The following is a 111,244-nucleotide window of genomic DNA, read 5'->3' as shown; positions in this document are numbered from 1 at the left end:
TCGGTCACGGCGGGATCGATTTCGGCGACCGTGATCTCTCCGGCCTCGCCCGCGGCGAAGGCGCGGGGGACGGAATAGGTGCCACCGCCGATATGGTAGCTGGTGAAATTCGGTCGCGGCGCGCGCCGCTCGGAAAGCTCTGCCAGCATGGCGGCGTGTTCGGTGAATTGCACCTCTGGCAGGTCGCGCGCGCTGATGCCGTGGGCGAGATGGTCGATCACCATCAGGTGGACAGGGCGCTCGGGGTTGGCCGAGAGGTCATCGACCCGGATGCAGAAATAGCGGCTTTCCACGTCACAGGGATCGGGTGCGGCCAGCGCGAGGCCGCCAAGCCCGGCGGCGGCGGCCCCGGCGATCAACGCGATGGGCAGGCCGCGAGAGCGCGCGAGCCAGAAGAACAACAGGCCGGACAGGACGTAGACAATCGTGACCACGAGCAGCGTCGCCGCGGATCCAAGCCACGAGATGAAGAAGAAGCCGGCCAGCAGAGTGCCCGCGATCGCCCCCACCGCGCCTGAGGCGAACATCGCGCCAAGTGCCGGGCCCGAGCGGCTGGCCGTCGTTACCGCGATCTGGGCCAGAACCGGGGCAGGGACCCCGGCGAAGAACGACGGCAGGAAGAACGCGGCCATGGTCAGCGCCGTGATCCCGCTGACCGGGTCTTGCAGCGCCGCCAGGACCGGCCCCGCCACCGCCGGCAGGATCAGGACGGCGCCCGCCGTCGTCACCGCCCCGGCCAACAGCGCCCCGCCGGTCCAGGCCAGCGCCGAGGCCGCGGGCCTTTCGGCCAGGCGCCCGCCCCACCAATGGCCCGCCGAGAAGCCCGCCAGCACCACCGCGATGACCGACGTCCAGGTGTAAAGAGACATGCCCACATGCGGCGCCAGCATCCGCCCGGCCACGATCTCGACCACGAGGGAAGCCGCCGAGATGCCGCCCTGAAGCAGTACCAGCAACCAAAGCGGTGTCGCACGTGTCATGGTGTTTGATCCTCCCCGTTCGCGGCGGCATCCAAGACCACCACGCGGGCCAGCGCAAGAGGGCTTGAAGCCGCCGGTTTTCGCCTCAAGGCCCATTGCAGCGATTTCTCCAATCGCCTATACGGCCTTGGCGTGGCACCCGTAGCTCAGCTGGATAGAGCGCTGCCCTCCGAAGGCAGAGGCCATAGGTTCGAATCCTATCGGGTGCGCCACTTCACTTCTGTCGGTTTCGCGCTGTCGCCGCTCGGTTTTTCCGAAGCGCTCCGCAGTTCGTTTGTCGATGCATCCCCTCTGAATTGCTGGTCCAGGCTCGGCTGATCGGTCAAACAACGGACACACCGACGTCGTGCATTGTCTTTGGTACGCTGATCGCTGAGTTTGCGGGAAACAAGCAAAGGCCGCCACGTTTGACCCAGACTGTACACCTCCCGCCGATCCCGGATGCCGACTGGCCCGACCGCATCGCGTCACTGCGGCCCGGTTTTGCCGGCTCGTTGAATGTCTACCGCGTGATGGCGCATCACCCCGCGCTTCTGGAGGCATGGGCCGGGTTGCGTCAGCACGTGGTCCTCGACACCGCGCTGGGGCCACAGCGGAGCGAGATCGTCATCCTTCGGGCGGGCTATCGGCTGGGCAGTCGCTATGAATGGGCGCAGCATGTCGTGCGCGGGCGCAACTGCGGCCTGACCGATGCGCGCATTCGCGCGATGCAGGGGCCAACCGAAGGGATGGCGCCGGAGGATGCCATCCTGGCGCGGGCCGTTGATCAACTCTTCGATGCCAAGGCCCTTGACGCGGAGATGCAGCGCGACCTTGTCGATCTTGTCGGCACGGACGGCATGATGGACCTGATCGCCACAGTCGGTTTCTACACGACCCTCGGGTTCATCCTGAACAGCTTCGAGACGCCCCTGGACGAGGCGATTGCAGATGAGCTTGCGCGAAACCCGCTTGCCCCGGATTGAAGATTCCCGGGCAAGCGGACCTGTAAGCCGAAGGTCAGTCCTCGAACTCGTCGGACCCCGGCGGCTTCGGGCGGCGGGTGGGCGGGTCGGTCTGCTCGTTGCCGGACCATGGAACAGGGTATTCCAGCCAGCGCTGAACGAAATTCCACGACTGGTGATAGCCGTCATGGGGCAGGGTGCAGGCCGAACAATCCTTGCGCTTCACGCCGTTCTTGTCGGTGAACACCTCGTACGGGCCGGGGCATTCATAGGCGATCAGCGGGCAATAGCAGAACAGGCAGTTGAATTCGCGCTGCACACCCTTGTGGCAGGGCAGGAAGGGGCAGGACGTATTGGTAAAGCCCTTGAAGGCTTCGTTGTTGGTGGTGTCCTTCGGTTGCATGCTCGTGTCCCTCTGCTCTTCTGAGTGGCGTCCCTGAATGGCTACCGGAAAGATAAACTGCCGATCGCCCGCGTCGAGTGGATTGTCCCCCGAGACATGACTTCGGCGCGCATCGGACGGGTCCGGCGGCCAGATCAATCCGTGGTGGCAATCATGTGAAAGAAGCTTCCGGTGACCGTGCCGCGGACAGAGCCCGTCTCGGGCATCGGGTTGCCCTGGGCGTCATGGATCTTGGCCAGCGGCGCATCGCGCTGGTCGGACAGGGTGGCGTAGTGAAATTCGTGCCCGACCAGGGCGGTCCCGGGGGCTTGGCCCATCAAGGGGGCGTGCAACTCGGCCCGACGGTAGCCGAGGTGCAGGCGGGGCTGGCGGAAGCTCGTGGTGTGGCGCAGCAGGCCGACCATCGGGTGACCCACGCCATCCGCATCGATCAGCGTTTCGCCCAGAACCATGTAGCCGCCGCATTCTCCGTGAACCGGCCTGGTTTCGGCAAAGCGGATCAAGCCATCGCGGAAGGCCGCGCAGGTGGCAAGGTGGCCGGCATGCAGTTCGGGGTATCCTCCGGGGAGCCATGCGAGGTCAGCCGTGGCATCGGGCGGTTCGTCGGCCAGGGGCGAGAAGGGCAGGATCTCGGCGCCAGCATTCCGCCACGCCTCGAGGAGGTGCGGGTAGGCGAAGGAGAAGGCCGCATCGCGGGCGAAGGCGATCCGTTGCGCGGGCGGCTTGGGCCACGTGCCCTTGTCCTTTGACGCGCCAGGGCGCGCGGCGGCGGTCAGGCTCGCGATATCGACATGGTCGCGCAGGAAGGCCCCGAGCCGCCCGATGACGCGTTCGATATCGGGCTGTTCTTCGGCCTGCACGAGGCCCAGGTGCCGAGAGGGCAGCTCCAGGTCGCTGCGGCGGGGCAGGGCGCCGAAGACCGTGATGCCGAGCGTCGCCATCTCTTCGCGGATCATCATTTCGTGGCGGGCGCCCGCGACGTGGTTGAGGATCACGCCCGCCAGCGGCGGTGCGTTGGGATGCTTGGAAAGACCATAGGCAATCGCCGCCGCCGTCTGCGCCTGGGCCGCGACGTTGAGGACAAGGACGACGGGCCAGCCGAACCGCTGCGACACCTCGGCGCTGGAGCCGCGGCCACTGACGCCCGGCGCGGCGCTGCCGTCATAAAGGCCCATGGCGCCCTCGGAAATGACCAGGTCGGCCCCCTGCGACATGCCCAGGATTGCGTCCAGCAGGGGCGTGTCCATCGCCCAGAGGTCGAGGTTGAACGAGGGTCGCCCCCCGGCCGCCGCGTGAAAGCCGGGGTCGATATAGTCGGGCCCGTTCTTGAAGGCCTGCACCGTCAGCCCGCTGTCGCGGAGCGCCCGCAGAAGGCCCAGGGTCACGGTGGTCTTGCCGATGCCCGAGGCCGGGGCCGCGATCACGAGGCCCGGCGGCGGGGTGGGCCGGGACGGGTCATGTCCCGACAGCGCCGCTGGTCCTTCGCCGGATCTGTGTGACTCGGTCATTGCGCCCCTCTTGCCTGGCATCCGGCCCACTTGGTTTGGCCGGGCCAAGGGTGTCAAGGGCATCGCCGGGGCCAGAGGGGTTCCTTCCCGGTTGGATGCGGTGCAGAAAGGCGCGGTCACGCAAGCAAGAAGGAGATCGGGCATGGCGGATCGGATCGCAATCACGGGGGCGGCTGGCGGGATCGGGCGCGTCACGGCGAAAACCTTGCGCTCTGCCGGGTATGACCTGCTGTTGATTGACCGCCCCGGATCGGCGCTTGAGGATATGGCCAGCCCGCTCGACTCGCCCATCTTTCCGCTCGAGGCGGACGGGGTGGAGGCCGCCCGCGCCGCCCTCGCCGCCGTCGAGGGGCCGATCTACGGGCTGGTGCACCTTGCGGGCACATTCACCCCGGACCGCGAACTTGCCGACACGCCCGGCGTGTGGGAGCGGACGATGGCCGACAATCTCGCGAATGCCTATGACTTCGCCACCGCGATGGAGGACCGCCTGCCGCCCGGTCGCATGGGGCGGATGGTCTTCGCCTCCTCTGTCGCGTACCGGCGCGGGGCGAAGGACTATGTGGCCTATTCGGCGGCCAAGGCCGGGCTTGTCGGGATGACGCGCGCGCTGGCCCGCCGTCTGCGCCGCCGCGCGACCGTCAACGCCATCGCGCCGGGCGTCATCATGACGGATATGTCGGTGCCGCTGGTAACGGAGTCCAAGGATCGCCTGCTCGCCGATATCCCCCTCGGTCGGTTCGGCGCCCCGGAAGAGGTCGCCCCCGCGATTCGGTTCCTGCTGGGATGGGAAGCCGGCTACATCACCGGCCAAACCCTCAATATCGATGGCGGAATGGCGATGAATTGAGGCGACAGCGCGTTCGCGCTTGATTCATGTCAATTCCTCCGACGCATCGATCTGTCAAGTTTGCCTGACAACTATCTGCGTGAACATTGACCGGCGCCTCTGGACCGCGCCGTGGAGGAACCGCCGATGCGCATTGTCTTGATTCATCCGAACTATCACTCCGGCGGGGCCGAGATCGCGGGCAAGTGGTCGCCCGCTTGGGTCGCCTATCTCGCCGGCTTCCTGAAGTCGGGTGGATATACCGATATCCGGTTCATCGACGCGATGACCGATGACCTGACCGAAGATCAGCTCCGCGCCGAACTGGCCAAGGAAGACCACATCGACGTCATCGGCTGCACCGCCATGACGCCCTCGATCTACAAGGCCGAACGCGCGCTTGAGATCGCCAAGGAAATGCACCCCGAGGCCGTCTGCGTCCTGGGCGGCATCCACGGCACCTTCATGTACAACCAGGTGCTGAAGGAAGCCCCCTGGATCGACGCCGTGGTGCGCGGCGAGGGCGAAGCGGTCATGCTGAACCTTGTCGAATCCGTGCATGCCGGCCGCTGGCCCAACGATCGCGGCCAGATCAACGGCATCGCCTATCGCGAAGGCGAGAAGGTGATCGCGACCAAGCCCGAGCCGCCGATCAAGAATGTCGACTCGATCGTGGCCGACTGGTCGGTGCTGGACTGGCCTAAATACATCTACATCCCGCTGAACGTGCGCGTGGCCACGCCGACCATGTCGCGCGGCTGCCCGTTCACCTGTTCCTTCTGCTCGCAGTGGAAATTCTGGCGCGACTACCGCGTGCGCGATCCCAAGCTGGTGGTCGACGAGATCGAGCACCTGATGAAAGAGCACGAGGTGGGCTTCTTCATCCTCGCCGACGAGGAGCCGACCATCAACAAGAAGGCCTTCGTCGCCTTCTGCCAGGAATTGATCGACCGCGACCTGGGCATCCACTGGGGCATCAACACCCGCGTGTCCGACATCCTGCGCGATGAAGAGGATCTGCCCTTCTATCGCAAGGCCGGCCTGATCCACATCTCTCTGGGGACCGAGGCGGCGGCACAGCTCAACCTAGACCTGTTCAACAAGGAAACCTCGGTCGCCGAGAACAAGAAGGCGATCCGGCTTCTGCGGGAAAACGGTATCGTCACCGAGGCCCAGTTCATCATGGGCATCGACAGCGAGACGCCGGAAACCATCAACGAGACCTACGAGATGGTGATGGATTGGGGCGCCGACATGGCCAACTGGTCGATGTTCACGCCCTGGCCCTATTCCGACCTCTACCGCGAGATGGAGGACCAGGTCGAGGTCTTCGACTTCGAGAAGTACAACTTCGTGACGCCGATCATGAAGCCCAAGAACATGGATCGGGGCGAGTTGCTGGACGCGGTGATGAACAACTATCGCCGGTTCTACATGCGCCGGTCGCTGTTCCACTACCCGTGGCAGAAGGACCCGCTGAAGCGCCGCTACCTGATGGGCTGTCTCAAGGCCTTCATCAAGAGTGCGCTGGAACGCAAGTTCTACGACCTCGGGAAGTTCGGCTATTGGGGACCGCAGACCATCAAGAAGCTCAAGTGGAACTTCGACAGCACCAAGAAGCTGGATGAAAAGGTCGATTTCGGCGACGTGAACGCCTGGAAGGCGCGCACCAAGCGGAAGGAAGAAGAAGCCGAGGCGCGCATGAAGGCCGCCGAGGAAGGTCTGGGCCTGAGCAATGGCGCGGCCAAGGCCACGGCAAATGGCGCGGTCAAGCGGCCCCTGTCCGAGGATGAGCGCGCCGAGGTGGTGGCCGATCTGCGGGCCCGCGAGAAAGCCTTGGCCGCGGCGGCCTGCGGCGGCGGCGGGGATCAGCAGATGTCCGAAGCGGAAATGGACGCGGCACTGTCGCGGGTCCATGCCGCCACGACGAACCCGAGCCAGGTGGCCGGCAACCCGCAAATGGACGAAGAAGAACAGGAAGCGGCGCTGCGCTGAGACGCGGCACGCCTGACCCGTTGAAAAAAAGGGGGGCGCCCGGCAAGTGTCGGGCGCCCTGCCTTTTCAGAAGTCTCTTACGACGCCCAGACGTCGTCCTTGGTGCCATGCTCGTTCAGCGCGCGACTGACCACGAACAGGAAATCCGCAAGGCGGTTGAGGTATGTCTGAACCTCCGGGTTCACCGCCTCCACCTGCGAGAGTGCGACGACACGGCGCTCGGCCCGGCGCACGACGGTCCGCGCGAGATGCGCGTAGGCCCCGGCGGCATTCACCCCGGTCGGCAGAACGAAACTCGTCAGCGGCGGCTGGCTCGCGTTCAGAGATTCAAGCAACCCCTCGATCCGCTCGGTGGGCGCGGATTTGAACCGCTGCGCGTCGTTGGCCTCTCCCGCCATGTGAAGGTCGGTTCCGATATTCAGCAGATCGGTCTGGATTTCGCGCAGCCACCCGTCGAGGTCGCTGTCATCGCGTGCGGCGGTGCGCAGAACGCCGATCACGGCATTGGCCTCGTCGACCGTGCCGTAGGCTTCGATCCGCGGCGCGGATTTCAGCACGCGGCCCGTGCCGATATCCGTTTCGCCGGAGTCGCCCGTGCGGGTGACCACGAGGGTTGGAGCGGTCGATGGGGTCTCGGTGGTCATCTCGGTTTTTCCTTTTCGAGGTCAAAGCGCGGCAATGTGTTGTGAAACAGATAGAACCACAGGCCGGCGTTGGAAACCCCGGCGCTCCGCATCGCCGCGCGGGCCGACCACCCGTGCCGCCGCTTGACAAGCTCTACGCCACAGGCACATCACCCTGTGCCCAACCGTTCCGCGAGGTGCCATGACTTACGACCTGCCGCCCGACGACGCACCGCCGCCGATGCCCGACATCAACGTGCCCATTCTCGACCCCGCGCCGCCGCGACGGGGTCGGGCGCTGATGATCCAGGGCACCAGTTCGGACGTGGGCAAGAGCATGCTGGTCGCGGGCCTCTGCCGGGCCTATGCGCGCCGGGGCCTGACGGTCGCCCCGTTCAAGGCACAGAACATGTCGAACAACGCCGCCGTCGCGGCCGACGGCGATCTGCCGCCCGGACCGGACGGCACCGTGCCGCGCGGCGAGATCGGGCGCGCGCAGGCGTTGCAGGCGCGCGCGGCGGGACGGCCCGCCTCCATCCACATGAACCCGATCCTGTTGAAGCCGCAGGCCATGGTGGGCTCGCAGGTGGTGCTGCGGGGCCGCGCCCTCGGCAACTGGCCCGCGCGGCATTACCATAATCTCAAGCCAATGCTGATGCCCGCCGTGGTCGACAGCTACAACCGCACCGCGGCCGAGGCTGATCTTGTCCTGGTCGAAGGCGCCGGGGCGGCCACGGAAACGCACCTGCGACGCTCCGACATCGCGAACATGCGCTTTGCCGAGGCCGTCGATCTGCCCGTCGTCCTGCTGACCGACAATGACCGGGGCGGGGCGCTCGCCGCGATGGTCGGGAGCTGGATGCTCCACACCGAGGAGGAGCGTGCGCGGATCGTGGGCTACCTCGTGAACAAGTTCCGGGGCTATTTCTCGCTTTACGAACCGGCCTGCCAAACCATCACCGAGATGACTGGCTGGCCCTTCCTTGGCGTGGCGCGCTGGTTCGAGGGGGCGGCGCTTTTGCCCGCCGAGGACGCGCTGGCGCTCGAACGGCCGTCACGTTCTGCCGGGGGTGCCCTGAAAATCGCGGTGCCGCAGATCGACCGGGTGGCGAATTTCGACGATCTCGACCCGCTTTCGTCCGAGCCAGGCGTGGACCTTGTCTGGGTGAAGCCCGGCCAGACGATCCCCGTGGATGCCGATGTCGTGCTTCTGCCGGGGTCCAAGACGACGCGCCCGGCGCTCGAGGCGTTGCGCAAACAGGGTTGGGATATCGACATCCTGTCCCACGTGCGGCGCGGCGGTCGGGTGGTCGGCATCTGCGCCGGGTTCCAGATGCTGGGCCGCGTGGTGCGCGATCCCGCCGGGATCGAAGGCGCGCCGGGTGAGACGCCGGGCCTCGGCCTGCTCGATGTCGAGACCACGATCACCGACGACAAGCGCCTGGTCGAAGTGGATGCCGTCGACACCGAAAGCGGGGCGCGCGTCACGGGCTACGAGATGCATATGGGCCGGACGGACGGGCCGGGCCTGTCGCGTCCGTGGCTGCGCCTTGATGGGCAGGACGAAGGTGCGGTGTCACCTGACGGCCGGGTCATGGGGGCCTACATCCACGGGATCTTCGGGACGGTCGAGTATCGCGGCCATTGGCTGGAGGCGATGGGTGGGCGAGCCTCGGGGCTCGATCACGAGGCGCAGATCGAAGCGACGCTTGATGCGCTGGCCGATCAACTCGAAGAAGACATGGATCTCGACGCGTTGCTGGCGCTCGCGCGATGACCGGTCGGCGGCTGATGGTGCTTGGCACCGGGTCGGACGTGGGCAAGAGCCTACTGGTCGCGGGCCTCTGTCGCGCCTATGCTCGCAAAGGGCTGAGCGTGGCCCCGTTCAAGGCGCAGAACATGTCGAACAATGCCGCCGTCACCTCGGACGGTGGAGAGATCGGGCGCGCCCAGGCCTTGCAGGCCCATGCCGCCGGGGTGCCGCTGACTGTGCATATGAACCCCGTCCTTCTGAAACCCGAGACGGATGTCGATGCGCAGGTGGTGGTGCAGGGCCGCGTCCTTGGCCGCTACTCCGCCAGCGCCTACCAGCGGTTGAAGCCCGAGTTGCGCGCGACCGTCCGCGACAGCCTCGACCGGCTGTCGGCGCAGCATGACCTCGTGCTGGTCGAGGGGGCGGGCTGCGCCGCCGAACGCTACCTGCGCCCGCAGGATATCTCGAACATGGGGCTGGCCGAAGCCGCCGATCTGCCCGCCGTTCTGCTGGGCGACGAGTCGCGCGGCGGGGTCACGGCAGCGGCCATCGGGCATCACCGCCTGTGGAGCGCCGAGGACCGCGCGCGCGTCTGTGGTGTGATCGTGAACAAGTTTCGCGGCGATCCGTCGATCTTTGCTCCGGCGGCGGCGGACATCCTGGCCGAGACCGGCTGGCCCGTCCTTGGCCTGCTGCGCTGGTCGCAAGCCGCCCGCGCGCTGCCCGAGGAGGACTCGCTTGGCTACGGGCGCAAGACGGGGGCAGGGGGCGGCCTTGTCATCGCCGTGCCCGAACTGTCGCGGATGGCGAATTTCGACGATCTGGACCCGCTGATCGCCGAGCCGGGTGTCGATCTGCGTTGGGTCAAGCCCGGGCAGGCGATCCCCGGCGATGCCGACGTGGTCCTGCTCTTGGGGTCCAAGACCACGCGCCCCGCGCTCGAGGCCTTCCGGGCCGAGGGGTGGGACATCGACCTGCGCGCGCATCTGCGGCGTGGTGGCCGGGTGGCGGGGCTTTGCGCCGGGTACCAGATGCTGGGCCAGGTGGTGCGCGACCCGGACGGGATCGAGGGCGCGCCGGGCGATACCACGGGCCTGGGCCTGCTGGAGATCGAGACCACGATCGCTGCCGAGAAACGGTTGGTTGAGGTCGAAGCGCAGGACAGCATCAGCGGCACGCGCGTCACCGGCTACGAGATGCATATGGGCCGGACCGAGGGGCCGGGCCTGACCAAGCCATGGCTCAGGCTGGAGGGCCGGGATGAAGGCGCTGTGTCGGGCGATGGCCTCGTGTCCGGGTGCTACCTGCACGGGTTGTTCGCGTCGGACCCCTTCCGACAGCATTGGCTGACGCGAATGGGCGGGCAGGCCTCGGGCGCGGGGCATCGCGCGCGGCTCGATCAGGCGCTGGACGATTTCGCGGACGAGATCGCCGCCGATCTGGACCTCGACGCCTTGCTGGCCCTTGCGCGCTAGCGCGGCAGGCCTTGGCAAGGCGACGTCACTCGGACGCGGGGCCTTTGATCTGCAAGGGCAACCCCGCGACGACGAACTGCACCTCATCCGCCACGACCGCCACGCGCTGGTTCAACCAGCCCTGCGCATCGCGGAACGCGCGGGCCAGCGCGTTTTCCGGCACGATGCCCATGCCCACCTCGTTGCTGACAAGGATCACCGGGCTGGTCTGGCGCGACAGGGTCTCGATCAGGGTCTTGGCTGCCGGTTCCCACTCCCGCCCGTCCAGCATCAGGTTCGACAGCCAGAGCGTCAGGCAATCGACAAGCCTCGGCCCGCGCCCGTCGGTCTGATCCAGCACCTCGGCAAGGTTCACCGGCTCCTCGATCGTGGTCCAGCCGTCGCCGCGATCGGCGATATGGCGATCGATCCGGTCGCGCATCTCGTCGTCATAGACGCGGGAAGTGGCGACATAGATGCGCTCGCCCGGAAACGACCGTGTGCGGGCCTCGGCATGGCTGCTTTTGCCCGAGCGCGCGCCGCCGGTGACAAGGATGATCTGGCTCAAATCGCTCTCTCCCCGCGGGGTGGACCCCTGCGTAATGTTCGTGTCGGGGATGCCATTCCTGCCGTCCGACGCCAAGCCATGTTTTTCTGAGATCCAAGGCTCTCCGGTCCGGCCTACTGTTCGGCCTCACACAACGCTCGGAGGGCGCTGCTTGTGACCTCACCAGAGGTACTGATCACGCGGTCGGGCAAGCCGACGACATGGCGAAGGGTCGGACGGGTCAGGACGGGTAGAACAGGGCAGACAGAACGTAGTCGTCGGGCAAGGACAGGTTTGGCGGCATGCTACGGCCCTGCGCGATCTGCGCAGGGAGAAGCCCCGTGTGCGGCCCTTCGGGCGGGGTGGTGCCGGGCGGCGACATGGGCGTGTCGACCTCGGCGCGCAGGCAAGGGGCCTCGACAACCCGCACAGGGCTGGCCGACAGCACCGCTGGCGCGATGCGCTCAAGGCAATCCGGCAAGGGCGTTCCGCACTGGGGCGCGATGGCGTCGGACAGCTCTGCCGAGCAGCGCAGGGTGAACCGGGCGACACGCCGCCCGAGGCCCAGATCGAAGCGCCGCCCGCCTGCGTCACGGGACAGAAGGCTCTCCGTGTCCGGCCCCAGGTCGGTCAGTTCCGCCGGGCCGCGCTGTCCGGCGCGCCCTTTCGGCACGGCCAGGGCAATCACCGGCGCGTCCTCGGGGCGCTGGATCTCGAACGCGGTCAGGTAAGTCGCGGCCTTCACGCGCAGGGCCGCGCGCGGCGTTTTCACCGTCAGGACAGAGGCGGCGCGATCCGTCTCGAACGGTTCGTCCGGGGCGCGCAGCACCTCGGCCACCGCGCCATGGACGCCGACCACGAAGCGGCCCTCGGCGGCAGCAAACCGGGCCTCCACCTCGTCCAGAAGGCGCTCGCCCTGCCAGTCGAGGCGTCGAACGGTCAGCCCCATTTCGGCCGCACGCCCGGGCAATTCGGCCCAAACGCTTTCGCGATAGGCGTCACTGGCGCGGCCCCATTCCGCGATTTCGTCCAGCGTGCGGGCGCAGCCGATGCAACGCCCGACCGCCGCGTCGAAGACACATACCCCGAGACAGGGGGTGGTTGGTGGGCGCCGGACCTCGGGCGTCATTGCGCAGCCCCGTCGCGGGCGCGGATCTGCGTCGTGGCGATGTGGCGGCTGCGGTCGGTCATTCCCGGCTCCTTCGGCATGGCTGGTCGTGTCGGGCGGAACATAGCGCGGCCCTTGCTTCGCGCAATCACCCTCAGAGGCGCGATCCGCTGAAGACGGGCCGCGGCAACGGGCTGGTCAGATGCGGGGCCATGGCCAGTGCAAAGCCCAGCCAGCCGAGGCACCAGAGCGCCGCGGACAGGTCAAGCAGACCAGCCATGCGGGCCGGAACGGCGCAAAGGATCAGCAGATAGGCCATGCCAACGCCTGCGCGCGCCTTCAGCCCCTCTGCGGTGCGGTGGGCGAAGACCCGCGCGCCCAGCCCCATGAAATGCCCCCCCATCGCCCCGAGGACGAGGGCATGCTGCGCCTCGGCGGGCGCAAGGCCGATGCCAAGCAGCGAGAGGCCCCAGAGGACAAGGCCCACCGGCACCCAGACGCAGGCAATCGTCAGGATCGCGAGGAGCACGTCCCGGCCTGCCGGGGCCAAGGGCCACGTGGCGATGTAGAGCAGCATCAAAAGCCCCGCGGCAATGAGGGCGAAGGAGGCAACGTCAATCGCGCCATAGGAAAGCGAGGCCGCTGCCGCCACGACCGCGACAAGGGTAAGGCGGCGCGGCAGGGCGGGAACGGCGCGCACCGTGCGTCCCTCCCATTTCGCGGCGTAGTCGAGAAAGGCCGGCACCATGCGCCCGCCGATATGGATCAGCATGGCGGCAAAGCCGAGGACGGCGATGGCGGGAAAGGCGGGATGAAACGCGCCGGTCGCCATGAACAGGGTCCAGGTGCCGGAAATCGCGCCGCCAATCATGGCAACAGTGATGAAGATGGGCTGCCAGCCCTTGCCGGCCCGCCTGGCCTCGATGACAAGAAGGGCCGCAACGCTCCAGAAGAACGCGACCGAACACAGCGCGGCGACCCATGCGGGCAGGGCCGGGACCAATAGCGCGACGCGCGCGCCGACCCAGAGCAGGGCGAGCAGGGCCACGGGCAGGCCCTGGATCGGGGCGCGGGCGGTCCAGCTGCTGATGGCGCTGCACAGGTAGCCCGCAAGCGCCGCGCCGCCGAACCCGAAAGTCATCTCGTGAATGTGCCACGAAAGTGGATCGGGCAGGCGGGCGATGACCGACGGCGCCCATTGCCAAAGCGCCACCGCGCCCGCCGCCCAGAGCGCGGCGAGCAGGAACATTGGCCGGGCCGCCGCCGCAAGAAACCCGCGCTGCGGCCAGGTTCTGTCGAATGCTCTCGGTTCGCTGCCCACCTTGGTTCCTCTGGAGTTCCGATATCTCACAAGCGCCCGATGCGGGGCGCCCTGGTCGCTGTCATGACGCAGGACATAGGAGAATGCGACAGGACTCCACAATGGGCGTTGCGTTTTCTGCGCTAGCGCCGCGCGTTCTGCGCATGGCTGTCCATTTTACCTGACAGAGTTGGGCCCGGATGGGCGCTTTGATCTTGTCACGACCGGCGTGCCATGGGATGACCCCATGCGCCGTGGCATCGCCCCGCGGCGCGTGACAGACCTCATCGGCGGCGGACCCATGCCCTACAGCTACGAAACAGACGGCGCGGCGATCTATGCCGAAAGCTTCGCGACCATCCGTGCCGAGGCCGATCTGGCGCGCTTCGACAGTGACGAAGAGCAGGTCGCCGTCCGGATGATCCACGCCGCCGGGATGGTGGGGCTGGAAAAGCACGCCCGGTTTTCGCCGGGCATGGTCGCAGCGGCCCGAGATGCGCTGGAGGCAGGCGCACCGATCCTGTGCGATGCGCGCATGGTCAGCGAGGGCGTCACGCGCAAACGCCTGCCAGCCGCGAACGAGGTGATCTGCACCCTGCACGACCCGCAGGTGCCAGATCTGGCCGCGCGCCTTGGCACCACCCGCTCTGCGGCGGCGCTGGAGCTGTGGCGGCCGCATCTGGCGGGCAGCGTCGTGGCCATCGGCAACGCCCCCACGGCGCTGTTCCACCTGCTCGAAATGCTGGAGGACCCCGAGTGCCCGCGCCCCGCCGCGATCATCGGCTGCCCGGTGGGGTTCGTCGGGGCGGCGGAGTCGAAGGATGCCCTTTGGGCCGCTCAGCCCGCGCCCTGTCTGATCATCGAGGGGCGTCTCGGGGGCAGCGCGATCACCGTCGCCGCCATCAACGCCATCGCGAGCCGCGCGGAATGAGCGTGGGACGGAAAATCGGAACGATCCATGGCGTCGGGCTTGGACCCGGCGATCCGGAGTTGATGAGCGTCCGCGCCGACCGCCTTGTGCGCGGGGCCGCCCATGTGGCGTTCTTCCGCAAGGCGGGACGGGCGGGGCGCGCCCGCGCCATCGTCGAGGGGATGCTGCGCGCCGATGCCTGCGAATTCGCGATGGAATACCCGGTCACGACGGAAATCCCCCTGGACGATCCGGCCTATGCCGCCTGCCTGTCCGAGTTCTACGAACAGGTCTCTGCCAAGCTGCGCGACATCGCACTGGCGGGCGAGGATGTGGTGGTTCTGTGCGAAGGCGATCCGTTTTTCTACGGCTCGTTCATGCACCTCTACACGCGGCTGAAGGATGACGTTCCGGTCACGGTCGTGCCCGCGATCACCGGCATGTCCGCGGCCTGGACGGCGACGGGCATTCCCGTGACCTGGGGCGACGACGTGCTGACGGTGCTGCTCGGCACCATGCCCGAGGCAGAGCTTGCGCGGCGCATGGCCGATTCCGACGCCATCGTGGTCATGAAGGTCGGGCGCAACCTGCCCAAGGTGCGCGCCGCGCTGGAAACCGCCGGGAAGCTAGACCGCGCCTGGCTGGTGGAATGCGCCAGCATGGATCACGAAACCGCGGTTCCGCTGATCGAGGCGGGCAACCGCGCGGCGCCCTATTTCTCCATCGTCATTGTCCATGGCCAGGGGCGGCGGCCATGAGCGGCTGGGTCGTCATCGCGGGTCTGGGGCCGGGCGACGAAGACCTGGTGACCCCGGAGGTGAGGCAAGCCCTGTCCGAGGCGACGGATGTCGTGGGCTACATTCCCTACGTGCGGCGTGTGCCGGCCCGCCCCGGCCTGACGCGTCACGAGACCGACAATCGCGAGGAGTTGGACCGGGCGCGCCACGCGCTGCAGATGGCCGAGGACGGCCGGCGCGTCGTCGTCGTCAGTTCGGGCGATCCGGGTGTTTTCGCAATGGCCTCCGCCGTGTTCGAGGCGGTCGAGACCGGGCCAGACCGCTGGCGCGCCCTCGACATCCGGGTCTTGCCCGGCATCACCGCGATGCTGGCCGCGTCGGCGCGGATCGGGGCGCCGATGGGCCATGATTTCTGCGCCATCAACCTCAGCGACAACCTCAAACCGCAGGCGCTGATCGAAAAGCGCCTTCGGCTCGCCGTCGAGGCGGATTTCGCCATCGCGCTTTACAATCCGCGCTCCAAGGCCCGGCCCGAGGGCATGGGCCGCGCGCTCGACCTGTTGCGAGAGGTTTGCGAGCCGTCGCGCGTTCTGGTTTTCGCCCGGGCCGTCTCCACCCCGGAGGAACATCTGCGCGTCGTCCGCCTGAAAGACGCCGCGCCGGAGATGGCGGACATGCGCACCGTGGTCCTGATCGGCTCCTCCGCGACGCGGATCATCGATCGCGACGGCACGCCCTTCGTCTATACCCCGAGGTCGGTGCCGGAATGAGCCAGCCAGCCCAAGACCTCGGCCACGTCATGGGCCTCGCGCCGCTCCGGCTGGGGCGGCCGGTCGATCATCAGGACGGGCAGGTCCAGCGCACGGGCTGCGGCGATCTTGGCATAGGCGCCCGTTCCCCCCGCGTTTTTCGACACGACAAGGTCAACGCCGTAGCGTTCCATCAGGGCGCGATCCGCTGCCTCGTCGAACGGGCCGCGATCGACGATAACCTCGGCCTCGGGAAAGGGCAGGGGGTGGCTGGGCGGATCGACCAGCCGCAGCAGGTAGCGATGCTGCGGGTTGGGCGCGAACTCGGCCAGGTGCATCCGTCCCACGGCCAGCATGACGGTCATCCGGGGCCGGTCGAGCGCCGCCACCGCGCCCGCGATATCAGGTACGCGCTGCCAGCGGTCGCCGGGCACGGGCTGCCATTCGGGCCGTGTCAGCGCCAGAAGCGGAACATCGGCCATCGCGCAGGCCTCTACGGCATTGCGGCTCATCTGCACCGCGAACGGGTGGGTCGCGTCGATGACATGGGTGATCCCCGCCTCGGCAAGGTAACGCGCCAGTCCCTCGGCCTCGCCGAACCCGCCGACGCGCTGCGGCAGGGGCTGGCGCAAGGGGCGCTCCACCCGGCCCGCGAAGGAGACCGTGCCGACCATGCCACGCTCCGCCACGGCGCGGGCGAGCGCGGTGGCCTCGCTCGTGCCGGCAAGGATCAGGAGGGTCTGCGTCATGGCTGAGGCTCCGTGGCTTACCATCGTGGGTCTGGGCGAAGATGGCCCGGACGGGTTGCCGCCCGCAAGCCGTCGCGCGCTGGATGCGGCAGAGGTGGTCATGGGCGCAAGGCGGCATCTTGCACTGCTGGGCGATCTGGCCGCCGAGACGATCGAGTGGCCGGTGCCCTTTGCCGATGGCCTGCCCATCCTGATGCGCTTGCGAGGGCGGCGCGTGGTCGTTTTGGCCTCGGGTGATCCGTTCTGGTTCGGCGCAGGCGCCGTCATCGCGCGCAAGCTGGATCGCGACGAGTGGCGCGCCGTGCCGGGGGCTTCGAGTTTTTCGCTGGCCGCCGCGCGCCTCGGCTGGCCGTTGGAGCGCACGTTTTGCCTTGGCCTGCATGCTGCGCCCCTGTCCCGGTTGAAGCCGCATCTCGCGCCGGGTGTGCGCGCGATTGTCCTGCTGCGGGATGGCGAGAGCGTAATGGACCTTGCCCGCTACCTGGCGGAAGAAGGGTTCGGGGCAAGCGGCCTGACGGTCATGGAGGCCTTGGGCGGCCCGCGCGAACGCCTGACCGAGGCCACGGCCGAGACCTTGACGGATGCCGGGTTCGTCCACCCGGTTGCCGTTGCGGTCGAGGTGGCCGGCGAGGGCGCACCGCTGCCCTGCGCCTCCGGACTCGCGGACGATGTCTTCGACAGCGATGGCCAGATCACCAAGCGCCCGGTCCGCGCGCTGGCCCTGTCCGCGCTGGCCCCGCGTCCGTTCGAAACGCTTTGGGATATCGGCGGCGGGTCGGGCTCCATCGCCATTGAATGGCTGCTGTCGCATCCGACGACCGAGGCCATCAGCATCGAGGCACGCTCCGACCGTGCCGCGCGCATCCGCAACAATGCCGACCGATTGGGCGTGGACCGTCTGCAGATCGTCGAAGGGGAGGCCCCGATGGCGCTGGACGGCCTTCCCTTGCCGCATGCGGTGTTCATCGGGGGCGGTTTGTCCAACGATCTCCTCACCGTCCTGACCACCCGGCTAGCGCCGGGCACGCGCCTTGTGGCCCATGCGGTCACGCTGGAGTCCGAGGCGCTGCTGACGGAGTGGTCAGGCCGTTTGGGCGGAACGCTCCTGCGCATCGCGCTGTCCGAGGCCGCGCCCCTTGGGTCGAAGCGCGGCTGGAAATCCGCCTATCCGGTGGTGCAATGGCAGGTCGTGCTGTGATTGTCGCGGGGTTCGGATTTCGGGCGTCTGCCACTCGCGACAGTCTCGCGGATGCGCTGAGCCGGGCGGGTGGCTCAACGCGTGTGTCTGTCCTCGCAACCGCCGAGGACAAGGCGCAAATGGCGGCCTTCACCAGTTTCGCGGCGGGGCTTGGCCTGCCGGTTCATGCGGTTGACGCGGCCACCCTCTCGCGGCAGGAGACGCGCACGCAATCCAAGCCGTCGCGCGCGGCGCGCGGAACCGGCAGCGTGGCCGAAGCGGCGGCGCTGGCTGCAGCTGGGCCGGGCGCGCGCCTGCTGGCCCCGCGCGTGGTGTCGCAGGATGGCCTTGCGACCTGCGCTCTGGCGAAAAGGGACGAGACATGACCGTGCATTTCATCGGCGCCGGGCCGGGCGCTGCCGATCTTCTGACACTCCGGGGTCGTGACCTGATCGCGCAATGCCCGGTCTGCCTCTATGCCGGGTCGCTGGTGCCCGAGGCCGTGCTGTCCCATTGCCCCGAGGGGGCGCGGATCGTGAACACGGCGGCGATGGACCTCGACGCGATCATGGCCGAGATCGCGGCCGCCCATGACGCGGGGCAGGATATCGCGCGGCTGCATTCCGGCGACCTGTCGGTCTGGTCCGCGATGGGGGAACAGTTGCGCCGCCTAGACGCGATGCAGATCCCCTATACCGTCACGCCCGGCGTGCCGTCCTTCTCGGCCGCCGCAGCCGCCCTTGGCGCGGAACTGACGCTGCCGGGGATCGCGCAATCGGTGGTTCTGACCCGCACGCAAGGCCGCGCCTCCTCGATGCCCGAGGGTGAAACGCTGGCCGCTTTCGGCGCCACGGGTGCGACGCTGGCCATCCATCTGTCGATCCAGAACCTGGGCCGCGTGGTGGCCGAGTTGACCCCGCATTACGGCGCGGAGTGTCCCATCGCCGTCATCTGGCGCGCAAGCTGGCCGGACGAGCGGATCGTGCGCGGGACGCTCTCGACCATCGAAGACGCGATGCCCGACGGGATCGAGCGCACCGCACTGATCCTCGTAGGGCGGGCGATCGGGGCAACGGGATTTGCCGAAAGCCGTCTCTACGCGCCGGATTACGACCGCCGCTACCGTCCGCAATCGGCCGACAGCCCATGGGCAGGATGGAGCGATGGCGATGACTGACAGTCGCTTTCGTCCAGGCCGGGTGGATTTGGCCCCCGGTATGTTGCGCTCCGGCACCATGGCCACGGCGCTCAGACGTCACCTGACCGCAGGAGGGACCGCATGACCGGGTTCGTCAGTTTCGTTGGATCCGGTCCGGGCGATCCGGAGCTTCTGACGCTGAAGGCACTGGACCGGCTGAAGCGCGCGGACGCGATCCTGTATGACGACCTGTCGGCCGGTCCGATCCTGTCGCATGCAAGGCCGGATGCGGAGCTTGTGCCTGTCGGCAAGCGGGCCGGGCGGCCATCGCCCAAGCAGGAGCATGTCAGCCAGTTGCTGGTGGATCATGCGCTTGCCGGGGGGCGGGTCGTGCGCCTGAAATCCGGTGACAGCGCCCTGTTCGGGCGGCTGGAAGAAGAGCTGATCGCGCTGCGCGCCGCGGACATCCCCTTCGAGATCGTGCCCGGCGTGGCCTCTCCCTTCGCGGCCGCCGCCGCCGCCGCGATCCCGTTGACCCGGCGGATGAGCGCGCGGCGGGTGCAGTTCATCACCGGGCACGATGTCTCCGGCGGCTTGCCCAAGGATCTGAACCTCGCGGCGCTGGCCGACCCCATGGCCTGCACCGTGGTCTTCATGGGTAAACGCACCTTTCCGTTGCTGGCCGACATGCTGATGGCGCATGGCATGTCCCCCGACACGCCCGCCATGCTGGCCGAGGCCGTGGGCACGCCCGACGCCGCCTATAGCCGCAGCACGCTGGCGGCCCTGGCAAAGCAACTTGCCTCCGGCCGCAGCGACAAGCCCGCGCTGATCTTCTACGGTGCGCTGGCCGAGAGCTATGACCGTGATTGACCTCTGGCTGATCGGGATCGGCACCGGCAACCCGGCGCACGTGACGCTGGAGGGGCGGGCCGCGTTGCGGGATGCGGGCTTGGTGCTGGTGCCGCGCAAGGGGCCGGGCAAGGCCGATCTCGCGGATCTCCGGCACCGGATCCTGTCCCAGAGCGGCAGTACCGCACCGGTGGCCGAGTTCGACATGCCGGTGCGCGACGAAAGCCTGCCCTATGCCGACCGCGTCGCGCGCTGGCACGAAGAGATCGCGCGCATCTGGGCCGACACCATCGCCGCCAACCGGCCGGAGGGCCCGGTCGCGCTGCTGGTATGGGGCGATCCGGGGCTGTACGACTCGACCCTGCGGATCGCGGACCGGCTGACGCCCCGTCCCACTCTCCGCGTCGTGCCGGGGATCACCGCCTTGCAAGCGCTGACAGCGGCGCATGCGATCCCGTTCAACACGGTCAACGGGGCGGTGACGGTCACCACCGGGCGGCGGCTGCGTGACCATGGCTGGCCCGCAGGGGCCGAGACGGTCGTGGTGATGCTGGACGGGGAATGCAGTTTCCAGCACCTGCCGCCCGAGGGGCTGCATATCTGGTGGGGCGGGTTCCTTGGCATGGCCGAACAGGTGCTCGACTCCGGGCCACTGGCCGAGGCCGCCCCGCGCATCATCGCCACACGGGCCGAGGCGCGCGCGCGGCATGGCTGGATCATGGATACCTATTTGCTGCGCAAGACTCTCGGCTGATCCGGCGACCCTGCTGTCGATCGTTGCAATCGCTTTGAAGCCAGAAAAGAAAGGCGGTTTTGCGCGGGCGGATTTCCCCCTAGAAGGGCTGCATGACTATCCTGACCGTCACGCTCAACCCCGCGCTGGATCTTGAAACCGAAACCCCGCGTCTCGTGCCGGGGCGCAAGTTGCGTTGCGCCGCGCCGCGTCGTGATCCGGGGGGCGGCGGGATCAACGTGGCGCGCGGGATCGCGATCCTTGGTGGGCAAGCGGATGCGGCAATCGCCGTGGCTGGCCCGATCGGCCAGGGGCTGGTCCTGCGATTGGAGACGCAGGGGATCCGGGTGCACCATCTGCCCGCCCCGGGCGAAACCCGGCAGAACCTGTCGGTGATCGAAACCGAAACAGGGCAGCAATTCCGCTTTATCTTCCCCGGTCCCGAGTGGTCGGCAAGCGACGTGGATCGGCTGATGGTCGCCCTGCCGGGCCTGGCCCTTGCGGGCGATTACGTGGTGCTGTCGGGATCGTTGCCGCCGGGGGTCGATGCGGGCGTGCTGGTCGAACTGGCGCGCGTCTTGACCGCGCGTGGCGTGCGCGTGATCGCGGACACGTCCGGTCCGGCGCTGACCGCCTTGGCCTCGGCACGGTTGAACCTCGCCATGCTGCGCATGGACAGCGCCGAGGCCGAGGAGTTGCTGTCGCGGGACCTGCCGGATCCTCTGGACAGCGCGAAGATGGCCGAAGGCCTCGTGCAGGACGGCGCGGCGGAGATCGTCATTCTCGCACGCGGGGCCGAAGGCTCGGTCCTGGTCTCGAAAGAAGGGCGCTGGTTCGCCCCGGCCGCCGATGTGCCCGTCGCCTCGTTGACCGGGGCAGGGGACAGTTTCGTGGCGGGGGCCGTGCTGGCGCTGTCGCGGGGGCGGCCCTTGCCGGAGGTGTTGCAATGCGGTGTCGCGGCAGCAAGTTCTGCCGTGACCACCGAGGCGACAGAGCTTTGCGACCGCGCGGTTTACGAACGGCTTCTGCCGCTCTGCGCCGCGCGGCCTGTGTGACGCGGCCTATTCCGCCGCGTCGCGCTTGGGCAGAACCCAGTCGGGCCGGGGGAAGTGGCAGGTATAGCCGTTCGGGACCCGCTCCAGGTAATCCTGGTGGTAATCCTCGGCCTCCCAGAAATCGCCTACCGGTTCGACCTCGGTCACGACCTTGCCGGGCCAGAGGCCGGACGCGTTGACATCGGCAATCGTGTCGAGGGCGCATTGGCGCTGATCCTCGTCGACGTAATAGATCGCCGAGCGATAGCTCATGCCCACATCGTTGCCTTGCCGGTTCCTGGTGGTCGGGTCATGGATCTGGAAGAAGAACTCCAGGAGACGGCGGTAGCTGGTCTTGGCGGGATCGAACCAGATCTCGATGGCTTCGGCGTGGGTGCCGTGGTTGCCGTAGGTGGCGTTGGGCACATCGCCGCCGGTATAGCCCACGCGGGTCTTTTCAACGCCGGGCATGCGCCGGATCAGATCCTGCATACCCCAGAAACAGCCGCCCGCCAGAACGGCGCGTTCAAGTTGGGTGCTCATGCGATGTCCTCCACCTGGTCGAGATAGTCGCCATATCCTTCCGCCTCCATGTCGTCGCGATGGACGAAGCGCAAGGAGGCCGAGTTGATGCAGTACCGCAGCCCGCCCCGATCCCGCGGCCCGTCGGGAAAGACATGGCCCAGGTGGCTGTCGCCATGGGTTGAACGGACCTCGGTGCGGATCATGCCGTGGCTGAGGTCGCGCAACTCGGTGACATGGGCCGGTTCGATGGGCTTGGTGAAGCTGGGCCAGCCGCAGCCGGACTCGTACTTGTCCGACGACGCGAAGAGCGGCTCGCCCGAGACAATGTCGACGTAGATGCCGGGTTCCTTGTTGTCGAGATACTTGCCCGTTCCAGGGCGTTCGGTGCCGTTTTGCTGGGTGACGCGGTATTCCTCCGGGTCCAGCGCGGCAATGGCGTCGGGGTCTTTCGTGTAGCGTGACATGCGCGTGTCGTCCTTTCCTCCGTTCCCCCGAAATATGGGGGACGGCGGGTGATTGTCCAAGCGCGCGGCGATCACGTCTCGGCGCACTGGTATGAAAAAAGCCCCGGCAGGGTGCCGAGGCTCGAAAGGAACGTCTTGGGTCTTGATGGGCGGGCCTGACGGGTGCCTCAGCCGACTAGTGCCCGTCCGCCAGGTTCAGGAGCCCCAGCTGCGCACCGGACCGCAATCCATGTGCACGAAGTTGGAGCCCGAATACCGCCCGACGCCACCGGCGTTGCAGGCACGACCGGCCTGGTAGATCTGCCCGACCGAGCGCGATTGCAGCTGGATGTCGGCGGCCTGGCCCTGGATGTGGAGCGAGTTGCGCGCGACACCAGAGGACCGGCGGCGCAGCATCGCGTTGGTTTCCGGGCTGCGATAGCCCGACAGGAGCGTGTAAGGCTCGGACGTGTCCATCAGGTTGTGCGCTGCTGCCAGGATGTCGATGGTGCGCGCGTCGATGGTGTGCACCTGATCGTTGCGCCAGTCGCGCATGAAGTAGTTGATCTCTTCCAGGGCCGGGGCGACGTATTCGCCCTCGATCCAGTAGATCATGTTCAGGCTTTCGCCCGCACGGCCGTTATACATGCGCAGTCGACGGATATCACCCGCCCCGCGCAAGAACCCCGTCGCGTTTGCCATCACAGGTGCCGCGGCAACAGTGCTCGCGGCGAAGGCGCGCAGAATCGCGCGTCGCGAAAAAGTCATGTCCGTCATGAGTTCGTTTGCCCCTTGTTTGCCCGTTCCATCAGCACTGGCCGCTGTTGTCGCGACCTTGTCACTTGTCAGTGCCTTCCCCGCAGGCTGTGTGGGATGAATGACACAATCGAAATCTTTCTTAAAGTACCGAACGGCGCCTCCTGTTGATCATTCCGAATTTAGGCGGGATTTCGCCCATTTGGCAGGGAATCGCCGGCTGTTTGACGCGGATCGCCCGCTCACGACCTGTCGATCTTGTCGCTGTCCGGCAGGGTCGCGCGTGCGGCGGTCTGGTCAAGGTCTGGCGGGAAACCCCCATTGTGTCCTTCGGTCTACAGGACAAAACTTGCTAAATTGTGAATCGACTCGCGAAGAAAATGATTCTGTAGTGTGTTGGGGAACCATGCAGAATTGACGGCGCGCATTCTTACAGGACTGAGGTTTGACACTATGGCAATGACATTCGCGACACGACCGCTCTTCGCCTTGGCGTTAGCGGCCCTGCCGTTGGCCGCGCCTGTTGCAGGCGGGCTGGCCGTCACGTTCGGGGCCACACCTGCCCAGGCGCAGGCCTTTTCGGCGCAGCGTCAGGCCATCGCCGAGGCGTCCTCGGAGATCGAGGGGCTGGCAGCCTTTTACCGGGAACGCGATTTTCAGCCGGTCTGGACCAGCTCCGAGGCCATAGATCGCCGCAACGCCCTGATCGCGGCCTTGCAAGAGGCCGGCAATCACGGCCTGCCCACGGATCGCTATGACATCGACGCCCTGATCGAGACCTTCCGCGCGGCCGACAATCCTTATGCGCGCGGGCAGGCCGACGTGATGGCGTCGCGCATGTTCCTGCAATACGCCAGCGACGTGCATTCCGGGTTCCTCGAACCCGGCGACATCATCTCGGACATCTTTCAGGAACTGCCGCGTCCCGACCCGAACGAGCTGATGACCGAACTGGTCGAGTCGAACCCCTATTCGTTCATCGCCCACCTGGCGCCGCAGGATCCGGGCTATACCCGCCTGATGCGCGTGAAGCTGCGCCTTGAGCAACTGGCGCGGGAAGGTGGCTATGGGCCGACCGTGCAGGCCGGTTCACTGCGTCCGGGCGATACGGGCGCAGCCGTGATCGCGCTGCGCGACCGCCTGATGGCCATGGGCTATCTCGACCGCTCGGTCACAGCGACCTACGACGCGCTGTTGCAAAGCGCGGTGGTCGAATTCCAGATGGATAACGGCATCACCCCCGATGGTGTGGCCGGGGGCGACACGATCCGCGCGGTCAACCGCTCGGTCGAGGATCACTGGAACGAGGTTGTTCTGGGGATGGAACGCCATCGCTGGCTGAACACCGGCGGCGACGTGCCCGAGCGCATGATCTTCGTGAACCTGACCGATTTCCACGTCCGCGTGATCGACGATGGCGAGACGACCTTCATCACGCGCTCGGTCGTGGGGGCCCGTGACCGCCAGACGCCCGAGTTCTCGGACGAGATGGAGCATATGGTCATCAACCCCAGCTGGTACGTGCCGCGCTCGATCGCGATGCGCAGCTACATCCCGAACATCCTGGCGGGCGGGTCGACCTACATGCAGGTTCTGTCGAATGGTCGGGTCATCAACCCCGCCGCCGTGGACATGAGCCGCTACTCGGTGTCGAGCTTCCCGTTCGACCTGCGCCAGCCGCCGGGGCCGCGCAACGCGCTTGGCCGGGTGAAGTTCATGTTCCCGAACCGTCACGCGATCTACCTGCATGACACGCCCGAGCAATACCTGATGGAGCGCGAAGTGCGCACCTTCTCGTCGGGCTGTATCCGCCTCGATGATCCGTTCGAGTTCGCCTATCACCTTTTGGCGCGCCAGACGGACGATCCCGAGGGCCTGTTCAACCGCATCCTGAACACGGGCCAGGAAACGCAGGTCGATCTGGAGGAGCATATCCCCGTCCACCTGGTCTACTGGACGTCCTGGGTGGATGATGACGGCACGCTCAACTTCCGTGACGACGTCTATGGGCGCAACGCGCGGCTGAGCCAGGCGATCCGGAGCCTGGGGGTGGTCATGCCCGACGCGGCAAGCTAAGGCTGTCCCCGCAATTCGAGGCGCGGGGAGCGGCCGGCATGGCCCATAGGATCAAGGACATCGCGGCGGCGCTCGGGGCGGAGGCCTTGGGCGCCGCTGACATTTCCATCACCGGCGTGGCGGAACCGGCCAAGGCCGGCCCAGGCGACCTGGCCCTGGCGATGAGCGAGAGATACGCCGCGGGCTTGGCGGAAGGGGCGGCGCGGGCCGCTGTGATCGGACCGGGCATGGATTGGCAGGCGCTCGGACTTGAGGCCGCCATCGTCGCGCCGCGCCCGCGCTACGCGATGGCGCATCTGACCTCGGCCCTCGACCCCGGACCGCAGATCGCGCCGGGCATTCATTCGACCGCTGTGGTTGATCCCTCGGCCAGCATTGACCTCGGCGCGGCGATCGGACCTTTCGTGGTGATCGGCGCAGGCGTGGTGATCGGGCGCAACGCGCGCATCGCTTCCCATGTCAGCATCGCAGAGGGCACTGTGATCGGCGATGATGTGCTGCTCCATGCCGGGGTGCGGATCGCGGCGCGGGTGCATATCGGCCATCGGGTGATCGTGCAGCCGGGCGCGGTTCTGGGCGGCGACGGGTTTTCCTTCGTCACGCCCGAGAAAAGCCGGGTCGAGGCGACGCGCGAAAGCCTCGGTAAGGCCAGTGCCGAGGAGATCGAGGCGCAGAGCTGGACCCGTATTCATTCGCTCGGCGGCCTTTGGATCGGCGACGATGTCGAGATCGGCGCGAATGCCGCCATCGACCGGGGCACGGTGGCCGACACGGTGATCGGGGATGGCACCAAGGTCGATAATCTTGTCCATATCGGCCATAACTGCCGCATCGGGCGCGATTGTCTGCTGTGCGGGCAAGTGGGGTTTGCCGGGTCTGCAACGCTGGGGGATCGCGTGGTCCTGGGCGGGCAATGCGGCGTGTCCGACAATATCGAGATCGGATCGGACGTGGTCGCGGCAGGCGCCACCAAGATCTATTCCAACGTGCCCGCGGGCCGGATGCTGATGGGTAGCCCGGCGGTCAAGATGGACACCCATGTCGAGATGTACAAAGCCCTGCGCCGATTGCCGCGCCTGGCCAAGACCGTCGCAGAGTTGCAGAAAGCCGTTTTCAAGTCCGGCGGGACGCCGTAAACGACGCGCGAGGGTGGCATCGAGGAAGGGCCAATGACCGAAAACGTGCGCGACAAGGTGGTCGAAATCATCGCGGAACAGGCGGTTCTGGAGGTGGAGGACGTCAAGATGGACGCCTCGCTGGAAGATCTGGGAATCGACAGCCTCGGGCTGGTCGAGTCGATCTTCGCTATCGAGGAGGCGTTCGACATCCAGGTGCCGTTCAACGCCAACGAGCCCGAGCAGAGCGATTTCGATATTTCCTCGGTCGCCGCCATCGTCGGTGCGGTCGAAGGGTTGGTCGCCGAGCAGAAGGGCGGCTGAGCCATCATGCGCCGCGTCGTCATTACCGGGCAGGGCACGATCAACGCACTTGGGCATGACGTGCCCTCGACGCTGGAGGCGATGCGCGAAGGTCGCTGCGGGATCGGCCCGCTGGAGTTGCGCGATGTCGAGCGCCTGTCGGTCAAGATCGGCGGGCAGGTCAAGGGATACGACCCCGAGGCCTTGTTCAACCGTCAGCAGATCGCCCTATATGACCGTTTCACGCAATTCACGCTGATCGCCGCGCACCAGGCCTTGGACTCCTCGGGCCTGACCTTCACAGGTGATCTTGCAACACGGTCTGGCGTGGTGTTCGGAACCGCCGGGGGTGGCGTGAACACCTGGGACGAGAATTACCGTTCGGTCTACGAGGAAGGAAAGAACCGCGTTCATCCCTTTGTCGTTCCCAAGCTGATGAACAATGCCGCCGCCAGCCATGTCTCGATGGAGTGGAACCTCAAGGGGCCGAGTTTCTCGGTGGCGACGGCCTGTGCCTCGTCCAACCACGCGATGGGGCTGGCGTTTCAATGCCTGCGCTCGGGGGCTTGCGACGTGATGGTGACGGGCGGCTCCGAGGCGATGCTGAGTTTCGGCGGCGTGAAGGCCTGGGAAGGGTTGCGCGTCATGTCCAAGGATGCCTGCCGCCCGTTCAGCGCCAACCGCAACGGCATGGTGCAGGGCGAAGGCGCGGCGGTTTTCATCTTCGAGGAATACGAGCACGCGAAGAAACGCGGCGCCGAGATCCTGGCCGAGGTGGTCGGCTTCAACATGACCTCGGATGCGGCCGATATCGTCATGCCCTCGAAACAGGGGGCGGCGCGGGCCATTGCCGGGGCCTTGGCCGACGGAAAGCTGAACCCCGAAGAAGTCGGTTACATCAACGCGCATGGCACCGGCACGGCGGCCAATGACAAGGTCGAATGCGCCGCTGTTGCCGATGCGTTCGGCCACCATGCCGACGAGTTGATGATTTCCTCGACCAAGTCGATGCACGGCCACCTGATCGGCGGCACCGGCGCGGTGGAGCTTCTGGCCTGTATCATGGCCCTGAAGGACGGGGTGATCGCGCCCACCATTGGCTACGAGGAACCCGACCCGGAATGCGCCCTCGACGTGGTGCCGAACGAGGCACGCGAGGCAGAGGTGTCCGCCGTGCTGTCAAACGCCTTTGCTTTCGGCGGTCTGAACGCGGTTTTGGCGCTGCGCAAGGCGCCTTGAGCAAAGAAAAGGCCCGCCGAACCGGCGGGCCACTTCCTCGAATTCCAGGGACCGGCGTTACTGGTCGCTTTCGCCTTCACCGGCCGCTTCTGCCTGCCGCTCCCGGATGAAGGACAACAGGATTTCGTGGCTGGCTTGCATGTCGTCATAGGCGGCCGTGAAGCCGCGGAGCGATGCGGTCAGCTCGACCGGGGCCCCGCCGATATCACCCGAACCGTCCCGCACCAGTGCGAACAGCTGGATCGTCGCATCGCCACCGGCCTGGAACATGTCGACCGTTTCCTGGTCCATCTGGACACGCGCCATACAGCCGGACGCATCACACATGGCAAAGGGAACCGCGCCCGGCTCACCGTCATCCACCCGCAGACGCAGCCCGGGGGGCAGGAAGGTTTCGATGGGCGTCATGAACATGGCGCTGGCAACATGGCCCTCTGTCGGGTTCAACGGGGCGTTGACCCGGAACACGGCCACCGCATTGCCGTCGGGATCGCGCAGCAACTGGAACATTTCGCAACGTTCCGGGATGGCATCCTCGCCAGAGCGGATGCAGCGGACATCCCAATCGCTGTGCTCGGCCGCGATATAGGCTTCTCCGGGTTCGACTTCGGATCGCTCTTGCGCGATCGCGGCGGGGCTGGTGACCGCAAGCAGCCCGGCTGCGGCGATCAAGCGGGAAATGGTGCGGATCTGGATCATGCGATGTCCCTTCCTGTTGGCGTTTGCCCGTTGCCGTCCGGCAACTTCGCCTGTTCGCTAACACGAAGTTCGCCAACTGTCAGGGCGTTTTTGATCGGCCGGGCAGAGTGACGCCATCGTGATTGTGAAGCGAGTTTGGGCGCGATCCAGATGGGGCTGAATGGGCCCGTCGACGGGCCCCAATAGCGAAAGGGTCCGACGAACGGACCCTTTGCATTTTTTCTCTCCCTGTCGGACTGGCCGACTTTCTGGGCAGGACGCTATGCCAGAGTTTCCCAGCCGTCAACAGGGCAATGCGGGCTTTTGTTGCAAAGGTTTGCAAGCCCTTTTCTAAACGCTTTGGGATTCGTCGGATTCACCGGGCGCGAGGCCGAGAAAACCGCGCCCGAAGGCGCGGCCAGTGGACAGGGAGGAACGTGCCCAATGACCGAAAGGCGCGTGGGACTGGGTTCATGCTGGCGTGGACTGGTTAAGATTGTATTGTGATCGGCGAAGAATGATCGACACGGGGGCAGGGGCCTGATGGAGAACGGTATTTTCATTGGCGGCGGCGGCGCGGACTATGCCGAGCCGCAGCATCTGCTGCTGAATTACGCCAACCGTCACGGGTTGATCGCCGGGGCGACCGGCACGGGCAAGACCGTCACCCTCCAGATCCTGGCCGAAAGCTTCTCGGCAAGGGGCGTCCCCGTCATCCTTGCCGATGTGAAGGGCGATCTGGCGGGCCTTGGCCAATCCGGGAGCGAGGGGTTCAAGCTCCATGAGGCGTTCATGGAGCGGGCGGGCAGGATCGGCTTATCCGACTATGCCTACCGGTCCTTTCCGGTGACCTTCTGGGACCTCTTTGGACAAAAGGGCCACCCGGTGCGCACGACCGTGGCTGAGATGGGGCCACTGCTGCTGGCGCGGCTTCTGGAACTGACCGAGGCGCAGGAAGGGATCCTGAACATCGCCTTCCGCGTGGCCGACGAACAGGGCATGGCGCTTCTGGATCTGAAGGACTTGCAGGCGCTGCTGGTCTGGGTGGGTGAGAACCGCAAGGATCTGTCGCTGCGCTATGGCAACGTGTCGACCGCGTCGATCGGCGCGATCCAGCGGCGGCTCCTGGTGCTGGAGGGGCAGGGCGGCGACAAGCTGTTTGGGGAACCCGCCCTTGAACTGGACGACCTGTTCCTGACCGATGACGCAGGGCTGGGACGGATCAACATCCTTGCCGCCGACACCCTGATGCAGAGCCCACGCCTTTACGCGACCTTCCTGCTATGGCTGCTGTCGGAACTGTTCGAGGAACTGCCCGAGGTGGGGGACCCCGACAAGCCAAAGCTGGTCTTCTTCTTCGACGAGGCCCATCTGCTGTTCGAGGACGCCCCCAAAGCACTGGTCGACAAGGTCGAACAGGTGGCGCGCCTGATCCGCTCCAAGGGGGTGGGGGTCTATTTCATCACCCAGAACCCGGCGGATGTGCCGGATGACATTCTCGGCCAGTTGGGCAACCGGGTGCAGCATGCGCTCCGGGCCTTTACCGCCAAGGACAGGCGCGACCTGCGCCACGCGGCCGAGAACTACCGCGACAATCCGCGCTTCGTCATCGAGGATGCGATCCGCGAGGTCGGCGTGGGCGAGGCCGTGACCTCGATGCTGGAGCGCAAGGGCATCCCCGGCATGGCCGAACGCACCCTGATCCGCCCCCCCTCCAGCCAGTTGGGGCCGATCGACGAAGGCACGCGCGCGGCGCTGATCGCGGGCTCCCCCGTGGCGGGCAAGTATGACCAAGTCGTGGACCGGGAAAGCGCCTTCGAGATCCTTCAAGCGCGGGCGGCCCAGGCCGCCGCCGAGGCGGAGGAGGCCGAACGCGCCGAGGAAGAGGCAGAGGTGGCTGAACGCGAGTATCGGTCGGCGCGGCGCTATTCGGGGACGCGCGTCTCGCGGTCGAGCTCGCGCAGCAGCTCCAGCCGCAGCCCGTCGTCCCGGTCGGATTCGGTCGGCACCGCCTTCGCCAAAAGCTTCGCGCGCCAGTTGGGCACCCAAAGCGGTCGGGCGGTTGTCCGCGGGATCCTGGGCGGGCTGTTCCGGGGGCGCTAGGCTGGCAGTGTGATCACGAACCCGCGATTGCGGGGGCTTCCTTAGGCAAATCCGATGCGCCGCACTGACGCATCCACTTGGCCTGCGGAGCGGGTCGGCTTATGGTCTGGTCTACAGACCAAAAGGCATCCCCATGATCGTAGAACTCGGACATTTCGCCCTGATCCTCGCCTTCATGGTGTCGATCTTCCAGATGATCGTGCCGATGATCGGCGCAGCCCGCGGGCTTCCCGGCTGGATGGCCGTCGCCGAACCGGCAGCCACGACGCAATTCCTGCTGACGGCCTTTTCTTTCGGGGCGCTGACATACGCCTTCGTCACCTCTGATTTCTCGCTCAGCCTTGTGGTATCGAACTCGCACACACTGAAGCCGCTTCTCTACAAGATCAGTGGCGTTTGGGGGAACCACGAAGGCTCGCTGTTGCTGTGGGTGCTGATCCTGACCCTGTTCGGAGCCTGCGCGGCATGGTTCGGGGCCAACTTGCCGCCGACCCTCAAGGCGCGGGTTCTGGCGGTGCAAAGCTCGGTCTCGGCGGCCTTTTTCGCCTTTATCCTTTTCACGTCGAACCCGTTCATCCGGCTCGCCGTGCCGCCCTTCAACGGGCAGGACCTGAACCCGCTCTTGCAGGATCCGGGCCTGGCGTTCCACCCGCCGTTCCTCTACCTCGGCTATGTCGGCCTGAGCATGGCGTTCTCCTTCGCGGTGGCCGCCCTGATCGAGGGGCGCGTCGACGCCGCATGGGGCCGCTGGGTGCGCCCTTGGACGCTGGCGGCCTGGGTCTTCCTGACCATCGGCATCGGCCTGGGCAGCTGGTGGGCCTATTACGAACTGGGCTGGGGCGGTTTCTGGTTCTGGGACCCGGTCGAGAACGCCTCTCTCATGCCGTGGCTGATCTCGGCGGCGCTGCTGCACTCGGCCATCGTGGTCGAGAAGCGCGAGGCGCTCAAAAGTTGGACGATCCTGCTTGCGATCCTTGCCTTCGGCTTCTCGCTGATCGGCACCTTCATCGTGCGCTCGGGCATCATCACCTCGGTCCATGCCTTCGCCAATGACCCGGAACGCGGGGTGTTCATCCTGCTGATCCTCGCCTTCTTCATGGGTGGGTCGCTACTGTTGTTCGCGCTGCGCGCCAGCGCGATGGAGGCCAAGGGGGTCTTCGGGCTGGTCAGCCGCGAGTCCGGGCTTGTCGTGAACAACCTGCTGTTGGCGGTGTCGACCTTCGTCGTGTTCATCGGGACGATCTGGCCACTTCTGGCCGAGATGTTCTTCGAGCGGACCCTGTCGGTGGGCGCGCCCTTCTTCAATGCAGCGGTGACGCCCTTCGCCTTCGGTCTGGCGGCGGTGCTGCCCATCGGGGCGATGCTACCGTGGAAACGGGCGCGGATCGGGCGCGTGGTGAAAACCCTGCTCCCCGCAATGATCCTGGCGATTGCCGTGGGCCTGCTGGCCTTCACGATCTACACCGGCCACTCCATCCTTGCGCCCATCGGCGTGGCGCTGGCCGTCTGGCTGGTGGCGGGCGCCTTCGTGGACCTGTGGTCGCGCACGGGGCGTGGCCCGATCGGCAGCCGCCTGTCGCGCCTGACGCGGTTGCCGCGGGCCGACTGGGGCAAGACGCTGGCCCATGCCGGTGTCGGCATCACGCTGTTCGGGATCGCGACCCTGACCGGCTACGAGCGCGAGGATATCCGCGTCGCGCAGATCGGCGAGCCCTACACGGTCGGCGCTTACGAGATCGAGTTGCAGGGCGTGGACGAGGACGTGCGCGGCCCGAACTACCTATCCACCATGGCCACCATCGCCGTGCGCGAGGCCGATAGCGGGCGGCTGATCTCGGTCCTGAACCCCGAGCGGCGCGTCTACCCCGTGGCGGGCATGCCCACCACCGAGGCGGGGATCAACAACGGGTTCACCCGCGATGTCTACGTCACGCTCGGCGATCCGCAGGACAATGGCGGGTGGGCCGTGCGGACATGGATCAAACCCTTCGCGAACTGGATTTGGGGTGGCACGATCATCATGGCGCTTGGCGGGCTGTTCAGCCTGAGCGACCGTCGCTATCGCGTGGCCGCCGGCGCGGCCAAGCAGCGCCGCACGCCGAGCGAGGGGGTGCCTGCAGAATGATCTGCCTATCGCGTTTCCTCGCCCGCCTTGTCCATGGCGCCCGCGCGTTTTTGCGGCGGGGCTTGCCGCACCTGATCGTCCTGATGATGGTCGCGGCCACGCCTGTGCTGGCCGTGCAGGCCGACGAGGTTCTCGATGACCCGGTGCTGGAAGAGCGGGCCCGCGACATCAGCGCGAACCTGCGCTGCGTGGTCTGCCGTGGCGAATCCATCGACGAGTCGAACGCCACCGTGGCTCGCGACCTGCGCCTTCTGGTGCGCGAACGCCTGGTCGAGGGCGACTCGGACGAAGAGGTCATGGCCTATGTCGTGGATCGCTACGGCGAATACGTCCTTCTGCGGCCCACGTTTGGCGGGGCGAATATCCTGCTGTGGTGGGCCGGGCCGCTCCTCCTGCTGATCGGGCTTGGCTTGGCCATTGGCTATCTACGCCGCCGGTCGCGCGCCGAGGCCCCGACCGAGAGCGCGCTCAGTGCTGAGGAAGAGGCCCGTCTGAAGGAAATCATGGGCGACTGACACCTGTACTGCGTCATGCGTGACGTGGCGTTTCAGCTTTCGCAGCCGCCCCGGCCTGTCTAGTCTCCGCCCCGACAGGATCAGGGGAGGCACCGGCCCATGCAATACGAAACGATCACGCGCGAGGATGCGGATGGGATCGCGACCATCACCTTCCGCCGTCCGGAGGTGATGAACGCGCTCAACACGCAGATGCGGGCTGAACTGACCCACGCCGTCAGCCATGCCGCGCAGGAGGCGCGGGTGGTGGTTCTGACCGGCGAAGGGCGGGCCTTTTGCTCGGGGCAGGATCTGGGCGACCGGGCCAATATCGCGAACCTCAATATCGAGCGGACCCTGCGCGACGAATATATCCCCATGCTGATGGCGATCGTGGAGTGCCCGGTGCCTGTGATCGCGGCGGTCAATGGCACGGCGGCGGGGGCGGGGGCGAACCTTGCGCTGGTGTGCGACGTGGTTATCGCCACCGAGTCCGCCAGCTTCATCCAGGCCTTCACGCGGATCGGCCTGATCCCCGATGCGGGCGGCACCTGGGCCTTGCCACGGCAGGTGGGTTTGGCCAAGGCGATGGGGGCGGCGCTTTTTGCCGACAAGATCAGCGCGCAGCAGGCCAGCGACTGGGGCATGATCTGGGAGGCGGTGCCGGACGAGACGTTCGAAGCGCATTGGCGGGCCCGCGCGGCGCATCTGGCCAATGGCCCGACCGAGGCGCACAAGCGCGTGAAAGCGGCGATGAAGGCCAGTTTCGGAAACACGCTGGAGGAACAGCTGTTGCTGGAAGGGCAATTGCAGGGCCAATGCGGCAAGACCCGCGACTTCAAGGAAGGGGTCTTGGCCTTCCTCGACAAGCGCGAGGCGAAATTCGAGGGGCGCTGAAACAGCAACGCCCCGGATAGAAAAAGGGCCGCCTTTCGGGGCGGCCCTTTGCGTTTGGCTTTGTGGCGTGCTCAGCGCTCGGGGATCAGGCCCTTGGGGCTGAACCGCAGAACCAGCAGCAGGATGATGCCCATCGTCATCAGGCGCATATGCGCCGCCGATCCGAGGAGATGCTCGCGCAGGGCCGAGCCCTCATCCATTCCCGCGGTAATCCCCTGCATCAGCCACAGGCCGATGGGTTCGACCATCACCCACAGCCACCAGATCAGGAACCCGCCCAGCACGGCTCCCCAGTTGTTGCCGGACCCGCCCACTATCACCATCACCCAGATCAGGAAGGTGAAGCGCAGCGGCTGGTAGGACGAGGGGACAAGCTGGCTGTCCAGCGTGGTCATCATGGCGCCCGCGATCCCGATCACGGCCGAGCCCAGGATGAAGACCTGCAAGTGGCGCCGCGTGACGTCCTTGCCCATCGCCTCGGCGGCGACCTCGTTGTCGCGGATGGCGCGCATCATGCGACCCCAGGGCGAGTTCAGCGCCTTCTGGCTCAGCCAGATCAGGACCAGGAGCACCGTCACGAACAGCGCGGCATAAAGCAGTTTCACCGTGATGGTCGAGGCGCCCACCGGGTCCGAGCCCATGGAAGCGGCGAAATTCTGGAAGCTTTCGGAGGCTTGCAGATCGACCTCGTAAGGAACAGGACGCGGAATGCCGATCACGTTCTTCACGCCCCGCGCCAGCCAGTCCTCGTTCTTGAGAACGGCGATGATGATCTCGGCGATGCCGAGGGTCGCGATGGCCAGGTAATCGGACCGCAGGCCAAGCGCCGTCTTGCCGATGATCCAGGCCGCCCCAGCCGCCAGCAGGCCGCCGACAGGCCAGGCGACCAGCACCGGCAGGCCAAGCCCGCCCAGGTAGCCGCTGACCGAGGGATCGACGGATTCAACCGCCTCGACGCCCGCATCGAAAACACCCCGGAAAAGGAAGAACCCGCCGACAAGGATCACCAGCAAGGCGATGCCGCGCATCCGGCCTGCGGGCATCTTCTGATACGTCAGGATCGCCGCGATGATCGTCGCGGCCCCCAGGGTCAGCCCGAGGATCACACCCAGGCCACCTGCGGACCAGGCCTCGCCCACCGGGTCCATCGACACCAGCACCGTGGCCAGCCCCCCAAGCGCCAGAAAGCCCATGACGCCCACGTTGAACAGGCCCGCATATCCCCACTGGATATTCACGCCGAGCGCCATGATCGCGCTGATCAGGCCCATGTTCAGGATCGTGAGCGAGGTATTCCACGACTGCACGATCCCCGTCCCGATGAACAGGATGGCGACAAGGGCAAAGAGGGCGACGGCCCGGATGTTCACGGCTCCGCTCATACCGATTTCCCCTTCATGATGCCGGTTGGTCTGAACAAGAGGACGATCAGCAGGATGCCGAAGCTGACCGCGAACTTGTAGTCGGTGGACAGGAGTTGCAGCAGCCCCTCGGGCTCTAGGCTTTCGGGCAGGAGATAGCCCACCACCTTGCGGAAGGCGTAGGTGACGGCGACCTCGGAATAGGCGATGACGAACCCGCCGAGGATCGCGCCAAGCGGGTTGCCCAGGCCGCCCACGATCGCCGAGGCGAAGATCGGCAGCAGCAGCTGGAAATAGGTGAAGGGCTTGAAGCTCTTGTCGAGGCCGTAGAGAACCCCCGCCGTCGTCGCCAGCGCCGCCACGATCAGCCAGGTGATCAGCACGACGCGTTCGGGGTTGATCCCCGACAGCAGCGCCAGGTCCTCGTTGTCCGAGAAGGCCCGCATGGACTTGCCCGTCCGCGTACGGTTGAGGAACCAGAACAGCAGCGCCACGGCGATGATCGCCACGACAATGGTCAGGCCCTGGCTGGTGCGAAAGGCCAGCCCTTCGTCCAGGCCAGTCATCTCGCGGAAATCGCGGGCCGAGATGATGAAGCGCTCGCCATCGGCAAAGCGTTGGTCATCCACGCCGATGATGAAGCGCACGATCCCGTTCATCACGAACATCACGCCGAGCGACGCGATGACGTAGATGATCGGCTTGGCCTTTTGCTGGCGGTAGAAGCGGTAGACCACCTTGTCCGTGCCGATCAGCAGAAGGCCCGTCACCGCGATCCCGACAGGCAGGGCCAGCAGCGCGGTAGGAAGCGGCCCCAACGAGATCCCCAGCGATTGCAACCACCAGGTCACGAGGATCACCACCATCGTGCCGAAGGCCATGGTGTCGCCATGGGCAAAGTTGGAAAATCGCAGGATGCCGTAGATCAGCGTCACCCCAAGCGCCCCAAGCGCCAGTTGCGCGCCATAGGCGGTGGCGGGGATGAGGACGAAATTGGCAAGCGCCACCAGGGCGTTGAGGAAATCCATTCAGGTCAACTCCTCGCATGTTCCGAAGTAGCTGGTCGCCGCGCCGCGCTCGTCCCCGCCATGCAGGGTGAGGCGCGTGCGCGTGTCAGCCTCGATTGTCAAAAGCAGGGCGATATCCCCGCCATGCCCGGCATAGTGGCGTGGCGCAGAGGGGCCAGCCGACAGGCGGGCGACCGGGATATCCGCGCCAAGGCCCGTGACGAACAAATCGCCCGCGTGATCGGCGGGCAGAAGCGAAAGGCGCAGCGCCGCCGCTTCACAGGCCGCGCCGATGCCGCAGGACACCGTCAACTCGCAGTCCCACGGCTCGGCCTGCGCCGTTGCCGCGCAAAGCGCAAGGGCGAAGGGCAGGGCGACGGGTTTCATTGATCGGCCCCCTCGGGGATCAGCGCGGGGCACACGCCCCCGGCGGTGACGGAGGGCGGTGTCAGATGCGGCTGGTGCAGCGTCACAGCGATATGGCCGATATCGGAGAGGGTCACGATCTGCACCGCTTGCGTATCGTCGGCGGCATGGACCAGCGTTCGGATACGCGCCGGGCGCAGCGAGCCTTCGGGGGCGGGGATATCCGCCACCAGCGTATAGCCGGCGCGGCGCTCGCCGGCCCAGTCGACGGTCCAATCGCCCGCCTCGTCCTCGGGCGCGACGACGGTGATGGTTTGTTCCCAATCCTGGCATGGCGCGACGCCAAGGCAGATCACGGACAGATCGCAGGTGATCTCCTGGCCCGGCGCCTGCGCGGAAACGGACGCGACCGACAGGGCGGAGAGGGCGGCGGCAAGAAACAGGCGGGTCATGAGTATCCTCTCACGCAGGGGCCGATGAAACTGGCAACGCTGAGGCGACCGCCCGGCCCGATCCTGTGGCGGGTCAGAACGCCTTCATCGCCCGGTGTCAGGGTGAAGAGCATCGTTTCAGCGTCGGTTTGGAACGCAAGGGCGAGGCCGCGCGCATCGAACCCGTCCAACGGTTGCCCCGTCAGGACGGTGCCGTCGGCTTCGAAACTGTAGGTGCCATCGGTATGGGACAGGTCGAACGGAATGCCCTCATGCGCCTCGCAGTCGATCTCGGGCGCGCAGACCAGCGTGAAGGCGCAGGCCACGGGCTGGGCCAGCGCAGGCGGCGCGGCGAGCAGGATCGACAGGGCGAGGGCAGGGGCGTGCATTCCGGTCAGCCCCCGAGGAAGCTCTGGCGCACGTCGGGATCGGCCAGCAGGTCCTTGCCGGTGCCGGTATGGGCGTTCGCGCCCTGCACCAGCACATAGCCCCGGTCGGCGATCTCAAGCGCCTGGCGGGCGTTCTGCTCCACCATCAGGATGGGAATGCCGGTGCGGCTGACTTCGATGATCCGGTCGAAGAGCTCGTCCATCACGATGGGCGAGACGCCCGCGGTGGGTTCGTCCAGCATCAGCACCTTGGGCTTTGTCATCAGCGCGCGCCCCACGGCGACCTGCTGGCGCTGACCGCCCGACAATTCGCCCGCCGCCTGGTCGCGTTTCTCGCGCAGGATGGGAAACAGGTCATAGACCTGCTCCATCGTCTCGCGGAAATCGTCGCGGCGCGTGAAGGCCCCCATCTCCAGGTTTTCCTGCACCGTCATCGAGGTGAAGATGTTCGACGTCTGCGGCACGAAGCCCATGCCTTTCTGCACGCGCGCCTGCGGGGTGAGGTGGGTGATATCCTCGCCATCGAGAACCACGCGCCCCTTGCGCAGGTTCAGCATGCCGAAGACCGCCTTCATCGCGGTGGATTTGCCGGCACCGTTCGGGCCCACGATCACGGCGATCTCGCCGGGGTTCACCGCGATGGTGCAGTCATGCAGGATGTCGGCGCCGCCGCCATAGCCGCCGGTCATCGCCTCGCCGATCAGGAAGGCGTCCGCGCCCTCGACCCGTTCGGCATGGCCGCCCGCAGGGACCGGGTCACCCATGTGATCGACCGGCGTTCCGGTGACGGAACGGTCGTTGTTGCCGCGATCCTCGTAGCCGCTTCCGCCGCTCATGCCCCCGCCTCCAGCTTGTCCTTGTTCTTGAGGCCCGTGCCCAGGTAGGCCTCGATCACCTGTTCGTTGGCCTTGATCTCGGCGATTGACCCCTCGGCCAGCACGCGGCCCTCGGCCATGCAGATGACCGGGTCGCAAAGGCGGCCGATGAAATCCATGTCGTGCTCGATCACACAGAAGGTGTAGCCGCGTTCCTGATTCAGGCGCAGGATCGCGTCGCCGATGGTGTTCAGAAGGGTCCGGTTCACGCCCGCGCCGACCTCGTCCAGGAAGACGATCTTGGCGTCCACCATCATCGTGCGGCCCAGTTCCAACAGCTTCTTCTGCCCGCCCGAGACCATGCCTGCGGGGTGATCGGCGAGATGTTCGATGGTCAGGAACTCCAGCACCTCGTCGGCCTTGGCCTTGAGCGCGCGTTCCTCGTCGGCGATGCGTTTGCGGCCGAACCACGTGTTCCACAGGCTTTCGCCCGACTGGCCGGCGGGCACCATCATCAGGTTCTCGCGGCAACTCATCGAGGAAAACTCGTGCGCGATCTGGAAGGTCCGCAAAAGGCCCTTGTGAAACAGCATATGGGGCGGAAGGCCGGTGATATCCTCGCCATCCATCACGACGCGCCCCGAGGTGGGCGGCAGGACACCGGCGATGACATTGAACAAGGTCGACTTGCCCGCGCCATTCGGCCCGATCAACCCGGTGATCGAGCCGGTTTCGATGGTCAGGCTGGCGCCGTCCACGGCATGGAAGCCGCTGAAGTGCTTGTGCAGGTTTTCGACCGAGATCATGTGCGGCTCACCCCCATAAACGAAGCAGCCCGGCGATTAACCGGGCTGCGACCTGACCTCAAGCCCAATGGGCCGGGATCTTAGCGATATTCGACTGTTTCCAGCACGCCGTCCTGCATCTCGACGACGCGGTAGGAGCCGGCGGCTTCACCTGCGCCGATCATCTCGACACCGGTTGCCCCCTGGTAGTCGATCTCGCCGCCCTCGGCGAGGATCTCCAGCGCACGGCCCAGTTCGCCGGGCATGATCGGCTCACCGGGGGCGTTGGCCACGTCCATGATCGACGCGGCGTATTCGGTGCCCACGGTCGAGCCTGCGGCCTGCATGGCCAGCATCAGCAGCGCGGCGGCGTCATAGGCTTCGGCCGAAAACACCGAGGTGCTGTCGAAATCCCCGCCTTCTGCCGCGGCTTGGTACATTGCGACGCCATCGCCCTGTGCGCCGGGCGCGGTGCCAAAGCTGCCGTCGATGTCGCCGCCGAAAATCTCGGCCAGCGTGTCGCCGACCATGCCGTCGCCGAAGGCGAAGGTGTCGAACGCGCCGGTATCAAGCGCCGCCTGCACGACACCCGAGCCGCCCTGGTCGACGTAACCCAGCACCACCAGCACGTCGCCGCCGGCCGAGGCAAGGGCGCCCACTTCTGCCGAATAGTCGGCGCGGCCATCTTCGTGAGCGGCCACCAGCGTCACTTCGCCGCCCGCCTCTTCGTAGGCTGCCTGCAACGCGTCGGCAAAACCCTGGCCGTAGTCGTTGTTGGTGTAGGTGATGGCGATCGATTCGATGCCACGCTCCATCAGCAGGCCGGCCAGCACCTCGCCCTGACGTGCGTCGGACGGGGCGGTGCGGAAGAACAGGCCGTTATCCTCGGCGCTCGACAGCGCGGGGCTGGTCGAGGCGGGCGAGATCATCGGAACGCCGTTCGGCACGGCCACGTTGGCGAGGATCGCGGAGGACATGCCCGAGCAGTCCGAGCCCATGATGCCGACGACGCCCTCGGTCGTAATCACGCGCTCGGCGTTGGCGGTGGCGCCTGCGGCATCCGAGCAGAACGTGTCGGCGCGCACGGCGGTCACGGTCATCCCGTCCATGAAGGCGCCCGACTCGTTGACTTCGGCGATGGCCAGTTCGGCGCCGCCTGCGATCGGCGGCACGAGGCTTTCGATCGGGCCGGTGAAGCTGAGCAGGATGCCGAGCGGCACTTCGCCGCCGCCATGGGCCTCGGCAAACGCGCCGCCGGTCATGGCCACGGTCGCGGCCGAGGCAAGAAGGATCTTTTTCATCTGATGTCTCCCTAATGGACATTCGGATCGTTGCGCGCGGACACTACCACGCGCAATTTCGGTGAAAAGAGGCATTCGCCTAGATCAGCGAGGGCAGCCACAGCACGATGCCGGGGAAGGCGATCAGGACCGCAACGGTCACCACGTCGGCGACGAAAAACGGCGATGCGCCCCTGAAAACATCCTGCACCGAGATGGGCAGTTTGCTGTCCTTGGCGACGCCCGCGACGACGAAGCAGTTCAGGCCAATGGGCGGCGTGATCAGGCAGAGCTCGGCCATTTTCACCACGATAATCCCGAACCAGATCGCGCATTCCTCGGCGGTCATGCCGAAGGCGGAGGCCTCCCGCGTGACGTCAGGCCCGCCGTTAAGGGCAATGATCGCGGGGAAGGTCACGGGCAGCGTCAGGATCAGCATCCCGATCGCGTCCATGAACATCCCCAGCACCACGTAGACCAGCAGGATGGCCAGCAGGATCAGGTAGGGCGAATACTCCAGCCCGCCGATGAAGTTGGCAAAGACATCCGGCAGTTGTGCAAAGCCAAGGAAGCGCACGAAGATCAGCACGCCCCAGATCATCGCGAAGATCATGGCCGTCAGCTTGGCGGCCTCCATCAGCGCACCTTTCAACTCGCGCCATTTCATGCCCTTCCACAGCGCCATGACCAGCACCACGAAGGCCCCAAGCGCGCCCGCCTCGGTCGGCGTGGCCCATGCCCCGTCCTCGCCGCGATAGTAGATCGAGAAGATGATGATGAAGATCACGAACATGATCGGCATCGCCCCGGGCAGCGAGGCAAAACGCTCGCCCCAGGTGTAGCCAGTGACGGGCGGACCAAGGTTCTTTTTCCACTTGGCCAAGCCGATCACCAATCCGGCGTAGATCAGCGCCGAGACGAAGCCTGGCAGGAACCCCGCGAGCAGGAGTTTGCCCACCGACTCCTCGACGATGATCGCGTAGATCACGAGGATGGCCGAGGGCGGAATGAGGCTGGCCAGGGTACCGCCCGCCGCGACCACGCCCGCGGCAAAGGCCTTGTCGTAGTTAAGACGCAGCATCTCGGGGATGGCGATGCGCGCGAAAACGGCCGAGGTGGCGACCGACGCGCCCGAGACCGCGGCGAAGCCCGCGGTGGCAAAGACCGTCGAGACGCCCAAGCCGCCCGGCACCCAGCCGACCCAGCGTTTCGCAGCCTCGAACAGCGTCCGCGTGAGGCCTGCGTAATAGGCGAGATAGCCGATGACGATGAAGGTCGGGATCAGGCTGAGCGCGTAGCCCGAGGATTTCGAGTGCGGCACCTGGCCCGCCAGCTTCAGCGCGGTCACAAGGCCCCGGTCAAAGCCCTGCCGCTGCATGAAGAAGACGCAAAGCCCGACGATGCCGACGAAGGCCGCGGCAAAGGCCACGCGCACCCCGATCAGCACGAGGATCAGAAGCAGCCCGCACAGCCAAAGCGAGACGTCGAAGATGTCCACGCCTTCGAGCAGGGCGCGCATGTCGATATACTCATCCATGACGCCTTACCTTTCGTCGTGTCCGCTGACGGTTTCGGCCTCGTGCAGGGCCTGTTCCATCGGGTCTTCGGGCAGCGGGACCGCGACCGGGGCATCGCCGCCCTGGACCAGCCCGCGTCCATACCCCCAGAGTTGCAGCACAAGCCGCACCCAGAGCAGGGTAAAGGCCGCCGGAACCACCAGTTTCGCGGGCCAGAGCGGCAGGCCGATGTCGATCGAACTGTCGCGCGAATACAGCGCCATGTCCCAGTCGAAGCTGCGCAGGAAATGGTGCCAACTGCCGTAGATCAGGCCGGTCGTCAGGATCAGCATGAACAGGACCGACAGGAATTCGGCGAACCACAGTGGCCGCCCCTTGAGCCGCATTACGACGATATCCATGCGGATATGCCCGCCCTCGCGCTGGCAATAGGACAAGCCGAGAAAGGCGAACAGGATCATGAATTGCGAAATCCAGTCGACATAGCCCGGCACCGGCGCGTTGAAGAGCTTGCGCCCCACCACGTTCCAGACCGCCAGCAGCACCAGCATGATGATCGTGGCACCGCCGATCAGGTTCAGCGCGGCCTCGACGCGCAGCACGGCGCGGTCGATCCGTGACAGCAGGCTGTCATCGCTGAGGACATTCGAAGAAGACATAGGGGACCGCCCGGTTCATTTGGGCCACGGCCCGGAGGCAACGCTCCGGGCCGTGGGTTTGGTCTGGGAAGGGCAGGGCTCAGTTGCCCGACCGCACCTCTTGCAGGGTCGCGCCGACAAGGTCGTAGAGGTCCTGCGCCGGCAGGCCGGCGGCGTTCATCTCTTCGATCCATGCCGCGTGGATGGGCGCGGCGGCCTCGGCCATCTGTGCCAGTTGCTCATCGGCGATGGTGATGCGCTCGACGCCACGCTCCTCCAGAACCGCGTCCCAGCGGGCGAGCAACTCGCCATAGTTTTCGAGGTAATAGTCGATCGCGTCATCCACGGCGGCGTCGAGGATCTCGCGATGCTCGTCCGACAGCGCCTCGTAGGCGTCGATGTTCACCACCACCGGGCAGTTCACCGTGCCGGGGTTGAGGTTTTCCGTCCACCAATCGGCAATGTCGATGGTGCGGAAGGACAGGTGTGCGTGCTGCGCAAACGCCACGGTGTCGACCGTGCCGCCTTCCATCGCGCTGTACGCCTCGGACGAGGTCACGGAGGTCGGCACCGCGCCCATGGCCGAGAACAGTTCGCCCAGGCCGCCGGTGGCGCGCACGCGCATGCCGTCCATCTCGGCGATCTCGTCGCGCGGCTCGCCAGTGCCGACGAGGTTGTATTGCGGCATCGGGCTGGTCATCAGCATGCGCGCGTTCCACTGGGCCATTTCCTCGGCCACGGCGGGGTGGGCGTAGACGGCATGGCTGACCGCGACTTCTTCGTCGAGGTTGCGCACGTCCATGAAGGGCAGCTCAAGCACGGTGATCGCGCGGTTCTTGTCCGGGTGGTAACCGGCGCAGAACTGGGCCATCTCGAACGCGCCGATCGAGATCCCGTCGAGGTTCTCGCGGTTGTTCGACAGGCCACCATAGCTGATGTTCATGGTGAACTCGCCATCGGTGGCCTCGGCCACGGCATCGGCGAGGTAATGGATATGCTCGGTAAAGGCGCGGCGCTGGCCCCAAACCGACACGTTCCATTCAGTGGCGAGCGCTTCGCCGACGAAAGATACGGAAAGAACCGCCCCGATGGCGGTTGTCGCAAGATGTTTCATTATATCCTCCCATAGGACGCGGCTCCGTCACTCCCGCGGGCCGCTTGGGAGAAAGGTTAGACAAGCCGATTGGCCGATGCCAAGGGTGAATTCGCCGGTTCGGTCAGAAAAACTGACCGGAACAGGCCATAAGTCGCCCTAGGGTTGCAGAAAACTGCGCCCGTTCAGGGGGCGGTGGTGCCAAAGAGGCGCAAGCGAGACACGCCGCCATCGGGGAAGATGTTGAACCGCACATGGGTTACGGGGCCCAGTTTGATCAACTCGTCCCGGAAGGCATGCTCGGCATCCGCGCTCAGCTTTTGCTGGGGCAAGAGATCTTTCCAGAACATCGAGTCGGTGATCAGCGCGTCGGTCAGCCCATCACCGAAATTGCGCAGATCGGCGGCCTGGATCGAGGCGCTGTCGGGGTAGTTGCCTTTGAAATGCGCGGTATCGATGACGCATTTCTCAACCTCGCCCCGTGCGCCAAGCGCGATGATCATCCAGTCATAACCCGGTTCGCGCCGGCGGCGCGTTTCCCAGCCATCGCCCATGTTGATGCCACGCCCCGGCGCCAGCAGGCGGTTGTAATCGCCGTAATGCGCGTCGGAAAACCCGAGGATGCGGCCGCCATTCAGGGCCGCGGCGAGGTCGATCTCGCCTTTTGCATTGGCATGATCCAGTTCCGGCACGCCGTAGACCCGCAGCCGCGCGATGCCGCCATCGGGATAGATATGCACGCGCAGATGGGTCCAGCTTTCGAAACTGTCGCATTTGAAATAGTGATGCGCCGACGCGCCGAGCGGCTTGTGCGGCAGGATCGTCACCCAACGCTGGTCTTCCGGCGGCCTCTCGCCCTTGAAGGAACAGGCCTCGACCTTGCAGGCGGGCGCGTAGTTGCCGGTGAAATGGCTCGTGTCCACGTCAAAGCCGATGATCCGTCCCGCACCGGCCAGCTTGACGATGGCCATGTCATGGCCCCCGTCACGGCGGCGCTGCGTTTCCCAGCCATCCATCCACTTGCCGTGATCGTCGAACTTGCCGTCGATGAAGACCGGGTCGCTGTCCTGCAACATGCGCTCCAGCGGGGCGAAGAACTGGTTCGTGGCCCAGATCGCCCGTGCGCCAAGGCCCGCCGAGGCCAGGTTGATCCCGGTGCGGGCGAAAAGCGGGATGTCGGGGTTCAAGCTCTCGATGCTGGTCATGTCGGGTCCGGTTGGCGCAAGGGGCAAGCGCAGGCGCGTCGTCGGAGCGAAAAAGCCCCGGGCGCGCGCCGATGCGTCAAGTGCCCGCGATTGAAGCAGATGCCCGCCGAATAAGCCCGTTTTCATGGAAAGGGCAAGGGGCGCTGTCGGTTTCCATCGCGCATGGCCTTGCGGAGCGCCCGGCTTTTGTCCGAAATGCCTGCAAAACGAACAAACCCGTGCCCGAGGCGCGGGGCGAAGGGACAGTCATGGACACCACCATCCTGCTGCACTGGGCCGAATTCGCGGTCCGCTGGCTGCATGTCATCACTGCGATCGCGTGGATCGGGTCGAGTTTCTATTTCATCGCGCTCGACCTGGGGCTGAGACGGGATCCGAAACCGGCCAGCGGCGCCGATGGCGAGGAATGGCAGGTCCATGGTGGCGGGTTTTACCACATCCAGAAATACATGGTCGCCCCGTCGCAGATGCCCGAGCACCTGACCTGGTTCAAATGGGAGAGCTACTGGACATGGCTGTCCGGTTTTGCGCTGCTGGTGTTGCTCTACTGGGTCGGGGCCGAGCTTTACCTCATCGACTGGACGGTGAGGGAGCTTGCACCATGGCAGGCGATCCTGATCTCGGCCCTGTCGCTGACCATCGGCTGGATCATCTATGACCTGCTGTGCAAATCGAAGCTCGGGGACAGCCCGACAATCCTGATGCTCTTGCTGTTCGCGCTGCTGGTGGCGATGGCCTGGGGGTACACGCAGGTTTTCTCGGGACGGGCGGCCTTGCTGCATCTGGGGGCCTTCACGGCGACCATCATGACGGCCAACGTGGCCATGATCATCATCCCGAACCAGAAGATCGTCGTCGCCGACCTCAAGGCCGGGCGCACGCCGGACCCGAAATACGGCAAGATCGCGAAGCTGCGCAGCACGCATAACAACTACCTGACGCTGCCGGTGATTTTCCTCATGTTGTCAAATCACTATCCGCTGGCCTTCGCGTCCGAGTTCAACTGGCTGATCGCGTCGCTGGTGTTCCTGATGGGCGTGACGATCCGGCATTTCTTCAACACGATGCATGCCCGCGGCGGCTATCGCTGGTGGACCTGGGGGGCGACGGCGGCGATCTTTGCCGTGATCGTGTGGCTGTCGGTTCTGCCCTTGGCCGATCAGGCGGAGGACGAGGCCGCCTTGAACCCCGCCTTTGAACGCTTCGCCGCGCATGACGGCTTCACCCAGGTCGCCGATATCGTGCTCAGCCGCTGTTCGATGTGCCACGCCGAGGAGGTCTTTTGGCCCGGCATCGCTGTGGCCCCGCGCGGCGTCATGCTGGACAGCGAGGCCCGGATCGCGTCCCATGCCCGCGACATCTACCTGCAGGCGGGCGTGACCCACGCCATGCCGCCCGGCAACCTGTCCTTCATCGAGGACGAGGAGCGCGCCGCGATCCGGGCCTGGTATCGCGACGTCACGGGCGGCGCATTGTAGGAAACGGGCAGGGAGGGACATATGCCGGCACCCAGAAACGACTTGAAAGGCGCGCTTGCGGCGGGCCAGTTGCAACGCGGTCTATGGCTGAATCTCGACAGCCCGCTGACGGCCGAAATCGCCGGACGCGCCGGCTTCGACTGGTGCCTGATCGATGGCGAGCACGGGCCGTGGGACCCCGCAGGCATCCGCAACCAGTTGATCGCGCTGGAAAACACGGGCACCAACGCCGTTCTTCGCGTGCCGGTGGCCGAGGATTGGATCCTGAAACAGGCGCTTGACCTGGGCGTGCAGACCGTCCTGGTGCCGATGGTGAACTCGGTGGCCGAGGCCGAGGCGGTTGTGCGCGCCTGCCGTTACCCGCCCGATGGGGTGCGCGGGATGGGCGCCGCCGTGGCGCGCGCCGGCGCCTATGGCAACATCCCCGATTATGCCGCCAGCGCGAATGACGAAATCTGCATCCTTGTGCAGGCGGAGAGCCGTGCGGCCATGGCCGATCTGGAAGGGATAGCCGCCGTCGATGGTGTCGACGGCGTGTTCATCGGACCTGCCGACCTTGGCGCCGACATGGGCTATCGCGACGCGCTGGATGCGCCCGAGCTTTGGGCCGAGATCCAACGCGGGATCGGCGTGATCCGGGACGCCGGAAAATCCCCCGGTATCATCGTGTTCGGCGATGACGCCGAGGCACAGATGGTGGAATGGGGCGTGACCTTCCTCGGGGTCGGGTCCGACGCGTCCATTCTGGCCGCCGCGCTGAAGAAGGCCGCCGCGCCCGCATGATCCGGCTGGCCCATGCCGATGCGACGGCGCTGATCGACCCGTCGGTCGGCAATATTCCGTCGTGGCAGGTGGGCGCGCGCCGTCCGCTCCATGCGGCGTCCTGGCGTGATGACCCCGAGGTTCAGGGCGATGAAAGCTTGCCCCTTGTGAACCGTCGTCTTGCTGGCGACTTTTTCTGCCTGCCCTTTGGCAAGGATGATGTCGCGGGCGATCCACCCCACGGTCTGACCGCCAATTCCGAATGGGATGTGCTGGACCACGACGTGGCTCATGCGACCCTGCGCCTCAAGGCCCGGCCGCGGAGCGCCGAGATCACCAAGCGCGTGCAACTGGTCGAGTCGGCCTTACTGCAAACCCACGTGGTCGAGGGCGGCGCGGGCGAGGTGACGCTGGCCCATCACCCGATGAGCCGCATGGCAGAGGGCGGGCGACTGTCGTTTTCTCCGAAACGCGCCGCTCTCACCGATCCAGTCGCGCAATATCCCGGCCATAACCTGTGGTCCCTGAACCAGTTGCGGGGCGATCTTCACCTCGATTGCGAGGATGGCAGCCAGTGGGACCTGCACCATTACCCGGCGCGTCACCGGGTCGAGGATTTCGCCATCCTCGTCGAGGCGCGGGGGGCAAAACTGGGATGGACCGCTCTGATCCGGCAGGCCGAGGACGACATGCTCATCGTCATCAAGGAGGCCCGGGTTCTGCCCGTCACGATGCTCTGGATCTCCAACGGCGGGCGCGATTTCGCGCCGTGGAACGGGCGCCATACGGGTGTGATCGGGATCGAGGACGGGATCGCAAACGGCACCATGGGCCTGCGGGCCGCGATGGCCGAGAACCGGCTGACCGCGCTTGGGGTGCCCACGACCCTGTCGCTCGGGTCGCGCCATGTCATCCGCCACGCGATGCTGTCGCTGCCGCGCCCGCCCGGCTGGGTCGAGATCGCGGCGCTTTCGATCACCGGCGGGACACTGACCCTGACCGAACGCTCTGGTGCGCGGGTCGACGTCCCCTTCATGGAAGGGTTCTTCCCGTCATGACTGCCCAGATCCTCGTCGATGCCGATGCCTGCCCGGTGAAGGAAGAGATCTATGCCGCCGCCTATCGCCACAAGCTGCCGGTGCGTCTGTTCGCGGCGCAATACCTGCGTCACCCCGATCATCCGCTGATTTCCATGACCATGGCGGGGGAGGCCTTCGACGCGGCGGACGACCTGATCGCCGAGGCCGCCGCGCCCGGTGCGCTGGTCATCACCGCCGATATCCCGCTGGCCGCGCGCGCGATCGAGGCGGGGGCGCTGGTGCTGACGCCAAGGGGCGAGGCGCTCGATGCCCGCAATATCGGCTCGAAACTGGCCACGCGCGACCTGATGGCCGATCTGCGCGGCGGGCTGGAGGGGATGACCATGGGCGGCCCCAAGCCTTTTTCAAAATCCGACCGCAGCGCATTTGCCAATGCGATCGAAACGACGCTCAGGCGGCTTGGCAAAGGGTAGGCTGCGCGGGTAGGGGATTTCCAAGGCGCGCGCTTTCCGATAAACGCGCCCCTTCGGATATTCGAGAGAGCGTCATGAGCTTCACCCTCGCCATCGTCGGTCGGCCCAATGTGGGCAAGTCGACCCTGTTCAACCGCCTCGTGGGCAAGCGCCTTGCGCTTGTCGATGACCAGCCCGGCGTGACCCGTGACCTGCGCGAAGGTGCTGCGCGGCTTGGCGATCTGCGCTTTACCGTGATCGACACGGCAGGGCTCGAGGATGCGACTGACGACAGCCTTCAGGGCCGGATGCGCCGCCTGTCCGAGCGCGCGGTCGAGATGGCCGATGCCTGCCTGTTCCTGATCGACGCCCGCGCCGGGATCACGCCGAACGACACGCTCTTTGCGGATATCCTGCGCCGCTCGGGCAAGCCGGTGATCCTGGCCGCCAACAAGGCCGAGGGCCGCGCCGCCGAAGCCGGCCTGATCGAGGCCTGGGAACTGGGGCTGGGCGAGCCGCTGGCCCTGTCGGCCGAGCATGGCGAGGGGCTGGCCGAATTGGCCACCCGGCTTGCCCCGATGGTCGAGGCGGCCGAGGAACGCGCGGAAGAGGCCGAGACCGACATCGATGTCGAGGACGATGACGGGGAGGGCGACGGCCCGCGCCCGATCACGGCCAAGCGCCCGCTTCAGATCGCCGTCGTGGGCCGCCCCAACGCGGGCAAGTCCACCCTCATCAATCGCATCATCGGCGAGGACCGCCTTCTGACGGGTCCCGAGGCCGGGATCACCCGCGACTCCATCGCCGTTCCCTTCCAATGGGACGGCACGCATATGCGCATCTTCGACACCGCCGGCATGCGCAAGAAGGCCAAGGTGCAGGAAAAGCTTGAAAAGCTTTCCGTCGCGGACGGGCTGCGCGCCGTGAAATTCGCCGAGGTGGTCGTCGTGCTGCTCGATGCCGCGATCCCCTTCGAGACGCAGGACCTGCGCATCGCCGATCTGGCCGAGCGCGAAGGCCGCGCTGTCGTGGTTGCAGTGAACAAGTGGGACCTCGAAGAGGAGAAGCAGGAAAAACTGCGCGACCTGCGTGCGGGGTTCGAGCGTCTGCTGCCGCAGCTCAAGGGTGCGCCGCTGGTCACCGTCTCGGCCAAGACGGGCCGGGGGCTGGACCGGCTCAATGCCGCGATCCTCAAGGCCTATGACACGTGGAACCGCCGCGTTTCGACCGCGCGCCTGAACCGTTGGCTGACCGCCATGACCGAGGCGCACCCGCCGCCCGCCCCCGGCGGTAAGCGGATCAAGCTGCGCTACATGACCCAGGCCAAGACGCGGCCCCCGGGCTTTGTCGTGATGTGCTCGCATCCCGACAAGCTGCCGGAAAGCTATTCGCGCTACCTGATCAACGGCCTCCGCGAGGATTTCGACATGCCCGGCACGCCCATTCGCCTCTGGATGCGGAGCCAGGCGGATCAGAACCCCTACAAGGACCGCAAGAAATCGACGCCCTCGCGGCTGTCGAAACACGTCCGGTCGGGCGCGACGAAGAAAAAGGGTTAGCGGCTGCGGGGGCGGAGCGACAGGATCGACCCGCCGACGCCCAAGGCAAAGAGCGTCGCCCCGGCATACCCCATCAGCACTGAGATCCGCGAGGCCGCCGTCGCCTCGAGGTCAAGGCGCGGTGGGCCGAGATCGGTCAACAGAAGCGGCGCACCGTAGAGAAAGACGAGGACGCCCGCGTAGCTGGCGCCGAACAGCCACGCGAGGGTGCGGGCGTTGGCCTGAAAAATCGCCGTCGCGGCCCAGATCGCGGCGCCGAACCCGCCCATCACAGCTGCGATGATCAGAGGGCGGCGGTCGGTCACGACGTAGTAGATGTCCTGGAACATGCCATCCTCGCCAAGCGCCCCATGCGACAGTTGCGTGGCAAAGGCCTTCACGCCCAACCCGAACACCAGCCAGAAAGAAGCCGCCCCCAGGTAGAGGGCGGCCGGTCGTGTCACAGTCATGTAGGCCAGGGCCGGCACCAGAAGCGCGAGAAGACCCCAGAGCAGCATCGCGCGATCAGGCGTTGGCTTCGCGGATTTTCTCGGCGGCGTCCTTGTCGTAGCTGACGCCCTTGTCGTCGAACAGCTGGTCCAGTTCGCCCGACAGCGTCATCTCGGTCACGATATCGCAGCCGCCGACGAATTCGCCCTTCACGTAGAGCTGCGGAATGGTGGGCCAGTCGGAATAATCCTTGATGCCCTGGCGGATGTCCTCGTCGGCCAGTACGTTCACGTCCTGGTAGGTCACGCCCATGTAGTTCAGCACGCCCGCCACGCGGCTGGAGAACCCGCATTGCGGCATTTCCTTGCTGCCCTTCATGAACAGGACAACGTCATTCGCGGTCACGGTGTCCTTGATCCGGGTTTGTGCATCGTCTGTCATGGTTGGGTCCTGTTCTGCGTCGGTTGGTGGGCTTGGGTCGCTAGAGGCGATGTCTGGGTCGTTGTAGTCGTTGGGATCGAAGGTTTCGGGATCGAAGCCGCTTTCGTCTTCGGCGAGCGTTCCCACATGGCTCGTTCCTGTTTCCTCGTTGAAGGTCAGGCCATATTGCGATCGGCCCTCAGACCTGTAGCGCCTCAATTCGTGAAACACCGCGTAGAAAAACACGATGATGAAGGGGGACAGGATTATCGCGGCGAGCAGTCGCGCATCCATGCGATAGAGACCTCATTCCGGGGCTTTCGTGGTCAGGGCCAGCGCGTGCAACTCCCCCTGGCTGCCGTCCATCTTGCCCTTGAGCGCGGCATAGACGGCGCGTTGCTGTTGCACCCGGTTCATGCCGCGGAAGCTTTCGTCGATCACCTGCGCCGCGAAATGCTGGCCATCGTCGCCATGCACGGTGATTTTCGCATCCGGAAATTGTTCACGGATCATCGTTTCGATTTCATGGGCGGTGATCGCCATGTCAGTCGTTCCCCCGGACGTGTCGTTGAGAAAAATGTAAGCACGTGGAATGGCACACGCAAGCCGTGCGCGCGCCCCTTTCCACCGATCCAAGCGTCAGGCGAAATGGCCGGCGAAGGCCTCGGCCCAGATCGTGCGCAACTCGTCCAGCGGCGCATCGGACCCGCCGATGCGGACCGTATCGCCGGTGAACTTGCCAACCGTCTGGATCGTCACGCCCGCCCGTCCGGCGGCCACCATCAAGGCTTCGGCCTTGTCGAAGCTGCATGCGATCAGGTAGCGCCCCTGGTCCTCGCCAAAGAGCGTGGCCGTGTCCGCCGCATCGAGCGTCACGCCCACCTCGCCAGCAATGGCCATTTCCACCGCGGCCAGCGCAAGGCCCCCGTCGCTGAGGTCGGTGCATGCGTTGATCCACTCGCGGTTTTCGCGGATGAATTCGCCGTTGCGCCGCTCGGCGGTTAGATCGACATGGGGCGCGTCGCCGTCTTCGCGGTTGAACACCTCGTAGAGCAGGGCGGATTGACCCAGATGGCCCTCGGTCTCCCCCACGAGAAGCGCCAGATGCCCGTCCCGCGCGGTGCCCGCGATCAACTCGTCGAGGGACGTCAGCAAACCGACGGCGCCGATGGTCGGGGTCGGCAGGATGCCTTGCCCGTCCGTTTCGTTATAGAGGCTGACATTGCCCGACACGATGGGCATGTCGAGCGCCGAACAGGCCGCGCCGATGCCTTTGATCGCGCCGACGAACTGGCCCATGATCTCGGGCTTTTCGGGGTTGCCGAAATTCAGGTTGTCGGTGGTGGCCAGCGGCTTTGCCCCCACGGCGCAGAGGTTGCGGTAGGCCTCGGCCACGGCCTGCTTGCCGCCCTCTTCGGGGTTGGCCCTGACGTAGCGCGGCGTCACGTCCGAGGTGAAGGCGAGCGCCTTTTCGGTGCCATGCACGCGCACGACCCCCGCGCCAAGGCCCGGCGCCACGACGGTGTCGGCCATGACCATGTGGTCATATTGCTGGTAGATCCAGGACCGCGAGCAATAATTCGGGCTGCCAAGCAAAATCTTCAGCGCATCGATGGCATCGACTTCGGGGACAGGCTCCAGCTCTGTCGCGGGCTCGGTCGGCACCCAGGGGCGGTCATATTCCGGCGCTTCGGACGAGAGTTTCGACAAAGGCACGTCGGCCTTGACCTCGTTACCGTGGATTATGACGAAACGGTCTTCGGCAATGGTTTCGCCCACGATCGCGAAATCGAGGTCCCATTTCTCGAAAACCGCGCGCGCCGCGGCCTCCTTCTCGGGGTGGAGCACCATCAGCATCCGTTCTTGGGACTCCGACAGCATCATCTCGTAGGCGGTCATGTTCTCTTCGCGCTGCGGCACGTCATCAAGGCGCAGCTGCACGCCAAGACCGCCCTTGTCGCCCATTTCGACCGCCGAACAGGTCAGCCCCGCGGCCCCCATGTCCTGGATCGAGATCACGGCGCCGGTCGCCATCAGCTCCAGCGTGGCTTCCATCAGGCGCTTCTCGGTGAAGGGGTCGCCCACCTGCACCGTGGGGCGCTTTTCCTCGATCGTGTCGTCGAACTCGGCCGAGGCCATGGTGGCCCCGCCAACGCCGTCGCGACCCGTCTTGGCGCCAAGATAGACCACCGGCATGCCGACGCCCGAGGCCTCGGAGTAATAGATCTTGTCGGCATCGACCAAGCCGGCGGCAAAGGCGTTCACGAGGCAGTTGCCGTTATAGGCGGCGTGAAACCGGGTCTCGCCGCCGATGGTCGGCACGCCGAAGCAGTTGCCGTAGCCGCCGATCCCTTCGACCACGCCATGCACCAGTTGGCGCGTCTTGGGGTGGTCCTTTTCGCCGAAACTCAGCGCGTTCATCGCCGCGATGGGGCGTGCGCCCATGGTGAAGACATCGCGCAGGATACCACCCACGCCCGTCGCAGCCCCCTGGTAGGGTTCGATATAGGAGGGGTGGTTGTGGCTCTCCATCTTGAAGACCACGGCCTGACCGTCGCCGATATCCACGATGCCCGCATTCTCACCTGGGCCGCAGATCACCTGCGGGCCGTCCGTGGGCAGGGTGCGCAGCCATTTCTTCGAGCTTTTGTAGGAACAGTGTTCGTTCCACATGGCCGAGAAGATGCCCAACTCGGTGAATGTCGGCTCGCGCCCCATGATCTCGAGCAGACGCTCGTATTCATCGGGTTTGAGGCCATGGGCCTCGATCAATTCTTGCGTGATGGCAGGCTCGGTCATCTGTCCCCTCCGGTTGGCCTGTCTTTAGGGCAGGGCGCGCGCAGGGGAAAGGGTCTGCATTGCCTAAACCCTGCGCCGAAAGGTCAGGGACGTGGCATGGTCATACCCCGTGTGCGCGCTGGCGCCGACCAAGGTGAAGCCGAGGCGGCGGAATGTCCGGTGATTTTCGCGCAACTCGACCCGCGTCTGCAGCTCGAGTCGCCTCAGCCCGCGTTTGCGTGCTGTCTGCGCCGCAGCCTCGATGATCTCGCGCGCGAGGCCCTGACCTCGCTGCGACGCGGCAACGGCGAGTTTCCCGAGGTAGTAGCATTCACCTGCGATCGTGCCGAACGCGCAGGCCACCGGCGCCCCGCCATCGCGGATCAAATACAGGTCTTCGGTCCGGCTTTTCTGTTCCAACCCGTCAGGCGTCAGCCGCAGGAGGGACGAGGGCGGGTCGATTCGACCGTTCATATAGGCGAAGCTATCGCTCAACAGCCCATGAAGACCCAACCAATCCTCGAAATCAGACGGGTTTGTTTCCACTACCGAAACGATGTGCTGGGCGGTCATGCGCATCCCCGTATCTGACCAGACGCCAAAAAAAAGGCCGAGACGAATCTCGGCCAAAGTCCAACAGGGAGGTAATGAAGGGGCAGTTGCCTGCGCCGCTCCATTGATGCTGAAATAGTCAGCACATTGGAATCGATCAAGCCGTTTCGTGCCGCGCCGCCGCAATCCGGGTATGAATGTGGCGCATAGCACACAGCCAAGGGTAGAGGGCTCGGCCTGTGCGGGGTTGCACTCAGGCGGGTTCCCCGGCAGCGGCCTCCTTCAGCCGACGGCGATGCGCGATCACCTCTTCGGTGACGAATTCCCGGAACGCCTCGATCCGTTTGGAGTGGCGCAACTCCTCGGGATAGGCGAGGAAAACGGGCACTTCGTTCGACTCCACGTCCGGCAGGACGCGCACGATCTCGGGGAAATCCTGCGTGAGGTAGTCGGGCAAAACCCCGATGCCGAGGTCGTGGATTACCCCCTGCAACACCCCGAAATAGTTGTTCACGGTCAGATGGCTACCGACGTCGTAGCTCATCAGTTCACGCACCAGCACCGCGCCCGACGATACCTGCGCGGAATTCGCGTTCTGGCTGATCAGGCGGTGTTCGCTCAGATCTTCCAGCGATTGCGGTGTGCCGTGTTGTTCCAGATACCGCGGCGACGCGTAGAGGCGCATGTTGATCGCCATCAGCTTGCGGCGGATCAGGTCGGCCTGGCTCGGCTCTTTCATGCGGATCGCCACATCGGCCTCGCGCATGGGCAGGTCCAGCACGCGCTCTTCCAGCATCAGGTCGATTTTCAGGTCCGGATACTTCTCGTAAAGCGCGGGCAGGCGCGGGGCGAGCCAGAGCGACCCGAATCCGATCGTGGTGGTCACCCGCAATTCGCCGAAGACCTCTTCCTCGCTGTCGCGGATTCGGGCGGCGGCGGCCTCCAGCCTTTTCGTCATGTGGCGCGTCGCGTCGAACAGGAGTTCGCCCTGTTCCGTCAGGATCAGACCCCGTGCGTGGCGGTGAAAGAGCGTCGTGTTCAGCCCTTCTTCCAGCGCGCGAATCTGTCGGCTGACTGCGGATTGGCTCAGGTGCAGGGTGTCACCCGCATGAGTCAGGCTGCCCGCGTCGGCAACGGCGTGAAAGATGCGCAGCTTGTCCCAATCCACGTTTCAAATCCTCGGCATTACATTTGCGCATACCAGATATGCGGGACTGAAAGCGCGTTCAAAGGCAAAAGCGCCTTTGCCCAAAATTCAGTCGTCTTTTGTACACCATTGAGTGCAGACCGCATGAAAATGGTTTTCAGGTCAGCATTTTTGACCTATAATGCATTTATCGCGAAAGCCCCAGCTGGCAAGGGAGGTGCCCCATGGGTTTGCAACAGGTTTCCCTTTCGGACCGGTTCGACCTAACGAAATCACCCGTCCTTCTGAACGGCACGCAGGCGCTGGTGCGCCTGATGCTGGCACAAAAGGCGCGGGACCGTGCCGCGGGGCTGAACACGGCTGGTCTTGTCACCGGCTATCGCGGATCGCCCCTCGGGGCGGTCGACTTGCAGATGATGCGCGCAGGCAAACAGCTGACGGACGCCGACATCGTATTTCAGCCCGGTCTGAACGAGGATCTGGCCGCGACCGCTTTGTGGGGCAGCCAGACCGCCGAGCTGCGCGGCGAGGGGAAATACGACGGCGTCTTCGGCCTTTGGTATGGCAAGGGGCCGGGCGTGGACCGGTCGGGCGATGTCATGCGCCACGTCAATATGGCAGGCACCTCGCCGCATGGTGGCGTTCTGATGGCGATGGGGGACGATCACACCGGCGAATCCTCGACCACCTGCCACCAGTCCGACTGGGCGCTGGTCGATGCGCATATGCCCGTCCTGTCGCCGGCGGGCGTGCAGGAGATCCTCGATTTCGGGCATTACGGCTACGCGCTGTCGCGGTTTGCCGGTGTCTGGGTTGGCCTCAAGACCATGAAGGACACGGTCGAGGCTACGGCGGTGATCGATGGCCGCCCCGACCGGATGTCCTTTGTCCTGCCCGAGTTCGACATGCCAGAGGGCGGGGTGAACATCCGCCTCGGCGACCACTGGGTTCCGCAGGAAGAACGGCTCGTCGCGCACAAACGCTATGCCGCCGAGGCCTTTGCCCGCGCAAATGGCATCGACAAGCGGGTCTGGGGCAAGCCGGGGGCAAAGATCGGCCTTGTGGCGGCGGGCAAGAACTGGCTCGACCTGATGTCGGCGCTGTCCGCCCTGGGGATCGATGCGCAGGAGGCCAAACGCCTTGGCATCACGACCTACAAGGTGGGGCAGACCTGGCCGATGGACATGAAATCGCTGCGCGATTGGGCCGAAGGCCTCGACCTGATCGTTGTGGTCGAGGAAAAGCGCAAGTTGATCGAGGTGCAGGTCAAGGAGGCGATCTTCGACGACCGCCGCGGCCGCCGCGTCTATGGCTACCGGAAGGGCGGGGATGGAGAGGTACTCTTTCCCACCCACTTTGCGCTCGACCCCGGCGATATCGCGTTGAAACTCGGTCATATCCTGATCGAGGAGGGGCGCGAGACCGACCGCATCCGCGCCGGCATGTCCAAGGTCGAGGAGGCGATGCGCGCCTCCAACACGCCTGACCTTGCGCAGCGCACACCGTGGTTCTGCTCGGGCTGTCCGCACAATACCTCGACCCGCGTGCCCGAGGATGCGCGCGGCGGGGCCGGCATCGGCTGTCACTTCATGGTCAAATGGATGGACCGCAACACCGAGGCCTATACCCATATGGGCGGCGAAGGCGTGAACTGGGTGGGAGAGGCGCCGTTCTCGACCCGCGATCACGTGTTCCAGAACCTCGGCGAGGGCACCTACAACCACTCGGGCATCCTCGCCATTCGCGCGGCTGTCGCGGCGGGGACCAACATCACCTACAAGGTCCTCTTCAACGATGCTGTTGCCATGACGGGCGGGCAGCATAACGAGGGCGATCTCGACCCGGCCCGCATCGCGCATGAAGTGCAGGCGATGGGTGTCGAGCACATCGCGCTGATCTATGACCCGAAGGAAGAGATCGATTTCTCGCTCTTCCCCAAGGGGTGCGAGCGGCACGAACGCGACGACCTGATGACCGTGCAGGAGAAATACCAGACGCTGAAGGGCGTCTCGGTCATCATCTACGTCCAGACCTGCGCCGCCGAGAAGCGCCGCCGCCGCAAACGCGGCACCTTCCCCGACCCGGATCGCCGCGTCTTCATCAACACCGATGTCTGCGAGGGCTGCGGCGATTGCGGGGTGCAGTCGAACTGCGTCTCGATCGTGCCGGTGGAGACCGAGCTTGGCCGCAAGCGCGCCATCGACCAGTCGAGTTGCAACAAGGATTTTTCCTGCCTCAAGGGCTTCTGCCCCAGCTTCGTCACGGTCGAGGGCGGCAAGATCCGCAAGCAGGCAACGGCCGAGGTCGATCTGTCGGGCCTGCCGGACCCGACGCTGCCTGCCATTGACGGCACCCATAACGTGCTGGTCACCGGCGTGGGCGGCACGGGCGTCGTCACCATCGGGGCCGTCATGGCGCAGGCCGCCCAGATCGACGGCAAGGGGGCCGGCATGATCGAGATGGCAGGCCTTGCGCAGAAGGGGGGTGCCGTCTGGATCCACCTGCGGCTTGCGAACCGCCGCGAGGATATCAGCGCCATCCGCATCGGCGCGGGCGAGGCCCATGCCGTGATCGGCGGCGACCTGGTGGTGACCGGGGGCGCCAAGACATTGTCGGCCATGCGCACGGGCCAGACCGGCGCCGCCGTGAACAGCCACGAGATCATCACCGGCGCCTTCACCCGAGACCCCGAGTTCCGCATCCCCGGAGAGGACCTGAAAACGGCGATCGGCGCACGGTTGCAGGATCGCCTCGCGCTTTTCGATGCGACGGACCTGGCCAAGGCGCTTTTGGGCGACTCGATCTATTCCAACATGATGACCTTCGGCGCGGCGTGGCAGATGGGCCTTGTGCCGCTCAGCCACGACGCGATCCGCGCGGCCATCGAGCTGAACGGCGCCGCCGTTCAGACGAACCTCCAGGCCTTCGAGATGGGGCGGTGGGCGGTTGTGAACCCCGATGCCGCCGAGCGGCTGACGCGGTCGGACGTGATCGAGCTGCCGAAATCCCTCGACGAGAAAATCGCATTCCGCGAGGCGCATCTGACCGACTACCAGGGGCCGCGGCTTGCGAAACGCTACCGCAAGATGGTCGACGGGATCGACGATCCGCGCCTCAAGGAGGCTGTTGCGAAGGGCTACCACAAGCTCCTGTCCTACAAGGATGAATACGAGGTGGCGCGGCTGCATTTGCAGACGGCGGAAAAGGCGCGGGAGGAATTCGAGGGCGAGTTCACGCTGAAATACCACCTTGCCCCGCCGCTGATCCCCGGGACGGACGCCAATGGCCGCCCGAAGAAACGGGCCTTCGGCCCATGGATCGAGTCGGCCTATCCGCTGCTTGCGAGAATGAAGCGCTTGCGCGGCACGCCGCTGGACCTCTTCGGCTACAGCGCAGAGCGCCGGATGGAGCGCCGCCTGATCAAGCAATACGAGCGCGACATGGCGGCCTTCATCCCCGAGGCGCGGTCCGAGACGATGGATGCCCTCGTGGCGCTGGCCGACCTGCCCTTGCAGATCCGTGGCTTCGGCCCGGTGAAAGAGGCCAATGCCGAGAAGGCGGCGCGGCAACGGGAAGATCTGCTTGCGCTTCTTCGCGCGGGCGGGGCGCCCTTGGCAGAGGCCGCCGAGTAGGCCTGCGCAGGGATTGCGCCGGCTTCGCCGTCGCCCGGTGGAGGAGCGGCCTCACGCCTCCTGCGGAGGCGATCGCCCGCGCCTTGACGCTTCGCGCCGGTGCATATTTGAAGGATAAAGATCGGGGCGGGATCGTGCTTGTTTCTTTATCCGGGGAAATATGCTCGGGGGAGCGCGAGGGGGCAGACAGCCCCCTCGCACGGGTCGGCGCGCGTTAGCGCGACGAATCCCATTGGATTCAGCGGTCGGGCGGGATCAGGCCGAGACCGCGCAGGTAGATTCCGATCCCCGCTTCCAGCAGGTCCTCGGGCGGGAAGGGGGTGTTTGCCCCGGGCCGTCCGCGCGCGAAGAGTTCCACCACGCCGTGGCTCATCGCCCAGATATGGGAGGAGAACATCGTCGGCGGCGGGCGTTTTTCAACCGGCAGCTGCTCGCTCAAGGCCTCGGCCGCGCGTTCGAGGACTGCGCGCGAGCGGCTGGCGGCCGCCGCCAGTTCGGGCGTCGCGTTGGCCGAGGTGCCGCTTTCGAACATGGCCATGTAGTGGCCCGGGTAGCGCCGCGCGAAGGCGAGATAGGCGCGCCCCGTCGCCTCGAAGGCCGCAAGCGCGGAGGGTTGGCCGCCGTTGAACGCATGTTCCATCAGGTCCGAGAAGATCGCGTGCCCCTGCCGCGCGCATTCCGCGATCAGGTCCTCGCGCCCCTCGAAATGACGGTAGACCGCGGCGGGCGTCACGCCGGCATTCTTCGCCGCCTCCGACAGGGTGAAGCCGGTCGGGCCTTTTTCTTCGATCAGGCGCAGGGCCGCGTCGACCAGCGCCTGCTTGAGGTTGCCGTGGTGATAGCCGCGTTTTGACATGCGCTCAGTCGCCGTTCGGCGCGGAGTGATCGGCCCACATCTCGGGGCCGCCGCAGATCATGGGGTCGGGCTTGCCGACCAGCGCGTCATCCTTGCCCGGATAATCCATGCCCGACAGGATCGCCCGGATCACGGCCAGCCGCGCGCGGCGCTTGTCATCGGCGCGGATCACCGTCCAGGGCGCATGGGCCGTGTGGCCAAGCGCCAGCGTTTCGCCGATCGCGTCCGAATAGGCATCCCATTTCTTGAGGCCTTCGACATCGATCCAGCTGAGTTTCCACTGTTTCAGCGGGTCATTCTCGCGGTCGAGGAACCGGCGGAGTTGCTCGGCGCGGCCCACGTTCAGCCAGAGTTTCGTCAGGCGTACGCCGTCGCGCACCAGCATATGCTCGAAATCGGGCAATTGGCGGAAAAAGGCCTGCCGCTGCTCGGGCGCGCAGAAGCCGAAGACATGCTCGACCACGCCGCGATTGTACCAGCTGCGGTCGAAGAGCCGGATCTCGCCGGCGGCGGGCAGGTGGTGCACGTAGCGCTGGAAGTACCATTGGCTGGCCTCGCGCTCGGTCGGTTTCTGCAAGGCCACGACGCCGGCCACCCGCGGGTTGAGGTTTTCGCGCACGCGCTTGATGGACCCGCCCTTGCCGGCGGCGTCGCGCCCTTCGAAGACCACGGCAATGCGTTCGCCCGTGTCGCGCACCCAGGCGTGGAATTTCACCAGCTCGATCTGAAGCGCGGCGAGTTGACCCTCGTACTCCTTCTTGTCCATCCGTTCGGGATAAGGGTAGCCGGGGTCGAGGATCGTGTCCTTCTTGGCGGATTTGATCGCCTTTCGCACGCTTTCGGGCGCATCTTCCTTGTAGAACCGGGTGATCGCGCCATCGAAGGGTTTGCTCATCTGGCCTGCCTTTGCCGTCATGTTATGAGGCGTCACATTAGGCGGCGGGGCCGCTCAGCGCAATCCGGCGCGGGACGTGGTGCGGTCGATGGCGGCGTCGGTCGCTTCGGGCACGGCATGGTGGGGCATGTGACCGATCCCGTCGAGCACGGTGAGGTTGGCGCCGGCGATCTGCTGCGACAGCGGGATCGAATGCACCCTGAGCGGCACGGTCTCGTCCGCGTCGCCGTGGATGATCTCGACCGGAACGGCGATCTCGCCATAGCGCGGGACCTGCGCCTTGATTTCCTCCAGAAGCTTGGCGCGCTGCATGGCATTGGCCCGCATCGACACGCGGCGCAGCGTCAGTCCCGCACCGATATGGGTGTGGTATCCCTCAGGCGCCATGTCGGGCAGGAAGACGCTGTCGATCGTATCGTCGACCACGCGGTCGGGCACCCAGGCCGTGAGCGCAGGGATCACCAGCGATTGCCCGATGGGGTGCGACAGCACGGTGTAATAGGTGCCGAGGCCGGTGCTCCAGGGGTTCGAGGCCGCCGCAGACAGGGTCAGCCCCGAAAGCCGCTCGGGATGATGCACCGCCCAGGCCAGCGCGACCGATCCACCATAGGAATGGCCGAAGACCAAAGGCCGCTCGGCGCCGAGTTCGGTCGCCGCGCGCACCAGCAGGTCCGCCTGTTGGCGCAGCGTCGCGCCGATGCGGTTGATCCGGTCCGTGTAGCCAAGCCCTGGCCGGTCGAAGACGATCACGCGGTAGCGCTCGGCCAGCCGGTCCACCATCGCGAAGGTGAAATCACGGGTGTTTCCGCTTGCTCCGTGGATCAGGACGAGGTCGGGACCGCTGCCGCGCAGGACATAGTGCACGCGATGCCCGCCGATCGTCAGGAATTCCCCCTCGGGTGGCCAATGTTCCTCGGAGAGGCGTTCGTGCCGCGCCGCTTTCCAGAGGGTCAGCGCGACAGAAAACACTATAAGGCCAAGCAGGAGGAGAAAGAGCTTCATTCGCCCTTGCGCCAGTCCGTGCTGGCCGTGCCGATCCGTTCGATCTCGAAGGGGGTGGTCAGGTACACCTCGGAAATCCAGTTGCCGTAGAGCAGATGCGCCTGGCTGCGCCAGCGGTTCGGCGGGCGGCGCGCGGGATCATCATCGGGGAAATAATTCACCGGCAGCTGGATCTCGGCGCCATCGACCTGCGCGCCGGCAAGGTCGCGCTGGTATTCCTCGTTCAGCGTGCCGCTATCGTATTCGAGATGGTTGAAGACATATAGCGCGCGGCGGTCGGGGTCCTCCACGAGGCCCGTACCCACGGCGTCCGAATGCAGCAGCACGGGCAGGCCAGCGGCCTCGATCTCGTCGCGGCGCATCTCGGTCCAGCGGCTGACGGGCATCACGAAATCATCCGAGAAGCCGCGCAGATAGGGGCTGTCTGGGGCAAGGTTCTGGTGCCGGTAGCACCCGAAGAGCTTTCGCGGCAGCAGATGTTTCTTCACGCCGTGGAAGTAGTGGATCATCGCCATCCCGCCCCAGCAGACGCCGAAGGTGGAATGCACATGGGTCTGGGTCCACTCGAAGACGCGGGTCAGCTCGTCCCAGTAGGTGACCTCTTCGAAGGGCAGATGCTCGATCGGGGCGCCGGTGATGATCAGCCCGTCGAATTTCTCGCCCGTGGCCTCGACGTCGCGGAAGGGGCGGTAGAACTCCTCCATGTGTTCCGGCGCGGTGTTGCGGGTCTCGTGATCGGTCATGCGGATCAGCGAGAACTCGACCTGCAGAGGCGTCGCGCCGATCAGCCGGGCGAATTGCGTCTCGGTCTGGATCTTCTTGGGCATCAGGTTGAGAAGCGCGATGCGCAGCGGGCGAATGTCCTGCTTGTCGGCGGCGCGCCGGCCCATGACCATCACGCCCTCGTCCTTCAGGATCGAGAAGGCGGGCAGGCTGGTGGGCAGGCGAATGGGCACGGGCTGAACTCTCCGATAGGTCCGGGGGGCTTGATCTAGGCGCTTGCGGCGCGGCGTCCAAGGGCGGCGGCGACCATCGCCTCGGCATCCGCGGCGTCACGCACGCTTTCGACCTCGGCCGCGGTGACGCTGACGCCCCAGTGGCGCGCCATCGCGGCATAGAGCGGCGCGCGGTGGGCCAGGGCGCGGGCATAGGCGAACCGCACGAAGGCGTCGGGGTCGACCGTCTGGGGCGACTGGCCGCTCTGGTCAAGGTAGCTGGCCCATTCCGCGCGCAGGAAGGTGGGTTGGTAATACATCGGTTTCGGCGCACGGTCGAAGCGGCGGATCAGTTCCTCGGTATGGGCCTCGGTGCCCTCGATCCAGACCAGAAGCGTATGTTGCGAAAGCGCGCAGAGCACCTCGTCCTTCGGGTTGGCCGGGTCCACCACCTCGCAGATCGACCCGCCGGTATCGTTCACGAAATGCGGGTAGCCATAGAGGTCATGGGCGCGGGCGATGAAGGCGGGCGTATCCAGCAGCGCGTTGATCTCGGCCCGGCGGTGCAGGTCCTGCCGGCGCATGTATTCATCGAAGGGCAAGCCGCCCTTGGCCGGATCACCCGGCTTGCCGAGATAGGTCGAGAGAGGCGCAAGGTTATCGAAGCGGATGTTGGAGCCGATATAGATCGAATCCGAGCGCAGCAGGTCCGCCAGGAACGGCACCTGCATGGCCTGCCGCTTGAGGTTGTCTGTGATGTGCTCACCCATATAGGCGGTGCCGATGCGGTAATCGATCGAGTAGTGGAACCAGTCGCCATGGTCGCGCAGCAGGCTGGCCAGCCGCGTTTTCCCAAGCCCCGACATGCCAAAAACCGACAAACGTTTTTCGGGCGACGCAAGCCACGCCTCGGGGCTGTCATAGAGAAGGGGCATGGACGACACCTTGATGGGATGAACAAGCGCCCCGTTTCCTAGCGCAGCCACGCGAGACCGGGAAGGGGCGTTTTCCCAGCCGGTCCAAGTGACACGGCATAGGGTGTCAGCGCGGGGTCAGGGTCGTGATCCCGAGGTTGCCCGCGCGCGCCAGGTCGGGGTCGAGCGTCATGGGCACGTATTCGCCGCGCCGCCACAACTCGCCCAGATCGTCGTAGTGACGGCTCAACGGGTGGCCGGACTGGCCCGTGGAGATGATGAAGACCGAGCTTTCGGGATCGGCGAAATCATAGACGCCGCGATAGCCAGCCGCGTGCATGTTGGCGTAGGGCGTTGGCCCGTCGCCAAGGGTGGCCCCACGTTGCAGCGTGAAATCCCCGCCCGAGGTGGGCTGGCGAATGTTCACGATCCACGAAAACAGCCGCGTGTCGCCCAAGACCGGGTGATCGTGATGCGCCTCGTGCGCAGCGCCCCAGCGCCAGCTTTCGAGGTCTTCGCCATAGGCCTCGGACAGTTCCTGCAAGGCGTCGTCCAGCGCCAGCCGCGCGATGTCGGTACAGGTCTCGGTCGCGGTCGAGGGGCCCACGTCGCACCAGACCGCTGCGCCGTTCACGTCCCGGAACACGCGTTCGATGAAGACCGGCTCAAGCTGCCAGAATTCGTCGGCCAGCGGGCCGATCTCGTCGCGGATCAGGCGCTGTTGCAGGTGTCGCATCCAGCTTGCGTAGATCAGCGGCTCGGGCAGGTGTTCGTTCATCTCGCCGTCCCAATCGGCCAGAAGCTCCAGCGCGCGCTGGCGTCGGCGTTCTGGCGTTCCGGCGGGGGCGGTTTCGCCTGTGAACCACAGGTCCCGTGCGACGAGGGGCAGGATGTTGCGCGCCGCCGCCGAGACCGCGTCAAGCTGCGCCTCGATGAAACTGTCGCGGGTATGCACCTGCCGATCCCGCATCAGCCGCGTCAGCCGCGTGATGCGCTGCGTGTCGCCCCAGTCGAAGCTGATATGGAGCGGGAAATCGCGATCCACCGACTTGTTGTTGGTGTTGCCGAGGACACCGCCCTCGGGGTCGATGAAGGTGGGGTTGGCGAAATACTGCGTGATGCCTTGCCAGCGGTTGTCGGGCTCCCACCCCGGGGAGGGCATGCGTGCCTGCGTCTGGTGGCCCGTCATGCGCCACGGGATGTGGCCGATCACCTGCATGCCGATGCGCCCGTCGGCGCTGGCCACCATCAGGTTCTGCGCCGGCGCGACGAAATCCTCGCCCGCGGCAAAGGCCTCTTCGATGGTCTGGGCGCGCATCAGGCGCAGGCCCGTCTGGATCGAGGTGTTCTCGTCGGTCAGGGCCGTCCAGCTCAGGCTCATGACATGGCCCGGCGGCGTCACGGTCGCGATGTCGAAATGGGTGCCGGGGATGACCGGCCCGTTTTCGGTATTGCGCAAGGTGATGGTGATCGGTGTCTCGTCCGCGATCTCGATGATCGAGCGGCGCGTCTCGAAGGGTGCCCAACCCTCCGGCGTGCGGTACTCCTGCGGGTTGTCGGGGTTCAGTTCCTCGACATGCAGGTCCATGTCGTCGAGATAGGCGTTGGTGATGCCCCAGGCCAAGGTCTCGCTGCGACCGGCGACCACCATGGGCATGCCGGGGATGGTCCCCCCGATCACGCCGCCGGTCGAAAGCTCCAGCCGGGCAAGATACCAGGGCGAGGGGGCCGTCAGTTCCAGATGCGGATCATTGGCCAGAAGCGCACCGCCCGCGGCCGATCGTTCGGGCGTGGCGGCAAAGATGTTCGACGCCCCGCCGCGCCCCCGGCCGAGATAGTTGGGATGCAGCGGATGGCGCGGGGGAGAAAGGCTCTGCGCGTAGCGCGGCAGCGGCGCATCGAAAAGACTTGCGTAATCGGCCAGTTCGGTCGCGCCCGTGCCCGGGGCATCCGGCAGCAGGTCGGCCAAACGTTCCGGGTCGTCCAGCGCCAGCGCCGCGCGGGCGCGCAGCACTTCTTCCTCGTGATGGGTGGCCAGTTGCAAGGCCATGGCAAAGCTGACCGCGACGCTGTCGGCGGGACGCCACGGTGCGATTTCCGGTTCGAACAGGAACAGTTCGGGCGCGCCGCGACCAAGGGCTTCGGACCCGACCAGCCGGATCCACGCGTTCACGCCGTCGGAATAAGCCTGTAACTCGGAAATGGTCTGCGGCTCCAGCGCCTCGACCGAGCGGCGCGCGTGACCGTAAAGATCCAGCCGCCGCATCAGGTCATCGATCTGCACCGTGGGCCGCCCGAACAGCTCGGACAAGCGGCCCTGCACGGTGCGCCGGACCATCAGCATCTGCCACAACCGGTCCTGCGCATGGGCAAAACCGAGGCCATAGAACACGTCCTCGTCGGTTTCTCCGAAGATATGCGGGATGGCCGAGGTGTTGCGCACGATCTCGACCGGGCCGGTCAGCCCGTCGACCTGCCAGTCGGCGTCGTACTCGGGGATCGAGCGCCCCGCAATCCACCAGACAACTGCAATCGCGGCCACGCTCAGCGCGATCGCGATCGACACCAGTCGCACTAGCCAGCGCAGGATGACGGGCATGAAACCTCGGGGCGGAAACCTACCGCGCCATCTAGCCGGTCAGAGACGCGAATGCAAAGCGCAGTGCTGACAAACGGACGTTACGGAAGGATGCGGGCGTAGCGGGTGCCTTCGAGTGTGGCGCCCACGATCAGGCCGGCCTGTCCGTAGATCACCGCGATCACCGGATCGAGCAGGGTGGTGGTGTCCACCCCAAGGGTCGCGCCCTCGCTGTTGACAGCATAGCGCACATCCGCGCCCGCCGACCAACCGGTCGAGTAGCGGAACTCGCGCAACGCGTCCTCGGTCATGAAAAAGAGGGTGTGCGCGTATTGCTGCGCGCCGATCTGCAACCCGAAGCTGCCCGAGGTGGCCGAGTAGTAATCGACGGTCGCGCCGTTGATCCGCAGCGCGCCGCGCCCGTAGCTGCCGCCAAAGCCGAAGCCCGCCTCGGTCACCAGCGGCATGACCAGCATGCCCGCGGCGTCGCGGGCCAGTTCGCGGGTGCCGGGCACCTCGCTATACATGAACTCGATGGCGCTATCGACGCGGGCGTCGATACGCTGGCTGCCCTGGCTGTTCAGCCCGTTGCCGCATGCGGCCAGAAGCGGGATCGAGGCCCCGCCAATCACGAAATTCCTGCGCGTGGTGCTGCTCATGGGTCAATCTGCCCTTTGTCCTGTGGTCCGGCCGGATGTCGGCGGACGGGATGCCTCAATTCAGCCTCGCGTCATCTGCGCAAGGTTCCAGCGATAGACTACGCGGGTTTCCGACGCCTGTCATCCATCAATACCACAAGCCATGCGGGTTTCCGCCGATCAGACCGCTACAGCTAGCGCATCCGACCAGACCTAGCCGTTCAGCAGTTTCGCCACACGCGGCGCGAAATAGGTCAACACCCCGTCGCAGCCCGCGCGACGGAAACACATCAGGCTTTCCAGCATGACCTTCTCACCATCGATCCAGCCGTTCTGCGCGGCGGCCTCGATCATCGCGTACTCGCCGGACACCTGGTAGGCGTAGGTCGGGGCGCCGAAGCGGTCCTTCACCTCGCGCACCATGTCGAGATAGGGCTGACCGGGTTTGACCATGACCATGTCCGCGCCCTCGGAGAGGTCACGCTCGACGCAACGCAGCGCCTCGGCCCGGTTGGCGGGGTCGATCTGGTAGGTCTTCTTGTCGCCCTTCAACGCGCCCGAAGCGCCCACCGCGTCGCGGAACGGCCCGTAATAGGCGCTGGCGAATTTCGCGGCATAGGACATGATCGTGACGTTCACATGCCCCTCGGCCTCGAGCGCGCTGCGCATCGCCCCGATGCGCCCGTCCATCATGTCTGACGGCCCAAGGATGTCCGCCCCGGCCTCGGCCTGCGCCAGCGCCATCTTCACCAGTGCTTCGACCGTTTCGTCATTCACGATGACCCCGTCGCGCACGATGCCGTCATGGCCGTTGGCATTGTAGGGGTCGAGCGCGATATCGGTCATCACCGCAAGCTCGGGCACCGCGTCCTTGATCGCGCGGATCGCGCGGTTCGACAGGTTGTCGGGGTTCCAGGCCTCTTCGCAAAGCTCGGTTTTCAAGGACGGATCCGTGTAGGGAAACAGGCAGATGGCCGGGATGCCGAGACTGTGGGCTTCGCGCGCGGCCTCGACGATCTTGTCGACGCTGCGACGGATCACGCCGGGCATCGAGACCACCGGTTCTTCCACGCCCTCGCCATCGCGCACGAAGATCGGCCAGATCAGGTCATTCACGCTGATCTCGGTCTCGCGCACGAGGTTGCGCAGCGACGCGCTGGCGCGGGTGCGGCGGAAGCGGGTGGCGGGGAAGGGGGCCTGGTTGGCACTCATGGCGTGCGTCCTTGTTTTCTCGTCTTGGCGTTGCGCAAATCGGTGCCATGCCAAGGGGTGTGGCTTCAAGGCGGCAAAGCGCGCGGAGCGGCATTTTCGTCGCTGGCGTCCCGCAAACCCCGCGCCTATGGTGCGCGCCAAATCGGCAGCCAGCAGTGAACGGACGCATCCGCGTGGATTTTCTCGACCTTGTGACAGAAGTGATCGACCTCAGGTCGTTTTCGAACCTTTGGTACTGGATCGTGCTTGCGATCATGTGGTCGACCCTGTCGCATTGGACCCTCGGGGTGCCCTATCACATCGTCAATCGCGCCCGCCGCGGAGATGAGCGGGCGGCCCAGGACATGCAGGCGCTGGTCGAGATCAACAGCGAACGCCTGCTCGCCGTGACTGCGGTCTCCGGGCCGGTCATGCTGGGTTTTGCCGCCTTCCTGTCGACCGGGCTGGCGATCACGGGATGGGCCTACCGGGTGGAGTTCTGCCAGGCCATCTTCCTGCTGATCTTCCCCGCGTTTCTTGTCGGGGCGCTCCTGGTCGCGACGGCACGTCGATTGCAGGCCAGCGGCTACCAGGACGTCTCCGGCGTGCTTCGTTCCCATCGGATCAAGGTGCAGATGCTGGGCGTGCTCTTCATCTTTCTCACCGCGTTCTGGGGCATGTACACCAACGTCACCGTCGGCCCGCTCGGCTGAGGGTCGGGACAGGTGCTTGACTTCCCACGCTCGCGGCGTAGGTCTCGCGCGCCATGAGTCAGCCTGATCACATCCTTGCCGGCGGCGCGCCCGAGGGCTTCGACGCCACGCTTCTGCTGCGCGAATTGGCGCGGCGCGACGGCCCCGTGCTGCACATCGCCCGCGATGACAAGCGCGCCGAGGCGATGGCGACCGCGCTCGCCTTTTTCGACCCGACGGTCCCCGTTCTGCGCTTTCCCGGCTGGGATTGCCTGCCATATGACCGAGTGTCCCCCAATCCCGACATCTCGGCGCAGCGCATGGCAACGCTTGCGGCGCTGGCGGCGGGGGCGATCCTGGGCGACTTCATCCTGCTCACGACGCTCAACGCGGCGATGCAGTATATCCCGCCGCGCGACCTTTTGCGGAACTCGGCCTTCGCAGCGACCGTCGGCGGACGGATCGACGAAGCGGCTCTGAAAGACTTTTTCGTGCGCATGGGTTTCGTCCAGGCCCCCACGGTGACAGAGCCCGGCGACTATGCCGTGCGCGGCGGCATCATCGACGTCTGGCCCCCGGGAGAGGACGCGCCGGTGCGCCTCGACCTCTTCGGGGACACGCTTGACGGCGCCCGCCGCTTCGATCCGGTCAGCCAGCGCACCACCGAAAAGCTAGAGCGGATCGAGCTTGCCCCGGTCTCCGAGGTGATCCTCGACGAGGCCTCCATCACGCGGTTTCGGCAGAATTACCGGATCGAGTTCGGCGCCGCCGGCACGGACGATCCGCTGTACGAGGCGGTCAGCGCGGGCCGCAAGCATCAGGGCGTCGAGCATTGGTTGCCGTTCTTCCACGAGCGGCTGGAAACACTTTTCGACTACCTGCCGGATGCCGCCGTCACGCTGGACGATCAATCGACCCCTCAACGGCTGGCGCGGTGGGAGTCGATCGCCGACCAGTATGACACCCGTAAAACGGCGCTGACCCAGAAGGGGCGGCTGGACACGGTCTATAAACCGGTGCCGCCCGATCAGCTCTACCTTTCGGATGACGCGTGGCGGGCGGCCATTGCCGGGCATCGTGTGGTGCAGCTGTCGCCGCTGTCGCAAGCGCCGGGCCCCGGCGTCATCGACGCAGGCGGACGGGCGGGTCGCGATTTTGCGCCCGAGCGGCAGAACGAAAATATCAGCCTTTTCGGTGCGCTGGCAGATCATGTTCGCTCAAAACGTGAAGATGGCGCCGTAGTCATCGCCAGTTGGTCCGAGGGCGCGCGCGAGCGCCTCAAAGGCCTGCTTGAAGACCAAGACATCACCGATACCGTCGAGATCAACGATGCCCGTGACATAGGGGGCGGAAAACTCGAGTTTTCCGGCCAGAAAAACTCGAGTTTTTCTGGCTCCTCCACCGGCGGTGTGCATTTGGCCGTCTGGCCGCTGGAACAGGGTTTCACCGGGGCGGGCCTGACCGTCATCTCGGAACAGGACGTGTTGGGCGACCGGTTGATCCGTCCACGCCGCAAGACGCGCAAGGCCGAGAACTATCTGACCGAGGCGCAAACGCTGTCGCCCGGCGACCTGGTCGTTCATGTCGATCACGGGGTTGGCCGCTATAACGGACTTGAAACCATCACCGCGATGGGCGCGCCGCATGAATGCCTTGCGCTGGAATATGCCGGTGGTGATCGCTTGTTCCTGCCGGTGGAGAATATCGAGCTTCTCTCGCGCTACGGCCATGAAGAAGGGCTGCTCGACAAGCTGGGCGGTGGGGCATGGCAGGCGAAAAAGGCCCGGCTCAAGGAACGCATCCGCCAGATCGCGGACAAGCTCATCCGCATCGCCGCCGAGCGGGAATTGCGCTCGGCCCCCATGCTGCAACCGCCCGGCGACATGTGGGAGGCGTTTTGCGCCCGCTTTCCGTACGAGGAGACCGACGATCAGCTCAGCGCGATCGCGGACGTGATCGAGGATCTCGAACGCGGGCGTCCGATGGACCGCCTGGTGGTGGGCGATGTGGGCTTCGGCAAGACCGAGGTGGCGATGCGCGCGGCGTTCCTCGCCGCGGCCCAGGGGCTGCAAGTGGCGGTGATCGCGCCGACCACGCTGCTCGCCCGCCAGCACGCCAAGACCTTCCGCGACCGTTTCCGGGGCTTCCCGATCAACGTGCGGCAACTTTCGCGTTTCGTCAGCCAGAAAGAGGCCAGCGAGACCAAGAAGGGCATGGCCGATGGCTCGGTCGATATCGTCATCGGCACCCATGCGCTGCTGGCCAAGAACATCCGGTTCAAGAACCTCGGCCTGCTGGTGATCGACGAGGAACAGCGCTTTGGCGTGACCCACAAGGAACGGCTGAAGGAGATGCGCTCGGACGTGCACGTCCTGACGCTCTCGGCCACGCCGATTCCGCGCACGCTACAGATGTCGTTGTCGGGCGTGCGCGACCTCAGCCTGATCGGCACGCCGCCGGTCGACCGCCTCGCCATCCGCACCTATGTCAGCGAGTTTGACGCGGTGACGATCCGCGAGGCGCTGTTGCGCGAGCATTATCGCGGCGGGCAATCCTTCTACGTGGTGCCCCGCATCGAGGACCTGCGCGAGATCGAGGAATTCCTGACCGACCAGGTGCCCGAGGTCAGCTTTGTCACCGCGCATGGCCAGATGGCGGCGGGCGAGCTCGACGACCGCATGAACGCGTTTTACGACGGCAAGTACGACGTGCTTCTGGCCACCACCATCGTGGAATCCGGCATCGACATTCCGACCGCCAACACCATGGTCATCCACCGCGCCGACATGTTCGGGCTGGCGCAGCTCTACCAGATCCGGGGCCGCGTGGGCCGCGCCAAGACCCGCGCCTATGCCTACCTGACCACCAAGCCGCGCGCCAAGCTGACCCAATCGGCCGAGAAACGCCTGCGCGTTCTGGGCAGCCTCGACAGCCTTGGCGCGGGTTTCACCATCGCGTCGCAGGATCTCGATATTCGCGGTGCGGGCAATATCGTGGGCGAGGAGCAATCCGGCCACGTCCGCGAGGTCGGGTTCGAGCTGTATCAATCCATGCTGGAAGAGGCGATTTCCAAGATCCGCTCGGGCGAGGCCGAGGGGCTTCCGGGCGACGATGGCCAATGGTCGCCACAGATCAACCTTGGCGTGCCGGTCCTGATCCCCGAGGATTACGTGCCGGATCTCGATGTGCGGCTTGGCCTCTATCGTCGCCTCAGCCAGTTGGAGACCAAGGTCGATCTGGAGGGCTTCGCAGCCGAGTTGATCGACCGCTTCGGCAAGCTCCCGCGCGAGGTCAACACGCTGCTTCTGGTGGTGCGCATCAAGGCCATGTGCAAGCGCGCTCATATCGCCAAGCTTGATGCCGGGCCGAAGGGCGCGACCCTGCAATTCCACGACAACAAGTTTCCGAACCCGCAGGGGCTGGTGGATTTCATCCAGAACCAAAAGGGGCTTGCCAAGGTCAAGGATAACAAGATCGTCGTGCGCCGCGACTGGGTGAAAGAGGCCGACAAGATCAAGGGCGCCTTCGCCATTGCGCGCGATCTTGCCCAATATGCCACGCCGCCCAAGAAAAGCTGAGCAGAGGATTGTCAGCGCCAACCATTCGGCGGTAAGCAGCCCTCGCGCGCGAGGGTGAAAAGGGGTGTTCCATGGAACGAAACAGCGCATGGACCAAGGCGGGATGGTTCGCCTTCTGGTTCTTTTCGCTTCTCTCTGCTCTCTCGGCTTTCAAATTCGTGCCGCCGGGCCTCTACTACGGCTTCTTCCCGTCGCTGGACGACGGCGTTTCCGTCGCCGCATGGCAATTCGTGGAGCAGGGCATCCGCGAGGGCGCACGCCACGTCGCCTACCATATCGAGAACGTGGGCACGACGCTGGCTGTCCACATGTTCTTCGGCGGTCTCGCCGTCATCCTGATCCCGTTGCAAGTGTCGCGTTGGTGGCGTCGCCGCGGGAAGAGCCACAAGTGGCTGGGCTGGTTCCTTGTGCCGGTCGTGACAATCTCGGCGCTGACGACCATTCCGGTGAGTTTCAACATGCGCTGGCCGCTCTGGTCCGAGGCGGGCTTTGCGCTTGGGGCGTTCAACTGGTTCGCCGCGCTGGCCATCGGGATGCAAGCGATCCTGGCGGGTGACGTGCAACGGCACCGGCGCTGGATGATCATGATGGCGGCGCTCAGCTTCGGCGCGGTCAGCTTCCGCCTACAACTGCCGATCCTGCGGATCTGGTTCGACCAGGACGTGGTCTTTCCCTATATCGGCTGGTCCTGCTGGGTGCCCAATGTGCTGGTGGTCTTGTGGTGGTGGCACCACGAAAAGACGCGCGACGCCAAGCGCGCCGCGATTGCGACCCCGGCAGAGTAAGCCAGACGCGTCGGGCCGCCGTTACAGGCCGCCCGGCAATTCCCGCGGCATGTTGCGCATGACGACTGCCCCCAAGGTCAGCATCACGCCTGCGCCAATGGCCAACGGCACGGCCGTGCCGTTGTAGAGCTGTCCCAGCGCGGCCCCGGCCAATGCACCGCCGACGGTGGCCAACGCCCCCATCAGGGACGAGGCGGTGCCGGCGATATGGCCCAACGGCTCCAACGCCAGCGCATTCAGGTTGCCGATGGTGAAGGCCGCTGACGCGAAAATGCTGACGGTCCACACGAAGTAGATCCAGAACTCCGCCGCTCCGAGGTTCAGCACGCCGATCACGATGGCCGCGGCGAAGGAACACGTCGCCGAAACCCACAGCGCGGTGCGGATCATCGGGCGCATGCCAAGCCGAATCACCAACCGCGCATTGGTCGGCGCGGCCGGGGCGGACAAAAGCGCGATAAACGCGAACCAGAAGGGAAAACTCTCCCCCCGACCATAGGTGAGGTCAAACACCTGTTGGACCGAGCTGAGCGTGCCGAACAACGCCCCGAACACGAAGGTCTGCACGAGGATCGACAGTTGCATCTGCCGGTTCGCCAGCGCCTCGCGCATATCCCGCCATGTCTGGCCAAGGCTGAGCTTGCGGCGCGCCTCGCGGGGCAGGGTCTCGGGCTGGCGCAGCATCACCCAGGACACCGAAACCACCGAGAAGACCATGAAGGCCACGAAGATCGACCGCCATCCAAAGCCCGCGATGATCGCCGCCCCGATCAGCGGCGCGACCGCCGGGAAAAGCGTAAAGATCATCATCGCGTAGGACACGATCTGCGCCATGGCGCGCCCCGAATAGAGATCGCGGATCATCGCGATCGACACGACGCGGGGGCCGGAGGCGCCGAGCCCCTGGATCACGCGGGCCAGCAGGATCAATTCGAGGCTTGGTGCCACAAGGGCCAGCAAGGCCCCCGCCAGGTACAGCAACGCCCCCAACAGGATCACCGTCTTGCGGCCCAACGCGTCCGAAAGCGGACCCACCACCAGCGTGCCCAGCCCCATGCCGAGAACGAAACTCGTCAGGATCAACTGCGCGCGGTTCACCGCCTCGGGCGTCAGGTCTTCCGCGATCTCGGGCAGGGCGGGCAGCATGGCGTCGATGGAAAAGGCCACCGTCGCAAAGATCGTCCCCATCATGGCGATGAACTCGACACGGCCAAGGCGGCGGCGCTCGTCCTGCACCATCGGGTCGGTGGTCGCGCTCATGACTTGCCCTCGGGTGCGGCGGCCAGTTCGTCGATCACCTGCATCCACAACTCGGAGGGCTGCGCCCCCGGCACGACATGCGTGTTCGCCACGACGAAGGTTGGCACGGCCTGCACGCCCCTTTGCCGCGCATGGGCGTCACGGGCGCGGATCTCGTCGGCATCGGCGTCTCCGGCCAGAAGCTGCGCCATCATCGCCCCGTCCATCTCGGCTTTCTCGGCAATCGCGCGCAGAACACCCGGTTCCTCGATATCGAGACCGTCCTGAAAATAGGCCCGGAACAGCGCCACTGCGACTGCGGTCTGCCGCCCCTCGATCCCGGCCCAATGGATCAGGCGATGCGCGTCCAGCGTGTTGGGCGTGCGCTTGATCTGGTCGAGATTCAGGTCCAGCCCGGCCTTCGCGGCATGCTCCGCCACCGGCAGATAGGCTGTCACGGCACCCTCCTTGCCGCCGAACTTGGCCTCGAGGTAGCTGCGCCGATCCATGCCGCCCTTGGGCATGTCCGGGTTCAGTTGGAAGGGATGCCACTCGATGGCAAAGGGGTGATCGGCCCGCGCCTCCAACGCTCGGGCAAGGTTGCTCCACCCGATGAAACACCACGGGCAGATCGGGTCGGACAGGATATCGAGCTTGATCATCGTTCTTCCCCCACCAGCGCCTTCAAGGCGCGGCGGTCGAGTTTTCCGTTAGGGTTGCGGGGCAGGGCGTCCAATCGGAGGAAGGCCCTCGGTTGCTTGTAGCGGGCAAGGCGCGCCTCGGCCAAGCCTCGCAGGGCGTCTTCCGTCGCGTCGCCCGCGAAGGCCAGCCCCACGATGGTCGTGTCTGCCTTCGGCGTAAGCACCAGTGCCGCACAATCATGCACGCCCGGTGCGTGTTGAAAGACCGCCTCGATCTCCAGCGGCGAGACGCGGAACCCGCCGGCCGTGATCAAATCGTCGCGCCGCCCGTGGTAACGGAAGGATCCGTCCGGCTGCCGATCCACCAGATCGCCCGTCAGGAACCAGTCGCCGACAAGCGGCAGGTCCAGTGACCCATCCCTGCGCTGGTATCCCAACATCAGCCCCGGATCGTCGCGATGGATCGCCAGGATGCCGGTCTCGCCCTCGGGCAGCTCGCCGCCGTCCTCCGACAGAACCGCCACGCGCCGCCCGGGCTGCGGATAACCAAGCGAGCCTTCGGGGGCAGGGCGGGCCGGTGAGCCCGAGATGAAGGTGGAACATTCCGACATGCCAAGCGCCTCGTGCACCGTGGTGCCGGTCGCCTCGGTCCAGCGCTGGCGCAGCGCCTCGGGGAGTTTTTCGCCCGCGCTCAGCCCGTGCCGCAGCTTGGGCAGGTGCAACGGCGCGTCGCCCGCCAACAGCTTGCGGAAAATGCCCGGCGCGGCGGCAAGGATCGTCGCGTCATGCCGCTTGAGCAGCAGGGGCAGGGCGGCGGGCTCCACCCCCGGTGCGGGGATCAAGGCGGTTGCGCCAACCGACCAGGGGTCCAGCAGCCCGGTTCCCAGCGTGAAGGTCCAGTTGAACGCGCCCGCATGCAGCAAGCGGTCGTCCTCGTGCAGGCCGTACCAGCCCTCGTGCATCATCCGCCGCGCCCAGATAGCGCGATGGGCATGGCCCACCGCCTTGGGCGTGCCGCCCGACCCCGAGGTGAAGACCAGATAGGCGAGCCTGTCAGGGTCACCCATCACGTAATCGGCTGGCTCATGTGCCATCAATGGGGCGAGGTTGCGGATCACGGGGCCAGAGAACCCCTCGGGCAGGGCGATACCTTCCCCGGCAAGGATGCCTGCAGGTGCGATCACCTCGGCCAACTTCGTGATTTCGCTTGCCGTCAGACCCGCCGCCGTGGGCACCGGCACGATTCCCACGGCGATGGCGCCAAGGAAGGCCACCGGAAACTCGGGCGTATTGCCCAACCTGAGCAGCAGCTTGTCGCCGGGCCGAAATCCCTGCGCCAGCAACCCGCCCGCCGTTCCGCGCACGGCGCGCTCCAGCTTTGCATAGCTCCAGCGTTCGGCACGAGCGGGGCCAAGGACGGCCAGTGCAACCTTGTCGGGAAGGCGCTCGGCCTGGCTCAAGACGTAATGCGACAGGTTGAAGGGGGCAGGGCAGGTCGTGGTCATGGTCCCCGCCTACGCCGCTGCCTCGGTCAAGGCAACCTGCGCCACCGCACAGATCGCCCCGAGAGGTTGGCGCTCAGTCCCGGCGCCCCATGGGCCGGTCAGCCACGTCATCGTCACCGAACCGGTCATCGCCCGAATAGACATCCTCTCCATCGGGCAGGTAACGCTCCGAGTCGCGCGCCGCGGCCTCGTCATGGGTGGGGTCCGCATAGGCATCGGCGGGCATCGGACCTTGCCGCCATTCCTCCATCTGGCGCCCGATCTCGGCCGGCGTCTCTCCGGTTGCGCCCGCAACGGTGGCGATGACCTCGTCACGGTCCCCGGACAGCGCGATCAGGTCCTCCTCGGCCACGTCGGGCCAGCGGCCCTGGATCGCCGGGATCATCGCGCGCCAGTTCTGTTGGATATCGCTCCATTGCATTGTCTTGTCCTTTCCTGTTCGCAGGTGCGTTGGAAAGGAAACGACCGGGCGTGCCTGCGGTTCCGGCCGGTCAACCGAACATCGCGCGCAGATCGACGCTGCTCTCGATGCCGATGGCGCCCAGATGCGCGTCGAGGAACCTGTCCGCCGCCGCGCGCCCCGCGGCGCGCAACTGATGCAGGATCTGCGGTGTCGCCACCAGCTTGGTCGCCACCGACAACTGCCCCATCAGTGCGTCATCGGCGATCATGTGAATGCGCAGCCGCTTCATCGCGCCATGGGGCAGGGTGCCGTCATCCAAAAGGCGCTGCACGAAATCGATGGCGCGCAACTCGCGCAACAGCGAGGAATTGAAGCTGATCTCGTTCACGCGGTTCTGGATTTCCCGCGCGCTGACGGGCAGGTCGGCGCGCTCCAGCGGGTTGATGTTCACGACAAGGATGTCGCCCGGCAGATCGCCCTCGAACAACGGGAAAAGCGCCGGATTGCCGGTATAGCCGCCATCCCAATAGGCCTCCATCTCGCCGGTTTCGGGGTGGGGGATCTCGACTGCACGGAACAGCGTCGGCAGGCAGGCCGAGGCGAGGATCGCGTCCGCGCTGATCTCCTCGCCCGAGAAGACCCGGATCTTGCCGCTGCGCACATTGGTCGCACAGATGTGAAAGGCGGGCCCCGCCTCGGCGCAGACCTCGTCGAAATGGAAGCGCTCCACGATGCGCCGCAGCGGGTTGATGTAGAAGGGGCCGCTATCATAGGGGCTGACGAGCCGCGCGATCCCGTCGCCGAAGGCAAAGGGCAGCGAGGCTTCAATTGCCCGGCTGACCGCCACCGGCGCGATCGCATCGAGCCACGGGGCCAGCGCGGGCGTCGTGATCGCGCCCACCTGTTCCCACAGCCATTCAAGGTTTTCCCGCGCCGCGTCGCGCCCGCCACGCACCATCCCGGCCTTTACCGCCGCCCCGTTCAGCGCCCCGGCCGACGTGCCCGTGATCGCCGCGATCTCGATCTCCGGCGCCTCCAGCAGCCGATCCAGCACGCCCCATGTGAAAGCCCCGTGCGCGCCCCCGCCTTGCAAGGCCAGGTTGATCGGTTTCGCCTGCGCCATGGCCGCGTCCTTCATCTTGGCAAGAAAACTCCGGGGGAGTCGCGTCAGCGACGGGGGCAGAGCCCCCTCTAACCCCGTTCAGAGCGCGGTCCAGCCGCCATCCACGCTGATCGTGGTGCCGGTGATCTGCGCTGCCGCGTCCGAGCACAGGAAGGCGCAGGTGCCGCCCATCTGCTCCACGGTGGCGAATTCCTTTGAAGGTTGGCGGGCCAGCATCACCTCGCGCACGACCGTGTCGCGGTCCATGTCATGGGCCTTCATCTGGTCGGGGATCTGCGCCTCGACCAGCGGGGTCAGCACGTAGCCCGGGCAGATCGCGTTGGCGGTGATCGGCTCTTCCGCGGTTTCCAGCGCCGTGGTCTTGGTCAGGCCGACGATCCCGTGCTTGGCGGCGATATAGGCCGATTTGTAGGGGCTCGCCGTCAGGCCATGCGCCGAGGCGATGTTGACCACGCGGCCCCAGCCCGCCTTGCGCATCAGGGGCAGCGCAGCCGCAGTGGTGTGAAAGGCCGAGGATAGGTTGATCGCGATGATCGCGTCCCATTTCTCCTCGGGGAATTCGTCGATGGGGGCGACATGCTGGATGCCTGCGTTATTGACAAGGATATCGCAGGCGCCGGCCTCTTCGATCAGCTTGCGGCACTCGGCCCCCTTGGACATGTCGGCCTTGATGTAGCGCGCCTTGACGCCCGCCACGTTCGCGATCTCTTCGGCCAGGGCGTGATCCTCGTCGCGGTCGGTGAAGGAGTTCAGAACCACGTCCGCCCCCGCCATGGCCAGCTCCCGTGCGATCCCGAGCCCGATGCCGGAGTTCGACCCGGTGATGACGGCGGTCTTGCCGGAAAGATCGAAGGTGATGGCCATGGTGAATTCTCCCGCTGATGGTCCGTTGCAGGCAAGCTAATGCTGCGGCTGCGAAAGAAACAGGGGATGTGGCGAAACTGTGGCCAAAAAAAACGCCGGCACGAAGCCGGCGTTAAGTTATTGAGGCAGGTTTCATACAGGCAAGAAACCTATCGAGCAGTGCCACCTTTATAAGCAATGACATGCCCGGAGTCCAACCCAAATGTTTGGCTGGACCCGGGGCGGGGGACGCCGCAAACTCCCGCAAACACTGGAAAGCGGAGGATTGTTCGCGGATGGCGCTGCATTGTTTCACCAAAATCCTGGCCACGGCGGCCCTGGCGCTTGGCCTTGCCGGAGGCGCGCAAGCCCAACCAATGCACGGTGTTGCGATGTATGGCGAGCCCGCGCTGCCGCCCGATTTTCGCCATCTTCCCTATGCCAACCCCGACGCCCCCACGGGCGGGCGGATCGTCACCGGCGAGGTCGGCAGTTTCGACAGTCTCAACCCGCATATCCGCCGCGGCTCCACGCCGTGGCAGCTTCGGTTTCTCGCCTACGAATCGCTCATGGGCCGGAGTTACGATGAACCGTTCTCGCTCTACGGCCTTCTCGCCGAATCGGTCGAGGTCGATCCCGACCATATGTGGGTCGAGTTCACCCTGCGCCCCGAGGCGCGGTTCTCCGATGGCAGCCCCGTCACCGTCGCCGACGTGATCTGGTCCTACGAGACACTGGGGACCGAGGGACACCCGCGTTACCTCAACGCTTGGGGCCGCGTCGCCTCGATCGAGCAAACGGGCGACCGCTCGGTGCGGATGACCTTCACCGAACCCGACCGCGAGCTTGCCCTGATCATGGGGCTGCGCCCGATCCTGCAAGCCGCACAATGGCAGGAGACCGATTTCGCCGAATCCGGTCTCGACGTGATCCCCATCGCCAGCGCGCCCTACGTGATCGACGATTTCGAGGCCGGGCGCTTCGTCTCGCTGCGCCGCAACCCCGACTACTGGGGCGCCGAGCTGCCGTTCCGGCGCGGCACCAACGTGATCGACGAGATCCGGCTGGAGTTCTTTGCCGATGGCACCGCCATGTTCGAGGCCTTCACCAGCGGGGTCATCACCACCATCCGCGAAACCAACGCGGCCGACTGGGCCACGCGCTACGATTTCCCGCGCGTGCAATCGGGCGAGGTGGTGCTGTCCGAGGTCCCGCATGAACGCCCATCTGGCATCATCGGGTTTGTCATGAACACCCGCCGCCCGCATTTCGCCGACTGGCGCGTGCGCGAGGCGATGATCCAGGCCTTCAACTTCGAATTCGTGAACCAGACGCTCAACGGCGGGGTCGCCCCGCGCATCACCTCGTATTTCTCGAACTCGCCGCTTGGAATGTCCCATGGTCCTGCCGAGGGCCGGGTGGCCGAATTCCTGGCCCCCTTCGCCGACGACCTGCTGCCCGGCGCGATCGAGGGCTACAGCCTGCCCGTTTCGGACGGGTCCGAGCGCAACCGCGCCGGCATCCGCGAGGCGCTGCGTCTGATGGAAGAGGCCGGCTATACCGTGCAGGAGGGCGTAATGACCGGCCCCGATGGTCAGCCCTTCACATTCGAGATCCTGTTGCAAAACGGCTCGTCCGAGAACGAGGCCATCGCCAATATCTATTCCGAGGCACTGGAGCGGTTGGGGATCGCGGTCACGATCTCGTCCATCGACCCGGCGCAGTATCGCGAACGCACCGACGCCTTCGATTTCGACATGACCTATTACGCGCGCGGCCTGTCACTCAGCCCGGGCAACGAGCAGCGCCTCTACTGGGGTTGCGAAATGGCCGGGACCGAAGGCTCGCGCAACCTGATGGGGGCGTGCAACCCGGCCATCGACGCCATGACCGAGCGGCTTCTGACCTCGGAAAGCCAGGAGGATTTCCTGGCCGCTACCCGTGCCCTCGACCGCGTCCTGACCTCGCAGCGCTATGTCGTGCCCTTCTGGTACAACCCGATCGCGCGCATCGCCCATGACGCGAACCTGCATTACCCCGAGACGCTGCCGATCTACGGCGACTGGATCAACTGGCAGCCCGATGTCTGGTGGTACGCCGAGGACTGATTCAGCCACGCAGTAAGGAAAGGGCGGCCCGGAGGCCGCCCTTTCCACATCCTGAGGGAGGAGACCTCAGAAGAAGCCGAGCTTGTTGGGATTGTAGCTCATCAGGATGTTCTTGGTCTGCTGGTAGTGGTCCAGCATCATCTTGTGGGTCTCGCGCCCGATGCCCGATTGCTTGTAGCCGCCAAAGGCCGCATGGGCTGGATAGGCGTGGTAATTGTTGACCCAGACGCGGCCCGCCTCGATGGCGCGGCCAAAGCGGTAGCAACGGTTCGCATCGCGCGACCAGACGCCGGCGCCGAGGCCGTACATCGTGTCATTGGCGATGGCGAGCGCCTCTTCCTCGTCCTTGAAGGTCGTGACCGAGACCACGGGGCCAAAGATCTCTTCCTGGAAGACGCGCATCTTGTTGTGGCCTTTCAGGATGGTCGGCTGAATGTAGTAGCCGTTGGCGAGCTCCCCGTTGAACCGGGCCGCCGCGCCGCCGGTCAGAACTTCGGCCCCTTCCTCGACGCCGATGGTCAGGTAAGAGGTGATCTTGTCCTGCTGTTCCTTGCTGGCCTGCGCCCCGACCATGGTTTCCATATCGCGCGGATCACCTTGCTTGATCGCCTCGACGCGCGCGATGCAGCGCTTAATGAACTCCTCGTAGATGTCTTCCTGGATCAATGCGCGGCTGGGGCAGGTGCAGACCTCACCCTGGTTGAAGGCGAACAGGACAAACCCCTCGACCGCCTTGTCGAGATAGGCGTCATCCTCGGCCATCACGTCCGAGAAGAAGATATTGGGGGATTTGCCGCCAAGTTCCAGCGTCACCGGGATCAGGTTTTCCGTCGCGGCCTTCATGATGATCCGGCCGGTTTCGGTCGATCCGGTGAAGGCGATCTTGGCGATCCGCGGGCTGGTGGCCAGCGGTGCCCCCACCTCGGGGCCCATGCCGTTCACCACGTTCAGAACGCCCGCGGGCAGCAGGTCGGCGACCAGCTCGGCCAACACCATGATCGCGGCGGGGGTCTGTTCGGCGGGCTTCAGCACGATGCAATTGCCGGCGGCCAGCGCGGGCGCTAGTTTCCATGCCGCCATCAGGATCGAGAAATTCCACGGAATGATCTGACCCACGACACCCAGCGGTTCGTGGAAATGGTAGGCCACGGTATCGGCGTCGATTTCCGACATGGTGCCTTCCTGCGCGCGCAGGACACCGGCGAAATAGCGGAAATGATCGACCGAAAGGGGAATATCGGCGGCGGTCGTCTCGCGGATCGGCTTGCCGTTGTCCCATGTCTCGGCCTGCGCCAGAAGCTCGAGGTTCTCTTCCAGCCGGTCGGCGATTTTCAGAAGCGTGTTGGCGCGCTCGGCGGGGCTGGTTTTGCCCCAGCCGTCCTTGGCGGCGTGGGCCGCATCCAGCGCCAGCTCCACGTCCGCGGCATCGGACCGGGCCACTTCGCAGACCACCGCACCGGTGATCGGCGTGACGTTCTCGAAATACCGGCCATTCACGGGGGCCACGAACCGGCCTCCGATGAAGTTGTCGTAACGGGTCTTGAAGGGCGACGTGTACGTGCCCGCGATCTGGGTCATCTCGTTCATGAGATCCTCCTCCTAAACAGACGCCCGGCTCCCTCCGGGCGATGGAAAGAGCATCCGGCCAGGGTCTGATCGGAGTCAGCCGGGGCAGGGCAGGTGGATCGCGCCACCTGTCTCAGGACTGAGACAGTCTTAGCGGGTCTCGTCGATCCCGAGGCGTTTCATCCGCCGATAAAGCGTCGCGCGCCCGATCCCGAGGGCGCGCGCGGCCTTGGACACGTTTCCGCCTGCGCGGGTCAGGGCGCGCATCACGGCGGCGCGTTCGGCTTTCTCGAAGCCGGTCGGTCCGTCGCCGCGTCCCAGCAGATCGCCCGCCGGCACGGGAGAGATCGGCCCGCTCTGCGACAGGCCGAACGCGCGGCGCGCCCCGCGCGTGGCCCCGATGACGATATCGTGGCTGTCGATGGCAAGAAGCGTCGCCGCCTCGGTGTCGAGCGCTTCGGCAACGAGGATACGCGCATCGCGAAAGCTGGTCCGAAACGCATCGCTTTCGATTTGGCGGGCCGTCTGGGCCACCATCGCCGCGATCAGCCGGTTGAAGCCCTCGGTCTGGTCGGCCCGCGCCGAAGACACGTCGAGCGCCCCAAGGATGCTGCCATCCGGTCCGTAAATCGGCGCGTCCATGCAACTCATCGCTGTGTTCCTGGCATGGAAATGCTCGTCGCGATGAATGGTGACACGGCGGTTCTCGGCGAGGCAGGTGCCGATCCCGTTCGTGCCTTCGGAACGCTCCGACCAATCCGCGCCGGGCCAAAGCCCCCAGTCATCGAACACCCCGGCATCGGCATCCGACGCCCGGATATCCAGCACGACCCCTTCTTCATCGGTCAGAAGAACACCGCATCCGGAACTGCCCACAAGTTGATAAAGCGCATCGAGCCGCGGCGTCGCCACGCGCATCAGCGCCTCGGACCGGTCACGCCGTTCGGCCAGTGCGCCCTCGGTGACGCGGTTCACGCCGTCCCGCTGCGCCGGGTCCAATCCGTGATGGTCGAGAGACCGCCGCCACGACGCAGCAAGACGCGAGCGCGCCGCCGCCTGCGCATTGGACGCAGTTTCGATCACGCGGCTTGCGTGGCGGTCTGAAGATCTGGAGATGGCGTTTTCCTCCCGCACACAACCATAGGGTTGGCCGCGCAGCTTGGGAAGGCGCTTATTCCGCGGCCTCGGGCAGGCCCTCTCGCGCGGCGGTCGTGTCGGCGTCGTTCGGATAGACGAGCCCCGCCGAGATCACGAGTTTCGCGGCATCCTCCACCGACATGTCGAGGATCGTCACATCCTTGCGCGGCACGAAGAGCAGAAAGCCGGAGGTCGGGTTCGGCGTCGTCGGCAGAAAGACCGAAACCATTTCCTCGGGGCCATGGCGTTTCGAGATCTCGCCCTTGGCCGTGGTCGAGATGAAGGCGATGGCCCAGATCCCCTTGCGCGGGTATTCCACGAGGCAGGCCTTGTCGAAATTCTGCTGTCCCTGCGCCAGCACGGTTTCCACGATCTGTTTCAGCCCCGAGTAGAGCGAGCGGATCAGCGGGATCGACAGCACGAGGCTCTCGGCCCACAGGATGAGCGACCGCCCGATCAGACCCTTGGCGATCCAGCCCACGAGGATCGTGAACAGCAGGAAGGTCACCACGCCGATGCCGCGGATGTTCACCTCGATCCCGGTATATTCGCGGATCAGCGTCGACGGGTTGTAGGCCTGCGGGATGAAGGGCAGCACCCAGCTGTCGATCCACCCCGTCAATGTCCAGATCAGCCAGATCGTCACGCCAATCGGCGTGATCACGATCAGCCCGGTCAGAAAGCTCGACCGGAGCGAGGCGAGAAAACCGCGTTTCGGCGGTGGTGGCGTTGGCGGGAGCTGCATGCGTGTCTGGGCTGTGTCCAATCCGTCAGTGGTTATCTAGGCACAGGCGCAGGGCGGCACAAGCGCGGATGCGGGGCAGGGCAGGAACAGTTCGTTTTCAGCCCAACAGAGCCCGCGCAATGCGCGCCGCAAGCCGTGCATTGTTCAGAACGAGGGCGATATTGGCCTCCAGCGACTGTCCCTCGGTCAATTCGAACAGGCGCTGCAACAGGAAGGGCGTGACAGCCTTGCCTGCAATGCCCTGCGCATCGGCTTCGGCCTGCGCCTGCGCGATCAGCGGTGCCAGCCTGTCGGCCGGGATCTCTGCCTCGAGCGGGATTGGGTTCGCCACCAGTTGCCCGCCGGGCAAACCGAGGGCCCCGCGCATACGATGCGCTGCCGCGATTTCCTCGGGCGTGTCGAGGCGCAGCGGCGCGGCCAAGCCGCTCTGCCGGCTCCAGAACGCGGGGAAGGCGTCTTGCACGTGGGCGATGACCGGAACGCCGAGCGTTTCCAGCACTTCGAGCGTCTTGGGCAGGTCGAGGATCGCCTTCGCCCCGGCGGCAACCACCGTCACGGGCGTCTGCGCCAGTTCCTGCAAATCGGCGGAGATGTCGAAACTGTCCTCTGCGCCCTTGTGAACCCCGCCGATCCCTCCCGTGGCAAAAACCGCGATCCCGGCGCGCGCGGCGCAGATCATCGTCGCGGCCACGGTCGTGGCACCCACGCCCCCTTGCGCCAGGCAGACCGCAAGATCCGCCCGGCTCAGCTTGGCCACGCCCTTGGCCTGGGCCAGCGCGTCCAGCTCTGCGTCCGACAGGCCCACCCGAATGCGCCCGCCCATCACGGCGATGGTGGCGGGCACGGCGCCGCTGGCCCGCACCTCGGCTTCGACGCGCCGGGCGGTTTCGAGGTTCTGCGGATAAGGCATGCCATGGGTGATGATCGTGGATTCCAGCGCCACGACCGCTCGCCCCTCCGCCTGCGCGGCGGCCACCTCATCCGATCGTACGATCACGTCATCCATGGTCTTCTCCAGCGACATAGGCGGCGGCGGCCAGCACCGCCTGGTTCAATGCGTCCTCGCGGCCCGCACCGCGCAGTTCTGCTGCAATATGGGCGGCCATGAAGGTGTCGCCTGCGCCCGTGACCCGCCGTGCCTTTATCCGGGGCGGCGTGCACAGGCGGCAGCCGGCGTCATCTGCACAGGCCGCGGCGTCACCGCCCTCGGTCACCAGGGCCCGGTGCGCACCGGCTGTAACCAGGGCCTCGGCCGCGGCTTGCGCCCCGGCATGGACCGTGCCGGTCAGCAGCCCGGCCTCTTCGAGGTTCACGTAAAGCGTGGCGCGCGGATGGCCGATCAGAGGGCGCAAGCGTTCCGCCTTGCCGGGCGAAGCCGGGGCAAGACGCAGATCGGAGGCGGCGAAGACCGGGCTTTTAGCGATCTCGGCCAGAAGGTCCTCCGTCAGGTTCCCATCCACCGCGACCGGCCCGGACCAGGGCGCCTCGGGGGCGCCAAGGCGTCCATCCCACAGCGGCACGAGGATGCGCGCGCCCGCCGCTTCCAGCGAGTGGGCATCGGCAATCGCCGCGATCAGGTTGCCCTGCGCCTCGATCGCCATGTAGCGATCCGTCGGCAAGTCCGGATCGACCAGCATATGCTGGGTCATCAGCCCCATGCGCCCGCAGGCCGACATCAGGTCCCGCCCCTCGGGGTCGTCGCCCACGACCGAGATCAGCGCGGGCGTCAGGTCGAACCGGCGCAGCGTCATCGCGATGTTGAGCGCCACGCCACCCGGCAGGCGGGTGATGCGGCCGGGCTTGTCGTTGCCCGCCACCATCGGCAGGTCGCTTCGGCCGATCACGTCCCACAGGACGGAGCCGATGCACAGGATATCAGGACGGGCACTCATGCGCGCCGTGGTAACCGCACACCCCGCACAGGTCCATCGCGAAACGAGTCCCTTTTCATCTTGGCCAAAAAACCTCCGGGGGACGCGCCGAAGGCGCGGGGGGCAGAGCCCCCACACCCGCCCGCCAAGCCGCGCAAAGGGGCAGGGGGGTTGCCATTCCCCGCCAAACCCCCTAAAGGCGCGCTCATCACTCAGGCGAAGGCGGGCCTGCGGGGGAGACATCCCCGTGCGTCCACCGGTTGGGGCATCCGCCCCTGATCCTTCGCCCCAGGCGCAAACCGGAAAGGACCAAGGACATGGCGCTTCCTGATTTCTCTTTGCGTCAGCTGCTTGAAGCTGGCGTTCACTTCGGCCACCAGACCCAACGCTGGAACCCGCGCATGGCACCGTACATCTACGGTGACCGCAACGGCATCCACATTCTGGACCTCACCCAGACCGTCGAGCTGCTGGACCAGGCGCTCAACGTCGTACGCGAAACCGTCGCCAAGGGCGGCCGCATCCTCTTCGTCGGCACCAAGCGCCAGGCGCAGAAGCCCGTCGCCGAAGCCGCCGAGCGTTGTGCGCAGTACTACATGAACCACCGTTGGCTGGGCGGCACGCTTACCAACTGGAAGACGGTGTCGAACTCGATCCAGCGTCTCAAGCACATCGACGAGCAGATGGAGCAGGGCCTCGAAGGCCTGACCAAGAAGGAACGCCTCGGCATGGAGCGTGACCAGGTCAAGCTGCAGGCCTCGCTCGGCGGGATCCGCGAAATGGGCGGTCTGCCCGACCTGCTGTTCGTGATCGACGTCAACAAGGAAGACCTGGCCATCGCCGAAGCCAAGAAGCTGGGTATCCCGGTCGTCGCGGTCGTCGACACCAACTGCTCGCCCGAGGGTGTGGATTACATCATCCCCGGCAACGACGACGCGGCGCGCGCCATCGCGCTCTACTGCGACCTGATCAGCCGCGCGGCGCTGGACGGCATGAGCGCCCAGCTGGAAACCGCCGGTGTCGATCTCGGCGCGCTGGAAGAAGGCAGCGTCGAAGAAGCGTTGGCCGAAGACGCCGCCGCCGACGCCCCTGCCGCAGAGGCCCCGGCCGAGGAAAACGCCGGCTCCTGAGCCGCCGTCACATCCCTGACACGCGGGCCGGGGTAGAACCCGGCCCGACCACCGTTTCAATCCAGGAGATCAGACCATGGCGATTACCGCTGCAATGGTGAAGGAACTGCGCGAAGCAACCGGCGCAGGCATGATGGACGCCAAGAAGGCGCTGACCGAAAACGATGGCGACATGGAAGCTGCAACCGACTGGCTGCGCACCAAGGGTCTCGCCAAGGCCGCCAAGAAGTCTGGCCGCACCGCGGCCGAGGGCCTGGTGGCTGTCGCGACCGATGGTGGCGCCGCCGTGGCCGTCGAAGTGAACGCCGAGACCGACTTCGTCGCCAAGAACGCCGAGTTCCAGTCGATGGTGGCCGATATCGCGCAGGCCGCGCTCAAGGCCGATGACATCGACGCGCTGAAAGCGGCCGACCTGGGCGGCAAGACGGTCGAGGAAACCCTCACCGACAAGATCGCCAAGATCGGCGAGAACATGAGCGTGCGCCGCATGGCCAAGATCTCGGGCGACAAGGTGGTGTCCTACATCCACAACGCCGCCGGCGAGGGCATGGGCAAGATCGGCGTTCTGGTCGCCTTCTCGGGTGACGACGAAGCCTTCGCCCGCCAGGTCGCGATGCACGTCGCCGCCGTGAACCCCGCCGCCCTGAACGAGGATGAGCTGGACCAGGCCATCGTCGACAAGGAGCGCCAGGTTCAGATCGATATCGCGCGCGAATCGGGCAAGCCCGAGCAGGTCATCGAGAAGATGATCGAAGGCCGTATGAAGAAGTTCCTCGCCGAGGTCACCCTCGTGAACCAGGCCTTCGTGGTGAACCCCGACCTGACCGTCGGCGCCGCCGCGAAAGAAGCCGGTGTTACGCTGTCGGGCTTCATCCGTCTCGAAGTCGGTGAAGGCATCGAGAAGAAAGAAGAGAATTTCGCGGAAGAAGTGGCCAAGGCCGCTCAGGGCTGATCGCCCGAACGCAAGAAATTGGAAACGGGGCAGGGGTCAAACCCTGCCCTTTTTCTTTGGGCGGCAGCGTGGGGAAAGGGTGGGCCCGGCGCAGGGTTTGGGGACAGCGCGCCGGGCCCGAATGACGAGCGCGCTACCGGTGGCAATACAACCGGCAACGCGTTCGCAACCCGACGCGGGACAGCCTCGGGACTGAACTTCGGGACGGGACTATGCCGCCCCCGCAAGCTCAATGTTCCAGGCTAAATTGCCTTCACTCGCGGAACAGGGGTGACCTTGCGTCAGAACCGGAGATATCGAAAGTCAGGGAATCCTTACCTTTTGATATTCTGATCGAAAGACGCAACGCAACTCACTGAATTCGCGAAAGAAAACATCAGTTTGTCATGGGGCAGGGACGTCATCAGCGCCGCCTGGCGATGGTGCCCGGCATCTTCGGCGGGCTGGAATCGCCGCCTGCACCGTCCAGCCGGAAGATCTGGTTGAGGATCGAGGCCTTGCGCACCGCTTGCGCCGTCGTCTCGACGCCAAGGGCATCACGCGCGCCGCGCAGGTGCTTTTCCACGGTCGCCACGTTGCGCTCCAGCAAAAGGGCGATGTCCTGCATTGTCTTACCGTCGGCGACCAGTTCCAGGACCTCGGACTGCCGCGGTGTCAAAAGACGCTGCTGACCCGTCGCCGGAAGTTGCAGGATACACAGGTGCGCGACGTTGTTGATGATCTCGATTTCGTCGCCATGCTCGGCCCAGATCGCATCCGCATCCGCTTGCGTCATGCCTTTCTCGACCGCCATGCCGATCCCGGCATTCGCGTTCTTGATCGCCATCGGAAAACTGATCGTGTAGCCTGCAACGATGCCGTGACGCTCGTTCAGCGCGCGCATGGCTCTCTCGCCGTCAGTCAAGGGAAGATCCTGCATCTGCGCATAGACCTGCGCCCATGACGCGACGCCGACATTCTCGATGGCCCACCGCATCATCACACCATCGCGGAACATGCCGCCATCGACATACGCCTCGACGTAATCCGTTGGCATGGTGGTCAGTAGCAGGGCATCTTCAGGATTGTCGTACAGGCCAGCGCCGCGAAACGCGTTGAACGCGTAGAACAGACGATCAAACCCAAACTCGGCCATGACCTTGCTGTGATGCGCCCAAAGGTCGTCGACCGTGGTCATTTCGAGGTAAGGGCGCAGCCGTTTCATTTTCGAGTCCTGTCGAGATACTGGTGAAGCGCATCAAGGGCGATCGGATAGCCAGCGGCGCCGAACCCCTGGATCACGCCGATACAGACCGGCGCGATGAGCGAGACGTGCCGAAACGCCTCGCGCGCATGCGTGTTGGAGAGGTGCAACTCGATCACCGGAAGCTCCGTCGCCGATATGGCATCGCGCAGCGCGACCGAGGTGTGGGTGTAAGCGCCGGCGTTCAGAACCACGCCATCGGCTTTGCCACGCGCGTCGTGCAGATGATCGACCAGGCTGCCTTCGTGGTTCGACTGCGCGAAATCGAGGGTCGCGCCGAGCGTCTCGGCCTTGGCATGGCAGGTGGCTTCGATATCGGCCAGCGTGTCCGAGCCGTAGATCGTGGGCTCTCGCGTGCCAAGTAGATTCAGGTTTGGCCCGTTCAGAACGAGGTAATGCATGAGATAAATCGCTGTCCCTTTGATCTTGCAGTATAATCACCGCTGACGCCGCGTCGATAGCAGAAACGGGGCACCGGCACAGGGTTCGCCATGGCCGCAGGACGCAGGCGTAATATCGTTTCAAGTAAATAGCTTGGGCTGTGCAGCTCAGGCAATGCATCCGCCGCCGCACCAATTCGGCCCATGCCTAATATTTACATAATCATGATTATCGGCCAAATGGATGGGCGCGTCGCGACGGCCGGTCTTCGGCTTACCCCAGCGCGTATCCCGCGCCGCGCACCGTTCGGATCGGATCGCCGGCTGCATCTGCCCGCAGCGCCTTGCGCAGACGTCCGACATGAACGTCCACCGTGCGGCTGTCGACATAGATGTCGCGCCCCCACACGCGGTCGAGGAGTTGCTCGCGGCTCCAGACGCGACCGGGCCGTTCCATGAACGCGGTCAGCAGCCGGAACTCGGTCGGCCCGAGGCTGAGCGCATCCCCTCCCCTGTAGACCCGGTGTTCGGTCATATCGAGGACGATATCCTCGTATTCCAACCGTTCGCCGACCGCGGCCGGACGGATTCGGCGCAACTGCGTGCGCAGCCGCGCCAGCAATTCGGCGACGGAATACGGCTTGGTCACATAGTCATCCGCCCCGATCTCGAGCCCGCGGACGCGGTCGGTTTCCTCGGAGCGTGCCGAGAGCATGATGATCGGGATACCGGCCGTGTCGGTCCCCATCTTGAGCTGGCGGCACACCTCGATCCCCGAGACATTGGGCAGCATCCAGTCGAGGATGATGACATCGGGCGGCGTCTCGCGCACCACGGTCAGGGCTTCGTCGCCGGCCTCGGCTGTCAGCACGTCATAGCCTTCGGCGCGGATGTTGTAGGCCAGAACCTCGCGCTGCGCGGGTTCGTCCTCAACGACCAGAACGGTGGGTTCGCCAGCCATCGTCGTCTCTCCTACCCTGGGCCCGAGGCCCTGTTACGCCATCGGCACCGCGTTGGCCTTGGGCCGTTCATCGTCGGGCAATTCGCCGGTCACCAGATACATCACCTGCTCGGCGATCGAGGTCGCGTGGTCGCCCATGCGCTCGATGTTCTTGGCCATGAAATGCAGGTGCATGCAGGTGGTGATGTTGCGCGGATCTTCCATCATGAAGGTCAGGTATTCGCGAAACAGCGCGGAATACATCTGGTCGACCTCGATATCGCGCTCGCGGACGTCCTGCGCCTTGTCGGCGTCCTGCTGGATATAGGCATCCAGCACGTCCTTGAGCATCAACTCGACCTGGCGCGCCATGCGCCGCAGAGAGGCGCCGGTGCCTTCGACCGGCGGATGCTCGATGATCGCCTCGGAGCGTTTCGCGATGTTCTTGGCGTAATCACCGATCCGTTCGAGATTGTTCGAGATGCGGAAGACCGTCAGCACGGTGCGCAGATCGCGTGCGATGGGCTGGCGGCGGGCGATGATGTTCGCCGCTTCTTCGTTGATGGTCTGGTCCAGCGCGTCAATGGCGGCATCTCCTGCCCGCACCTTCTGCGCCAGTTCGACATCGCGCGTATCGAGCGCCTTGGCCGCGTCCGAGATCGCTTCTTCGACCAAGCCGCCCATCCGCATGATGAGGCCTTGAATCCCTTCGAGATCACGGTCGAAGGAGCTGACGATATGTTCTGAAGTCGGCATGTCTGATCGCCCTGCCCTTGTGAATTACCCGATGCGCCCGGTGATGTAGCTTTCGGTGCGCGGGTCCTCGGGATTGCTGAAAATCTTGGTCGTGTCGTCGAACTCGACAAGGTTGCCAAGGTGGAAGAACGCGGTCTTCTGGCTGACGCGCGCGGCCTGCTGCATGGAGTGGGTCACGATGACCACCGAGAAGTTCTCGCGCAACTCGTCGATCAATTCCTCGACCTGGGCCGTGGCGATCGGGTCGAGCGCGGAACAGGGCTCGTCCATCAACAGGACCTCGGGGTTCGTGGCCACGGCGCGCGCGATGCACAGCCGCTGCTGCTGGCCGCCCGACAGGCCCGTGCCCGGCTGGTCGAGACGGTCTTTCGCCTCGTCCCAGAGGGCGGCTCGGCGGAGCGACTTCTCGACGATCTCGTCCAACTCGCCTTTCGACTTCGCCAGCCCGTGGATCTTGGGGCCATAGGCGACATTGTCATAGATCGACTTGGGGAACGGGTTGGGCTTCTGGAACACCATGCCCACCTTGGCGCGCAGCTGCACCGGATCGACGCGCTTGTCGTAGATATCCTCGCCATCGAGCAGGATTTCCCCCTCGACGCGGGCGATGTCGATCGTGTCGTTCATCCGGTTCAGGCAGCGCAGGAAGGTCGACTTGCCACAGCCCGACGGGCCGATGAAGGCGGTCACCGTCTTGTCGTTGATATCGACATCCACGTCCTTGATGGCGTGCGTGTCGCCGTAAAAGACCTGCACATGGCGCGCCGAGATCTTGATGTCTTCGCTGCCGACGCTGTTGCGGGTCATCAGCATGTCGTTCATGTCCGTATCCTCCATGGGATTACCACCTCCGCTCGAACCGGCGCCGTAGAATGATCGCGATGAAGTTCAACGCAAATAGCAGGAGCAGCATCACGATGATAGCCGCTTGGGCCAGGCCTTCGCGCACGGGGGCGTCTTCGTTCTGGGCAAAGAGGTAGACCACCGTCGGCATCGACTGCGCCTGCTCCAGCAGACCGCCCGAGAAGGGCGAGGACAGGATGTCGGCACCGGTCGAGACCGACAGGCCGATCAGCAGAAGCGGCGCGGTTTCGCCAAGGGCCTGCGCGATGCCGATGATCGTCCCGGTCAGGATGCCGGGCGCGGCCAGCGGCAGCACGTGGTGGAACACCGTCTGAACCTTGGACGCCCCGATCCCGAGCGCGGCATCACGGATCGAGGGCGGCACGGCCTTGAGCGCGGCACGGGTGGCGATCACGATGGTGGGCAGCGTCATCAGCGACAGGACCAGCCCCCCGAGCAACGCCGTGCCCCGGATAGAGTTTCCGAACCCCAGTTCCGTCAGCGTGAACAGGATCGCCGCGCCAAGGATGCCGAACACGATGGACGGCACGGCGGCGAGGTTGGCGATATTGATCTCGATGAAATCGGTGATCTTGTTCTTGGGCGCGAACTCTTCGAGGTAGATCGACGCGGCCACCCCGAAGATCAGCGAGAAGACCAGCACCACCAGCATCATGTAGGCCGAGCCCATCAGCGCCGGGCCGATCCCCGCCACCTCGCCATTCTGCGAATAGACATTGGTGAAGAAGCTCCAGCGGAAATTGCGGTCGATGATGCCCGCCTCCACCATCTCGTCCACGATGGCGAGTTGCGCTTCGTTGAAACCGGGCGGCATGTTCGCCTGCCCCTCGCCCGACAATTCACCCGACAGGTAGCGCGTCACCGAGATGTCGATCGGAACGCCCTCTTGCGCGGTTTCGCCGACGAGGTCGGGGTTGGCAACAAGACGGTCGCGCACGTCGCGCCGGTTCGCGGCATAGATGATGGCCGACAGGTCGCCATCATCGAACTGGTCGGGCTGGCGCAGGAAACCGGCGGCGTCGAACAGCGCCTGCTGGTAGCCGGTCGCGGTCAAGGCGTCGGCGGCGTCACTGAGCGCGCCCTGCCCTGCGGTTGCGGCAATCTCGGCGAGGGTCGCGGCGGCCTCGGCGAACCCGGCCTCGGCCAACGCCGTGCTTGCGGTCTCCAGGGCCTCGACCGCGCCGGCCTGATCGTCGCCGCCAAGGGCGCTGGCCGCGGCCCGCAGGGTGTTGCCGGTCTGACCCAACAGGCGCGCGCCCTCGGACGGGGCCCCTGCCCCGGCGATGATCTCGGCGCCACCCGACAGGCCGGCGGCACTCAGGCGTTCGACCGCTTCCTCGATCCACCGATCCGCGACGACCTGCGCCACGTCGATCCCGGCGCTGTCCAGCGTGCGCTTTAGCGAAATGAGGAAAATGCCGCGTTCAAACCCGGAACGCAGGCTGACATCCCCGATCTCTTCCGGCGTCACGGGCCCGCCATCGGGGTTCAGGATCTCGGGGTCGTAATAGATCTCGATCTCGGCCTGGTACTGGAACAGCGCCGGGATGCCGCGCGAAAAGATCGACCACAGCAGAACGGCGAGGAAGAACAGCACCAGCGTGATGGCAGCCACCCCGAGGTAGCGCAGCGCGGCCCCCTTGCGATGGCGCTGCTTGACCTGCGCCGACCGCTCGTAGAGCGAGACGCGGGCGGCCGGGGGGATCGGCGCGTCGAAACCAGTTGCGTCGGTCATTAGTCGTACTGCTCCCGGTATTTGGCGACCATGCGCTGTGCCAGAAGGTTCAGACCCAGCGTGATGAAGAAGAGGGTGAAGGCCAGCGCGAAAACCGCCAGCACGTCGATGGAGTCAAAGCCCGACCCTTCGCCGGTCAGAACCGCGACGATGCGCGTCGTCACAGTGACCACCGCGCCGAACGGGTTCGGCTCCAGCCCCGTGACGTTCGACAGCGCGCCCGCGGCCAGAACCACGATCATCGTCTCGCCGATGGCGCGCGAGGCGGCGAGGACGATGGCCCCCACGATCCCCGGCAGGGCGGCGGGCAGGATCACCTGTAGAACGGTCTCGGACGGTGTGGCGCCCAGCCCGAGCGAGCCATCGCGCATCGCCTGCGGCACGGCGTTGATAACGTCATCCGACAGCGACGACACAAAGGGCACCAGCATCATGCCCATCACCGTCCCGGCGGTGACGACCGACACCGTGTTCGGCATGACGGTGGAGCCGACAACCGCCTGCAGGAAGGGGCCGATCGTGACCAGCGCGAAGATGCCGTAAACGATGGTCGGCACACCGGCGAGGATCTCGAGCGCCGGTTTGACCCAGGCACGCACCCGTTTCGAGGCGAATTCCGACAGGTAGATCGCGGCGAAGAGGCCCAAGGGCACGGAAACCAGCAGCGCGACAAGGGCGATGTAAAGCGTGCCCCAGATCAGCGGCAGGAAGCCGAGCGCGGATTCGTATTCGCCATCATGCCCCTCGGGCACGCCCGCCACGTCGCCCGCCGGAGCCCATTCGAGGCCGAAGAGGAAGTTGAAGACCCCGTATTCGCGGAAGAAGGTCAGCGAGGGTGCGGTCAGTGCGTAAAGGATCGCGACGGTGGTCAGGATCGCCATGGTCGACGCGAAAACCAGGAACCCGCGCGCCCAGCCCTCAACGGCGATGCGGGCGCGGAAGTCGCGCTTGATCAGCGCCAGCGACAGCGCGAACCCGATCACGGAGAGGGCAATCGCCAGGGCGGGTCCGGTCACGGCCAGACCCCGGTTGAAGCTGCGCAGGCTCAGCGCATGGGTCAGCGCGCCTTGCGTCACGGAAGCGCCGACAACCTGCCCATCGGCGCGCAGGCGTTCCTGCAACGGCGCCAGATCGGCACGCCAGTTTCCGACCTCCGCCTCGGTCGCGTTGCCGTTGGCGATGTAGCCGTCGATGGCGACGGCAAGGCTTTTGACATTCGCGATGAACAGATCGCGACGCCCCTCGATGCGGATCTCGATTTCACGGTCGGAGAGGCCCTCGCGCTGGTCCAGCGGCAGGCGCAGCTCGGGTTGATCGTCGGGCACGATCGCTTCGACATAGATGTTCGACACCAGCCCCGAGAAGAAGCTCCAGAAAATGATCAGCACGAAAGCCGGCGCGGCTGTCGCCAGCGCCACGTGCCAGCCATGCTGCTTGGGCAGGGAATGAAGCGAGGATTGGTCCCCGCCCGCCGCGCTGATGGCGCGCTTTCGCCCAAGAACGAACCCCACAGCCGCGAGGATGAACACGATCAGCAAAGCGGTCGGCAGGGTGAGAAGAGCAGACATGCTGGGCCTTTTGGACTGGGCGAGCCGTGGGTCGTTTTGGCGGAAACGGGCGGCCGCACCGGGCCGCCCGCACCGTTGGGTTCAGGCGTTGGCCTTACTGGCCGAGCGCGGCAATCATTTCCTGGGTCGCGGCCAGTTCCGGATCAGGCACGAGGCCATATTCGGAGAGCGGGCCGCCGGGGCCGGCGATCTCGTCGGAGATGAAGAACTCGACATATTCCAGCAGGCCGGGGATGACGCCGATATGCTCCTGCTTGACGTAGAACTGCAGCGGGCGCGACACCGGGTACTCGCCCGAAGCGATGGTCTCGGTCGAGGGCGTGATGCCCGACATGGTGGCAACCTGCAGACGGTCGGTATTGTTCTCGTAGAACGACAGGCCGAAGACGCCGATGCCGGTGGGCGTGGAGTCGAGGTTGGCCAGCGTCTGGGTGTAGTCGCCTTCGATGTCGACCGAGGCACCATCGGTGCGCAACGTGATGCAGGCCTCTTCGGCGGCATCTTCGTCCATGCCCATTTCGACCATCGCGTCGAACGCGCCGGTGGCTTCACAGCCGGCCAGGATCACGTTCTCTTCAAAGACTTCGCGGGTGCCGTGGTTGGTGCCCGGGATGAAGGCGTTGATGGCCTGATCCGGCAGGTCGCCGTTGACATCGGCCCACGAGCTGTTGGGGTTGGCGACCATTTCGCCGTCCATCGGGATCTCGGCGGCCAGCGCCATGTACCAGTCGGCCGGGGTGAAGGCGAAGGACGGGCCGTTGATGTCCGAGGCGAACACGATGCCGTCATAGCCAAAGCGCACTTCGATCGGGGTCACGCCGTTGGCGGCGCAGACTTCGGCCTCGGAGTCCTTCATCAGGCTCGACGAGTTGGCGATGTCGATGGTGCCTTCGCCAACGCCTTCGCAGAGCAGGCGACGGCCGGTCGACGACCCGCCGCCTTCAACGACGGGAGTGGCGAAATCGGTCTCGGCACCGAAGGCTTCGGCAACGATGTTGGCGTAGGGCAGAACGGTGGACGAACCAGCGATCTGCACGTTGTCACGACCCTGTGCAACGGCGGCGGTGGCGGACACGGCGGCCACGGCCAGAGCCGAGACAGAAAGTTTGACGAGCGACATGAATGACTCTCCTAGGTTTTCAGACATCGCGAACGCGCAGTCTGTTTTTGCGCGCGCTCAGCGGCGACCTATCGGCCTGGCACAACGCTTCTGTGACAGTTGCGTAACAGTTTTATGACAGCGCCCCTTGCCGCTGCGTCAATTGTCATCCGGGCCTTGGGTTTCGCCCGCGACCTGCTGCCACAGCACATGGGACAGGGGCCTCAAACAGCGGGAAAAATCGCGCTGAAGGTGCTGCCCTGCCCCGCCACCGAACTGATCCGCAGCCGACCGCGATGGCGGTTCACGATATGCTTCACGATGGCCAGCCCGAGGCCCGTTCCCCCCATCTCGCGCGAGCGGTGGGTGTCGATGCGGTAGAATCGCTCGGTGAGTCGCGGAATGTGCCGCGCCTCGATCCCTTCGCCGCGGTCGATCACGTCCACGCGCAGGACCGTTCCCTTCATCGAGCCGCTGCCCGCCTCGGCCACGAGGCGCAATGTCACCGGCTTGTTCGGCCCCCCGTATTTCAGCGCGTTTTCCGCAAGGTTCAGGAACACCTGCATCAACTGGTCCCGGTCGCCCTGGATCACCGTGCGCTGCCCGTCGGGAACGTGGCGCTCGATCTCCAGCGTGTTGCCGGAGTCCTGCGCCGCGGGGCGCAGCGCGGCCACCACCCCGTCCAGCACGGCGGAAAGATCGACCTCGTCCGACGGGCGCATGCGTTCCTGGCTTTCCACGCGGCTGAGCGACAGCAGGTCCGAGACCAGCCTGTTCATCCGCCGCGCCTCGGCCTCCATGATCCCCAGGAACCGGTCCTGCGCCGCCGGGTCACTCCGCGCCGGGCCGCGCAGCGTTTCGATGAACCCCATCACGGCAGTGAGCGGCGTGCGCAACTCGTGGCTGACATTCGCGACGAAATCGCGGCGCATCTCCTCGGCCTCGCGCAGGTGGGTGATGTCGGTGAAATGCAGTAGAACGGGCACCCGGTTCGCGCGCAGCGACCGATCCGGTCCGACGGGCAAGGGCGTGATGCGCACGCGGAACTGCGTCACACCGGCGGTGTCGGGCAACTCGAAGCGCGACTCGCCCCCCTTTTCGCCCGATTGAGCCGCCTCGATCCGGCCCAGAAGGCCCGGCTGCCGCAGCACCGTGGCGTAGTTGCGCCCCGTGATCCAATCGCCGAACAGCTGGCAGGCCGCGAGGTTGGTCACCGCCACCGTCCCCGTCGCGTCGAGATAGAGCATCGGCTCGGGCACGGCGCCAAGCACCGATTCGAGCAGGTCGTTCAGCGGCGTGTCACTCATGCGGAAAATCCGATGCTGGAAAACGGCGGGGGCCCCCCTGCTTTCAGTAGGACCGAATCCGGCGCGTGTTCAACCGCGCGGCGCGAACGCTCGCCGCAGGGTGGCGGGGTTTTGTCCCATGATCGCGGCACGCGCGAGTAACCGACCAGATTTCTGCGGCGGACGCGCATCGGGGTGCGAAGAAAACTTCCTATCAAACGAAAGTATTGTTAGACTCAACTGTGTCGCGCGGCCCCGCTCGCCGCCGCGGAACCGGGGCCGCGCGGTGCCAGACACCGTGCAGGGACAGCCGTTTTCCGGTTGAACGAGTATGAGAGACACAGGCCAGAAGCCCGGTCCCAGATCCACGCAACGCGACGCCCATGCCAGCGATGTGCAAGGTGGCCGCGTGTTGGCGGTGGCGCTCTCCTCCGACGTGCTGGACCTGCTGCCGCGCAACGTGCTCGAACCCCATTCCTACATCGCCCGCGCGTCGTATGACGAGCTCGACTCGATGCATTTCTCGGGCCCGGATGCGCCGGCGCTGGTTCTATCGCCGCTTCTGACGCCACTTTTCGACGCCATCGACCTTGCACGTTACCTCAGCCAGCGCGCCTACCGGGGCCGTTACCTTGCGCTGGTCGACAAGCTCCCCTCGGCCAACCTCATCCGGCGCGAGGTCGAGGCGCAGTCGCCCGACCTGAATTTCGACGTGGTGGTGCTGGATGGCTCCACCCCGTTGCACTCGCTTTGATCCGCGCGACGGTCCTCTTGCTGCTGGCGGCCCTGCCCGCGACTGCACAGGAAAATTTCACCGACCGCATTGCCGGGCGCTATGCCGGCGGCATCGGCCTGCCCCAAGGCAGCCCCTGTCCGCCAGCCGCCCCCGAAGGCGGTCGTCCCGTCGGCTTCGAGGGCGAGACCTATTACGGTGCGAATTTCACCTGCCGCTTCCACACCGCAACCCCGGTGCGCGGCATGGATGCGATCCTCTACGATGTCAGTTGCACCGGCGAGACGGGCACGCCCTATGATGCCGGGCGCACGATGCTGATGCCCACCGAGGACGGGCTATGGTTCATACAGGATGGAAGGATGCAATTTTGGCCGCGCTGCACCGATTGACCCTCGCTCTGGCGCTCTGCGCCACGCCGCTTTCCGCGCAGGAGGATTTCCTCGCGCGCCTCGAAGGGGCCTACCTGCCCCCCGCCCCGGAGGCCGCACATTTCAGCTGTGACGGTCAATGGGGCCTGATCGGCGGGCGCCTCGGCATCCGCGACGGCCAGTTGATCGGATTGGAGAACGCCTGCACCCTCACCGACCCGGTCGAGGTGCGCGGCATGGACGCGATGCTTTTCGACACGCAATGCGCCGGTGAAGGCGTCGAATACGATGGCGGGCGGGTGATGCTGATGGCGACCCGCGCAGGGATCGCCATCATAAGCGATGGATCGGTCGTCGAATGGACCCGCTGCCCGGATTAAACGGCGGCCAGCCCCTGCTCGAAATCCGAGATCAGCAGATCGATTTCCTCGATCCCGACCGAGACGCGGAAGAACCCGTCGCTCATGCCCAGTTCGGCCCGCGCCTCGGAGGTCAGGGCGCGGTGGCTGGAGCTTGCCGGGTGGCTGAGCGTCGTGCCCACATCCCCCAGCGTCGGCGCGAAGGGCAGTTGCGGCGCGGCCTCGACCATGCGGTTCGCGGCCCGCTCGTCGCCCTCGATCTCGAAGCTGACCATGTTGCCGGTCCGCTCGCCCAACAGCGCCTTGGCGCGTGCGCGATCCGGGTGATCGTCCCGGCCAGGGTAAAGCACGCGTTTGACCTTGGGGTGCCCGGCCAGGAAATCGGCCAGCGCGGCGGCATTCGCCTCGGCCCGGTCATAGCGCAGCGGGAAGGTGTATAGCCCCCGTTCGGCCAGCCAGCATTCATAGGGCGACGGCGTCAGCCCGGTGGTCACCGCAAAATCGTAGATCGCCTTTTGCAGCGCCGCGTCCTTGGCCACGACATAGCCCAGCGTCACGTCGGAATGGCCAGCCAACAGCTTCGTCACCGAGTGGATCACGATATCCGCGCCATGCTCGAAGGGCCGCCAGGCGCGCGGCGTGGTGAAGGTGTTGTCCACGGCCAGAAGCACGCCCGCCTCGCGCGCGACCTTGGCGATGCCCTCCATGTCCGCCACCCGCAGGGTCGGGTTCGACACGACCTCGACCAGGATCATCTTGGTCTCGGGGCGGATCGCGGCGCGCACGGCCTCGGCATCGGTCGGGTCGGCCACGCTGGTCGCGATCCCGAAGCGGCCCAGGTCCTGGTGCATCAGGCGCAGCGACCGGCCATAAAGCTGGTTGCCGCCCACCACGTGATCCCCGGCGCCCATCAGCCCCATCAGCGCCGCTGTCACCGCCGCCATGCCCGACCCGGTGACGATACCGCCCTCGGCCCCCTCCATGGCGTCGATCTTGCGCGCCAGAAGCGTCGCGTTCGGATGGCCTTCGCGGGCGTAGGTATAGCCCGTCTCGCGCCCCTCGTATTGTGCATGCAGCGTGTCGATCGAGGGCGAGGCATAGACGACCGAGGGCTGGATCGGCGTGACCACGGGGCGGCTGACGCCCTCGGCCAGCGGCATCCGCCGCACAAGGGTTTCGGGGCGGGTATTGCGGCGATCGTCGCTCATCTGGGGCCTCTCTCGGTTGCTCGGACGGCGCATCTAACACCCCGCCCCGGCAAGAGAAAAGGGCCGACGTCGCGGCCCCTTCCCGATGCATCTTTATCCCCCGAACATGCCGGGGGGAGGCCGCAAGGCCGGGGGGCAGAGCCCCCCTGCCCGGCCGGCCCAATGCGATCATGGCCGGACGGTGCCGTCGCCCGTTACCAGATACTTGAACGAGGTCAGCTGCTCGGCCCCCACCGGCCCGCGCGCATGCATCTTGCCGGTCGCAATCCCGATCTCGGCCCCCATGCCGAACTCGCCGCCATCGGCGAACTGGGTCGAGGCGTTGCGCATCAGGATCGCCGAATCGAGCCGTTGGAAGAAGCGCTGCGCCGCCGCGTCATCCTCGGTGATGATGCTGTCGGTATGGTTCGAGCCATAGCGCCGGATATGGGCAATGGCCGCGTCGATATCGTCCACAACCCTGGCCGCGATGATCATGTCGAGGAACTCTCGCCCGTAATCCGCCTCGGTGGCCGGAACGACGCCCTCGATCTTCTGCAACTCGGCATCGCCGCGCACCTCGACCCCGGCGTCGATCAGGGCGCGCACCACGCCCTGCCCGATCGTGTCCAACACGTCGCGATGGATCAGCAAGCATTCCGCCGATCCGCAGATGCCCGTGCGCCGCGTCTTGGCGTTCAGCGTCACCTTCAGCGCCTTCTCCGCGTCGGCGCTCGCATCGAGATAGACGTGACAGATCCCTTCGAGATGGGCAAAGACCGGCACCCGTGCCTCGCGCTGCACCAGGCCGACAAGGCCCTTGCCGCCACGCGGCACGATCACGTCGACATACTCGGTCATGGTCAGAAGCTGGCGCACCGCCTCGCGGTCGCGGGTCGGGACCAGTTGCACCGCGTCCTCGGGCAGCTCGGCGGCGCGCAGGCCCGCCTTCAGGCACTCGGCCAGCACGCCGGAGGAATGAAAGCTCTCCGAGCCGCCGCGCAGGATCACTGCGTTGCCGGATTTCAGGCACAGCGCGCCTGCATCAGCCGTTACGTTGGGGCGGGACTCGTAGATCACGCCGATCACGCCGAGGGGCGTGCGCACCCGCTGGATATGAAGGCCCGACGCCATGTCCCATTCGGTCATCACCGCGCCCACGGGATCGTCCTGCGCGGCCACGGCCTCCAGCCCCTTGGCGATGCTCTCGATCCGGCCCGCATCCAGCATCAGCCGGTCCATCATCGCCGCGCTGAGGCCCTTGTCGCGGCCAAAGGCCATGTCCTTTTCATTCGCCGCGATGATCTCGCCCTCGCGCGCGCGCACCTCGGCCGCGGCCACCTCGAGCGCCCTGCGCTTCGCCTCTGGCGCGGCAAAGGCCAGCTCGGCACTCGCAGCACGCGCGCGGCGGCCGATCTCGTCCATCAGGGCGGCGATCTCTTGGCTGTCAGGCAGGTCTTTCATGGCGAACCTCATCTCGGGGTTGCGGTGAAGATACGGGGTTTTCGCAGGATCAGGAAGGCTTCAGAGAACCATGTCGTCGCGATGGACCAGCGCGGCGCGGGCTGGATAGCCCAGGATCGCCTCGATCTCGTCCGAGCGGCGCCCCGCGATGGCGCGCGCTTCCCTGGCGGTGTAGCGGCTGAGCCCAAGGCCAAGCGCCGCCCCGTCGGGGCCCTCCATCCGCACCGGGTCGCCGCGCTGGAAATCGCCCGACACGTCGGTGACGCCCGCGGGCAACAGCGATTTGCCCCGCCCCAGCGCTGCCGCCGCCCCGGCATCGAGGCGCAGCACCCCGCGGGGTTTCATGGCCGAGATCCAGCGCTTGCGCGCCGCCTGCGGGTCAAGCGTCGCGATGAACCAGGTTGACCGCGCGCCCTCGTCCAGCGCGGAAAGCGGGCGCAAACCCCGGCCTTCGGCAATCGCCATGGCGCAACCCGCGCCGGTCGCGGTGCGCGCGGCCATCAGCTTGGTCTTCATCCCGCCTTTCGACAGGCCCGACCCGGCATCGCCGGCCATCGCCTCGATCTCGGGGGTGATCGCCTCGACCACGGGCAGGTGCCGCGCGCTCGGGTCCTCGTTCGGATTGGCAGTGTAAAGGCCATCGACATCGGACAGCAGCACGCAGGTATCGGCCCCCGCCATCACGGCCACATTCGCCGCCAGGCGGTCATTGTCGCCGTAGCGGATCTCGTCGGTGGCGATGGTGTCGTTCTCGTTGACGATCGGGACGACGCTCCGCGCCAGAAGGGCCGCCATGGTCGCGCGGGTGTTCAGGTACCGCCGCCGGTCGCCGCTATCGTCCAGCGTCAGCAGGATCTGCGCGGTGGTGATGCCATGGGGCGCGAACGCTTCTTCATAGGCGCGCGCCAGCCGGATCTGGCCCACCGCGGCCGCCGCCTGCGCCTCGTCCAGCGACAGCGCGCCCTGCCCCAGCGCCAGCACCCCCCGCCCCAACGCGATGGAGCCGGAGGAGACAAGGATAACGTCCACCCCGCGCGCCTTGAGCATGGCCACGTCCAGCGCCAGCGCGCGCAGCCAATCGGCCTTGAGCGCGCCGGTCTCGCGATCCACCAACAGGGCCGAGCCGATCTTGACGACCAGCCGTTTCGCCTCCGCCAGGCCCACGGGGCGCGCCTCGGCGCTCAGGGCCGCCACGGCTCGGGCTCCTCGCGGTCGGCGCGCATGCGCAGCCGGTCCGCGTCGATCTTGGAGCGCAGCACGCGCAGAACCTCGACCAGCCCGGTGCGCGCCACCCCCGACATGGTCATCACCTCGCCCCCCGTTTCGGCCTGCAGCGCCGCGCGCTTTTCGTCGATCTCCTCATCCATCAGCGCGTCGATCTTGTTGAGCACCGTCACGCGCGGCTTCTCGGCCAGCCCGCCGCCATAGGCCTCAAGCTCTTCGATGATCGTGTGGTAATCGGCCACCACGTCCTCGGACGTGCCGTCGATCAGGTGCAAGAGGACCGCGCAGCGCTCCACATGCCCAAGGAACAGGTCCCCCAGCCCCCGCCCCTCATGCGCGCCTTCGATCAGGCCGGGGATGTCCGCCACGACGAACTCCGCGCCATCGACACCCACGACGCCCAGGTTCGGATGCAGCGTGGTAAAGGGATAGTCGGCGATCTTGGGCCGCGCGTTCGAGGTCGCCGCCAGAAAGGTCGATTTGCCCGCATTCGGCAGGCCCAACAGGCCCACATCCGCGATCAGCTTCAGCCGCAGCCAGATCGTGCGCTCCACCCCCGGCTGGCCGGGATTCGCGCGGCGCGGGGCCTGGTTGGTCGCGGTCTTGAAATGCAGGTTGCCAAAGCCGCCATTGCCGCCCTTGGCCAGCAACACCCGGTCGCCCACCTTGGCAAGGTCGGCGATCACCGTTTCCTCGTCTTCTTCGAGGATCTCGGTGCCCGCCGGAACGCGCAGCACGATATCGTCGCCGCCCGCACCGGTGCGCTGCTTGCCCATGCCGGGCGTGCCGTTCTTGGCGAAGAAATGCTGCTGGTAGCGGAAATCGATCAGGGTGTTCAGCCCGTCGACCGCCTCGGCCCAGACATCGCCGCCGCGCCCGCCATCGCCGCCATCGGGCCCGCCATATTCGACGAACTTTTCGCGGTGAAAGCTGACCGCCCCACCGCCGCCGCTGCCCGAGCGGATGTAAACCTTGGCTAGATCGAGAAATTTCATCGGGTCACCGGGTCGAGGCGCAAGGCCTCCCCTTCATCTTGGCAAAAAAACTCCGGGGAGCGCGAGGGGCTGGCCCCTCGCATCCCGCCCGTTGACCCTTACCCCAAACGCTTGAGGTAGGTCCATGTCGGCACCTTGGCCTGGCGCGCGACCGAATAGGCCTCGGCATCGCCGAGATAGTCGAAGCCTGCATTGGTCAACACCCGCGCCGAGCCGGGATTGTCCTGGAAAACCGAGCCGAAGATCGTCTTGTTCTCCAGCGGATTGGCCGAAACCAGCGCGTTGACCGCCTCGGACGCAAAGCCGGTGTTCCACATCGCCGGGGCCACCCAGTAGCTGATCTCGGACTGGCCGCGATCCATCTGCTTCAGCGAAATCACCCCCAGCACCTCGGACCCGCCATACTCGGTCGCGTCCATCGCCCAGACGAACTCCGTCCGCTCCGCGTCCAGCGCGCGTTGGATGAACGCCTCGGTCGAGCCGGGCGGCAACGGGTGCGGGATCGAGGTCGTCATCTCGGCCACGCGCTTGTCGGCGGTGTACATCGACAGAAGGCCCGCATCCGAGCTGCGCAGCGGGCGCAATGTCATGCGCGGGGCTTCGATGACGGCCTGAACGACGATGGTATCCTGTTTCATGGGCTGCGGTCCTCCTCCGAACCACTCCCCCCAGGGGAAAGGTGGGCATGATGGCCCTGTGACACAAGGGAATGACAGAAATGCGAAAGGGCCGGCTGATCCGCCGGCCCCTCGAAAATTTCACTTTCGGGATTCGGCGTTACTCCGCGGCCTCGGCCGACGGCAGTACCGAAATGAAGGTGCGGCCCTTGAAGCCCTTGGCAAAGGTCACGTGGCCTTCGGCGGTGGCGAAGATCGTGTGATCCTTGCCCATGCCGACGCCCTGGCCGGGGTGCCACTTGGTGCCACGCTGGCGCGCGATGATGTTGCCCGGGACGACAGCTTCGCCACCGAATTTCTTGATGCCGAGGCGACGGCCGGCAGAATCGCGGCCGTTACGGCTGGAGCCACCTGCTTTTTTATGTGCCATGTGTCTCTCTCCTTATTCGCCGGCCAGTTCTTTGGCCTGTTCGATCCAGCCCTCACGCTCGATGCGGCCCTTGAAGGACAGCTTCTCGTCCATGGCGGCCACGTCTTCCGGCGTCCATGCGGCGATCTGGGCGAAGCTGGTCACACCCGCTTCGAGCAGCTTCTTCTCAAGCGCGGGACCGACGCCCGACAGTTTCTTGAGATCGTCCGCGCCTTCGGCGGCGGCTGCGGCTGCGGCCGGTGCGGCCTCTGTCTTGGCGGGCTTGGCGGCCTTCTTGGGTGCCGCTGCGGCCCCGGCGGTCGTTGCGACCGAGCCTGCGCCGACGGCGGCTTTCACGCCTGATTTGTCAGCACCCGAGGTGAGGATCTCGGTGATCTCGACCAGCGTCAGCTGCTGGCGATGCCCCTTGGTGCGCTTCGACGAGTGCTTGCGGCGGCGCTTCACGAAGTGGATCAGCTTTTCGCCCTTGATCTGGTCGACAACGGTGGCCTGCACCGCGGCGCCTTCAACCGTGGGGCTGCCCACGGTGGCGCTGTCGCCGCCAAGCATCAGAATATCGTTGAACTGGACGGTTTCGCCCGCATCGGCTGCCAGCTTTTCAACGCGCAGACGGTCGCCCGCCTTCACCTTGTACTGCTTGCCGCCGGTTTTCATCACCGCGAACATGCGCGTGGTCCTTTTGTCTACCGCGCCCTGTGGCCCCGGTTTCCCGGTGTTCGTGGGGTCGGACCGTGGCCCCTGCCCCGCCTCGGACAGCGCGCCCCGGTCGGGGCGTCATGTCGAAAACGATTCCCGCCGCCCGAAACCCGGACGGCGGTAGAGGCCGCCATATGCCGCAAGCGTCCCCTCAGGTCAAGGGCCGCGCGCTCAGGTATCCTCGCCCGCGATGAAGACCGCCGCCGCCTGGCCAAGGTCGTAGCTCATGGCGTCGAACATCGCGTCGAAGGCCGTGAAGAGCGCGGCGTTCAGCGCCTGCCCCGCCTCGGTCTCGGACATGGCGATATAGGCCTGAAGGTCGCCATCGGTCAGGCCGTCATAGGCCGCCAACTGATAGGAATAAAGCCATTCGATCGTGTCGGCGCGGATCTCGGGCTCCTGCCCCCAGACCTCGGCCAGCATCAGGTCTTCGGGCAGGTCCACCTCGAAGGCGCCGCCATCGACAAGGCCCCGGTAGAAGGCGTAGTTCGAATTGAGCGCGCCCATCACGTTGCGCTCCACCAGCGCGTTGGCCGAAATGAACCGGGTCAGCAGGTCAAGTCGCGGGTCCCCGGCCTCGGCGCGTTCGCGAAAGCGGATCTGCGCCTCTTCCTCGATCGCGGGGTCGAGAAACGCGCGGCGGGTGGCGATTTCCCCTTCGATGATGCTGCGCCCCGGCTCGGCGGTGGCGAAGGCGGTGACCTGCGCGATGTGATCGGCCGTCATCCGCTCCATCGGGAAGGCCTCTTCGAAGGCCTCGGTCATCGTGTCCACGGAATGCAGCCGCGTGATCATCGCCTGCCAGGCCGCGCCGCCATCGCCGGGGAACATGTCCGCCTCCAGTTGGACCGAGCCGGCCATTGCCTCGCTCGCCATGATCTCCAGCACCTCGTACATGCCAAGCGCATCGAGCATCGCGTGAAGCTCGGGCGCGCGCTCGGATAGTGGCGGGGTGGCGGGCATGGTCTGCGCCGGCGTCTGCGCAACGGCCATGGGCGCGGCGAGAAGGCCAAGCGTCAACGGCAGGGCAACGAGGGCAGCTTTCAGCATCCGATCATCTCCGTGTTGAAAGAACGTAACGGTCTCAACATGGTCTCGCGGCCCCAAGCATACCAGCCGCAAGCGCCCCGGCCCATGGCAAATGCCGCAGACGTGAAATCACGGTAAGCAGAGAGCCTTTGGCGCGGCGCATCACGAAAAGCGCCGACGCCCCCTTGCACGCCCCGCGCCCTTTCGCTAAATGCCGCCTCCACACGGACCACGTGCCTTGCGGAGAGGTGCCGGAGTGGTCGAACGGGGCGGTCTCGAAAACCGTTGTGGGCGCAAGTCCACCCAGGGTTCGAATCCCTGTCTCTCCGCCACTTGCCCGCCTTGGGCGCAGGCCGACCGTGCCATCTTTCCCCTTCGACCAGACCGCCGGATTGCCCCGGTGCCCCTCTTGCACCCGGCGGCCAACGCGGCCAAGCCTGTGGCGTCCCGTTTCTGGAGGTGCCCCGTGTCCGACTCGCCCGATCCCACCGACAGCCGCACAACCGCCACCCGCTATGGCGAAGACATCGCGGGCAGCGCCGCGTTTCGGGCCGCGCTGGCCGACCTGATCGCGTTTCGCACCGATGCCTCCGCCGACGACGCTGGCCCGCAGATCGCTGCCTATCTCGATCATGTCGAGGCCGGGTTCACCGCCATAGGCTTCGAGACCGAGCGCACGACCGCCGAGGGTCACCCTTTTCTGATCGCCCGCCGCATCGAGGACCCGGACCGCCCCACCGTTCTGGGCTATGCCCATGGCGACACCGTCCCCGGTATGGACGGCCAATGGCGCGAGGGGCGCGACCCGTGGACCCTGACCGAGGCGGCCGGGGAAGCCCGGCTTTACGGGCGCGGGATCGCCGACAACAAGGGCCAGTTCCTCGTCAATCTCACCGCGGTTCAGGCAGCCATGGCGGCGCGCGGCGGCAAGCTTGGGTTCAACCTGATCTGGATCGTGGAGATGGGCGAAGAGATCGGCTCGCCCGGCCTGCGTGAGCTGTGCACAGCGCGCAAGAACGACCTCGCCGCCGACCTTCTGGTCGCCTCGGACGGGCCGCGCATCGCCGCCGACCGGCCCACGATTTTCCTGGGCGCGCGCGGCGGGCGCACCTTCAAGCTGCATCTCAAGCGGCGCGAGGGTGGGCGGCATTCCGGCAATTTCGGCGGGCTCTTGCGCAATCCGGGGCTGGAGATGGCGCATGCGCTGGCCTGCATCTCGGACGCGCGTGGCGCGATCAAGGTGCCCGGCTGGACACCTGAGGGCGGCATCCCGCGCCCCGTCCGCGCCGCCCTGCTGGGCCTGACCCCTGCCGGGGGCGAGGTCGACGAGGGCTGGGGCACGCCGAACATGGCACCGGCCGAGCGGGTCCATGGCTGGAACTCGGCCGAGATCCTCGCCTTCACCTGCGGCACGCCCGAGCATCCGGTCAACGCCATCCCGCCCGAGGCCACGGCCTGGGTGCAATTGCGCTATGTCGTGGGCCTCGAGGAAGACAGGCTGGCCGAACACCTGCGCGCGCATCTGGCCAGGGAAGGCTTCGGCGATATCGAGGTCGAGGAGATCGGCCCCGCCTTCGCCGCCTCGGCCACGCCGCCCGATCACCCCGCCGCGCGCTTTGCCGTGCAGTCGCTGGAACGGACCACCGGCGCGCGGCCCGTGGTGCTGCCCTCGCTCGGCGGGTCGCTGCCTAACGACATTTTCACCGACATTCTGGGCCTGCCGACGGTCTGGGTGCCCCATTCCTACCCGGGCTGTTCCCAGCATGCCCCGAACGAGCATCTGCCCACGGCGATCTTCGCCGATGCGACGCGTCTGATGGCGGGGCTCTACTGGGATCTGGGCGAGGTCACGCGAGAGACGTTGCTGGGGCAAGCCTAGTCCTCCCCCTCGCCCGCCTGGGACCGCCAGGCGGAGAGCGCCGGGTTCTCCGCCGCGCCCGTCTCGGGTCGGCGGGGCGTTGCGGGGTTGGCGGGGCTGCGGAAGTAATGCAGCTCCCGCGCGCCGAAATAGAAGCTGACGATCGCCCCCAAGAGCCACCACAGCGGATCGGGCACCTCGGCCAGCCCGCGCATCCGCGCCGCGAACCCCTCGGGATCGGCCATCGCGTAGACGAACAGACCCAGGGTCCCGAGCGCGAGGAAGGGGCGCGGCAGCCGGTTCACCCCATTGACGAAGCGGTCGAACAGGCTGTTGCCCGCGTGTTGGAATTCGGTCGAGGCCGCCTCCAGCGCGGCGGCGCGCGCCTCGGCGGCAAGTTCCATGCGGCGCGTCGCGTTCTCGACGAACACTTCCGACACGCCCTCTACCGCGTCGCCCATGGCGTCCAAGGCGCGGCTTGCCCCGATGGCCCGGTCGATCAGCCCCATGCCGCTACCCGGGCGCGATGCTCGGCCTCCGTCAGGTGAAAGCGCGGCGAGATGAATTCCTCGGCCCGCAGGATCCAGCCGCCCTTGCCGCCATCGCGGCGGCGCGCGTATTTGCGGCTGGCCGGGCGGCGATCGGCGATGCGGTAGTAATAGTTGCGCCGCGCGATCCCGTAGGCATCGGCCAGGTGATCGGGCGCCTGGCGCAGGGCGGCATGGGCCGCGCGCGCGGTCTGCGGCCCGATCACCCCGTCCACGGCGATATCCAGCCCCATGTCGCGCAACAGCCGTTGCAGGATGCGCACCGCGTTCGAGCCCGTATTGACATACATGTCGAAGACCGACGGCTGCAGCACCTCGGGCAACATGGCGATGCGTGGCCCTTCGAAATAGTGGCGCAGGAAGATATCGGCGGCGATCTCGGGGGTGACCGCGCGCACGTCGTCCAAATCCACGTCGCCATCGGCGTCGAGATCCAGCCCGAGGCTGCGCATCGTGTGAATGGTCACGCCGTGTTTCGTCGCCCCGCCCGGATCGTCCGGGTCGTCCACGAACCCGCCCTCGCGGGCGACAATCTGATCGGCAATAGCACGAACCGAAAGCATGGCTCGCCCTCCATGCTCAAGGTTTCAATCCCGAGCAGGACACCACAGCTTTCCTAAGATTCGGTTAACGGAGACGACAAAAGATGCGCCCCCTCCGGCCGCGCCCCCTCTTTATCCTGAAAATATGCTCGGGGAGAGCGCGAGAGGGGCAGACAGCCCCTCTCGCCCGGGTCGACGCGCGTCAGCGCGGCGAAATCCCTCAGCTTTCGGGCTGCGCCTCGTCTTCCATGTGACGGTAGACCCCCTGCTCTTCCAGGGCGTCGATCACCTCGGCGGGCATGTAGGTTTCGTCATGGCGGGCCAGGATCTCGGTCGCCTCGAAGACGCCGTCGATCAGGCGGCCGGTGCCGACCATCCCCTGCCCCTCGCCGAAGAGGTCGGGCAGCACGCCGGTATAGGTCACCGGCACGGAGGCCCCGCCATCGGTCACGGTGAAGCGGATCGTCTCGCCCTGCCCGCGGATCAGGCTGCCATCCTCGACCAGGCCGCCGATGCGGAACACCTCGGTGGGCGGTGGCGGGCTTTCCACCACGTCGATGGGCGCGCGGAAGAAGTTGAT

At 66.0% G+C, this 111,244-nt stretch carries 107 protein-coding genes and 2 tRNA genes (2 of these 109 running past the window's edge); 40 read left to right on the top strand and 69 right to left on the bottom strand.

Translation table 11 applies throughout. The features are described from left to right. Positions 1–980 carry the 5' portion of a fused MFS/spermidine synthase gene (locus tag KUV65_RS03335; RefSeq protein ID WP_222187504.1) on the bottom strand. 517 nt of this gene lie to the left of the window's left edge, so 980 of the gene's 1,497 nt are visible here — the first part of the coding sequence; it begins with the start codon at positions 978–980; its stop codon lies off the left edge, out of view. A gap of 135 nt (positions 981–1,115) precedes the next feature. On the opposite strand from KUV65_RS03335, the gene KUV65_RS03330 reads away from it, so the two are divergent. Both KUV65_RS03330 and KUV65_RS03325 read left to right on the top strand, forming a co-directional pair. Continuing rightward, positions 1,116–1,192, top strand: a tRNA-Arg gene (locus tag KUV65_RS03330). A 195-nt stretch (positions 1,193–1,387) separates the two neighbouring features. Then, a complete protein-coding gene (locus KUV65_RS03325; RefSeq protein ID WP_261331580.1) occupies positions 1,388–1,945 on the top strand; it encodes a carboxymuconolactone decarboxylase family protein in 558 nt (185 codons plus the stop codon). 34 nt (positions 1,946–1,979) lie between these two features. On the opposite strand, the gene KUV65_RS03320 is transcribed toward KUV65_RS03325, so the two are convergent. Further along, positions 1,980–2,327, bottom strand: a complete 348-nt coding sequence (locus KUV65_RS03320) for a cysteine-rich small domain-containing protein (protein ID WP_222187503.1) — start codon at positions 2,325–2,327, stop codon at positions 1,980–1,982. 134 nt (positions 2,328–2,461) lie between these two features. Continuing rightward, a complete protein-coding gene (locus tag KUV65_RS03315) occupies positions 2,462–3,835 on the bottom strand; it encodes a cobyrinate a,c-diamide synthase (protein WP_222187502.1) in 1,374 nt (457 codons plus the stop codon). A gap of 142 nt (positions 3,836–3,977) precedes the next feature. Between KUV65_RS03315 and KUV65_RS03310 the strand changes: the two genes are divergently transcribed. Beyond that, positions 3,978–4,685, top strand: a complete 708-nt coding sequence (locus KUV65_RS03310; protein ID WP_222187500.1) for an SDR family NAD(P)-dependent oxidoreductase — start codon at positions 3,978–3,980, stop codon at positions 4,683–4,685. 126 nt (positions 4,686–4,811) lie between these two features. Then, on the top strand, positions 4,812–6,659 hold the full coding sequence (gene bchE / locus KUV65_RS03305; protein ID WP_222187498.1) for a magnesium-protoporphyrin IX monomethyl ester anaerobic oxidative cyclase: 1,848 nt from the start codon (positions 4,812–4,814) through the stop codon (positions 6,657–6,659). A gap of 77 nt (positions 6,660–6,736) precedes the next feature. Here the strand turns inward: bchE and KUV65_RS03300 are convergent, their stop codons facing one another. Continuing rightward, a complete protein-coding gene (locus KUV65_RS03300) occupies positions 6,737–7,303 on the bottom strand; it encodes a cob(I)yrinic acid a,c-diamide adenosyltransferase (protein WP_222187496.1) in 567 nt (188 codons plus the stop codon). Positions 7,304–7,523: 220 nt separating this feature from the next. On the opposite strand from KUV65_RS03300, the gene KUV65_RS03295 reads away from it, so the two are divergent. Together KUV65_RS03295 and KUV65_RS03290 are read left to right on the top strand one after the other, a co-directional pair. Next, complete coding sequence (locus KUV65_RS03295) at positions 7,524–9,059, top strand: cobyric acid synthase (RefSeq protein ID WP_222189582.1); 1,536 nt, start codon at positions 7,524–7,526, stop codon at positions 9,057–9,059. Beyond that, the gene (locus KUV65_RS03290) at positions 9,056–10,510 is read left to right on the top strand and encodes a cobyric acid synthase (RefSeq protein WP_222187494.1); all 1,455 of its coding nucleotides are present in this window, start codon (positions 9,056–9,058) and stop codon (positions 10,508–10,510) included. Before KUV65_RS03295 ends, KUV65_RS03290 begins: the two co-directional genes overlap by 4 nt. A gap of 25 nt (positions 10,511–10,535) precedes the next feature. Here the strand turns inward: KUV65_RS03290 and cobU are convergent, their stop codons facing one another. From cobU to KUV65_RS03275, 3 genes are all read right to left on the bottom strand, one after another. Further along, positions 10,536–11,057 carry a bifunctional adenosylcobinamide kinase/adenosylcobinamide-phosphate guanylyltransferase gene (cobU, locus tag KUV65_RS03285; protein ID WP_261331579.1) on the bottom strand — a complete coding sequence of 174 codons (522 nt, stop codon included), beginning with the start codon at positions 11,055–11,057 and terminating at the stop codon, positions 10,536–10,538. A 220-nt stretch (positions 11,058–11,277) separates the two neighbouring features. After that, a complete protein-coding gene (locus KUV65_RS18175; RefSeq protein ID WP_222187492.1) occupies positions 11,278–12,165 on the bottom strand; it encodes a DUF1289 domain-containing protein in 888 nt (295 codons plus the stop codon). A 133-nt stretch (positions 12,166–12,298) separates the two neighbouring features. Continuing rightward, on the bottom strand, positions 12,299–13,465 hold the full coding sequence (locus KUV65_RS03275; protein WP_308124496.1) for an NnrS family protein: 1,167 nt from the start codon (positions 13,463–13,465) through the stop codon (positions 12,299–12,301). A 280-nt stretch (positions 13,466–13,745) separates the two neighbouring features. On the opposite strand from KUV65_RS03275, the gene KUV65_RS03270 reads away from it, so the two are divergent. Genes KUV65_RS03270 through cobJ form a run of 3 tightly spaced genes read left to right on the top strand, consistent with a single transcriptional unit; the run spans position 13,746 to position 15,861 of the window. Continuing rightward, positions 13,746–14,375, top strand: coding sequence for a precorrin-8X methylmutase (locus KUV65_RS03270; protein ID WP_222189578.1), 630 nt, complete (start codon positions 13,746–13,748; stop codon positions 14,373–14,375). A 14-nt stretch (positions 14,376–14,389) separates the two neighbouring features. Continuing rightward, positions 14,390–15,112 carry a precorrin-2 C(20)-methyltransferase gene (locus KUV65_RS03265; protein ID WP_374107066.1) on the top strand — a complete coding sequence of 241 codons (723 nt, stop codon included), beginning with the start codon at positions 14,390–14,392 and terminating at the stop codon, positions 15,110–15,112. Beyond that, positions 15,109–15,861, top strand: a complete 753-nt coding sequence (cobJ, locus tag KUV65_RS03260) for a precorrin-3B C(17)-methyltransferase (protein WP_222187486.1) — start codon at positions 15,109–15,111, stop codon at positions 15,859–15,861. The genes KUV65_RS03265 and cobJ overlap by 4 nt, the downstream gene beginning before the upstream one ends. Here cobJ and KUV65_RS03255 read toward each other — a convergent pair. Further along, complete coding sequence (locus tag KUV65_RS03255) at positions 15,834–16,589, bottom strand: cobalt-precorrin-6A reductase (protein WP_222187484.1); 756 nt, start codon at positions 16,587–16,589, stop codon at positions 15,834–15,836. The two genes, cobJ and KUV65_RS03255, sit on opposite strands and share 28 nt — an antisense overlap. Between KUV65_RS03255 and cbiE the strand changes: the two genes are divergently transcribed. The 6 genes from cbiE (at position 16,588) to KUV65_RS03225 (ending at position 21,544) form a co-directional block, all read left to right on the top strand. Next, positions 16,588–17,787 carry a precorrin-6y C5,15-methyltransferase (decarboxylating) subunit CbiE gene (cbiE, locus tag KUV65_RS03250; protein ID WP_222187475.1) on the top strand — a complete coding sequence of 400 codons (1,200 nt, stop codon included), beginning with the start codon at positions 16,588–16,590 and terminating at the stop codon, positions 17,785–17,787. The genes KUV65_RS03255 and cbiE overlap by 2 nt on opposite strands. Continuing rightward, complete coding sequence (locus KUV65_RS03245) at positions 17,769–18,152, top strand: cobalamin biosynthesis protein (protein WP_261331577.1); 384 nt, start codon at positions 17,769–17,771, stop codon at positions 18,150–18,152. Before cbiE ends, KUV65_RS03245 begins: the two co-directional genes overlap by 19 nt. After that, the gene (gene cobM, locus KUV65_RS03240; protein WP_222187473.1) at positions 18,149–18,943 is read left to right on the top strand and encodes a precorrin-4 C(11)-methyltransferase; all 795 of its coding nucleotides are present in this window, start codon (positions 18,149–18,151) and stop codon (positions 18,941–18,943) included. The genes KUV65_RS03245 and cobM overlap by 4 nt, the downstream gene beginning before the upstream one ends. Before the next feature lie 102 nt (positions 18,944–19,045). Beyond that, on the top strand, positions 19,046–19,777 hold the full coding sequence (gene cobA, locus KUV65_RS03235; protein WP_222187471.1) for a uroporphyrinogen-III C-methyltransferase: 732 nt from the start codon (positions 19,046–19,048) through the stop codon (positions 19,775–19,777). Continuing rightward, positions 19,770–20,510 (top strand): precorrin-6A synthase (deacetylating), encoded by a 741-nt coding sequence (gene cobF, locus KUV65_RS03230; protein WP_222189575.1) that lies wholly within the window; start codon positions 19,770–19,772, stop codon positions 20,508–20,510. Before cobA ends, cobF begins: the two co-directional genes overlap by 8 nt. A 92-nt stretch (positions 20,511–20,602) precedes the next feature. Then, positions 20,603–21,544, top strand: a complete 942-nt coding sequence (locus tag KUV65_RS03225) for a 1-phosphofructokinase family hexose kinase (protein WP_222187469.1) — start codon at positions 20,603–20,605, stop codon at positions 21,542–21,544. Between the two features lie 6 nt (positions 21,545–21,550). On the opposite strand, the gene msrA is transcribed toward KUV65_RS03225, so the two are convergent. From msrA to KUV65_RS03210, 3 genes are all read right to left on the bottom strand, one after another. After that, complete coding sequence (msrA, locus tag KUV65_RS03220) at positions 21,551–22,066, bottom strand: peptide-methionine (S)-S-oxide reductase MsrA (RefSeq protein WP_222187467.1); 516 nt, start codon at positions 22,064–22,066, stop codon at positions 21,551–21,553. After that, entirely contained in the window at positions 22,063–22,512 is a 450-nt protein-coding gene (gene msrB / locus KUV65_RS03215) for a peptide-methionine (R)-S-oxide reductase MsrB (protein ID WP_222187465.1), read from the bottom strand. Before msrB ends, msrA begins: the two co-directional genes overlap by 4 nt. Positions 22,513–22,707: 195 nt before the next feature. Continuing rightward, positions 22,708–23,193 carry a YcbK family protein gene (locus tag KUV65_RS03210; protein WP_222187463.1) on the bottom strand — a complete coding sequence of 162 codons (486 nt, stop codon included), beginning with the start codon at positions 23,191–23,193 and terminating at the stop codon, positions 22,708–22,710. A 507-nt stretch (positions 23,194–23,700) separates the two neighbouring features. Here KUV65_RS03210 and KUV65_RS03205 point away from each other — a divergent pair. Genes KUV65_RS03205 through KUV65_RS03190 form a run of 4 tightly spaced genes read left to right on the top strand, consistent with a single transcriptional unit; the run spans position 23,701 to position 27,980 of the window. Beyond that, positions 23,701–25,323, top strand: a complete 1,623-nt coding sequence (locus KUV65_RS03205) for a L,D-transpeptidase family protein (RefSeq protein WP_222187461.1) — start codon at positions 23,701–23,703, stop codon at positions 25,321–25,323. 38 nt (positions 25,324–25,361) lie between these two features. Further along, the gene (locus KUV65_RS03200; RefSeq protein WP_222187459.1) at positions 25,362–26,459 is read left to right on the top strand and encodes a UDP-3-O-(3-hydroxymyristoyl)glucosamine N-acyltransferase; all 1,098 of its coding nucleotides are present in this window, start codon (positions 25,362–25,364) and stop codon (positions 26,457–26,459) included. Between the two features lie 33 nt (positions 26,460–26,492). Continuing rightward, entirely contained in the window at positions 26,493–26,762 is a 270-nt protein-coding gene (locus KUV65_RS03195) for an acyl carrier protein (RefSeq protein WP_222187455.1), read from the top strand. Between the two features lie 6 nt (positions 26,763–26,768). After that, complete coding sequence (locus KUV65_RS03190) at positions 26,769–27,980, top strand: beta-ketoacyl-[acyl-carrier-protein] synthase family protein (protein ID WP_222187454.1); 1,212 nt, start codon at positions 26,769–26,771, stop codon at positions 27,978–27,980. A 57-nt stretch (positions 27,981–28,037) separates the two neighbouring features. Here KUV65_RS03190 and KUV65_RS03185 read toward each other — a convergent pair whose 3' ends face one another. After that, positions 28,038–28,679 carry an invasion associated locus B family protein gene (locus KUV65_RS03185; RefSeq protein ID WP_222187453.1) on the bottom strand — a complete coding sequence of 214 codons (642 nt, stop codon included), beginning with the start codon at positions 28,677–28,679 and terminating at the stop codon, positions 28,038–28,040. A gap of 522 nt (positions 28,680–29,201) precedes the next feature. Between KUV65_RS03185 and KUV65_RS03180 the strand changes: the two genes are divergently transcribed. From KUV65_RS03180 to KUV65_RS03165, 4 genes are all read left to right on the top strand, one after another. Next, positions 29,202–30,761, top strand: a complete 1,560-nt coding sequence (locus tag KUV65_RS03180; protein ID WP_222187444.1) for a helicase HerA-like domain-containing protein — start codon at positions 29,202–29,204, stop codon at positions 30,759–30,761. A 133-nt stretch (positions 30,762–30,894) separates the two neighbouring features. Then, positions 30,895–32,886 carry a heme lyase CcmF/NrfE family subunit gene (locus KUV65_RS03175; protein ID WP_222187442.1) on the top strand — a complete coding sequence of 664 codons (1,992 nt, stop codon included), beginning with the start codon at positions 30,895–30,897 and terminating at the stop codon, positions 32,884–32,886. Then, positions 32,883–33,401, top strand: coding sequence for a cytochrome c-type biogenesis protein (locus tag KUV65_RS03170; RefSeq protein WP_222187441.1), 519 nt, complete (start codon positions 32,883–32,885; stop codon positions 33,399–33,401). Before KUV65_RS03175 ends, KUV65_RS03170 begins: the two co-directional genes overlap by 4 nt. A 99-nt stretch (positions 33,402–33,500) precedes the next feature. Continuing rightward, positions 33,501–34,277 (top strand): enoyl-CoA hydratase-related protein, encoded by a 777-nt coding sequence (locus KUV65_RS03165; protein WP_222187440.1) that lies wholly within the window; start codon positions 33,501–33,503, stop codon positions 34,275–34,277. Positions 34,278–34,348: 71 nt separating this feature from the next. Here the strand turns inward: KUV65_RS03165 and KUV65_RS03160 are convergent, their stop codons facing one another. The 12 genes from KUV65_RS03160 to alc all read right to left on the bottom strand — a co-directional run bounded on the left by KUV65_RS03160 (position 34,349) and on the right by alc (position 45,164). Then, on the bottom strand, positions 34,349–35,659 hold the full coding sequence (locus KUV65_RS03160) for a branched-chain amino acid ABC transporter permease (RefSeq protein ID WP_222187439.1): 1,311 nt from the start codon (positions 35,657–35,659) through the stop codon (positions 34,349–34,351). Next, complete coding sequence (locus tag KUV65_RS03155) at positions 35,656–36,666, bottom strand: branched-chain amino acid ABC transporter permease (protein WP_222187438.1); 1,011 nt, start codon at positions 36,664–36,666, stop codon at positions 35,656–35,658. Before KUV65_RS03155 ends, KUV65_RS03160 begins: the two co-directional genes overlap by 4 nt. After that, positions 36,667–37,032, bottom strand: coding sequence for a hypothetical protein (locus tag KUV65_RS03150; RefSeq protein WP_222187437.1), 366 nt, complete (start codon positions 37,030–37,032; stop codon positions 36,667–36,669). Next, positions 37,029–37,463: a hypothetical protein gene (locus KUV65_RS03145; RefSeq protein ID WP_222187436.1), complete on the bottom strand. Its 435-nt coding sequence runs from the start codon at positions 37,461–37,463 to the stop codon at positions 37,029–37,031. The genes KUV65_RS03150 and KUV65_RS03145 overlap by 4 nt, the downstream gene beginning before the upstream one ends. Further along, complete coding sequence (locus KUV65_RS03140) at positions 37,460–37,831, bottom strand: hypothetical protein (protein ID WP_222187435.1); 372 nt, start codon at positions 37,829–37,831, stop codon at positions 37,460–37,462. The genes KUV65_RS03145 and KUV65_RS03140 overlap by 4 nt, the downstream gene beginning before the upstream one ends. A gap of 5 nt (positions 37,832–37,836) precedes the next feature. Beyond that, positions 37,837–38,520, bottom strand: a complete 684-nt coding sequence (locus KUV65_RS03135) for an ABC transporter ATP-binding protein (protein WP_261331652.1) — start codon at positions 38,518–38,520, stop codon at positions 37,837–37,839. A 143-nt stretch (positions 38,521–38,663) separates the two neighbouring features. Continuing rightward, positions 38,664–39,452 (bottom strand): ABC transporter ATP-binding protein, encoded by a 789-nt coding sequence (locus KUV65_RS03130; protein WP_222187434.1) that lies wholly within the window; start codon positions 39,450–39,452, stop codon positions 38,664–38,666. Between the two features lie 80 nt (positions 39,453–39,532). Further along, a complete protein-coding gene (locus KUV65_RS03125) occupies positions 39,533–40,732 on the bottom strand; it encodes an ABC transporter substrate-binding protein (protein WP_222187433.1) in 1,200 nt (399 codons plus the stop codon). A gap of 79 nt (positions 40,733–40,811) precedes the next feature. Further along, positions 40,812–42,248 carry a TRAP transporter large permease gene (locus KUV65_RS03120; RefSeq protein WP_261331575.1) on the bottom strand — a complete coding sequence of 479 codons (1,437 nt, stop codon included), beginning with the start codon at positions 42,246–42,248 and terminating at the stop codon, positions 40,812–40,814. 6 nt (positions 42,249–42,254) lie between these two features. After that, a complete protein-coding gene (locus tag KUV65_RS03115) occupies positions 42,255–42,887 on the bottom strand; it encodes a TRAP transporter small permease subunit (protein ID WP_222187431.1) in 633 nt (210 codons plus the stop codon). A gap of 79 nt (positions 42,888–42,966) precedes the next feature. Beyond that, positions 42,967–43,980 (bottom strand): TRAP transporter substrate-binding protein DctP, encoded by a 1,014-nt coding sequence (dctP, locus tag KUV65_RS03110; protein WP_222187429.1) that lies wholly within the window; start codon positions 43,978–43,980, stop codon positions 42,967–42,969. 164 nt (positions 43,981–44,144) lie between these two features. Further along, positions 44,145–45,164 carry an allantoicase gene (gene alc, locus KUV65_RS03105; RefSeq protein WP_222187428.1) on the bottom strand — a complete coding sequence of 340 codons (1,020 nt, stop codon included), beginning with the start codon at positions 45,162–45,164 and terminating at the stop codon, positions 44,145–44,147. Between the two features lie 248 nt (positions 45,165–45,412). Between alc and KUV65_RS03100 the strand changes: the two genes are divergently transcribed. From KUV65_RS03100 to der, 5 genes are all read left to right on the top strand, one after another. Then, entirely contained in the window at positions 45,413–46,642 is a 1,230-nt protein-coding gene (locus tag KUV65_RS03100) for a urate hydroxylase PuuD (protein ID WP_222187427.1), read from the top strand. A gap of 21 nt (positions 46,643–46,663) precedes the next feature. After that, positions 46,664–47,425, top strand: a complete 762-nt coding sequence (locus tag KUV65_RS03095; protein WP_222187426.1) for an HpcH/HpaI aldolase family protein — start codon at positions 46,664–46,666, stop codon at positions 47,423–47,425. Further along, positions 47,422–48,462, top strand: coding sequence for a hypothetical protein (locus KUV65_RS03090; RefSeq protein WP_222187425.1), 1,041 nt, complete (start codon positions 47,422–47,424; stop codon positions 48,460–48,462). Before KUV65_RS03095 ends, KUV65_RS03090 begins: the two co-directional genes overlap by 4 nt. Beyond that, entirely contained in the window at positions 48,459–48,917 is a 459-nt protein-coding gene (locus tag KUV65_RS03085) for a YaiI/YqxD family protein (protein ID WP_222187424.1), read from the top strand. The genes KUV65_RS03090 and KUV65_RS03085 overlap by 4 nt, the downstream gene beginning before the upstream one ends. 74 nt (positions 48,918–48,991) lie before the next feature. Beyond that, complete coding sequence (gene der, locus KUV65_RS03080; RefSeq protein WP_222187423.1) at positions 48,992–50,455, top strand: ribosome biogenesis GTPase Der; 1,464 nt, start codon at positions 48,992–48,994, stop codon at positions 50,453–50,455. On the opposite strand, the gene KUV65_RS03075 is transcribed toward der, so the two are convergent. The 6 genes from KUV65_RS03075 to KUV65_RS03050 form a co-directional block, all read right to left on the bottom strand. Then, positions 50,452–50,952, bottom strand: coding sequence for a hypothetical protein (locus tag KUV65_RS03075; RefSeq protein ID WP_222187422.1), 501 nt, complete (start codon positions 50,950–50,952; stop codon positions 50,452–50,454). The two genes, der and KUV65_RS03075, sit on opposite strands and share 4 nt — an antisense overlap. 7 nt (positions 50,953–50,959) lie before the next feature. Next, positions 50,960–51,325 (bottom strand): Grx4 family monothiol glutaredoxin, encoded by a 366-nt coding sequence (grxD, locus tag KUV65_RS03070; RefSeq protein ID WP_222189570.1) that lies wholly within the window; start codon positions 51,323–51,325, stop codon positions 50,960–50,962. Between the two features lie 285 nt (positions 51,326–51,610). After that, positions 51,611–51,847, bottom strand: coding sequence for a BolA/IbaG family iron-sulfur metabolism protein (locus tag KUV65_RS03065; RefSeq protein WP_222187421.1), 237 nt, complete (start codon positions 51,845–51,847; stop codon positions 51,611–51,613). A 96-nt stretch (positions 51,848–51,943) separates the two neighbouring features. Then, the gene (purL, locus tag KUV65_RS03060) at positions 51,944–54,103 is read right to left on the bottom strand and encodes a phosphoribosylformylglycinamidine synthase subunit PurL (protein ID WP_222187419.1); all 2,160 of its coding nucleotides are present in this window, start codon (positions 54,101–54,103) and stop codon (positions 51,944–51,946) included. A gap of 63 nt (positions 54,104–54,166) precedes the next feature. Next, complete coding sequence (locus KUV65_RS03055) at positions 54,167–54,655, bottom strand: GNAT family N-acetyltransferase (RefSeq protein WP_222187417.1); 489 nt, start codon at positions 54,653–54,655, stop codon at positions 54,167–54,169. Between the two features lie 232 nt (positions 54,656–54,887). Continuing rightward, positions 54,888–55,802 carry a LysR family transcriptional regulator gene (locus tag KUV65_RS03050; protein WP_222187415.1) on the bottom strand — a complete coding sequence of 305 codons (915 nt, stop codon included), beginning with the start codon at positions 55,800–55,802 and terminating at the stop codon, positions 54,888–54,890. A 203-nt stretch (positions 55,803–56,005) separates the two neighbouring features. Here KUV65_RS03050 and KUV65_RS03045 point away from each other — a divergent pair, with 203 nt between their 5' ends. Next, a complete protein-coding gene (locus KUV65_RS03045) occupies positions 56,006–59,413 on the top strand; it encodes an indolepyruvate ferredoxin oxidoreductase family protein (protein WP_222187413.1) in 3,408 nt (1,135 codons plus the stop codon). A 238-nt stretch (positions 59,414–59,651) separates the two neighbouring features. Here the strand turns inward: KUV65_RS03045 and KUV65_RS03040 are convergent, their stop codons facing one another. The 8 genes from KUV65_RS03040 to hemB all read right to left on the bottom strand — a co-directional run bounded on the left by KUV65_RS03040 (position 59,652) and on the right by hemB (position 68,443). After that, the gene (locus KUV65_RS03040) at positions 59,652–60,269 is read right to left on the bottom strand and encodes a TetR/AcrR family transcriptional regulator (protein ID WP_222187411.1); all 618 of its coding nucleotides are present in this window, start codon (positions 60,267–60,269) and stop codon (positions 59,652–59,654) included. 4 nt (positions 60,270–60,273) lie between these two features. After that, entirely contained in the window at positions 60,274–61,164 is an 891-nt protein-coding gene (gene ppk2, locus KUV65_RS03035) for a polyphosphate kinase 2 (RefSeq protein ID WP_222187409.1), read from the bottom strand. Positions 61,165–61,218: 54 nt separating this feature from the next. Continuing rightward, positions 61,219–62,166 carry an alpha/beta fold hydrolase gene (locus tag KUV65_RS03030; protein WP_222187407.1) on the bottom strand — a complete coding sequence of 316 codons (948 nt, stop codon included), beginning with the start codon at positions 62,164–62,166 and terminating at the stop codon, positions 61,219–61,221. Next, entirely contained in the window at positions 62,163–63,122 is a 960-nt protein-coding gene (locus KUV65_RS03025; RefSeq protein ID WP_222187405.1) for a homoserine O-succinyltransferase, read from the bottom strand. Before KUV65_RS03025 ends, KUV65_RS03030 begins: the two co-directional genes overlap by 4 nt. 35 nt (positions 63,123–63,157) lie before the next feature. Beyond that, positions 63,158–64,036: an ATPase gene (locus KUV65_RS03020; protein WP_222187403.1), complete on the bottom strand. Its 879-nt coding sequence runs from the start codon at positions 64,034–64,036 to the stop codon at positions 63,158–63,160. Between the two features lie 106 nt (positions 64,037–64,142). Continuing rightward, the gene (locus KUV65_RS03015) at positions 64,143–66,614 is read right to left on the bottom strand and encodes a penicillin acylase family protein (protein ID WP_222187401.1); all 2,472 of its coding nucleotides are present in this window, start codon (positions 66,612–66,614) and stop codon (positions 64,143–64,145) included. Positions 66,615–66,694: 80 nt separating this feature from the next. Continuing rightward, entirely contained in the window at positions 66,695–67,252 is a 558-nt protein-coding gene (locus tag KUV65_RS03010) for a lipid-binding SYLF domain-containing protein (protein ID WP_222187400.1), read from the bottom strand. Positions 67,253–67,444: 192 nt separating this feature from the next. After that, entirely contained in the window at positions 67,445–68,443 is a 999-nt protein-coding gene (hemB, locus tag KUV65_RS03005) for a porphobilinogen synthase (RefSeq protein ID WP_222187398.1), read from the bottom strand. A 173-nt stretch (positions 68,444–68,616) separates the two neighbouring features. On the opposite strand from hemB, the gene KUV65_RS03000 reads away from it, so the two are divergent. The 3 genes from KUV65_RS03000 (at position 68,617) to KUV65_RS02990 (ending at position 73,477) form a co-directional block, all read left to right on the top strand. Then, positions 68,617–69,135, top strand: coding sequence for a hypothetical protein (locus KUV65_RS03000; RefSeq protein ID WP_222187396.1), 519 nt, complete (start codon positions 68,617–68,619; stop codon positions 69,133–69,135). Positions 69,136–69,188: 53 nt separating this feature from the next. Continuing rightward, positions 69,189–72,692 carry a transcription-repair coupling factor gene (mfd, locus tag KUV65_RS02995; protein ID WP_222187394.1) on the top strand — a complete coding sequence of 1,168 codons (3,504 nt, stop codon included), beginning with the start codon at positions 69,189–69,191 and terminating at the stop codon, positions 72,690–72,692. A 71-nt stretch (positions 72,693–72,763) separates the two neighbouring features. Further along, complete coding sequence (locus KUV65_RS02990; protein ID WP_222187392.1) at positions 72,764–73,477, top strand: DUF2306 domain-containing protein; 714 nt, start codon at positions 72,764–72,766, stop codon at positions 73,475–73,477. A 21-nt stretch (positions 73,478–73,498) separates the two neighbouring features. Here KUV65_RS02990 and KUV65_RS02985 read toward each other — a convergent pair whose 3' ends face one another. The 6 genes from KUV65_RS02985 to KUV65_RS02960 all read right to left on the bottom strand — a co-directional run bounded on the left by KUV65_RS02985 (position 73,499) and on the right by KUV65_RS02960 (position 79,252). Then, positions 73,499–74,737, bottom strand: a complete 1,239-nt coding sequence (locus KUV65_RS02985; RefSeq protein ID WP_222187390.1) for a multidrug effflux MFS transporter — start codon at positions 74,735–74,737, stop codon at positions 73,499–73,501. Beyond that, positions 74,734–75,378, bottom strand: coding sequence for a DsbA family oxidoreductase (locus tag KUV65_RS02980; RefSeq protein WP_222187388.1), 645 nt, complete (start codon positions 75,376–75,378; stop codon positions 74,734–74,736). The genes KUV65_RS02985 and KUV65_RS02980 overlap by 4 nt, the downstream gene beginning before the upstream one ends. Beyond that, a complete protein-coding gene (locus KUV65_RS02975) occupies positions 75,375–76,862 on the bottom strand; it encodes a class I adenylate-forming enzyme family protein (RefSeq protein ID WP_222187386.1) in 1,488 nt (495 codons plus the stop codon). The genes KUV65_RS02980 and KUV65_RS02975 overlap by 4 nt, the downstream gene beginning before the upstream one ends. Positions 76,863–76,935: 73 nt before the next feature. Beyond that, a complete protein-coding gene (locus KUV65_RS02970; RefSeq protein ID WP_222187384.1) occupies positions 76,936–77,283 on the bottom strand; it encodes a hypothetical protein in 348 nt (115 codons plus the stop codon). Positions 77,284–77,353: 70 nt separating this feature from the next. Beyond that, positions 77,354–78,388, bottom strand: coding sequence for a patatin-like phospholipase family protein (locus KUV65_RS02965; protein WP_261331574.1), 1,035 nt, complete (start codon positions 78,386–78,388; stop codon positions 77,354–77,356). Between the two features lie 78 nt (positions 78,389–78,466). Then, on the bottom strand, positions 78,467–79,252 hold the full coding sequence (locus tag KUV65_RS02960; protein ID WP_222187382.1) for a 3-hydroxybutyrate dehydrogenase: 786 nt from the start codon (positions 79,250–79,252) through the stop codon (positions 78,467–78,469). A gap of 275 nt (positions 79,253–79,527) precedes the next feature. On the opposite strand from KUV65_RS02960, the gene KUV65_RS02955 reads away from it, so the two are divergent. Next, complete coding sequence (locus KUV65_RS02955; RefSeq protein WP_222187381.1) at positions 79,528–81,339, top strand: extracellular solute-binding protein; 1,812 nt, start codon at positions 79,528–79,530, stop codon at positions 81,337–81,339. A 66-nt stretch (positions 81,340–81,405) separates the two neighbouring features. Here the strand turns inward: KUV65_RS02955 and adh are convergent, their stop codons facing one another. From adh to KUV65_RS02930, 5 genes are all read right to left on the bottom strand, one after another. After that, positions 81,406–82,917, bottom strand: a complete 1,512-nt coding sequence (gene adh, locus KUV65_RS02950; protein ID WP_374107065.1) for an aldehyde dehydrogenase — start codon at positions 82,915–82,917, stop codon at positions 81,406–81,408. Positions 82,918–83,055: 138 nt separating this feature from the next. Further along, positions 83,056–83,988 (bottom strand): helix-turn-helix domain-containing protein, encoded by a 933-nt coding sequence (locus KUV65_RS02945; RefSeq protein ID WP_308124493.1) that lies wholly within the window; start codon positions 83,986–83,988, stop codon positions 83,056–83,058. Between the two features lie 88 nt (positions 83,989–84,076). Beyond that, entirely contained in the window at positions 84,077–84,787 is a 711-nt protein-coding gene (locus tag KUV65_RS02940; RefSeq protein WP_222187379.1) for a DUF502 domain-containing protein, read from the bottom strand. Positions 84,788–84,884: 97 nt separating this feature from the next. After that, positions 84,885–85,811 carry a pseudouridine-5'-phosphate glycosidase gene (locus KUV65_RS02935; RefSeq protein WP_222187378.1) on the bottom strand — a complete coding sequence of 309 codons (927 nt, stop codon included), beginning with the start codon at positions 85,809–85,811 and terminating at the stop codon, positions 84,885–84,887. Further along, positions 85,786–86,679, bottom strand: a complete 894-nt coding sequence (locus tag KUV65_RS02930) for a PfkB family carbohydrate kinase (RefSeq protein WP_222187377.1) — start codon at positions 86,677–86,679, stop codon at positions 85,786–85,788. The genes KUV65_RS02935 and KUV65_RS02930 overlap by 26 nt, the downstream gene beginning before the upstream one ends. 296 nt (positions 86,680–86,975) lie before the next feature. Between KUV65_RS02930 and rpsB the strand changes: the two genes are divergently transcribed. Further along, positions 86,976–87,788 carry a 30S ribosomal protein S2 gene (rpsB, locus tag KUV65_RS02925; protein WP_222187376.1) on the top strand — a complete coding sequence of 271 codons (813 nt, stop codon included), beginning with the start codon at positions 86,976–86,978 and terminating at the stop codon, positions 87,786–87,788. Positions 87,789–87,864: 76 nt separating this feature from the next. Beyond that, on the top strand, positions 87,865–88,740 hold the full coding sequence (tsf, locus tag KUV65_RS02920; RefSeq protein WP_222187374.1) for a translation elongation factor Ts: 876 nt from the start codon (positions 87,865–87,867) through the stop codon (positions 88,738–88,740). Positions 88,741–89,143: 403 nt separating this feature from the next. On the opposite strand, the gene KUV65_RS02915 is transcribed toward tsf, so the two are convergent. From KUV65_RS02915 to KUV65_RS02875, 9 genes are all read right to left on the bottom strand, one after another. After that, a complete protein-coding gene (locus KUV65_RS02915) occupies positions 89,144–89,944 on the bottom strand; it encodes a helix-turn-helix transcriptional regulator (RefSeq protein WP_222187373.1) in 801 nt (266 codons plus the stop codon). Then, on the bottom strand, positions 89,941–90,384 hold the full coding sequence (gene aroQ, locus KUV65_RS02910) for a type II 3-dehydroquinate dehydratase (RefSeq protein ID WP_222187372.1): 444 nt from the start codon (positions 90,382–90,384) through the stop codon (positions 89,941–89,943). Before aroQ ends, KUV65_RS02915 begins: the two co-directional genes overlap by 4 nt. A 253-nt stretch (positions 90,385–90,637) precedes the next feature. Further along, positions 90,638–91,324, bottom strand: coding sequence for a phosphate regulon transcriptional regulator PhoB (gene phoB / locus KUV65_RS02905; RefSeq protein ID WP_222187371.1), 687 nt, complete (start codon positions 91,322–91,324; stop codon positions 90,638–90,640). 33 nt (positions 91,325–91,357) lie between these two features. Beyond that, on the bottom strand, positions 91,358–92,059 hold the full coding sequence (gene phoU, locus KUV65_RS02900; RefSeq protein WP_222187370.1) for a phosphate signaling complex protein PhoU: 702 nt from the start codon (positions 92,057–92,059) through the stop codon (positions 91,358–91,360). 24 nt (positions 92,060–92,083) lie between these two features. Continuing rightward, a complete protein-coding gene (gene pstB, locus KUV65_RS02895) occupies positions 92,084–92,872 on the bottom strand; it encodes a phosphate ABC transporter ATP-binding protein PstB (RefSeq protein ID WP_261331649.1) in 789 nt (262 codons plus the stop codon). Positions 92,873–92,900: 28 nt separating this feature from the next. Next, positions 92,901–94,658 (bottom strand): phosphate ABC transporter permease PstA, encoded by a 1,758-nt coding sequence (pstA, locus tag KUV65_RS02890; protein WP_222187368.1) that lies wholly within the window; start codon positions 94,656–94,658, stop codon positions 92,901–92,903. Next, a complete protein-coding gene (gene pstC, locus KUV65_RS02885) occupies positions 94,658–96,226 on the bottom strand; it encodes a phosphate ABC transporter permease subunit PstC (RefSeq protein ID WP_222187366.1) in 1,569 nt (522 codons plus the stop codon). Before pstC ends, pstA begins: the two co-directional genes overlap by 1 nt. A 94-nt stretch (positions 96,227–96,320) precedes the next feature. Further along, on the bottom strand, positions 96,321–97,346 hold the full coding sequence (locus KUV65_RS02880; RefSeq protein ID WP_222187364.1) for a PstS family phosphate ABC transporter substrate-binding protein: 1,026 nt from the start codon (positions 97,344–97,346) through the stop codon (positions 96,321–96,323). Between the two features lie 203 nt (positions 97,347–97,549). Further along, a complete protein-coding gene (locus KUV65_RS02875) occupies positions 97,550–98,632 on the bottom strand; it encodes an ATP-binding protein (RefSeq protein ID WP_222187362.1) in 1,083 nt (360 codons plus the stop codon). A gap of 310 nt (positions 98,633–98,942) precedes the next feature. On the opposite strand from KUV65_RS02875, the gene KUV65_RS02870 reads away from it, so the two are divergent. The 3 genes from KUV65_RS02870 to KUV65_RS02860 are packed head-to-tail and all read left to right on the top strand — an operon-like array spanning position 98,943 to position 100,095. Beyond that, positions 98,943–99,365, top strand: a complete 423-nt coding sequence (locus KUV65_RS02870) for a hypothetical protein (RefSeq protein WP_222187360.1) — start codon at positions 98,943–98,945, stop codon at positions 99,363–99,365. After that, positions 99,362–99,736, top strand: coding sequence for a hypothetical protein (locus KUV65_RS02865; protein WP_222187358.1), 375 nt, complete (start codon positions 99,362–99,364; stop codon positions 99,734–99,736). Before KUV65_RS02870 ends, KUV65_RS02865 begins: the two co-directional genes overlap by 4 nt. Beyond that, positions 99,733–100,095 carry a hypothetical protein gene (locus tag KUV65_RS02860; protein ID WP_222187356.1) on the top strand — a complete coding sequence of 121 codons (363 nt, stop codon included), beginning with the start codon at positions 99,733–99,735 and terminating at the stop codon, positions 100,093–100,095. Before KUV65_RS02865 ends, KUV65_RS02860 begins: the two co-directional genes overlap by 4 nt. On the opposite strand, the gene KUV65_RS02855 is transcribed toward KUV65_RS02860, so the two are convergent. The 8 genes from KUV65_RS02855 to KUV65_RS02820 all read right to left on the bottom strand — a co-directional run bounded on the left by KUV65_RS02855 (position 100,092) and on the right by KUV65_RS02820 (position 107,737). Continuing rightward, entirely contained in the window at positions 100,092–101,282 is a 1,191-nt protein-coding gene (locus tag KUV65_RS02855) for a trans-sulfuration enzyme family protein (RefSeq protein WP_222187354.1), read from the bottom strand. The two genes, KUV65_RS02860 and KUV65_RS02855, sit on opposite strands and share 4 nt — an antisense overlap. A gap of 168 nt (positions 101,283–101,450) precedes the next feature. Then, the gene (locus KUV65_RS02850; RefSeq protein WP_222187352.1) at positions 101,451–102,725 is read right to left on the bottom strand and encodes a glutamate-5-semialdehyde dehydrogenase; all 1,275 of its coding nucleotides are present in this window, start codon (positions 102,723–102,725) and stop codon (positions 101,451–101,453) included. Positions 102,726–102,785: 60 nt separating this feature from the next. Next, the gene (gene proB / locus KUV65_RS02845) at positions 102,786–103,919 is read right to left on the bottom strand and encodes a glutamate 5-kinase (protein WP_308124492.1); all 1,134 of its coding nucleotides are present in this window, start codon (positions 103,917–103,919) and stop codon (positions 102,786–102,788) included. Beyond that, on the bottom strand, positions 103,907–104,944 hold the full coding sequence (obgE, locus tag KUV65_RS02840) for a GTPase ObgE (RefSeq protein WP_222187350.1): 1,038 nt from the start codon (positions 104,942–104,944) through the stop codon (positions 103,907–103,909). The genes proB and obgE overlap by 13 nt, the downstream gene beginning before the upstream one ends. A gap of 98 nt (positions 104,945–105,042) precedes the next feature. After that, the gene (locus KUV65_RS02835) at positions 105,043–105,582 is read right to left on the bottom strand and encodes a GNAT family N-acetyltransferase (RefSeq protein WP_222187348.1); all 540 of its coding nucleotides are present in this window, start codon (positions 105,580–105,582) and stop codon (positions 105,043–105,045) included. A 139-nt stretch (positions 105,583–105,721) separates the two neighbouring features. Beyond that, a complete protein-coding gene (gene rpmA / locus KUV65_RS02830) occupies positions 105,722–105,991 on the bottom strand; it encodes a 50S ribosomal protein L27 (protein ID WP_222187346.1) in 270 nt (89 codons plus the stop codon). A 12-nt stretch (positions 105,992–106,003) separates the two neighbouring features. Next, entirely contained in the window at positions 106,004–106,657 is a 654-nt protein-coding gene (locus tag KUV65_RS02825; protein WP_222187339.1) for a 50S ribosomal protein L21, read from the bottom strand. Positions 106,658–106,858: 201 nt separating this feature from the next. Then, entirely contained in the window at positions 106,859–107,737 is an 879-nt protein-coding gene (locus tag KUV65_RS02820) for a hypothetical protein (protein WP_222187338.1), read from the bottom strand. Positions 107,738–107,958: 221 nt separating this feature from the next. Here KUV65_RS02820 and KUV65_RS02815 point away from each other — a divergent pair. Together KUV65_RS02815 and KUV65_RS02810 are read left to right on the top strand one after the other, a co-directional pair. Further along, positions 107,959–108,048 (top strand) — tRNA-Ser (locus KUV65_RS02815). A gap of 134 nt (positions 108,049–108,182) precedes the next feature. Then, complete coding sequence (locus tag KUV65_RS02810) at positions 108,183–109,595, top strand: M20/M25/M40 family metallo-hydrolase (RefSeq protein ID WP_222187337.1); 1,413 nt, start codon at positions 108,183–108,185, stop codon at positions 109,593–109,595. On the opposite strand, the gene KUV65_RS02805 is transcribed toward KUV65_RS02810, so the two are convergent. From KUV65_RS02805 to ccmE, 3 genes are all read right to left on the bottom strand, one after another. Beyond that, a complete protein-coding gene (locus KUV65_RS02805; protein WP_222187336.1) occupies positions 109,592–110,083 on the bottom strand; it encodes a holin family protein in 492 nt (163 codons plus the stop codon). The genes KUV65_RS02810 and KUV65_RS02805 overlap by 4 nt on opposite strands. Next, positions 110,074–110,685, bottom strand: a complete 612-nt coding sequence (locus KUV65_RS02800; RefSeq protein ID WP_222187335.1) for a holin-associated N-acetylmuramidase — start codon at positions 110,683–110,685, stop codon at positions 110,074–110,076. Before KUV65_RS02800 ends, KUV65_RS02805 begins: the two co-directional genes overlap by 10 nt. A 199-nt stretch (positions 110,686–110,884) precedes the next feature. Beyond that, positions 110,885–111,244 carry the 3' portion of a cytochrome c maturation protein CcmE gene (gene ccmE, locus KUV65_RS02795; protein ID WP_222187334.1) on the bottom strand. Its footprint extends 102 nt past the window's final position, so the window shows 360 of its 462 coding nt (coding positions 103–462); the start codon falls outside the window, past its right edge; the stop codon is at positions 110,885–110,887.

Origin of the sequence: Maritalea mobilis (genome assembly GCF_019800885.1) — a bacterium.
GTDB lineage: Bacteria > Pseudomonadota > Alphaproteobacteria > Rhodobacterales > Rhodobacteraceae > Roseibacterium > Roseibacterium beibuensis.
Note: the sequence above shows the minus strand (reverse complement) of the source record. Positions and strands in the feature narration are given on the sequence as shown.

What these genes read in the sequence shown, in the direction of transcription:
- cobM (WP_222187473.1), top strand. Translation starts at nt 18,149, where the DNA reads ATGACCGTGCATTTCATCGGCGCCGGGCCGGGCGCTGCCGATCTTCTG.
- KUV65_RS03130 (WP_222187434.1), bottom strand. Translation starts at nt 39,452, where the DNA reads ATGATCTCGGTCGAAAACCTGCACAAGCACTTCAGCGGCTTCCATGCC.
- KUV65_RS03140 (WP_222187435.1), bottom strand. Translation starts at nt 37,831, where the DNA reads ATGCACGCCCCTGCCCTCGCCCTGTCGATCCTGCTCGCCGCGCCGCCT.
- KUV65_RS03120 (WP_261331575.1), bottom strand. Translation starts at nt 42,248, where the DNA reads ATGGATGAGTATATCGACATGCGCGCCCTGCTCGAAGGCGTGGACATC.
- cbiE (WP_222187475.1), top strand. Translation starts at nt 16,588, where the DNA reads ATGGCTGAGGCTCCGTGGCTTACCATCGTGGGTCTGGGCGAAGATGGC.
- aroQ (WP_222187372.1), bottom strand. Translation starts at nt 90,384, where the DNA reads ATGCATTACCTCGTTCTGAACGGGCCAAACCTGAATCTACTTGGCACG.
- KUV65_RS03300 (WP_222187496.1), bottom strand. Translation starts at nt 7,303, where the DNA reads ATGACCACCGAGACCCCATCGACCGCTCCAACCCTCGTGGTCACCCGC.
- bchE (WP_222187498.1), top strand. Translation starts at nt 4,812, where the DNA reads ATGCGCATTGTCTTGATTCATCCGAACTATCACTCCGGCGGGGCCGAG.
- KUV65_RS03135 (WP_261331652.1), bottom strand. Translation starts at nt 38,520, where the DNA reads ATGACCGGCGGCTATGGCGGCGGCGCCGACATCCTGCATGACTGCACC.
- KUV65_RS02930 (WP_222187377.1), bottom strand. Translation starts at nt 86,679, where the DNA reads ATGAGTGCCCGTCCTGATATCCTGTGCATCGGCTCCGTCCTGTGGGAC.
- KUV65_RS03245 (WP_261331577.1), top strand. Translation starts at nt 17,769, where the DNA reads ATGGCAGGTCGTGCTGTGATTGTCGCGGGGTTCGGATTTCGGGCGTCT.
- KUV65_RS03085 (WP_222187424.1), top strand. Translation starts at nt 48,459, where the DNA reads ATGACTGCCCAGATCCTCGTCGATGCCGATGCCTGCCCGGTGAAGGAA.
- hemB (WP_222187398.1), bottom strand. Translation starts at nt 68,443, where the DNA reads ATGAGTGCCAACCAGGCCCCCTTCCCCGCCACCCGCTTCCGCCGCACC.
- KUV65_RS03195 (WP_222187455.1), top strand. Translation starts at nt 26,493, where the DNA reads ATGACCGAAAACGTGCGCGACAAGGTGGTCGAAATCATCGCGGAACAG.
- rpsB (WP_222187376.1), top strand. Translation starts at nt 86,976, where the DNA reads ATGGCGCTTCCTGATTTCTCTTTGCGTCAGCTGCTTGAAGCTGGCGTT.
- grxD (WP_222189570.1), bottom strand. Translation starts at nt 51,325, where the DNA reads ATGACAGACGATGCACAAACCCGGATCAAGGACACCGTGACCGCGAAT.
- KUV65_RS02875 (WP_222187362.1), bottom strand. Translation starts at nt 98,632, where the DNA reads ATGAGTGACACGCCGCTGAACGACCTGCTCGAATCGGTGCTTGGCGCC.
- KUV65_RS02880 (WP_222187364.1), bottom strand. Translation starts at nt 97,346, where the DNA reads ATGTCGCTCGTCAAACTTTCTGTCTCGGCTCTGGCCGTGGCCGCCGTG.
- purL (WP_222187419.1), bottom strand. Translation starts at nt 54,103, where the DNA reads ATGACCGAGCCTGCCATCACGCAAGAATTGATCGAGGCCCATGGCCTC.
- KUV65_RS03065 (WP_222187421.1), bottom strand. Translation starts at nt 51,847, where the DNA reads ATGGCGATCACCGCCCATGAAATCGAAACGATGATCCGTGAACAATTT.
- cobJ (WP_222187486.1), top strand. Translation starts at nt 15,109, where the DNA reads ATGAGCGGCTGGGTCGTCATCGCGGGTCTGGGGCCGGGCGACGAAGAC.
- KUV65_RS03180 (WP_222187444.1), top strand. Translation starts at nt 29,202, where the DNA reads ATGGAGAACGGTATTTTCATTGGCGGCGGCGGCGCGGACTATGCCGAG.
- KUV65_RS03145 (WP_222187436.1), bottom strand. Translation starts at nt 37,463, where the DNA reads ATGACCCGCCTGTTTCTTGCCGCCGCCCTCTCCGCCCTGTCGGTCGCG.
- KUV65_RS02805 (WP_222187336.1), bottom strand. Translation starts at nt 110,083, where the DNA reads ATGGGGCTGATCGACCGGGCCATCGGGGCAAGCCGCGCCTTGGACGCC.
- KUV65_RS03155 (WP_222187438.1), bottom strand. Translation starts at nt 36,666, where the DNA reads ATGGATTTCCTCAACGCCCTGGTGGCGCTTGCCAATTTCGTCCTCATC.
- phoU (WP_222187370.1), bottom strand. Translation starts at nt 92,059, where the DNA reads ATGCCGACTTCAGAACATATCGTCAGCTCCTTCGACCGTGATCTCGAA.
- KUV65_RS03270 (WP_222189578.1), top strand. Translation starts at nt 13,746, where the DNA reads ATGCCCTACAGCTACGAAACAGACGGCGCGGCGATCTATGCCGAAAGC.
- KUV65_RS02935 (WP_222187378.1), bottom strand. Translation starts at nt 85,811, where the DNA reads ATGTCGCTGGAGAAGACCATGGATGACGTGATCGTACGATCGGATGAG.
- KUV65_RS03010 (WP_222187400.1), bottom strand. Translation starts at nt 67,252, where the DNA reads ATGAGCAGCACCACGCGCAGGAATTTCGTGATTGGCGGGGCCTCGATC.
- adh (WP_374107065.1), bottom strand. Translation starts at nt 82,917, where the DNA reads ATGACCCAGATCGCGGGCACGTACACGTCGCCCTTCAAGACCCGTTAC.
- KUV65_RS18175 (WP_222187492.1), bottom strand. Translation starts at nt 12,165, where the DNA reads ATGACGCCCGAGGTCCGGCGCCCACCAACCACCCCCTGTCTCGGGGTA.
- KUV65_RS03150 (WP_222187437.1), bottom strand. Translation starts at nt 37,032, where the DNA reads ATGAAACCCGTCGCCCTGCCCTTCGCCCTTGCGCTTTGCGCGGCAACG.
- KUV65_RS03200 (WP_222187459.1), top strand. Translation starts at nt 25,362, where the DNA reads ATGGCCCATAGGATCAAGGACATCGCGGCGGCGCTCGGGGCGGAGGCC.
- KUV65_RS02800 (WP_222187335.1), bottom strand. Translation starts at nt 110,685, where the DNA reads ATGCTTTCGGTTCGTGCTATTGCCGATCAGATTGTCGCCCGCGAGGGC.
- KUV65_RS02915 (WP_222187373.1), bottom strand. Translation starts at nt 89,944, where the DNA reads ATGAAACGGCTGCGCCCTTACCTCGAAATGACCACGGTCGACGACCTT.
- obgE (WP_222187350.1), bottom strand. Translation starts at nt 104,944, where the DNA reads ATGAAATTTCTCGATCTAGCCAAGGTTTACATCCGCTCGGGCAGCGGC.
- KUV65_RS03165 (WP_222187440.1), top strand. Translation starts at nt 33,501, where the DNA reads ATGCAATACGAAACGATCACGCGCGAGGATGCGGATGGGATCGCGACC.
- KUV65_RS03090 (WP_222187425.1), top strand. Translation starts at nt 47,422, where the DNA reads ATGATCCGGCTGGCCCATGCCGATGCGACGGCGCTGATCGACCCGTCG.
- KUV65_RS02965 (WP_261331574.1), bottom strand. Translation starts at nt 78,388, where the DNA reads ATGGCGCAGGCGAAACCGATCAACCTGGCCTTGCAAGGCGGGGGCGCG.
- KUV65_RS03100 (WP_222187427.1), top strand. Translation starts at nt 45,413, where the DNA reads ATGGACACCACCATCCTGCTGCACTGGGCCGAATTCGCGGTCCGCTGG.
- KUV65_RS03185 (WP_222187453.1), bottom strand. Translation starts at nt 28,679, where the DNA reads ATGATCCAGATCCGCACCATTTCCCGCTTGATCGCCGCAGCCGGGCTG.
- KUV65_RS03290 (WP_222187494.1), top strand. Translation starts at nt 9,056, where the DNA reads ATGACCGGTCGGCGGCTGATGGTGCTTGGCACCGGGTCGGACGTGGGC.
- rpmA (WP_222187346.1), bottom strand. Translation starts at nt 105,991, where the DNA reads ATGGCACATAAAAAAGCAGGTGGCTCCAGCCGTAACGGCCGCGATTCT.
- tsf (WP_222187374.1), top strand. Translation starts at nt 87,865, where the DNA reads ATGGCGATTACCGCTGCAATGGTGAAGGAACTGCGCGAAGCAACCGGC.
- KUV65_RS03315 (WP_222187502.1), bottom strand. Translation starts at nt 3,835, where the DNA reads ATGACCGAGTCACACAGATCCGGCGAAGGACCAGCGGCGCTGTCGGGA.
- pstB (WP_261331649.1), bottom strand. Translation starts at nt 92,872, where the DNA reads ATGCTGATGACCCGCAACAGCGTCGGCAGCGAAGACATCAAGATCTCG.
- KUV65_RS02975 (WP_222187386.1), bottom strand. Translation starts at nt 76,862, where the DNA reads ATGACCACGACCTGCCCTGCCCCCTTCAACCTGTCGCATTACGTCTTG.
- KUV65_RS03095 (WP_222187426.1), top strand. Translation starts at nt 46,664, where the DNA reads ATGCCGGCACCCAGAAACGACTTGAAAGGCGCGCTTGCGGCGGGCCAG.
- KUV65_RS02990 (WP_222187392.1), top strand. Translation starts at nt 72,764, where the DNA reads ATGGAACGAAACAGCGCATGGACCAAGGCGGGATGGTTCGCCTTCTGG.
- KUV65_RS02940 (WP_222187379.1), bottom strand. Translation starts at nt 84,787, where the DNA reads ATGCAGCTCCCGCCAACGCCACCACCGCCGAAACGCGGTTTTCTCGCC.
- KUV65_RS03045 (WP_222187413.1), top strand. Translation starts at nt 56,006, where the DNA reads ATGGGTTTGCAACAGGTTTCCCTTTCGGACCGGTTCGACCTAACGAAA.
- KUV65_RS02970 (WP_222187384.1), bottom strand. Translation starts at nt 77,283, where the DNA reads ATGCAATGGAGCGATATCCAACAGAACTGGCGCGCGATGATCCCGGCG.
- alc (WP_222187428.1), bottom strand. Translation starts at nt 45,164, where the DNA reads ATGACCAGCATCGAGAGCTTGAACCCCGACATCCCGCTTTTCGCCCGC.
- KUV65_RS03075 (WP_222187422.1), bottom strand. Translation starts at nt 50,952, where the DNA reads ATGCTGCTCTGGGGTCTTCTCGCGCTTCTGGTGCCGGCCCTGGCCTAC.
- phoB (WP_222187371.1), bottom strand. Translation starts at nt 91,324, where the DNA reads ATGGCTGGCGAACCCACCGTTCTGGTCGTTGAGGACGAACCCGCGCAG.
- KUV65_RS02825 (WP_222187339.1), bottom strand. Translation starts at nt 106,657, where the DNA reads ATGTTCGCGGTGATGAAAACCGGCGGCAAGCAGTACAAGGTGAAGGCG.
- pstC (WP_222187366.1), bottom strand. Translation starts at nt 96,226, where the DNA reads ATGTCTGCTCTTCTCACCCTGCCGACCGCTTTGCTGATCGTGTTCATC.
- mfd (WP_222187394.1), top strand. Translation starts at nt 69,189, where the DNA reads ATGAGTCAGCCTGATCACATCCTTGCCGGCGGCGCGCCCGAGGGCTTC.
- KUV65_RS03015 (WP_222187401.1), bottom strand. Translation starts at nt 66,614, where the DNA reads ATGCCCGTCATCCTGCGCTGGCTAGTGCGACTGGTGTCGATCGCGATC.
- KUV65_RS02820 (WP_222187338.1), bottom strand. Translation starts at nt 107,737, where the DNA reads ATGCTGAAAGCTGCCCTCGTTGCCCTGCCGTTGACGCTTGGCCTTCTC.
- KUV65_RS02980 (WP_222187388.1), bottom strand. Translation starts at nt 75,378, where the DNA reads ATGATCAAGCTCGATATCCTGTCCGACCCGATCTGCCCGTGGTGTTTC.
- KUV65_RS03040 (WP_222187411.1), bottom strand. Translation starts at nt 60,269, where the DNA reads ATGTCAAAACGCGGCTATCACCACGGCAACCTCAAGCAGGCGCTGGTC.
- KUV65_RS03255 (WP_222187484.1), bottom strand. Translation starts at nt 16,589, where the DNA reads ATGACGCAGACCCTCCTGATCCTTGCCGGCACGAGCGAGGCCACCGCG.
- KUV65_RS03205 (WP_222187461.1), top strand. Translation starts at nt 23,701, where the DNA reads ATGGCAATGACATTCGCGACACGACCGCTCTTCGCCTTGGCGTTAGCG.
- KUV65_RS03210 (WP_222187463.1), bottom strand. Translation starts at nt 23,193, where the DNA reads ATGGCAAACGCGACGGGGTTCTTGCGCGGGGCGGGTGATATCCGTCGA.
- KUV65_RS03125 (WP_222187433.1), bottom strand. Translation starts at nt 40,732, where the DNA reads ATGAAAAAGATCCTTCTTGCCTCGGCCGCGACCGTGGCCATGACCGGC.
- KUV65_RS02870 (WP_222187360.1), top strand. Translation starts at nt 98,943, where the DNA reads ATGAGAGACACAGGCCAGAAGCCCGGTCCCAGATCCACGCAACGCGAC.
- KUV65_RS02960 (WP_222187382.1), bottom strand. Translation starts at nt 79,252, where the DNA reads ATGGCCATCACCTTCGATCTTTCCGGCAAGACCGCCGTCATCACCGGG.
- pstA (WP_222187368.1), bottom strand. Translation starts at nt 94,658, where the DNA reads ATGACCGACGCAACTGGTTTCGACGCGCCGATCCCCCCGGCCGCCCGC.
- der (WP_222187423.1), top strand. Translation starts at nt 48,992, where the DNA reads ATGAGCTTCACCCTCGCCATCGTCGGTCGGCCCAATGTGGGCAAGTCG.
- msrA (WP_222187467.1), bottom strand. Translation starts at nt 22,066, where the DNA reads ATGAGCACCCAACTTGAACGCGCCGTTCTGGCGGGCGGCTGTTTCTGG.
- KUV65_RS02955 (WP_222187381.1), top strand. Translation starts at nt 79,528, where the DNA reads ATGGCGCTGCATTGTTTCACCAAAATCCTGGCCACGGCGGCCCTGGCG.
- KUV65_RS03190 (WP_222187454.1), top strand. Translation starts at nt 26,769, where the DNA reads ATGCGCCGCGTCGTCATTACCGGGCAGGGCACGATCAACGCACTTGGG.
- KUV65_RS03055 (WP_222187417.1), bottom strand. Translation starts at nt 54,655, where the DNA reads ATGACCGCCCAGCACATCGTTTCGGTAGTGGAAACAAACCCGTCTGAT.
- KUV65_RS03115 (WP_222187431.1), bottom strand. Translation starts at nt 42,887, where the DNA reads ATGTCTTCTTCGAATGTCCTCAGCGATGACAGCCTGCTGTCACGGATC.
- KUV65_RS02985 (WP_222187390.1), bottom strand. Translation starts at nt 74,737, where the DNA reads ATGAGCGCGACCACCGACCCGATGGTGCAGGACGAGCGCCGCCGCCTT.
- KUV65_RS03175 (WP_222187442.1), top strand. Translation starts at nt 30,895, where the DNA reads ATGATCGTAGAACTCGGACATTTCGCCCTGATCCTCGCCTTCATGGTG.
- KUV65_RS03320 (WP_222187503.1), bottom strand. Translation starts at nt 2,327, where the DNA reads ATGCAACCGAAGGACACCACCAACAACGAAGCCTTCAAGGGCTTTACC.
- KUV65_RS03030 (WP_222187407.1), bottom strand. Translation starts at nt 62,166, where the DNA reads ATGAAGCTCTTTCTCCTCCTGCTTGGCCTTATAGTGTTTTCTGTCGCG.
- KUV65_RS03160 (WP_222187439.1), bottom strand. Translation starts at nt 35,659, where the DNA reads ATGAGCGGAGCCGTGAACATCCGGGCCGTCGCCCTCTTTGCCCTTGTC.
- KUV65_RS03170 (WP_222187441.1), top strand. Translation starts at nt 32,883, where the DNA reads ATGATCTGCCTATCGCGTTTCCTCGCCCGCCTTGTCCATGGCGCCCGC.
- KUV65_RS02835 (WP_222187348.1), bottom strand. Translation starts at nt 105,582, where the DNA reads ATGAAACAGGATACCATCGTCGTTCAGGCCGTCATCGAAGCCCCGCGC.
- KUV65_RS02855 (WP_222187354.1), bottom strand. Translation starts at nt 101,282, where the DNA reads ATGAGCGACGATCGCCGCAATACCCGCCCCGAAACCCTTGTGCGGCGG.
- KUV65_RS03020 (WP_222187403.1), bottom strand. Translation starts at nt 64,036, where the DNA reads ATGCCCCTTCTCTATGACAGCCCCGAGGCGTGGCTTGCGTCGCCCGAA.
- KUV65_RS02850 (WP_222187352.1), bottom strand. Translation starts at nt 102,725, where the DNA reads ATGAAAGACCTGCCTGACAGCCAAGAGATCGCCGCCCTGATGGACGAG.
- KUV65_RS03310 (WP_222187500.1), top strand. Translation starts at nt 3,978, where the DNA reads ATGGCGGATCGGATCGCAATCACGGGGGCGGCTGGCGGGATCGGGCGC.
- cobA (WP_222187471.1), top strand. Translation starts at nt 19,046, where the DNA reads ATGACCGGGTTCGTCAGTTTCGTTGGATCCGGTCCGGGCGATCCGGAG.
- KUV65_RS03225 (WP_222187469.1), top strand. Translation starts at nt 20,603, where the DNA reads ATGACTATCCTGACCGTCACGCTCAACCCCGCGCTGGATCTTGAAACC.
- msrB (WP_222187465.1), bottom strand. Translation starts at nt 22,512, where the DNA reads ATGTCACGCTACACGAAAGACCCCGACGCCATTGCCGCGCTGGACCCG.
- dctP (WP_222187429.1), bottom strand. Translation starts at nt 43,980, where the DNA reads ATGAAACATCTTGCGACAACCGCCATCGGGGCGGTTCTTTCCGTATCT.
- ppk2 (WP_222187409.1), bottom strand. Translation starts at nt 61,164, where the DNA reads ATGAGCAAACCCTTCGATGGCGCGATCACCCGGTTCTACAAGGAAGAT.
- KUV65_RS03295 (WP_222189582.1), top strand. Translation starts at nt 7,524, where the DNA reads ATGCCCGACATCAACGTGCCCATTCTCGACCCCGCGCCGCCGCGACGG.